This is a genomic window from Serratia quinivorans (assembly GCF_946227985.1).
GTDB classification, from domain to species: Bacteria; Pseudomonadota; Gammaproteobacteria; order Enterobacterales; family Enterobacteriaceae; genus Serratia; species Serratia quinivorans_A.
Map to the genome: position 1 here is coordinate 484639 of NZ_CAMKGL010000002.1, position 115343 is coordinate 599981.

Sequence of the window (115343 nt, forward strand, 5' to 3'; positions counted from 1 at the left end):
TGCCAATATAGACATTCAGCCAGTTGGTGCCCAGTTGGCACCAGCTGATGCGGCCGCTGGCCTTGGCGATGACAATCAGCACGGTGGAAGTGAACAGGTCGGCGCCCGAAACCACCACCAGCATTAACCCCAGAGAGAAACAGATGCCACCGACCAGTTTTGCCAGGCCGAAAGGCACACCGGCAGTGCCGGTAGTCGCAGTGATATAAAACACGAATGCGATTGAAATAAAGACGCCGGCAGTGATCGCCAAATAAAACGTTTTCAGCGGATGCTTGGTGGCTTTATACACACCTGCATCCTCAGCGATTTTCGCCGTTGCTGCAGGTAATATCAGATCGAAGGGGTTGTCAGCTTTCACACTAACTCTCGCTTTTAAGGGTTAAAACAACGCAATAAGATACTAACAAAGCAGTATAGGGTAAAAATTGATTTGGATCATAAGGCGAGAAACTAAAGCGGTCAAAAACCAGATAAATTGCAGGGTTTATTGAGTTAACTAATTGAATTTAATGGTAAAACTATTTTTTAATGTTTGCAAATAATTTTGAAAAGACGGTGATGACAGCCTCGATAAGGTTAAATTTTAACGCATTTTGTCACTTTTCAGGTGGTAGGGTTTAATTATCGGTTAATTATTATTTCACCAACCAGTAACAATTACCGTTTTATTTATCTTGTTTGCCGATAAGTGCGTAATTAGGCGAAAAAAATAAACAGAAAACCCGCTTATTTAACCGTCAAAATAAGAGGTTGATATTTTTGAACAGAGACTTTGCGGTATAGCGCCGGCAGAAATCCACCGGCGCAAAAGCTACTGAGATTACGCCTGCGCCCAATAGCGGCGCTTGGCGTTCTGCAGTTTTTCGTAGGCCGCTAACAGAGCCTGATGAGCCGGCAAGGCTTTCAGACTGCTATCGACCGCGAACAGGCCGTTAAAGCGCTCTTCGCCGCTGATGGCCGCAGAGGCCTCATCCACCGCTTCCTGACCGTACATTTTCACGAAGGCTGCGTAATACTGCGCCGGATCGCGTTCTGGCTCTTGTGTCAGCAACAGCAGGGTTTGCAGGCAACGGTAGTAGTTGCTGCGTGCCGGACTCAATACCGAAGCGTTGAAGTCCTGCGTCCATTCAGCCCAGATCAGCGCCTGATCCATATCGCCGCCGGCCAGCGCCAGCATTGATTTGAGCTCGCCCACGCGCAGGGTATTCCAGGCGTTGTCTTTACCGGTGGCAATACCCAACAGCTCACGCACGCGGGTGAAATCGTCCAGTCCTTCGTCGTCAAAGCGTTCAATCAGCGCCAGATATTCTTGTGGCTCCCACTCACTGCCCGGCAGCGCCAGCAGAAGATCACGCAGGTGCGCACCCATGCTGTTGTTGGCCAGCAACAGGTCTTCCGCAGGATAGATGTCGGACATGCCCGGCACTATGATACGGCAGGCGTACACGTCCAGATGTTCGTAGTCGGCGATATACACTTCCGCGCCTTCTTTATCGAAGATGCTCATCAACGTGGCGAACTCTTCCTGCGTGCTGCCGCTGAAGCTCCAGTCGACAAACGGATAATCCGCGTCTTGCTTGAACATATCCCAGGAGATCAAACCGCTGGAATCGATAAAGTGGGTTTCCAGATTGGTGTGCTCTGCCACTTCTTCGTCGTCGAAGGTTGGCGCGGTGAACACGTCCAGATCTTTCAGGCTGCGGCCCTGCAGCAGTTCAGTGACGGTACGCTCAAGCGCCACGCCAAAATCAGGGTGGGCGCCGAATGAGGCGAAACAAGTACCGTTAGCTGGGTTGAACAGCACAACGCAGATCACCGGATAGTTGCCGCCCAGCGAGGCGTCGTAGGACAGGATTGGGAAACCTTCTTCTTCCAGCTTGGTAATGGCTTCCACCACGCCCGGATAACGGTTCAACACTTCAGCCGGGATCTCCGGCAAACTGATGGACTCGGCGATGATGCGGTTTTTCACATAGCGCTCGAACACCTCAGACAAGCCCTGCACGCGAGCTTCGTTGGCGGTGTTACCGGCAGACATGCCATTGGACACATAAAGGTTACCGATGATGTTCATCGGGATATAAACCGTCTGCTGGTCTGACTGACGGGAAAACGGCAGGGCACAAATGCCACGATCGCCATTACCGGACTGCAGATCGATCAGATCGCTGGCGTTAACATCCTGATCCGGATTGTAGAATGCGTGCAGACGATCATCGAGAATGCCGGCCGGCAGCGAATCATCGGCCGGGATCGGGAACCATTTCTCGTTCGGGTAATGCACGAAATCGCCTTCGGCAATCTGTTTGCCCAGGTAGAAGTCGGCAAAGAAATAGTTGGTAGAAAGGCGTTCGAAGTATTCGCCCAAAGCGGAGGCCAGCGCCGCTTTCTTGCTGGCGCCTTTACCGTTGGTGAAGCACAGTGGGCAATCGCGATCGCGGATGTGAACCGACCATACGTGCGGCACCGGGTTCAGCCAGGAGGCCTCTTCGATATTAAAACCCAGATCGCTTAATTTCTGTTGGAAACGGGCGATAGAGTCTTCCAGCGCGGCATCTTTGCCAGGGATAAAAGTTTGCGTCATTGTCTTCACTTTTTGAGCGTACTAAAAACGCGCAATGATACGGGGTTTTCCGCCCAAGCTCCATGTATTCCTAAAGCGGTGGCAAAGTCACAGTTTTTTTGAGGATAAGGGCCATAATTCAGCGGGTTATCTATCATGGAGAAACCTAATGAAATCAGTGAAACTCAGCGTTATAGCGCTACTGCTGGCGGGGGCAAGCGGTTCTGCGTTGGCATTGCCCACCATCACCCTGCTGGCGACCGGCGGCACCATTGCCGGTGGCGGCGAGTCGGCGACAAAATCCAACTATACGGCGGGCAAACTGGGCGTTGATGCTCTGGTGAATGCCGTACCGGAGCTGAAAAATGTCGCTAATGTCCAGGGCGAGCAGGTGGTAAACATCGGTTCGCAGGATATGAATGATGAGGTTTGGCTGAAGCTGGCGAAGAAAATCAACGCCGACTGCGCTAAAACCGACGGTTTTGTGATTACCCATGGCACCGATACGCTGGAAGAAACCGCCTACTTTCTTGATCTGACCGTTAAATGTGACAAACCGGTGGTGATTGTCGGGGCGATGCGCCCAGCCACGGCGATGAGTGCCGACGGCCCGTTTAATCTGTATAACGCCGTAGTGACGGCGGCAGATTCGCAATCGGGCAAACGCGGGGTGCTGGTGGCGATGAACGACAGCGTGCTGGACGGGCGTGATGTGACAAAAACCAACACCACATCGGTACAGACTTTCCAGTCGCCCAACTTTGGCCCGCTTGGCTATATCCATAATGGCAAGGTTGAGTATCAGCGTTCACCGCAGCGCAAGCACACCACGGATACGCCGTTTGACGTCTCAAGTCTGACCGAATTGCCCAAAGTCGGCATTATCTATAACTATGCCAACGCCTCAGATGCGCCTGCCAAGGCATTGATTGCCGAAGGTTATCAGGGCATCGTCAGTGCCGGAGTCGGTAACGGTAACCTGTACAAAACGGTGTTCGACACGCTGGCGACGGCCGCCCATAACGGCGTTGCCGTGGTGCGTTCTTCCAGAGTGCCAACCGGGGCGACTACCGAGGATGCCGAAGTGGATGACGCCAAATTTGGCTTTGTTGCCGCAGGCACGTTAAATCCGCAGAAAGCGCGGATCCTGTTGCAATTGGCGCTGACGCAGACCAAAGACGCCAGACAGATCCAGCAGATGTTTAATCAATATTGAGTCGCGATTTACGGGGGGCTCTGCTCCCCGGTTTTTATAGCCGGGCTATGTTTTCGATAGGATAACGATGCAAGACACCGGTGATGTAATCCTCTAATTTTTTAAGCGGTGAAAAGCTTTGCAACAAGCAGACATATCCATTTAAAAGTCTTTTCAGGGGGAATTACAATTATGTTTAGAATAATTATGGAAAATCTATAATATTAAGTTGATTAGCCATAATATTCGTTTTAAACCAGTTGCGGTGATCAGAAGTCGTAAGCGTTAATAACTTTCAGTATTCTTTTGTCTTTTTGGTATTTTGTGTTGAGTTTTTTTTCTGTTTTTCGGCATTGTTGCATGCGGAATTCACTTCTTTCTCTATTTCTCGTTGTCGTTTTATCGGTAATTCCGAGTCCCACTCGCCGGATAGGTATTGGCAGTTATCGGCATTTTTCAGATACTCATTCACATCTTTTGGATATGTTTGAGATGCTTGAGCGTATGAGGATAAAAATAAAATTGAAATTGAAATGAACAGCGCAGGTACTTTCATATTATCGTCCATCCGTTGACCAGTGTGGTTTGTCTTTAGAGCCACCATGATATTTTATAACGCCGAAACTTTTTCCCACTTCATGCAACTGGGGGTTCATGCCATCAGTTGGGCGACTATTGATAAGCACTATTTCCCCCTTCTTATTTTTCAGCTCTAAATTTCCAACCCATGATATGTTCATATCTATAGCATTGCCTTCAGTATGCCTACTTTTTAGGTACATCGTCAGGGTTAATAAATGCACGAGCGATTTTCCACGACCCGTGCATAAGGTAGGCTCTTTCCGGTGGTCTCAGCGTTGCTGAGATAGTTATACGTGCACCCGCATTTTTTAAACTCTGTAAAAATGCGTTAATGTTTGGCCCGAATGTTGGGCTTAATGTTTTTGTTGAATTACTGCCTTGAAAACGAGAGGTCCATTTTTTACCACTTAATTCATACATTAAACAAATCCTTTTTAAGCTGCATGCCATGGAATAAAAATGTATTTTTAATTTTTTAGCAAATAACAATTAAGTATGGCAAGAACAAAATATACACAGATTGAAATTTCAGAATAGAGCGGGGGCTGTAATCTTGTTTTTTAGGTGCAGTAGGCACTATAGCCAATACCAGAGGTAGCTCAGCCTGGTTTAAGCACCGCTTACTGGGGGGGAGGGGATCGTCAGTACCGGGGACGGTAACGGAAACCTTTGCAAAACGGTGTTTGGCTACCTAGTTGATGGACCGTTTTGAGGCACTCCAGACCCGGATGGTGGCCGAAGCCGCAGGGGACTCTGCCGGTAGCCCCTGCGGCCTGATTGCACCTCTGGCGGATTCACAGCAACATATTTGCCCACGCTGCGGCAACGGTCGGTGGATTGCGCCCTGGTTCCGTAGTCGGGTTAGCTGAATACAGCATAAAACACCGCGTTAACCCACTGAATTCTCCGATGACGTAGTGTTTTATCGCACAAAAAAACGCAGCGACGGCAGAGCCTGTCATTCCGTCTTGCGGTAGTTTGCCGCCGGCGGGCGAATAAGCATTGCAGCAGCGTTACGTGAGTGATAAAACCGATGGGTTGGTTAACTCGACAGTTAACTTTGGGCGTATTTCGGTTGGCCAGTCTCATTGGCGAATAGTGAATGTGGTGAGGGGAAATGACTCAGGTTTATAATTTTAGCTCTGGCCCGGCAATGTTGCCGGTTGAAGTTTTGCGTCGTGCGGAACAGGAGCTGTGCAACTGGCACGGTCTCGGCACCTCGGTGATGGAAATCAGCCATCGCAGTAAAGAGTTCATCGAAGTTGCCCAGCAATCCGAGCAGGATCTGCGCGACCTGCTTAAGATCCCCTCCAACTACAAAGTGCTGTTCTGCCATGGCGGTGCCCGTGCGCAATTTGCCGCGCTGCCGCTGAACCTGCTGGGTGACAAAACTACCGCGGACTATATCGACGGCGGTTACTGGGCGCATAGCGCCATCACCGAAGCGCAAAAATACTGCACGCCAAACACCATCGACGTGAAAACCTCCGTCGACGGCCTGCTCGGTATCAAACCGATGAAAGAGTGGCAGCTGAACGACGACGCGGCCTACGTGCACTACTGTCCGAATGAAACCATCGACGGCGTGGCTATCGATGAGATTCCGGATTTCGGCGATAAAGTCGTGATCGGCGATTACTCCTCCACCATTCTGTCTGGCCCGCTGGACGTTAGTCGTTTTGGCGTGATTTATGCTGGCGCGCAGAAAAACATTGGCCCAGCTGGTCTGACGCTGGTGATCGTACGTGAAGATCTTTTGGGCAAGGCACGCCGCGAAGTGCCGTCGATCCTCGATTACACCGTGCTGGCCGAAAACGACTCGATGTTCAACACGCCGCCGACCTTTGCCTGGTATTTGTCCGGCCTGGTGTTCAAGTGGCTGAAAGAGCAGGGCGGTCTGGTAGAGATGCACAAACGCAATCAGGCCAAGGCCGAGTTGTTGTACGCGACTATCGATAAGTCTGATTTTTACCGCAGCCGGGTGGCGCTTGCCAACCGTTCCTGGATGAACGTACCCTTCCAGTTGGCGGATCCTGCGCTGGACAAGGTGTTTCTCAGCGAAGCAGAAGCCATTGGCTTGCAGGCGCTGAAAGGCCATCGAGTGGTTGGCGGTATGCGCGCCTCTATTTACAATGCCATGCCGTTGGCTGGCGTGAAGACATTAACCGACTTTATGACCGACTTCGAACGTCGTCACGGTTAAGCCGGGTAGCCTGCCTTGAGCGGGCCGCCTTCGCTGTTGTCCTCTTGCATTAAAGCGGCTCCGGCATTTTCCCGGGGCCGTTTCGTTTATCAGATTTTGGAGATTTTTGTTCACATGGTGGATTCCCTGACGTTACAACCGGTTGCCCTGGTCAATGGCACCGTCAACTTACCCGGCTCCAAGAGCGTATCCAACCGTGCTCTGCTGCTGGCTGCGCTGGCGGAGGGAACGACGCGGCTTACCAACCTGCTGGACAGCGACGATGTGCGCCATATGCTCAATGCGCTGCAGGCGCTGGGCGTGAGCTATCAGCTGTCAGACGATCGTACCACCTGTAAAGTTGAAGGTATGGCCGGCCCGCTGGTAGCCAGTCAACCGCTTGAACTGTTCCTCGGCAATGCCGGTACCGCGATGCGTCCATTGGCAGCGGCTCTGTGCCTGGGCAATAGCGATGTGGTACTGACCGGTGAGCCTCGCATGAAGGAGCGCCCAATCGGTCATCTGGTTGATGCTCTGCGTCAGGGCGGCGCACAAATTGATTACCTGGAACAGACCGATTATCCGCCATTGCGCCTGCGCGGCGGTTTTCACGGCGGCGATGTCACCGTCGACGGCAGCGTTTCCAGCCAGTTCCTGACCGCATTGCTGATGACGGCACCTTTGGCCGCGCAAGACACCCATATCCATATCAAGGGCGAACTGGTTTCCAAGCCGTACATTGATATTACGCTGCATCTGATGCGTACCTTCGGCGTCGAGGTTAGCCACGACAACTATCGCGTGTTCCACATTAATGGTCGCCAAACCTACCGTTCTCCGGGCGATTACCTGGTGGAGGGCGATGCTTCTTCCGCCTCTTACTTCCTGGCGGCAGCTGCGATCAAAGGTGGCACCGTGCGCGTAACCGGCATCGGCAAGAAAAGCGTTCAGGGTGATACCAAATTCGCCGATGTGCTGGAGAAAATGGGCGCGCGCATTACCTGGGGTGATGATTATATCGAATGCAGCCGCGGTGAACTGCGCGGCATCGACATGGATATGAACCATATCCCTGATGCGGCGATGACCATTGCGACTGCTGCCCTGTTTGCCGAAGGCCCAACGACCATTCGCAACATCTATAACTGGCGGGTGAAAGAGACAGATCGCCTGGCTGCGATGGCGACCGAGTTGCGTAAAGTGGGCGCTGAGGTAGATGAAGGCGAGGACTATATTCACGTCGTACCGCCAGCCAAGCTGAAGTTTGCCGATATCGGCACCTACAACGATCACCGTATGGCGATGTGCTTCTCGCTGGTGGCATTGTCGGATACGCCGGTGACCATTCTTGATCCGAAGTGTACTGCGAAAACCTTCCCGGACTATTTCGAACAGCTGGCGCGCATCAGTCAACTGGCGTGATCCGCAGTCCGATACTTTTTTTAAGGCCCTTGATTGGGCCTTTATCGTTTTTAACGCCTGCAGTATGGCGTCGTCCGCTATACTTTTGCGCAGTCATACGCTTATTTTCAACAACCAGACAGTTCCAGGGTAACAGTTCGCCGCTTGGCAGCGTATAATGCGCCACCGTGACTGCCCCGATTGGGCGGGCGGCAGGGACGGTTTTAATTATGCTTTCGCATTGTGCTGGCGGCAGGTTATGTCCCTGTGAGGTTTTCTACCTGAAGGAGAGAGAAATGACGGCTACAGCCCCGGTGATAACCGTTGATGGACCAAGTGGCGCAGGCAAAGGCACCTTGTGCAAGGCGCTCGCCGAATCCCTTGGTTGGCGTTTGTTGGACTCAGGCGCGATTTATCGCGTGCTGGCGTTGGCAGCGCTGCATCATCAGGTTGATATCACGTCTGAGGAGGCGCTGGTTCCACTGGCCGCACATCTCGATGTTCGCTTTATTGCCCAGGATGGCAAACTGCAGGTTATTTTGGAAGGTGAGGATGTCAGCAATGAAATCCGCACTGAAACCGTCGGCAATACCGCTTCGCAGGCAGCGGCTTTCCCGCGCGTGCGTGAAGCCCTGTTGCGCCGCCAGCGGGCATTTCGTGAGGCTCCTGGCCTGATTGCCGATGGCCGCGACATGGGCACGGTGGTGTTCCCCGATGCACCGGTCAAGATTTTCCTGGACGCCAGTTCTGAGGAGCGTGCGCACCGCCGCATGCTACAGTTGCAGGAAAAGGGCTTTAATGTTAACTTTGAACGTCTTTTAGCCGAGATAAAGGAACGGGATGACCGTGACCGTAATCGGCCTATCGCGCCACTGGTGCCTGCTTCTGACGCCCTCGTGCTGGATTCAACCAGCATGTCGATCGACGAAGTCATCCAGCGTGCGTTGACTTATGCACATGAAGCTCTAGCGTTGCCGCAGCAGTAAGCGCGGCGGCGTTATTGGCTTTTTGTCATATTTGTCATGGTAGTATCGAACTATATCGGGTAAAATTTTACCCCTGTAACCTAAACCCTGTCGGCATGGAGCCAATGGCGGGGTATGTGAAACAACCCCATTCGGCGGGATGCTAAATGGACGTTAAACTATAGAACCCTGAAGATTAAACATGACTGAATCTTTCGCTCAACTCTTTGAAGAATCCCTGAAAACAATCGAAACCCGTCCGGGTTCCATCGTTCGTGGCGTTGTAGTTGCTATCGACAAAGACGTAGTACTGGTTGACGCCGGTCTGAAATCTGAGTCTGCCATTCCGGCTGAGCAATTCAAAAACGCACAGGGCGAGCTGGAAATCCAGGTAGGCGACGAAGTTGATGTTGCGCTGGACGCTGTTGAAGATGGCTTCGGTGAAACTCTGCTGTCCCGTGAGAAAGCTAAGCGTCACGAAGCTTGGATCACGCTGGAAAAAGCTTACGAAGAAGCTGAAACTGTCGTCGGTGTTATCAACGGCAAAGTTAAGGGTGGCTTCACTGTAGAGCTGAATGGTATTCGTGCGTTCCTGCCAGGCTCCCTGGTTGACGTGCGTCCAGTACGTGACACTCTGCACCTGGAAGGCAAAGAGCTTGAGTTCAAAGTCATCAAGCTGGACCAGAAACGCAACAACGTTGTAGTTTCTCGCCGTGCGGTTATCGAATCAGAGAACAGCGCAGAACGTGATCAACTGCTGGAAAACCTGCAGGAAGGCATGGAAGTTAAAGGTATCGTTAAGAACCTCACTGACTACGGTGCATTCGTTGATCTGGGCGGCGTAGACGGCCTGCTGCACATCACTGATATGGCTTGGAAACGCGTTAAGCATCCGAGCGAAATCGTCAACGTTGGCGATGAAATCACTGTTAAAGTGCTGAAGTTCGACCGCGAGCGTACTCGTGTTTCCCTGGGCCTGAAGCAACTGGGCGAAGATCCATGGGTTGCTATCGCGAAACGTTACCCAGAAGGCACCAAGCTGACTGGTCGTGTAACCAACCTGACTGATTACGGCTGCTTCGTAGAAATCGAAGAAGGCGTTGAAGGTCTGGTACACGTTTCTGAAATGGATTGGACCAACAAAAACATCCATCCGTCCAAAGTTGTTAACGTGGGCGATGTAGTGGAAGTTATGGTTCTGGACATCGATGAAGAACGTCGTCGTATCTCCCTGGGTCTGAAGCAGTGCAAAAACAACCCATGGCAGCAGTTTGCAGAAACCCACAACAAGGGCGACCGCGTTGAAGGTAAAATCAAGTCTATCACTGACTTCGGTATCTTCATCGGCCTGGACGGCGGTATCGACGGCCTGGTTCACCTGTCTGACATCTCCTGGAACGTTGCAGGCGAAGAAGCAGTTCGTGAATACAAGAAAGGCGACGAAATCGCAGCGGTTGTTCTGCAAGTTGACGCAGAGCGCGAGCGTATCTCCCTGGGCGTGAAGCAACTGGCTGAAGACCCGTTCAATAACTACCTGTCTATGAACAAGAAAGGTACTATTGTTACTGGTAAAGTCACTGCAGTTGACGCCAAAGGTGCTACAGTTGAATTAGCAGGCGGCGTAGAAGGTTACCTGCGTGCTTCTGAAGCCTCTCGCGACCGCATTGAAGATGCAACTCTGGTTCTGAATGTGGGTGACGACGTTGAAGCTAAATTCACCGGCGTTGACCGTAAGAACCGCGTAGTAAGCCTGTCCGTACGTGCTAAGGACGAAGCTGACGAGAAAGATGCAATCGCTACTGTTAACAGCAGCAGCAAGCAAGAAGAAAGCAACTTCTCTAACGCAATGGCTGAAGCTTTCAAAGCGGCTAAAGGCGAGTAATGACGGGGGGCGGTTTTTGACCGCCCCGATACGGTAGTTTAGCTGCAAAGCTTGGAGGAACTATGACCAAGTCTGAACTTATTGAAAGACTTGCTGGCCAGCAATCTCATGTACCGGCGAAAGCCGTTGAGGATGCAGTGAAAGAGATGCTAGAACATATGGCTGCTACGTTAGCCGATGGGGAACGCATCGAGATCCGCGGATTCGGCAGTTTTTCTCTTCACTACCGTGCTCCGCGTGTGGGCCGCAACCCGAAAACTGGTGATAAAGTTGAGTTGGACGGCAAGTACGTTCCTCACTTCAAGCCAGGTAAAGAGCTGCGTGACCGCGCCAATATCTATGGCTAGTCACTGACTACCCATAGAGTTGTTGCTTGTAAAGAAATATAAAACGGTGCCTTAGGGCGCCGTTTTTTTTGTCTGCTATTTACTGCCGACTGTCGCGGTGTTTCTTGCTAGCTACGCCGCAGCATGCGGTTGGCTGTGGTAACGGCCGCTATTATTGTGCGGAGAGGATCGCGTACTGTCAGATTGTAGATGGTGAGTATTGGCCAATGCGTAAACAATCCCGTGAAGTTGGCAGCCTGGATTGCTGTCTTATACCGGGAGAACACCTATCAAAACTTCGTTGGATTTGGCGGTAAGTGCAGTTATCTGTGGCATTTTGCCGCTGCTCATCATGCCGTACTTACCCGATGTGCGTATCGCTCTGTGGGTTATCTTACCCGTTTGTCTCTGCCTGTGGGGGAGAGGCTGCGCCGGCAGGTCTATGGCGTGGGGGGCTTTGGGTTTTCTTTGGGCGGTATTCACTGCCGAGACCCTGGTGAATCAAATCAATCGTCTGAGTCAGGGCCCGGTGGTGAGCGCTGTGGTTCAGGTTAGCAGTATTGCACTGGCTGGCGCGACACGAAAGCAGACGGTTATGCGTATCGAACAGCTCAATGGCCGGTGGCTGGTGCCATCAATCGCTTTCTCAACCCTCTGGCAGCCCAAAGATCGTCCCTTGTGTGCCGGGCAACGTTGGCAGTTGCAACTGCGTTTGAGGCCTATACACGGCAATCTTAATGAAGGTGGGTTTGACAGCCAGCGTTGGGCTATGTCGCAGCGTCAACCGCTAACGGCACAGGTGAAGAGTGCTGTAATTCTGGACCAAAACTGTGGTTGGCGGCAGAAGATGATCGCTCATGCCGAGAACAATATTGGCACTCTTCGTTATAAAGCGGTGCTACTCGCATTGGCATTTGGTGAGAGGGCTGCGCTGGAACCGGCGTTAAGAACCTTGATGTTGAAAACCGGCATTGCTCATCTGATGGCTATTTCTGGGTTGCATGTGGCAATGGTGGCCATTTTGATTTGGGGTGTGCTGCGGGCGATGCAATTTTTTCTGCCGGCAAAGCTGATTGACTATCGCTTTCCGCTGATCGTCAGTTGGCTCGGCGCCTTAGGTTATGTTTGGTTGGCTGGCGCTCATCCACCGGCGGTAAGAACGGGTCTGGCACTGACATTGTGGATGCTGTTACGGATACGCGGCATCCATTGCTCCTCCTGGCAAATCTGGTTGTGGTGCGTTGGTTTAATTCTGGTTTGCGATCCTCTGGCGGTACTCTCTGACAGCTTTTGGCTCTCGGCTATCGCGGTATTTTGCCTGATTTTCTGGTTTGAATGGGTGCCGTTAAATCCCCTTTTTCGTTCGGGATGGCATTGGGCGCCATTGCGCTGGCTGCATATCCAGCTTGGCATTACGCTGCTATTGGTGCCCATGCAGGCAGGATTGTTTCATGGCCTGGCACTTAGCTCCATACCGGCCAATCTTTGGGCGGTGCCCCTTGTTTCACTGATAACGGTGCCGCTGATCCTGCTGGCGGTGGTGGCTGGTATTTTCCCGATGTTGAGTGCGGGACTATGGTGGTTGGCGGATCTTACGTTGGCAGGCGTTTTTGCCCCATTACACTATCTGCAAATCGGCTGGGTCGATCTCGGTGCTGCATCGTTGGCTGTCAGCCTTGCCGGTTGGTTACTGGTGATTTTTTGGCGTTTCCACTGGTGGCTGCGTTATGCGACGGCGCTGACAACTTTGGCACTGTGTTGCGTTCTGTGGCGTGAAAGAGAAGCCCAATACCGTTGGCGCGTAGACATGCTTGACGTTGGGCATGGCCTGGCTATGGTGATCGAAAAGAACGGTCGGGCAATATTGTATGACACTGGCCCCCGCTGGGGCACCGGCAGCGCCGCCGGGCGGAATATTTTACCATTTCTTAACTGGCGAGGATTGCCTGTGGAGCAAATCATTCTCAGCCACGATCATCTGGATCATATCGGTGGTCTTGAAGAGATACAGCGTGCATTTCCACAAGCGACGGTAAGGAGCCCACGCCTTGATGCTGGCCACTTACCCTGCGTGGCGGGAGAGCGCTGACAATGGCAATCGCTTCAGTTTCAAGTGCTGTGGCCGCCAAAGGCGGTAAAAATAGCGGGGAATGATGATTCATGTGTCATCCGTGTCGATGATGGTAAATATAGTTTGTTGCTGACGGGGGATGCAGAAAAAAGGACAGAGGCACAGTTGGTTAGATATCAACGCCCTTCATTGAGCGCTACTGTGTTACAGGTGCCGCATCATGGCAGTAAAACCTCGTCTACCCCGCCTTTTTTGCGTGCGGTAGCGCCGAAGGCGGCAATCGCCTCGGCATCACGTTACAATAAATGGCGATTACCTGCGGTTAAAGTGATCGCCAGATACCTGGCAAATGACATCATTTGGCACGATACTTCGCGCTCCGGTCAGTTATCCGTACTTTTTTTCGACAACGATTGGCAAATTAATGGCTTTCGTGAACAATTAATGCCCCGTTGGTACCATCAGCGGTTTGGCGTAGAGGGTGATAATGAGTAAAATGGGCCGCTATTTCTTCCGATGCTGGTATTTGCATGATGAATGATAAAGATCTCTCCACCTGGCAGACTTTCCGTCGCCTCTGGCCGATGATCACACCTTTTAAGACCGGGCTGATCGTGGCGGCTATTGCGTTGGTACTGAACGCGGCCAGCGACGCCTTTATGTTGTCTTTGCTTAAACCTTTATTGGATGACGGTTTTGGGAAAACGGAAAGCAGCATTCTGCTGTGGATGCCATTGGCGGTGATTGGCCTGATGGTGGTGCGTGGAGCGACTGGCTTTGTCTCCAGCTACTGCATTTCATGGGTATCCGGCATGGTGGTGATGCATATGCGTCGTCGGCTGTTCGGCCACATGATGAGAATGCCGGTATCCTTCTTCGATCAGCAGTCTACCGGGACCTTGCTGTCACGAATCACCTATGATTCCGAACAGGTAGCTTCATCGTCCTCCAGCGCGCTGGTGACCGTGGTGCGTGAAGGCGCGTCGATAATCGCGCTGTTCACCATGATGTTCTACTACAGTTGGCAGCTGTCGGTGATCCTGATCGTTTTGGCTCCGGTTGTCTCTATTGCTATCCGCGTTGTTTCCAAGCGCTTCCGTAATATCAGCAAAAACATGCAGAACACCATGGGGCAGGTGACGACCAGCGCAGAGCAGATGCTTAAAGGCCATAAGGAAGTGCTGATTTTTGGCGGCCAGCAGGTTGAAACCGATCGCTTCAATTCAGTCAGCAACCGCATGCGCCAGCAGGGCATGAAACTGGTTTCTGCGTCCTCGATCTCTGACCCTATTATTCAGCTTATCGCCTCGCTGGCGTTGGCCTTTGTGTTGTACGCCGCCAGCTTCCCAAGCGTGATGGCTACCCTGACCGCCGGTACCATCACAGTGGTGTTCTCTTCGATGATCGCCCTGATGCGCCCGCTGAAATCACTGACCAACGTTAATGCCCAGTTCCAGCGTGGGATGGCGGCGTGCCAGACCCTGTTCTCCATCCTGGATATGGAACAGGAAAAAGATACCGGTACCCGTGAAGTCGTACGAGCCAAGGGCGATATCGAATTTCGTAACGTCACTTTCTACTACCCAGGGAAAGAAACGCCTGCGCTGCGTGATATCAATCTGAGTATTTCAGAAGGTAAAACGGTGGCGCTGGTGGGGCGTTCCGGCTCCGGCAAGTCAACCATCGCCAATCTGCTGACCCGTTTTTATGACGTCCAGGAAGGCGAGATCCTGATGGATGGTCACGATCTGCGCGAGTACACATTGGCATCGCTGCGTGATCAGGTAGCCCTGGTTTCGCAAAACGTGCATTTGTTCAATGACACTATTGCCAACAACATCGCTTACGCGCGTGAAGAACGCTACAGCCGCGAAGAGATAGAGAAAGCTGCGCGTATGGCCTATGCCATGGACTTCATTGAAAAAATGGAGAATGGCCTGGATACGGTGATCGGTGAGAATGGGGTGATGCTGTCCGGCGGTCAACGTCAGCGTATTGCTATTGCCCGCGCCTTGCTGCGTGACTGCCCGATACTGATCCTCGATGAAGCCACCTCGGCACTGGACACTGAATCGGAGCGTGCTATTCAGGCGGCGCTGGATGAATTACAGAAAAACCGGACTTCACTGGTGATTGCGCACCGCCTGTCGACCATTGAGAAGGCTGATGAAATCCTGGTGGTTGAGGATGGCCGTATTGTTGAACGTGGCGAACATGCGGTATTGCTTGAAAAGCAGGGGGCTTATGCCCAGCTTCATCGCATGCAGTTTGGTCAATAATGATCGAGCGCATCTGGTCAGGCAGCTCGCTGGTTTATTTGCTGTTGTTACCGTTGTCCTGGCTGTATGGCCTGGTCAGCGGCCTGATTCGGCTTAGCTACCGTTGCGGTCTGCGTAAAAGTTGGCGCGCACCGGTACCGGTTGTGGTGGTGGGCAATCTCACCGCCGGTGGCAATGGCAAAACCCCGATGGTGATCTGGCTTGTGGAACAGTTGCAGCAGCACGGATACCGGGTGGGTGTGGTTTCTCGTGGTTATGGTGGTAAAGCAGAGGCTTATCCGCTGTTACTTAACGCTGGCACTACCACCCAGCAGGCGGGTGATGAACCTGTGTTGATTTATCAGCGTACCGCTGCGCCAGTGGCAATTTCACCAAAGCGTTCTGAAGCGGTGCAAGCACTGCTTAAGCAGCAGCCACTTGACGTGGTGATTACCGATGACGGCCTGCAGCATTACGCTTTACAGCGTGATTTTGAATTGGTGGTGATCGACGGCGTTCGCCGCTTTGGCAATGGATGGTGGTTGCCGGCAGGGCCGATGCGTGAACGTGCCTCGCGTCTGAACAGCGTTGACGCCCTGATTACCAACGGGGGTGTGGCCCAGCCTGGCGAAATCGCTATGCGGTTGCAGGCGCGCGACGCGGTGAATGTTGCCAACGGTGAGCGTCGTCCGGCAGTCGAACTGCCACACGTGGTGGCAATGGCCGGTATCGGGCATCCCCCGCGCTTCTTCGCCACATTGGAAAAGCTGGGTGTAGAGGTCGAGAAGGAAGTGGCGTTTGCCGATCATCAGGAATATCAGCATGGCCCATTGGCGGCGCTGGTATCTTCAGAGCAAACGTTGTTGATGACCGAGAAAGATGCGGTTAAGTGCCGCGCTTTTGCTCAGCCCAACTGGTGGTATTTACCCGTTGATGCGGTACTTCCCCCCGATCAGGCTGAGCAGTTGTTGCACCGTATTGAAACCTTGCTGAAATAGTCAATCAGATTGCCAGCGCGTGAAGTCCCAGTGCTTGCGCGCAGGCATCTATCGAACGCTGCTGCGTTTGTTGATATAACGCCAATTCGTCGATCACTTCTGCTCCCAACGCCAGTTCAAATGCCGCCCTGCTTGAGGCTGCGTTGTACTGCGTGTGACCGCTATCGCCCAAATTCGATTGGAAAATGCCTGCGGCGCTGACCGGCAGAAAGTCCTCATAGACCAGAGGCTGAAAGCGAATGTATTCCTGGGCGATCAGCTGTTCCAGTGTGCAGTGTTGATCCAGGGTTTCTTTAGCCGCCAGCCCACACTCGGTCGGAAAATAGCGGAACCAGGCCAACTGTTGCTCACGTAGAGTGGCATAGTCATCTGGAAACGCCTGGAAGTTTTCCGCCAGCAACTGATTGTAGCGTTCAGCATTTTTTTCGCTCGGCGGTGCCTGCAATGCGTCGTTGGTAGCCTGTAGCAGGCGATCGTACAGTGCACGGCCTTTGGTTGTCAGCGCGACACCGCGTTGTTCAATCTCGCCGAAGCGCGCAGTGTGGTGCCCGGCAACGGCGCTACCGTCATGTTCAACAAAGTCGACGTTTTCTTCCAGCGCTTTGAAACTGGTCTGGCGCAGCAGAATAGGGCGGCGACGTGGTGGTGGGCCCTCAATCACGGCTTTGGGGGTGATACCTCGGCCGGGCATGGCCATTTGGACACGGTCAATATCAAGAGTGCGTGGCGTCAGATGGTTGATATGCGGGCCTTTAAAAGCCACTACGTCGGCGATCAGACGGTGCTGGTCGTGCAACTGCTGATATTCGGCTGCGCTAACTGTCGCCCGGCTGTGCCAACGGAAAGTTTCCAACGCCTGTTCGACAAATTCATCAGCCTGACTGTCGTCCAGTCCGCCCTGAGCTTCTTGCAATACGAGCAGCTCAAGTGCCCGTTCAGTAAAGATACGGCGACGAGCCAACAGGCGTTGGGCAAGTTCGCGCAGCTCCGGGTTTTCAATCAGCTCCAGCCGCAATAAAGAGGTGAATACCCGGAATGGACTTATCTGCAGCGCATCCTCATGTTCTGCTCGAAATGCGGTAGAGTGAACCGGAACCCCGGCCACGGCCAGATCGTAATAGCCCACCGGAGACATGCCCATCACGTTAAACAGCCGTCGCAGGGTGGACAGTTCCTCTGCGGTGCCAACCCGAATAGCGCCGTGCCGCTCCATGGCCAGCCGTTCGACTTCGCCGGTAATTTGTAATTGATGAGCCAATGCGGCATCTTCTCGCAGGACCTGTCGGTTGGTTTCCGCCACCAGTTCGAGCAAATCGCCATACAGAGGTACCTCTTTCTGGTACATATCTGACATGGCGTGGGAGAATCTGGCGCGGATTTCATTCGGTGAGACGAACTGCTGGGCGGTCATGCGCATAGCTCCTTTATTCAGTATAATCTGAAAAATATCATTCTTGGCGGCAAACGTGCTGGTTGAGAGGCCATTCGCCTTGTTTTCACCTCAAGTTTAGCTAGGTCGATTAGGTTTTGTTATAGTCAGGCCAAGCATATTAGATTTTTATGCGTTAGCTCTCATTTGAACAGTGAATAACGGAAAATACGGCCATCCAGAAGGCAATGCCTCAAAGAGCTTTACGTAAAAAAAGATAAATTAATCCATTAACAATCAGTGGTATAAAAATAAATGTGGCGAAATGGTAAAAACAGGGCAATAAACCTCTTGTGCAAAAGATAGATTTATGAGTAAATGCAAGTCGGCCTGTGATACAGACCTATTTATGTTCGAGTTTAGAATTAAGCAGTTCCTCCAAAAAAGTTATCATCTGATTCCGCTTCAAAGACGAACCTTCTAAGTACCTCCCATAAGTAATGTTTCTAAGAACGGCCAAAATTGCCTTATGGCAGGTTTTGTATATATATTTAAAAGGTAAATGAGTAATGTCTAAGAAGACGGGTCAAGTGAAGTGGTTCAATGAAAGCAAAGGTTTTGGTTTTATTGAACAGAACGACGGTGGTAAAGATGTATTCGTACACTTCTCCGCAATCGCGACCGACGGTTTCAAAACTTTGGCTGAAGGCCAGCGTGTTGAGTACACCGTAGAAGACAGCCCGCGCGGGCCGGCTGCCGCCAACGTTGTTGCTCTGTAAATAAACAGGGAATAACGTAAAGAGAACTTAATACAACCATGATGAGGCGTTTGCGCTGAATCATTGCGGAAGATATTAAGTTCAACAAGCCCGCCATAGTGCGGGTTTTTTATTTTTTGCTCACGAGAGGTTTGTTACGAAAAACTTTAGGATGGGCTGGTAGCGTCCAACAATAATAAAAATGACGTTGTTAAGGATGCTCAAGTAAAAGGATATAAGTTATGTTTAAAAATACTGTGTTACAAATGGGCCGTGTGAAATGGTTTGATCAGGCTGCAGGCTATGGTTTTATTTCACCGGTAGATGGTAGCGACGAAATCTATGTAAGTCGTCGTTCTATCGCCAATACTAAAAATAAATCGTTAAACGAAGGTCAGAACGTTGAGTTCTCGATCTATCGCAGCTCCCACGGGCTGTCAGCGGCAGACGTTATCGCGTTCTGACCCACCCCCCTTCCTCGCCAGTGCCGGTGCCGCCACCCCAAGCACTGGCGAAGATAAATTCCCCGATATCCACTATTATCAAGCGATTGTTCAATCACTTCGGATATCAGGATGAACACCCCGGTTATTTCTCTTACTGCCGCCCGTGCGATCCACCTTGCCGCACAGGGGCTGCTATCCCCGATGAAACGCAAAGCCAGGCCCGACGATGTGGTTGCCGCCATTGGACGTATGGGATTACTGCAAATCGATACTATCAGCGTGGTTGCACGCAGCCCCTACCTGGTCCTGTTCAGCCGTCTGGGCGACTACCAGCCGGAATGGCTGGAACAAGCACTGGCTGGCCGCCGACTGTTCGAGTACTGGGCGCACGAAGCCTGTTTTTTACCTATTGAGGATTTTGGCCTGCTGCGTCATCGAATGCTGCAGCCGCAGGATATGGGGTGGAAGTACTCCGAAGAGTGGATGCAGGAACATCAGGCGGCGATAGATGCCCTGTTGCAACATATTGAAACCGCAGGGCCAGTGCGCTCGGCGGATTTCAGCGCCGAGAAGAAGGGCAACAGCGGTTGGTGGGATTGGAAGCCAGAAAAACGCCATCTCGAAATCCTGTTCACCGCCGGTAAATTGATGGTAGCCGAACGGCGCAATTTCCATCGCGTTTACGATCTGACTGAAAGAGTTTTACCTTACTGGGATGATAGCCGGGATGTATTACCTGTCGATGATGCACGACAGGAAATGCTAAGGCGCAGCTGTCGTTTCCTGGGGATCTTCAGAGCCGAATGGCTGGCGGATTACTACCGTTTGAAGCGAGTTGCGCCGAAAGCGCTACTGACGTCGTTACAACAGCAGGGTGAAGTGCTGCCCGTGCGGATCGACGGTTTGGACGGGGAGTTTTACGTACACCATTCGCTGGCGGTAGAGCTGCAACTGGCAGAACAAGGGGCGTTAAAATCCAGCGTGATCACTTTGCTTTCTCCGTTCGATCCGGTGGTTTGGGATCGCCGCCGTGCGTTGGAGCTTTTCAACTTTGATTACCGGTTGGAATGCTACACGCCGAAAGAAAAACGGCAGTATGGTTACTTTACGCTGCCGGTGTTGCAACGCGGTGAGTTGATTGGCCGCATCGATGCAAAAATGCATCGTCGGCAGGGTATTTTCGAAATCATCAGTTTCCACCCGCAAGCCAAGGTTCGCTTTGGTAAGCAACGTGTGCAGGATATTTGGCAGGCAATAACCCGCAGTGCAAAATGGCACGGTGCGTCACAGGTTATTTTGGGGGATATTCCGGCGGTGCTGGCCCTTGAGTGGGGAACTGGCTGGCAAGTTAAATAACGAACGGCGTTGTCGGCTTGGGTAAAACGAATGTTCAGCGCCGCTCGTTACAAGGGGCCTCAGTTGCTGAAGTTGGCAAACAGGGCAATGATTTTATGAAGACGTTTGATCATGAGAAATGTCTTTTTTGTGACTTGTATCACAAAATTCTACGCCTGCGTCGGGGGCAATTCAATCCCCCTGGCAGATTAAAATGCAGCGACAAAACAGCCGGTGATTAACCTGGCGCATAGCGTTATGCTATCCTCACGCACTTTCCTGACGTTAAATCTCCACCCATGGAGGAAGCATGGATCACCGTTTACTCGAAATCGTTGCCTGCCCGGTCTGCACCGGTAAGCTTTATTTCAATAAAGAAAACCAGGAATTGGTCTGCAAAGTGGATGGCTTGGCCTATCCGTTGCGTGACGGCATTCCCGTGCTGTTGGAAAATGAAGCGCGAGCGCTGTCATTGGATGAGAAACACGCATGAGTTTTATCGTTATTATTCCAGCCCGTTATGCATCAACCCGTTTACCGGGCAAACCGCTGGCCGATATCCACGGTAAGCCGATGGTGGTGCATGTAATGGAACGTGCACGCGAGTCGGGCGCCAGCCGCGTTATTGTCGCGACCGATCATCCGGCAGTGGCCGAAGCGGTCAAAGCGGCAGGCGGTGAAGTCTGCATGACACGGGCCGATCACAATTCCGGTACCGAGCGCTTGGCTGAGGTGATCGAGCACTATGGTTTTGCTGATGACGAAATTATCGTTAACGTTCAGGGTGATGAGCCACTGATCCCACCGGTGATTGTACGTCAGGTGGCTGAAAATCTGGCGGGCAGTCAGGCCGGTATGGCCACCCTGGCGGTGCCTATCGAAAGCGCAGAAGAAGCTTTTAACCCCAATGCGGTCAAAGTGGTGATGGATGCGCAGGGGTATGCGCTCTATTTCTCACGCGCCACCATTCCATGGGATCGCGAACGTTTTGCCCAATCCAAAGAAAGCATCGGCGACAGCCTGTTGCGTCACATAGGTATCTACGCCTATCGCGCCGGTTTTGTTCGTCGTTATGTTACTTGGGCGCCAAGCCAGCTGGAGCAAATTGAGCTGCTGGAACAGTTGCGGGTGCTGTGGTACGGCGAAAAAATCCACGTGGCGGTTGCCAAGGCAGTGCCGACCGTGGGTGTCGATACGCCGGAAGATTTGCAGCGTGTGCGCGACAGTATCAAAGGCTGAGTATTACATGCCGGCGCGTCACGCAACGCGCCGGCAATATGATTTCCCTTCTTAATATCCCCATTTTGTTGATCTGCGTTGAAGAATTTTTCTGCTCAGCGTTCGATGATGTCAGCGTCTCCTCTATTTCTCTTGAGGCTTTTCCCTTATGGAGCAGTTACGCGCCGAACTGAGTATTGTGCTGGGTGAGTCCATCAGCCGGTTGGAACGCGTCAGCGAACAACCTTATGCTCACATGTATTCACTGTATGACCAACAGGGCCACGCGATCCCGCTGATGGCAAAAAGCTTTGTCTGCCAGGGCATCGCCCAACAAGAGGCTTACAAGTTGTCGATGCTGTCACGTGAAGGGGATATTCGCCTGCCGACGGTGTATGGCGTGGTCTATACCCACCAGGCACCTTATAAAGAAATATTGTTGATCGAGCGCTTGCGTGGCGTATCCGTAGAGGCACCGACGCGCACGCCGAACCGTTGGAATACGTTGATGGAGCAGATTGTCGATGGCGTATTGGCCTGGCACCGCATTGATAGTCACGGCTGCGTGGGTACGGTAGACAGCACCCAGGAGAACGACTGGTTCTGTTGGTATCAACAACGGGTCGAAGTGCTATGGTCAACGTTGGGTAATCTCAACTCACCGCTGCTGACGATGGACGATCGCCGCTTGTTGTATCGCACCCGTGAAGCATTGACCCACTTTTTTGTCGGTTTCGACGATCCTTGCGTATTGGTGCACGGTAACTTGTCACTGCGCAGTATGTTGAAAGATCCGAAAAGCGATCAACTCTTGGCGATGCTCAACCCTGGAATGATGCTATGGGCACCGCGTGAATATGAGCTATTCAGGTTATGTGAAGCGGGAATGCCGAGTCAGTTGCTGTTTTATTATTTGCAACGTGCGCCGGTAGCGGAGTCCTTCCTGATGCGGCGTTGGTTGTATGTGGTGTGGGAAGGCGTAGGGCGGTTGATTCATACCGGCAAACTGGAGCGGCAGCCGTTTGACTATGCGTCCAAACAACTGCTGCCCTGGATTACCGGTTAACGCCGATCAGTCGACAGAAACCTCATCGGAACCTTTCAGCCGTTGCCACAGGCTGCCCAGCGTTTCATACCAGGCCCGTTCGCTGTGGCCGAGGAACATCGCCGACGGCACCACGCGATCCCAGATATTCAATCGTGAACTGATGGCCAGCTGATTGGCCGGCGCCGGGATCGGGTGCAGCCCCTTGGCTTCAAAGAAGCGCATGGCGCGCGGTAAATGGTTGGCTGAAGTCACCAGAATAAACGGCTGCTGGCCGACCAGCTTCGACACCTGCAATGCCTCCTGCTCGGTATCCAACGGGCGATCCAACAGAACGATATCAGCGCGGGGTACTCCCAGGCTTTCCGCCACCTGCGCCGCGGTTGCCGCGTTACTCAGGGTTTTGGGACTCCCGGCACCGGTGAAAACCATTTTCGCCCCGGGATGGGCGAGATATAAGCGCACACCTTCCGTGACTCGCGGCAGGCTATTGCCGATCAGATTGGAACTGGGTGCCCAATCCGGATTAAAGGTATAGCCGCCGCCCAGCACCACTATATAATTCACCGGGTCATTGCCACGATAGGTGACATACTCCGATTCTATGGGGCGCAGTAATCTGTCGGCCACCGGCTGCAGGCTGAAAAGCAGTAAAAACAGCCAGCTCAGCGTGAAAATGACCTTGCCGCTTTTTTGCCAACGGGTGAACCACAGCAGTAACAGCGCCAGTCCCATCAGTAGCAACAGCGCAGGCAACGGCATTAAAATGGCGCCAATGAACTTTTTCAGGTTAAACAGCATCAAAAATCAGGTCCTTTTGGGCGAAAAAACGACATCCGGGCACAATCAGGCCGCAAGAAGATTCATTCTAAGCCAGTCTGTGCCAAAATAGCAGGTTTGAATGGGCTGGTACTTTGCCCCAGCCGGATAAGATCAGCGGAGCCGTTGTCCATGCAGGATCGCAATTTTGACGATATTGCTGAAAAGTTTGCGCGTAATATTTACGGCACCACCAAAGGGAAAATCCGCCAGGCGGTGGTTTGGCAGGATCTGACCACGCTGTTGGCCCAGTTGCCGCAACGGCCGCTGCGCATTCTGGATGCCGGCGGTGGCGAAGGCCATATGGCCTGCCAATTGGCAGAATTAGGACATCAGGTGTTGTTGTGCGATCTTTCTGGTGAGATGATCCAACGCGCCGCGTTGCTGGCTGAGCAAAAAGGTGTGAGCCAGAACATGCAATTCATACAAAGTTCGGCCCAGGATATTGGTCAACACTTGGAACAGCCGGTTGATCTGATATTGTTCCATGCGGTGCTTGAATGGATCGCCGAACCTGAGGCTGCGCTGCAGGCGTTATTTAATTGCCTGCTGCCGGGCGGCGCGCTGTCATTGATGTTCTTTAACGCCAATGGCCTCTTGATGCGTAACGTGGTGTTGGGTAATTTCCAACTGGTGAACCCAGAGGTCAGAAGACGCAGAAAGCGTTCGTTGTCGCCGCAGTATCCACATAGTCCGCCGCAGGTGTACGGCTGGCTGGAACAATTGGGCATGCGCATCAGCGGGAAAACCGGCGTGCGGGTGTTCCACGATTATCTGCAGAGCAGGCAGTTACAGACACAAAAATTTGAAGAGTTACTGGCGCTTGAACAGCACTATTGCCGGCAGGAGCCGTACGTGAGTTTGGGGCGCTATATTCACGTCATGGCGCATAAACCAAACCTGAAGGACGAACTATGAGTGAATTTTCCCAGACAGTACCCGAACTGGTCGCCTGGGCACGGAAAAATGATTTCTCTATTTCGCTCCCTACGGAGCGTCTCGCGTTTTTGCTTGCTATCGCCACTTTGAACGGCGAGCGGCTGGACGGCGAGATGAGCGAAGGTGAGCTGGTTGATGCATTTCGCCATGTCAGCAAGGGTTTCGAACAGACGCATGAAACGGTGGCCGTGCGCGCCAACAATGCGATTAACGACATGGTGCGCCAGCGCCTGTTAAACCGTTTTATCAGCGAACTGGCGGACGGTAACGCGATTTACCGTCTGACGCCGCTGGGCATCGGTATCACCGATTACTATATCCGTCAGCGCGAATTCTCCACGCTGCGTTTGTCGATGCAGTTGTCAATCGTGGCGCAGGAGCTGAAACGCGCCGCCGACGCCGCCGATGAGGGCGGTGACGATTTCCACTGGCACCGTAACGTGTTTGCACCGCTGAAATATTCGGTGGCGGAAATCTTCGACAGTATCGATTTGACCCAGCGAATTATGGATGAACAACAGCAAGGCGTGAAGGACGATATCGCAGCGTTGCTGAACAAAGACTGGCGTGCGGCGATCTCCAGCTGTGAGATGCTACTGTCCGAAACCTCGGGTACCCTGCGCGAACTGCAGGATACGCTGGAGGCGGCGGGCGATAAACTGCAGGCCAACCTGTTGCGAATTCAGGATGTCACGCTGGGTGGCGCGGAACTGGGCTTTATCGACAAACTGGTGTTCGATCTGCAAAGCAAGCTCGACCGCATTATCAGTTGGGGCCAACAGGCGATTGACCTGTGGATTGGCTACGACCGCCACGTGCATAAATTTATCCGTACCGCGATCGACATGGACAAGAACCGGGTGTTCGCCCAGCGTTTGCGTCAGTCGGTGCAAAACTATTTCGACAACCCGTGGACACTGACCCATGCCAATGCCGACCGTCTGCTGGATATGCGAGACGAAGAACTGGCGCTGCGCAGCGAGGAAGTGACCGGGGAACTGCCGCCGGATCTGGAGTTCGAAGAGTTCAGCGAAATCCGCGAGCAGCTGGCGGCAATGATCGAACAGGCACTGAAGATTTATCAGGAACAACAGATGCCGCTCAATTTAGGGGCGGTAATGCGCGATTATCTGGCGCAATATCCGCGTGCTCGTCATTTCGATGTGGCACGTTTAGTGGTCGACCAGGCAGTGCGCCTTGGTGTGGCTGAAGCAGATTTTTCAGGGTTGCCGGCGCAGTGGCAGGCAATCAATGATTACGGAGCCAAGGTCCAGGCCCATGTCATCGACAAATATTGAACAAATAATGCCAGTAAAGCTGGCCAAGGCATTGTCTAACGCGCTGTTCCCGGCGTTGGACAGTCAACTGCGTGCGGGTCGTCACATCGGTATCGATGAACTGGACAACCACGCCTTCTTAATGGATTTCCAGGATGAACTGGAAGAATTCTACACCCGCTACAGCGTAGAGCTGATCCGCGCGCCGGAAGGATTCTTCTACCTGCGTCCACGCTCTACTACGCTGATCCCGCGTTCGGTGTTGTCCGAGCTGGATATGATGGTGGGGAAAATCCTGTGCTATCTGTATCTCAGCCCGGAACGTCTGGCGCATGAGGGCATTTTCAGCCATCAGGAGCTGTACGACGAACTGCTGAGCCTGGCGGATGAGAGCAAATTGCTGAAGTTCGTTAATCAGCGTTCTACCGGCTCGGATCTCGATCGTCAGAAGCTGCATGAAAAAGTACGTACTTCACTGAACCGTCTGCGTCGTTTGGGCATGGTCTATTTTATGGGCAACGACAGCAGCAAGTTCCGTATCACCGAGGCGGTGTTTCGCTTTGGCGCCGATGTGCGCAGCGGTGACGATCCGCGTGAAGCGCAGTTGCGTATGATCCGCGACGGCGAAGCAATGCCGGTTGAAAACAGCCTGTTGCTGAATGATGAGAGTGATGCAGAAGACGCGTCGCTTGATACCACACCGGACAGTGCAGAGGATGAACAGGAATGATTGAACGCGGTAAATTTCGCTCGCTGACGTTGGTTAACTGGAACGGCTTTTTTGCACGCACCTTTGATCTCGATGAGTTGGTGACCACGCTGTCCGGCGGTAACGGGGCAGGGAAGTCCACCACCATGGCGGCCTTCGTCACTGCGCTGATCCCAGATTTGACGCTGTTGCACTTTCGTAACACCACTGAAGCCGGTGCCACCAGTGGCTCTCGCGACAAAGGCCTGCACGGTAAACTGCGCGCCGGGGTCTGTTATTCGACTCTTGACGTACTCAACTCGCGCCACCAACGCGTAGTCGTTGGCGTTCGTCTGCAGCAGGTCGCCGGCCGTGACCGCAAGGTAGACATCAAGCCGTTCGTTATCCAGGGCCTGCCGACGGCAGTGCAGCCGACGGAGCTTTTGACCCAAACGGTGGGCGAGCGTCAGGCGCGCGTACTGTCGCTGCAGGAACTTAAAGATCGCGTCGAAGAAATGGAAGGGGTGCAGTTCAAGCAGTTTAACTCCATCACCGATTACCACTCATTAATGTTCGATTTGGGCGTGATCCCGAAACGCCTGCGTTCATCGTCCGATCGCAGCAAGTTCTATCGTCTGATTGAAGCCTCGCTGTACGGCGGTATTTCCAGCGCCATCACCCGCTCGCTGCGCGACTACCTGTTGCCGGAAAACAGCGGCGTGCGCAAGGCATTCCAGGATATGGAAGCGGCGCTGCGTGAAAACCGCATGACGCTGGAAGCGATCCGCGTGACTCAATCCGACCGCGATCTGTTCAAACATTTGATTTCCGAGGCTACCTCTTACGTGGCAGCGGACTACATGCGTCATGCCAATGAGCGACGCATTCATCTGGACGGGGCACTGGCGCTGCGCAACGATCTGCTGGGCAGTCGCAAACAGTTGGCCGCCGAGCAATTCCGTCATGTTGAAATGGCGCGTGAACTGGCGGAGCAGAGCGGCGCGGAATCCGATCTGGAAACCGATTACCAGGCTGCCAGCGATCACCTGAATCTGGTACAAACGGCGATGCGTCAGCAGGAAAAGATCGAGCGTTATGAAGGCGATCTGGAAGAGCTGACCTACCGACTGGAAGAACAGAATGAAGTGGTTGCGGAGGCCAGCGAACAGCAGGCCGAAAACGAAGCGCGTGCCGAGGCAGCCGAACTGGAAGTGGATGAGTTGAAAAGCCAACTCGCCGACTACCAGCAGGCGCTCGACGTGCAGCAAACCCGGGCCATTCAATATCAGCAAGCGTTGCAAGCATTGGAACGTGCGCGCGCGTTGTGCCAACTGCCGGAACTGACCGCCGAAAATGCCGAACACTGGTTGGATACCTTCCAGGCGCGCGAGCAGGAAGCGACAGAAGCGCTGCTGATGCTCGAGCAAAAGCTGAGCGTGGCCGACGCCGCGCACGGCCAGTTTGAACAGGCTTATCAGCTGGTGGGTAAAATCGCCGGCCAGGTCAGCCGTAGCGAAGCCTGGCAGTGCGCGCGCGAATTGCTGCGTGACTGGCCATCACAGCAACACCTTGCCGAACGCGTGCAACCCTTGCGTATGCGCCTGAGCGAGCTGGAACAGCGTCTGCGCTCCCAGCAGGATGCCGAGCGTCTGTTGCAGGAATTCTGCAAACGCCATGGCCAGCAGTATCAGCCGGACGAACTTGATGCCCTGCAACAAGAACTGGAAGAGCGCCTGGAATCGCTGTCGCAGGGCGTCAGTGATGCCGGCGAGCGTCGGATGGAAATGCGCCAGGAACTGGAGCAAATTCAGCAACGTATCCGCGAACTGACTACCCGCGCCCCTATTTGGTTGGCCGCGCAGGATGCTCTGAGCCAGCTTGGTGAACAAAGCGGTGAAGCGCTTGAAAGCAGCCAGCAGGTGACGGAGTACATGCAGCAACTGCTGGAGCGCGAACGTGAAACTACCGTTGAGCGTGATGAAGTGGCTGCCGCTAAACGTGCTGTTGAAGCGCAAATTGAACGTCTCAGCCAGCCTGGCGGTGCTGAGGATCAGCGTCTGGTCACGCTGGCCGAACGTTTTGGTGGCGTGCTGCTGTCCGAAATTTACGACGACGTCACCATCGACGATGCACCGTACTTCTCCGCCTTGTACGGCCCGTCGCGCCACGCCATTGTGGTGCCGGACCTGTCGCTGGTGCGCGAGATGCTGGAAGGATTGGAAGACTGCCCGGAAGATCTCTATCTGATTGAAGGGGATCCGCAGTCGTTTGATGACAGCGTATTCGCCGTCGAAGAACAAGACCGCGCGGTGTTGGTTAAAACTGCCGAACGCCAGTGGCGTTACTCACGTTACCCGGCAGTGCCGTTGTTTGGCCGTGCCGCACGTGAGAATCGCCTGGAAATATTGCATGCCGAGCGGGAAAAGTTGGCAGAGCGTTATGCCACACTGTCGTTTGACGTGCAGAAAACCCAGCGTTCGCACCAGGCCTTCAGCCGCTTTATCGGTAACCATCTGGCGGTAGCCTTTGACGCCGATCCGGAAGCGGAGATCCGTGGTCTCAATACCCGCCGTGGTGAAATCGAGCGTGCGCTGAATAACCATGAAGCGCAGAACCAGCAGCAGCGTCAGCAGTACGATCAGGCAAAAGAGGGCATTGCTGCACTGAACCGTCTGACGCCGCTGGTTTCATTGCTAAACGATGAAACTCTGCAGGATCGGGTGGAAGAAATCCGTGAAGAGCTGGAAGAGGCGCAGGATGCCGCGCGTCATATTCAACAGCATGGCGTTTCCCTGACCAAGCTGGAGCCGTTGCTGTCGGTGCTGCAGAGCGATCCACAGCAGCATGAACAGTTGCAACAGGATTACACTCAGGCGCAGAGCGTGCAGCGTCAGGCCAAGCAGCAGGCGTTTGCCCTGATTGAAGTGGTGCAGCGTCGCGCGCACTTCAGCTATACCGACTCTGCCGGCATGCAAAATGCCAATAACGATCTGAACGACAAGCTGCGCCAGCGTCTGGAACATGCGGAAGCGGAACGTACCCGTGCTCGCGAGCAGCTGCGCCAGTATCAAACCCAGTTCACCCAGTACAGCCAGGTGCTGGCATCACTGAAAAGCTCGTATGACGCCAAACGCGACATGCTCAAAGAGCTGAGTCAGGAACTGGTAGACATCGGTGTGCAGGCGGATGCCAATGCCGAAGCCCGTGCGCGCACGCGTCGTGATGAATTGCATGCGGCCCTGAGCACCAACCGCGCACGTCGTAACCAACTGGAAAAACAGCTGACCTTCTGCGAAGCGGAAATGGACAGTCTGCAGAAAAAACTGCGCAAGCTGGAGCGCGATTATTATCAGCTGCGCGAGCAGGTGGTCACCGCCAAAGCGGGTTGGTGCGCCGTGATGCGTCTGGTGAAAGACAATGGCGTTGAGCGTCGTCTGCACCGCCGCGAACTGGCCTATATGGACGGTGACGAGCTGCGCTCAATGTCGGATAAGGCGCTCGGTGCGCTGCGTCTGGCGGTGTCGGATAACGAACACCTGCGCGATGTGCTGCGCCTGTCGGAAGATCCCAAGCGCCCGGAACGCAAAATCCAGTTCTATATTGCGGTCTATCAGCATCTGCGCGAGCGTATTCGTCAGGATATTATCCGTACCGACGATCCGGTTGAAGCCATCGAACAGATGGAGATCGAGCTGGGCCGCCTGACCGAAGAGTTGACCGCGCGTGAGCAGAAGCTGGCAATCAGTTCCAAGAGCGTGGCGAACATCATTCGCAAAACCATCCAGCGTGAACAGAACCGTATTCGCATGCTCAACCAGGGCCTGCAGGCGGTTTCCTTCGGGCAGGTGAAAAGCGTGCGATTGAACGTCAACGTGCGTGAAGCACATGCGACGCTGCTGGACGTGCTTTCCGAGCAACAGGAACAGCATCAGGACCTGTTCAACAGCAACCGACTGACCTTCTCGGAAGCCTTGGCCAAGCTGTATCAGCGTCTGAACCCGCAGATTGACATGGGGCAACGCACGCCACAGACCATCGGCGAAGAGCTGCTGGATTACCGTAACTACCTGGAGCTGGAAGTGGAAGTCTTCCGCGGTTCCGACGGTTGGCTGCGTGCCGAGAGTGGCGCGTTGTCTACCGGGGAAGCGATCGGTACCGGGATGTCGATTCTGGTTATGGTGGTACAGAGCTGGGAAGAAGAGTCTCGCCGTCTGCGCGGTAAGGATATTTCTCCATGCCGACTGTTGTTCCTCGATGAAGCGGCGCGACTGGATGCCAAATCCATTGCCACGCTGTTCGAGCTGTGCGACCGTCTGGAAATGCAGCTGATCATTGCGGCACCGGAAAATATCAGCCCGGAAAAAGGCACGACTTATAAGCTGGTGCGTAAAGTGTTCCAGAATCATGAACATGTACACGTAGTGGGGCTGCGCGGTTTTGCTAATGAGCCGCCGGTTCTGGGTATTACTGCGGCAGAAACGCCGTAAACGCAAAAAAAGCCCGCTAATAATCTGAAAATAGCCGCCCTGGGGTGGCTATTTTTTTGTGCGGGAGGATGATAGTCCTGCTTTTTTCTGCACTGAAAACCGAGTAGCCTAATGAAATAACAGTTATTCATAGTCGCCAAAGGGCAAAATGGCTTTTCTATTCGTATACTGAAACTAATAAGTTGTCTTGGTTATATTTTTTGTGAGCATACAGGGGGCAATGGATGTTGCTTAGAAATGGAAACACTGTACGGCGGCTGGCGTTAAGTTGCGCAATCGCATGTGGTCTTGCGTCGTCTTTACCCGTATGGGCAACCGTTCCTGCGCTTCCGGTAGCGTCATCCGGCATGTCAGTGGCGCAAAGCCGTTCGGAACTGCTTGCGGCATTGCCGAAGGGCATTACACCCTATTATCTTTCGACGCTGGCTCCTTTGTACGCGGCGAACCGGATGCAATTGATGTGGCAGGATCGCGAAGCGGTTCAACAATTCCAGCAGCAGCTGGCCGAATTGGCGATGTCCGGCGTACAGCCGCAGTTTACCCAATGGGTGAAGCTGTTGACCAACCCGGCGATAACCGACGTGGCGCGCGATGTGGTGCTGTCTGATGCGATGCTGGGCTATTTGCAGTTCGTTTCGTCCATCGGTGCCAACGGTAATAATTGGCTGTACAGTAATATTCCCTACAAACTCGGTCTGCCGCCCAATACGGTGATTAACCAATGGCAGCTGGCGGTGCGTCAGGGGAAAACGTTGGCTTATGTCAATACGCTGGCGCCACAGCACCCGCAATATGCCAAGATGCATCAGGCTCTGCGGGATATGCTGGCCGATGGTCGTCCGTGGCCGCAAATGGCCAATGGACCAAGCCTGCGTCCGGATCAACTGAGTAGTGATATTCCTGCCTTGCGTGAGATCCTGGCGCGTAACGGCATGCTGACGTCATCGACGGCACCGGTGGAAGCGCAGGATCCCCCTGCGGTATTGACCGGTTCGCGTAATGAGCCTGACGATGGTGGCCTGTCGGTTGATGAAGAAAAAAGCCGTGACAGCCAGAGTGCCGTTGTCAGCCCGGCCGCCGCTCCGGTCAAAGATCTCGTCCCAACGCCGCAATCGCCTTTTTCGCAGCAGTCAGAAAGCCCGGTGACCGTTACCGATAATCGCTACACTCCCGATCTGGTGGAGGGCGTTAAGCGTTTCCAGAAATGGCAGGGTCTGAGTGCAGACGGCGTAATTGGCGTGCGCACTCGCGAGTGGCTTAATGTGACTCCGCAAATGCGTGCCTCGTTGTTGGCACTGAATATCCAGCGTTTACGTATACTACCCGGTCATGTCGATACCGGTATTATGGTTAACATTCCCAACTACTCGTTGACCTACTATCAGAACGGCAATGAAGTGCTTTCCTCGCGGGTGATTGTCGGACGGCCCAGCCGCAAGACGCCGTTGATGAGCAGTGCACTGAATAATGTGGTGGTGAACCCACCGTGGAACGTACCGACTACGCTGGTGCGTGAAGATATCGTGCCGAAGGCGATGCGTGACGGCAGCTACTTCCAGAAGCATGGCTATACCGTGCTCTCGGGTTGGAGCAACGATGCTGAGGTGATTAACCCGGCTACTCTCGACTGGAGTATGATTTCGCCTCGTAATTTCCCGTATCGGATCCGTCAGGCTCCGGGAGCGACCAACTCACTGGGGCGTTTTAAATTCAACATGCCGAGTTCGGATGCTATCTATCTGCACGATACGCCCAACCATAACCTGTTCCAGAAAGACATTCGTGCCTTGAGTTCCGGCTGCGTCCGGGTCAACAAGGCATCGGATTTGGCGAACATGCTGCTCCAGGATGCAGGCTGGAACAACACTCGTGTTTCTTCCACCCTGAAACAGGGGAATACCACCTTCGTAAATATCCGCCAGCATATTCCGGTTAAATTGTATTATTTAACCGCCTGGGTCTCTGATGATGGAAAACCACAATTCCGCACAGATATTTACAATTATGATGATACGGTGAGATCGGGCGCACAAATTTTGGCTCAGGCCGAAAAATTAATGCAATAAATGCAGTAATTATAAATAAATAACGGTCAGAATATCGGGCCATGTTGCAGGCACTCATTGCGTGAGTGCCTGCAAACCGCGGGACATCACGGGTTGACTCAGCCAGTGTGGGCGGTTATGGTTCGGGCAGTGCGCTGTTTTGTGCATATATTTTGATATTCTTGCCGGGTTTAACAGAAACATGGACAAAATTGATCATCATCGCCGTAAATGGTTGGCGTTAGGTAGTGCCGCTGTGGGCATAGCGCTGCTCCCAGGGCAAGCCTTTGCCAGTCTTTCTACTTCGCGCCCGCGTATTCTGGTTGTAAATAATATGCATACGGGCGAATCGCTTAAAGCCGAATTCTTCGATGGTAAGGGATATAATAAAGACGAATTAGTCCGTCTTAATCATCTCTTCCGTGATTATCGAGCCAATAAGGTCAAGTCGATCGATCCTCGTCTGTTCGATCATCTCTATCGTCTGCAAGGTCTGTTGGGCACCAACAAACCTGTGCAGTTGGTTTCAGGTTATCGTTCCCTGGACACCAACAATGAGCTGCGTGAACGCAGTCGCGGTGTGGCCAAGCACAGCTACCACACCAAAGGACAGGCGATGGACTTCCATATTGAAGGCATCCAACTGAGTAATATCCGTAAAGCGGCGTTAAAAATGAGCGCCGGTGGTGTAGGATATTATCCACGTAGCAACTTCGTACACATCGATACCGGCCCGGTGCGGACCTGGTAATCGCTGTGCACCATAAGTGAGTAGCGCCAGCCCGGCAGGGTGTGGCGCCGTTGTCGTTGGAGCCTTATGAAATACCACATTATTCCCGTTACCGCTTTTAGTCAGAACTGCAGCCTGATCTGGTGTGAGAGTACCCAGCAGGCGGCCTTGGTCGATCCTGGCGGTGAACCTGAGAAACTGAAGGCCGAAATAGCCAGGCAGGGCGTAACAGTTACGCAGATCCTGCTGACGCATGGTCATCTCGATCACGTTGGCGCGGCCGCTGAGCTGGCTGAGCATTACCAGGTGCCGATCTACGGCCCGGATAAGAGAGATGCTTTCTGGCTGGACGGCCTGCCTGCGCAGAGCCGCATGTTTGGGCTGGAAGAGTGCGCACCGCTGACGCCGACCCAGTGGCTGGAAGAAGGGGATAGCGTGCAGGTGGGCGAGATGACGCTCAAGGTGCTGCATTGCCCTGGCCATACTCCTGGCCATATCGTGTTTATTAATCAGCAGGCGAGATTGGCTCTGGTGGGTGACGTGCTATTTAACGGCGGCGTCGGGCGCAGTGATTTTCCACAAGGCGATCACCAGGCGTTGATTACCGCGATCCGCACCAAGCTATTGCCGCAGGGTGATGACATGGCGTTTATTCCAGGTCATGGGCCAATGTCGACTTTCGGTCAAGAACGTGAAACCAACCCGTTCCTGCGTGAAGAACCGGCTATCTGGTAAGTTATTTCCGGCAGAAATATATCCGTCATACTTGAAGCTGCCTCTTTGTTGGCTTCCTGCGCTTACCCCGGTCACGTACTGTTTGTACGCTCCCGGGGATGCGCTTAGTTGCCGCCGCGATGCAACTCCAACTATTTTGGGTATAACTAAGGGGCGCTGCTTTGAGCGCCCCTTTTGCTAGGTGTCGCGCGACGGTTTACAGCACGGCGACGATGGCTTCGCACAGCGGCGCCATATTGTCCGGTGTCATGCCTGCAACGTTAACGCGGCCGGAGTTAACGGCGTAGACGCCAAACTCTTCACGCAGGCGCAGCACCTGTTCTTTGGTCAGCCCGCTGAACGAGAACATGCCGTTCTGGTTGATGATAAAGCTGAAGTCCTGCTCAGCACCTTTCTCCTGCAGGGTATTAACAAACAGCTGACGCATGCGGTGAATGCGTTGACGCATGTCGGTCAGTTCCTGCTCCCACAACGCACGTAACGCATCGTCGCCCAGGATGGTTGCCACAATGGCAGCACCATGTGACGGTGGGTTGGAGTAGTTGGCGCGGATGGCGGCTTTCACCTGGCTGAAGGCACGGTCGGCGGTTTCTGCATCAGCAGCGACGATGGTGCAGGCACCCACACGTTCGTTGTAAAGACCGAAGTTCTTCGAGTAAGAACTGGCGACGATCAGTTCCTGATGCTTGGCGGCAAAAATACGCAGGCCCTGGGCATCTTCTTCCAGACCATTCGCAAAGCCCTGGTACGCAAAGTCGAACAGCGGCAACCAACCGTTAGCCACAGACAGCTCGGCCAATTGTGCCCACTGCTCCGGCGTTGGGTCGATGCCGGTTGGGTTATGACAGCAGCCGTGGAACAGCACCACATCGCCGGCCTGAGCCTGTTTTAGGCTGTGGAGCAGGCCATCGAAGTCCAACGCATGATTGGCTGCATCGTAGTAGGCGTATTCCAACACTTCCAGACCGACCGCACCAAACACGTTGTTGTGGTTCGGCCAGCTTGGGTTGCTGATCCAGATGCGTTTCGCGCTGGTCTGGTTGGCGATGAAGTCAGCTGCTACACGCAGGCCGCCGGTGCCACCAGGAGTTTGTGCGGTACGCGCACGCTTGTCGACAATGATTGGGCTTTGTTTGCCGAACAGCAGCTCTTGCGTGCAGTTGGCGAACGCCGGAATACCTTCGATGCCGAGATAGTTTTTGGTGGTCTCATTTTCCAGCAGATACTGCTCAGCTTTTTTAACGCTGGTCAGCACCGGGGTTTTACCGGTTTCATCTTTATAAACGCCAATTCCCAGGTTGATTTTGTTAGGGCGGGCGTCAGCGCGGAAAATGTCGGTCAGACCCAGGATCGGATCGGCAGGTGCAGCAGTGATTTTTTCAAACATGTCAGGTGCTTCCATGGCTCGGAGTTAAGCAGACAGAAGCATCAGGGTAGCGCCAGTTATGCCCTTTGCCAACCGTTTGCGAGAAAAACACCTCGATCTTGTGAAGGACGCATATTCAGCATAAAAAATGAGGAAGAAGGGGGCATTGGCAGGATAAAAATTTACTGGCGGCGTAAAAACAAAAACAGGGCCGAAGCCCTGTTTTTTAACTTGTCCGGCGGTGAACCGCCGTTAAGTGAGACAACTTAGAACTGGTAAACCAGGCCTACACCAACGATGTCATCGGTAGCGATGGCATTGGCTTTGGTGAATTCGTTGTCGTCCAGCAGGTTGATTTTGTAATCAACGTAGGTAGACATGTTTTTGTTGAAGTAGTAAGTGGTACCTACAGAAACATATTTAACCAGGTCGGCATCGCCGCCGCCGAAGCTAGAACCGTTCGCGGTACGGCTAGACAGGTTTTTACCTTTAGACTGCAGGTAAGAAACTTCTGGACGCAGACCGAAGTCGAACTGGTACTGTGCGGTCACTTCGAAGTTCTGAGTTTTGTCAGCGATAGTGAAGTCAGATTCGCCGTATGGAGTCATGTTACGGGTTTCTGAGTACATGGCTGCCAGGTAAACGTTGTTGGCGTCGTATTTAGCGCCCACGGTCCATGCGTCAGCTTTGTCGCCTTTAGCGGTAGCGTTCAGTTTCTGATCGTCTGTACGGTTGGAAGATGCATACGCAGCACCGAAGCTTACGCCTTCGCCGATGTCATAAGTAGAAGACAGGCCCCAACCGTCGCCGTTTTGTTTCTTCAGAGCGCGACTGTCGTTCTGGTTTTTGCCCTGGTACTGAACGGCGAAGTTCAGACCGTCAACCAGACCGAAGAAGTTGTTGTTACGGTAAGTAGCAACGCCGTTGGTACGGCCAGTCATGAAGTTGTCGGTGTAGGTGTAGGTATCGCCACCGAACTCTGGCAGCATATCTGTCCAGCCTTCCACGTCGTACAGTACGCCGTAGTTACGGCCGTAGTCGAATGAACCGTAGTCAGCAAATTTCAGACCTGCGAAGCCCAGACGAGTCTTGGTGCCTTCGGTGCCTTGAGATTCAGCGTGGTTAGCCTGAACGTTGTATTCCCACTGGCCGTAACCGGTCAGTTGGTCAGTAATCTGGGTTTCACCTTTGAAGCCGAAACGAACATAGGTCTGATCGCCATCATTGCCTTTGTCGTCTGAGAAGTAGTGCAGACCGTCAACTTTACCGTACAGATCCAGTTTGTTGCCGTCTTTGTTGTAGATTTCAGCAGCGTTTGCTGCACCAGCTGCTAACAGAGCCGGGATTACCACTGCAAGAATGTTGCGCTTCATCATTATATTACCCTCATTGGTGTTATTCGGACACCTTTGCCACTGCCGCCAATAATTCTTTTGGAACTATTGTTGATAGATTGGTGTCGTCCTGTGTCTGCACGCAGTGTTCCATTCACGGGCGGGTTAATCTAGAACGAAAATGCTACCAATGTCGCAATGAGGTATCAGAATGAAAGCATTTGTAACAAAAGGTAATATTCAGGGAACTTTGTGACGTGCGTCAATATTAAAAAATGCGAAAGGCCAGCAAAGCTGGCCTTGGTTTTGTAACTAAATTAATTAGAAAATGTATTATCTGATTAATTAAAAGGTTGCATTACGTGGGGTACGCGGGAACGGAATGACATCACGAACGTTTTGCACGCCGGTTACATAGGCGATTAAACGCTCAAAGCCCAAGCCGAAGCCGGCATGAGGCACGGTGCCGTAACGACGCAGATCGCGATACCACCAGTAGTCTTCTTTATTCAGACCCATGGCTTCCAGACGCTGATCCAGTACGTCCAGACGTTCTTCACGTTGAGCGCCGCCGATGATTTCACCAATGCCCGGAGCCAGAACGTCCATTGCGGCAACGGTTTTACCGTCATCGTTCATGCGCATATAGAAAGCTTTGATGTCTTTCGGATAGTTTTTCACTACTACCGGCGCTTTGAAGTGTTTCTCGGCCAGGTAACGCTCATGTTCGGAAGACAGGTCGATACCCCAGGAAACCGGGTTTTCGAAAGTCTGGCCGGAGGCGATCAGGATTTCCACCGCTTCGGTGTAATCAACCTGAGCAAAATCAGAGGTAACAAAACGCTGCAGGCGATCAATGGCGTCTTTGTCTACGCGCTCGGCGAAGAATTGCATGTCATCCATACGCTCGTTCAATACGGCCTGGAATACATACTTCAGCATTTTTTCCGCTAACTCGGCGATGTCTTCGAGATCGGCAAACGCCACTTCCGGTTCGATCATCCAAAACTCCGCTAGGTGGCGGCTGGTGTTGGAGTTCTCGGCGCGGAAAGTGGGGCCGAAAGTGTAAATTTTCGACAGCGCACAGGCATAGGTCTCGCCGTTCAACTGGCCGGAAACGGTCAGGAAGGCTTCTTTGCCGAAAAAGTCCTGGCTGAAATCGACAGCACCTTTATCGGTACGCGGCAGGTTTTCCAGATCCAGGGTTGAAACGCGGAACATTTCACCGGCGCCTTCGGTATCGGAGGCAGTGATCAGCGGGGTGGAAACCCAGAAGAAGCCGTTCTCGTGATAGAAACGGTGAATGGCCTGTGCCAGCGTATGACGTACGCGTGCAACGGCACCGATCAGATTGGTGCGTGGGCGCAGGTGAGCCACTTCGCGCAGGTATTCGATGCTGTGACGTTTGGCCGCCATCGGGTAGGTGTCCGGATCGTCAACCCAGCCAACCACTTTAATCGTGGTTGCCTGCAGTTCGAAACTCTGACCTTCGCCCGGAGATGCCACCACAATGCCGGTGACTTCAATGGAACAACCCGTGGTCAGATGCAGCACTTCATCCTGATAATTCGGCAGAGAATTATTAACGACGGCCTGTAACGGATCAAAGCAGGAACCGTCATAGACGGCCAGGAAGGAGATGCCAGCTTTAGAATCTCTCCGGGTACGCACCCAACCGCGCACGGTGACTTCACTGTCAACCGCAGCACGGCCTTGCAGTACGTCGACTACAGGCACTACGCTCATAGATTTCTCTCTTTAATAATTTGGTTTAGAAATAGCTTATAACCCAGGAATATGGGGATGTTGCTATGTTACTTGGCGCGGTGCAGAGCACAAGTAGAAATCGCCGTATCGGCGCAACATTTCTTGGGGCTGGGCGAAAAGAAAGCAGCGGGAAGGACTATATAAAGAAGAAAAAGCCGGCGTGAAGTCTCAGCCGGCTTTTTAACGCTCATCGGGCAGGGGCTAGCTCGCTTTTTTTACCAGCGGCAGATCGAAGGCTTTGCGTAACGCTTTTACGAAGGCCTGATCCTGACAGATGGTTTTACCGGGGCTGTCGGAGAGTTTAGCCACCGGTTTGCCTTTGCATTCGACCAGTTTGATAACGATATTCAGTGGTTTAACCCCGGGAATATCGCAGGTCAGGCGCGTGCCTATCCCGAACACCAGGTTGACGCGCTGGTAGAAGTGGCGGTAAAGCGCGAGTGCCTTGTCCAGATCCAGGTTATCGGAGAACACCAGCGTTTTGCTCATCGGATCAATCCCCAGCGTCTGGAAATGCGCGATGGCTTTTTCGCCCCATTCGAACGGATCGCCTGAGTCATGGCGCAGACCCTGATAGCGCTGGGCAAACTGTGGACCGAAATCACGCAGGAAGGCATCCATGGTGATACAGTCGGTCAGTGCAATGCCGAGTTGATCGGGGTATTCATCCAGCCACGCCTGCAGTGCCGCCCGCTGACTGTTGGCCAACACCGGGCTTATTTGCTGATGCGCCTGGAACCATTCATGGGCCTGGGTACCGACTGGCGCAAGATCAAGCTGGCGCGCCAGATCGTAATTGCTGGTACCCACCAGATAAGGGAATTCGCTTTTCAGCGTGCTGACGATAGCTTGCTGTACAGGCTGGGAAAAACGGCGGCGGGTGCCGAAGTCCATCAGCTTGAAACGAGAAATATCCACATCGCTACTCATGGCTTTAAACTGCGCGAGTTTGTTGCGCAGGTGGGCTACCGCCATATCCGTCGTGACATCCGGTGAGCGGTGGCGATGTACCACTTCGCTGATCACTGCCAGCAGCGGAACTTCCCACATGATCACTTCGCGCCACGGGCCGGCAATACGAATATGCAGCTTGCCCTGGCGGTTTTCGATCTGGACCTGTTGCGGATCGTAGCGGAAATCGCGCAGCCAGTTCAGGTAATCCTCACGGAAGAAGGGCAGCCCTGAGAGATAGTTGAACTCAGCGTCTGTCAGCGCCAATTGGCTCATCAGTGCGATTTGCGCACTAATTTCGTCGGCATATTCGCCAAGCAGCTCATCACCACGGCAGCGGAATTCCGCAGCCACGCTGATAGCGGGGTAGCGATGAAACACTGCTTGCTGCATGTGAAGCTTATAAGCATCAGTATCAAGCAGTGATGTCAAAATCGGGGAGGCGTATTGAGTCATAGCGCGTTACTGCATCCTCGTCAGGCGCGTGTCCAAATCCGGATAATCAAAAAAAGTGGGGGGAGTATACCCGGATTATCCTGTTATTGAAGCTGCATCACACCACAATTCATCGGAGCGGGTCGAGGATTAAACGTGCCTTTATGTTGGCTTGTCATCAGGATACGGGCAGAAAAGCCAGATAAGCCTGTCAGGTTAATGACTTAGCCTAATTAGTCATAAAAATTATAATGTTAATTATTTTAAACAACAATTCAGATAAAACCGACCGACGTGTGAATGCCGATCCGGTCTTTGCCGTTTTTCTTGCAGAAGTAGAGCGCTTCATCCGCCTGCTTGATCGCCGTTGGCAGCAGCTTGATATCGCACACCTGCGCAATGCCACAGCTGGTGGTGAAACGCACGTTTTGCCCATCAGCCAACGTCAGGATAAGTTGGTGAGTTCGATCGCGCAGCTTTGACATCACTTTCCTCGCGTTCTCCAGCGTACAGTTGCCGAGGATCACTGCAAACTCTTCTCCGCCATAGCGACAGAAAATATCGCTGGAACGGAAGGTGCTCTGCAGCAGCTTGCCGAACGTCACCAGCACCAGGTCGCCGACATGGTGGCCATAGCTGTCATTGAGGTTTTTGAAATTATCGATATCAATCAGACAGAAGACCAGCGGATAGTTACCGATGCTCAGCGATTCACACTCGCGGAAAAACTTGCGGCGGTTATAGATGTTGGTTAAAGGATCAAGAAACGAGACGGCCTCTAGCTCTTTGATCAACAGGTGCTTTTCATTTTCCAACGTCACTTTTTCCAACTGATACTGTTTGAGCTGTTTAATCGCGTCACTGATGGCCATTAACTCCTGGCCGTAAAACACCTCATTGCGATCGATATCCATATTACCGCGCGACAGCCGTAGAATATTATTATGTGTTTTTGTCAGCCAACGACTGATATTTGAACAGTAAACCAGCGTCGGAAGAAAAATAAACAGGACGATCAGACCCCCGAGGGAAATCATGCCGTAAATGGCGGTCTGGCTGTCATAGACTTTACGCTTTGAGGCGACTATCTCCAGTTCAAAACTGCGTTGATAAAGTCGCTGTGAAAGATCACTCAGGTTATTCACGTACTGACAAATGGAGTCGACCGGGTAGGCGGTGTGGTTATCAATGGCGGTATATAGCTCAGCGGTAATACGGTTGATCCTCTTGGGTGAAAGTTGGTCGAGGATATCATTTACCAGGATCGTGATTTGCACATCGTTATAGGTCAGCTTCATAAATATCAATCGGGTGTTTAACGCACTCAATACCCCGGTGAGCTGAACGGCTTTCAGATAAGCGCCTTTACGTTCTGGCGGGTTGGTATTGATGTCAATAACTTGATCGACAAGTTCGGTCACAGACATGTTCAGCCGGTTATTCAGCCGTACGGCTTCCAGGAAAAGAAACGAGTCGGCATCGACCATACGGGTGTCGTAGGTATAACGGTAATAGCTTTTGCTGGCCTGGGAAATATAGTAGGCGCTGTTGATATTAAACAGATTGGCATTGACATCAGTAACATGAGAAAGCTGCAGATTGTCATTATTCAGTAATTGCTCCATCAGACTGAGCATGGAAAGCGCGGCGATTTTTTGTCTAATACCGAGCCGTTGCGATACTTCACTGTCGATATGTGGCCGAAAACGGGTGATTTTTTCCTGAGCTACGCGATCTGCGTCTTGCCACTGCGCTGCGGTAATATGCGGATTGATCAGACTTAGGCGCTTTAAACGATGCGCCAACAGCGTGGCCTGAAAAGCCTCTGAAATCTCTTTGGCACGGGTAATTTTGTACAGGTTAAGTTGATTGTCGCGATAGCCGGTATCAGCATCAATCAGCTCATCGGAAATAAACAGGGCGAATGAAGACATCAGGGCAAAGGTAAAAAAATAGATCAAATATTTTACTTTCATATGCGCCGTACGTCCTTGAGCCAGATTTGTTAATTATATCATTGTGGCTCCCAGCCTGTCTTATCTATACCCGGCGAGGCACGGCCGACGGGAGCGGCCCATTGAACAAGGAAAGGTTGCCCGTAGGCGCTGAGAAAACCTAGCTTTTGGCATGGATATTGACGTCTGGACAAACACGCAACGCGGAGGCGGCTTTTTAGCATTAAATGCTGATTTTCATACTGCCTCAGGTGAAGGAGCCTGACTGCGGGGGCAATTCGTCGACAACATTAGGATCCACCTCCGATTTCTCCGCTTCGGTGGCCCGGCATCTCTGGGTTTTTTTTGTAGCTGTGATACAGTTTATTTACAATCAGGCTCATCGAAATTTCTGCTCTTTCCCCACGGCGAGATAAATCCATGATGAAAGCCTGGCACCTGTAACTCACTGAGACGTCAAAGGGTTTTTATGACACAACAGCCACAGGCGAAGTATCGCCACGATTATCGCGCGCCAGATTACACCATCACTGATATTGATCTGGATTTTGAACTGGACGCAGAGACAACTCGCGTCACTGCCGTCAGCAAGATTAAACGCCAGGGCGCCGCCGACGCGGCACTGGTACTGAACGGTGAAGATCTTACGTTGGTGAGTATTGAGATCGACGGCCAGCCGTGGACTGCCTATCAGTTGCAGGATAACAAACTGGTTATCGAGAAGCTGCCAGCACAATTTACCATGACCATCGTCAATGATATTCACCCGGCGAAAAACACCGCGCTGGAAGGGTTGTACCTGTCCGGTGAGGCGCTGTGTACTCAATGTGAGGCCGAAGGTTTCCGCCACATTACCTATTATCTGGACCGCCCGGACGTGCTGGCGCGCTTTAGCACCCGCATTGTGGCGGACAAGGCTCGTTACCCGTTCCTGTTGTCAAACGGTAACCGCGTAGGCCAGGGTGAGTTGGAAGATGGCCGTCATTGGGTTCAGTGGCAAGATCCGTTCCCAAAACCGTGTTATCTGTTTGCGCTGGTGGCCGGTGATTTCGACGTGCTGCGTGACAGCTTCACCACCCGTTCCGGGCGCGATGTAGCGCTGGAGCTGTTCGTTGACCGTGGCAACCTGGATCGCGCCGATTGGGCGATGACCTCGCTGAAGAACTCGATGAAATGGGACGAAACCCGTTTTGGGCTGGAATACGATCTCGACATTTATATGATCGTCGCGGTCGACTTCTTCAACATGGGTGCGATGGAGAATAAAGGGTTAAATATTTTTAACTCCAAATACGTGTTGGCAAAAGCCGAAACCGCCACCGACAAGGATTACCTGAATATCGAGGCGGTAATTGGCCACGAATATTTCCACAACTGGACCGGCAACCGCGTGACCTGTCGCGACTGGTTCCAGCTCAGCCTGAAAGAAGGGCTGACGGTGTTCCGCGATCAGGAGTTCAGTTCAGATCTGGGTTCACGTCCGGTCAACCGCATCGATAACGTTCGCGTGATGCGCGGCGCACAGTTCGCCGAAGACGCCAGCCCGATGGCGCACGCTATTCGTCCGGACAAAGTGATCGAAATGAACAACTTCTACACCCTGACGGTGTATGAGAAAGGGTCTGAAGTGATCCGCATGCTGCACACGCTGCTGGGCGAAGAACAGTTCCAAAAAGGCATCCAGCTGTATTTCGAGCGTCATGACGGTAGCGCGGCCACCTGCGATGATTTCGTTCAGGCAATGGAGGACGCATCCAACGTTGACCTGTCGCTGTTCCGCCGCTGGTACAGCCAGTCCGGTACGCCGTTGCTCACCGTGCGCGATGAATACGATGCCGAGCACCAGCAGTATCGCCTGCACGTCAGCCAGAAGACCGAACCGACTGCCGATCAGCCGCAGAAATTGCCACTGCATATTCCGCTGGATATCGAACTGTACGACGCGCAAGGCAATGTGATTGCTCTGCAGAAAGACGGCTCTGCGGTCAATAACGTCTTGAACGTGACCGAGGCGGAGCAGACTTTCGTGTTCGACGGTGTGGCGCACAAGCCGGTACCGTCCCTGTTGCGCGAGTTTTCCGCGCCGGTGAAGCTGGATTACCCGTACAGCGATCAGCAATTGACCTTCCTGATGCAGCATGCGCGCAATGAATTTGCTCGCTGGGATGCGGCACAGAGCCTGCTGGCCACCTATATCAAACTGAACGTGGCCAAACATCAGCAGAAACAACCGTTGTCGCTGCCACTACACGTTGCTGATGCGTTCCGCGCCGTGCTGTTGGACGAGACGCTGGATCCGGCATTGGCCGCGCAGATCCTGACGTTGCCATCGGAGGGTGAAATTGCCGAGCTGTTTGCGACCATCGATCCTGAAGCGATTGCTGCGGTGCATGAAGCAATCGTCCGTTGCCTGGCCAAGGAAATGGCCGACGAGTGGCTGGCGGTTTATAACGCCAATAAAATCGACGGTTACCGGGTGGAACACGCTGACATCGGCAAACGTTCGCTGCGCAATGTGTGCCTGGGCTATCTGGCCTTTGGTGATGCGGCCCTGGCCGACCGATTGGTGTCCGAGCAGTATCGCCAGGCAGACAATATGACCGACTCACTGGCGGCGCTGGCTGCTGCAGTAGCGGCACAATTGCCTTGTCGCGATGCGCTGTTAACGGCATTCGATGAGCGTTGGCATCAGGATGGTTTGGTGATGGACAAATGGTTCGTGCTGCAGGCAACCAGCCCGGCGGCGGACGTGTTGACCAAGGTGCGTAGCTTGCTGAAGCACCGTTCATTCAGCCTGAGCAATCCCAACCGTACGCGTTCGTTGATCGGCGGTTTCGCTTCTGCCAACCCGGCGGCGTTCCATGCGGCAGACGGCAGTGGCTATCAGTTCCTGGCGGAGATCCTCAGCGATCTGAACCAGCGCAACCCGCAAATTGCCGCACGCCTGATTGAGCCGTTGATCCGCCTGAAACGCTATGATGCTTCGCGTCAGGCGCTGATGCGCAAGGCGCTTGAGCAGTTGAAGGGGCTGGAGAATCTGTCCGGCGACCTGTTCGAGAAGATCACCAAAGCGCTCGACGCGTAACGCGTAAACCTAAAAGGGACGGCATGCCGTCCCTTTTTTTAATTCGCTACCCGGCGCGAAGCTTCAGCCAGCGGCGACGGTGACAGTACCCGGTCCAGCACTTCGGCTTCCAGCTCCGCCAGCCTGGCCGATCCCTTACGGCGTGGACGCGGCAGGTCAATGGTCAAATCCAACCCGATACGCCCTTCCTCAATCAAAATCACCCGATCAGCCAGCGCAATGGCTTCACTGACGTCGTGCGTCACCAGCAGTACGGTAAAACCATGCTGTTGCCACAGCCCTTCGATAAGCCCCTGCATTTCAATCCGCGTTAACGCGTCCAGCGCGCCCAAGGGCTCATCCAGCAGCAACAGGCGTGGACGGTGGATCAGTGCGCGAGCCAGCGCCACCCGCTGCTTTTGCCCGCCGGACAAGGCTGCCGGCCACTCATTGGCGCGATCGGCCAGCCCAACGGCCTCCAGCGCGTGCAATGCGTCGGCTCGCCAATGACCCCGCAGGCCGAGGCCGACATTGTCGATCACCTTTTTCCACGGCAGCAGGCGGGCATCCTGAAACATCAGGCGAGTATCGTCCCTGGCATTGGCGAGTGGCGCATTGCCGCTTAATAATGCGCCGCTGCTGGCATTTTCCAACCCGGCCATCAGACGCAGCAGCGTGCTTTTGCCGCAACCGCTGCGGCCAACCACGGCGACGAACTGGCCGGCGCTGATGCGTAACTGGATATTGTCGAGTACCCTGCGGTTACCGTATTGCTTGGCAATGGATTCCAGCGTGACTGGAGTCCCCTGGGGGATACGTGCGGGGGTCGTCATAACGCTTCTCCTTGCTTCAGTTGATAGGCCGGATGCCAGCGCAGCCAGACGCGTTCAAGCAATTGGGCGCTGACGTCTGCCAGTTTGCCGAGCAGGGCGTACAACACAATGGCGACTACCACCACGTCGGTCTGCAGGAATTCACGGGCGTTCATCGCCAGATAGCCAATCCCCGAATTGGCGGAAATGGTTTCGGCTACGATCAGTGTCAGCCACATAAAGCCCAATGCGAAACGCACGCCGACCATGATCGAGGGCAGGGCGCCCGGTAAAACCACCTGGGCGAATAACTGGAAACCGCTCAGGCCGTAGCTGCGTGCCATTTCAAGCAGGCCCCGATCGATATTCTTGATACCGTGATAGGTATTCAGATAGATAGGGAACAGGGTGCCCAACGCCACCAGAAAAATCTTGGCGGACTCATCGATGCCAAACCACAGGATCACCAGCGGGATTAATGCCAGATGTGGCACGTTGCGGATCATCTGCACGGAACTGTCCAGCAAGCGTTCGCCCCAGCGCGACAGGCCGGTGATAAAGCCCAGCGCCAGCCCGATGCTGCCGCCAATGCTAAAACCGATCAACGCGCGCCAACTGCTGATGGTCAGGTGTTGCCACAGTTCGCCGCTCTTGGTCAGGGTCCAGAAAGCGGTCACTACGGCGCTTGGCGCCGGCAGAATGCGGTTCGACAGCCAGCCAGCCTCCACGGATATTTGCCAGACTGCCACCAGCGCCACCGGCAATGCCCAGGGTGCCAACCGGTGCAAGATTCGTTGTGTGCCGTTTGCCATAGTGCGGCTCCTCAGCTTTGCGATGCTTTTTGTGGAATATAAATATTGGCCACCACTTCGCCCTGTGCTTTGACCGATCGGCGTGGCGTGGGCACTTGGGTTTCCACCAGATCAAGATGCGGGAACAGCAGTTCGCCAACGCGATAGGCTTCTTCCAGATGCGGGTAACCGGACAAAATAAAGGTGTCGATGCCCAGATCGGCGTATTCCTGCATACGTGCCGCCACCGTCGGGCCATCGCCAACCAGCGCGGTTCCGGCACCGCCACGCACCAAACCCACCCCGGCCCACAGATTGGGGCTGATCTCCAGATTGTCCTTCTTGCCGCCGTGCAATGCCGCCATCCGTTGTTGCCCTACGGAGTCAAACCGAGCGAAGGCCTGCTGGGCATCGGCAATGGTTTTTTCATCCAGATTGGCAATCAGCCGGTCGGCTGCTCGCCAGGCTTCCTCGGTGGTTTCGCGCACAATGACGTGCAGGCGGATACCGAAACGCACCTGGCGACCTTTGGCTGCGGCCTTGGCGCGTACCTCGGCAATTTTTTCTTTTACCTGCGTCGGCGGCTCGCCCCAGGTGAGATACATTTCAACCTGATCGGCTGCCAGATCCTGTGCCGCGGCGGAGGATCCGCCAAAGTAGAGCGGTGGGCGCGGTTGTTGCACCGGCGGGTACAGCAGTTTTGCGCCCTTTACCTGAATATGCTTACCGTTAAAGTCGACGGTTTCTCCTTCCAGTACCTTGCGCCAGATATGGGTGAACTCCGCCGAGGCCTCGTAGCGTTCTTCGTGATTCAGGTGCAGACCTTCCGCCGCCAATTCATCAGGATCGCCGCCGGTGACCAGATTAAACAGGGCCCGGCCGTTGGAAAGACGATCCAGCGTCGCTGCCTGGCGAGCCGCAAGAGTGGGTGAAATAATGCCGGGGCGCAGGGCTACCAGAAATTTCAGTCGTTGGGTGACCGGGATTAGCGAGGCGGCCACCAGCCAGGAGTCTTCACATGATCGGCCGGTCGGGATCAGCACGCCACCAAAACCCAATCGATCGGCCGCCTGGGCGATTTGCTGTAAATAACCGTAATCGACGCTGCGGGCACCTTCAGTGCTGCCAAGATAGTGACCGTCACCGTGGGTAGGTAAAAACCAAAATACGTTCAGGCTCATCCTCAGTTCTCCTAAATTATTGTGCGCTCGGGTGCCAGATGCGTTGCGAAATATCGACTTTCACCGGCACCAGGTGGTTGGCATAAAACAGATCGGCGGTTTGCTGCTGAGCGGCGATGGTGTGTGCGTCCAGCGGTTTGATAGCGGTGGGCGGGCGGTGATCCAGATAGGTCGAAATCACTTTCTCCGGCAGGCCCATGGCATTGGCCAGCAGCGTGACGCTTTGCGCACGGTCGCTCAGGGTTAGCGCATCGGCCTGGGTCAGCGTATCGAGCACCTGTTGAATAAACGGCCCGTTGGCCTCGGTATAAGTTCGCACCGCCAAATAGAAGGAGCCGGTTTGATTCAGATCGGTACCGTCACCCAACACTCGTACGCCGCCCTGCAACAAGGCAGCGGAGTAGTAAGGATCCCAAATCGTCCAGGCATCGACATTGCCCTGCTGGAAGGCGGCGCGGGCATCGGCCGGAGTCAGATAGACAGGTTGAATATCAGTGAATTTCAGCCCGGCTTTTTGCAATGAGCGCAGCAGCAGATTGTGGGAGCTGGAGCCTTTCTGGAAGGCCACCTTGTGGCCCTTTAGCTCCGCGACGGTTTTGATTGGGCTGTTCTCCGGAACCAGGATCACTTCTGCCTTGGGTTTTGGCGGCTCTACGCCAACATACAGCAGGTCCGCTCCGGCAGCCTGGGCGAAAATCGGCGGGATATCGCCGGTACTGCCCAGATCGATACTGCCGACGTTCAGCGCTTCAAGCATCTGCGGGCCGGCGGGGAATTCGATCCAACTGATTTTGGTGTTGGGAAAACGCTGTTCCAACAGCCGGTGGGTTTTTGCCAGTACCAGACTGACCGATCCTTTTTGGTAACCAATGCGAAACTGCGCCGGATCCTGTGCGCTGGCGGCATTGATCCATGCCAACGAGATGATGCCCGCTAATGCGCTGGTGCCAAGCCAACGGCCCAGTGAAGAAAGTCGTTTCATGCTTATTTCCTTATATGCTGTGCCATCAGGCAGTTTGGCGGGCAAAAAGAGAGGGGGGGAGCTTGGCTCTTGGTGGCTTGCGGCGGCCCAACGCCAGATAAAAGCTTTCCAGGGCTTCTTCCAGCCGGACGGCCAGATTCTCGGCCAGGGTGACCTCTTCCCCGTCCAGCACCACCTGACTGTCATCGGCAAATACCCCGTGCAGCACTTCCTGCGCTTTCAGCGCCGCCAGAACTGGCTTGAGGGCGTAGTCCACTGCCAACATATGGCCAATGGAACCGCCGGTGGCCAGCGGTAATACCACCTTATGGTCCAGCGCACGCTCCGGCAGCAGATCCAGCAGGGTCTTCAGCGCACCGGAAAACGACGCCTTATACACCGGTGTCGAGACCAGCAGGCCGTCGGCCTGTGCCAGTTGCTCGGTAAAGGCTTTGATCGCCGGGCTGTTAAAATTGGCATACAGTAAATCTTCGGCATCAAAATCGTGCAGGGTATAGGAGATCACCTCCACGCCTTGTTGCTGCAACCAGTTTTTACTCAGAGAAAGCAGTGCTGCCGAGCGTGATGGGATGCGGGGGCTGCCGGCCAGTGATATAACGCGCATTACCACTCCTTATAACTAAAAGTTAGGTTTAATCAGAAAATTGTCGAGAAGTGTTTTAAACCTATCAGCAATAAGGTGGGTTACTTAAATCTCATTTTTCGATTTTGTTATGCGCAAATGCGGATTGGCGGCGGTTTGGGCCTATGCAGGGGAAAACGATTGCGTAAAAAACGTTTTTTTTGCTTTTAATCAATTCCAATTGGTCAGGGGATACCGGATAATACGCCCCCGGTTTGCAACCGGGAAATCAGGAGAGTACATGTACTACCCCCTCATCAGAAAAGCGTTGTTCCAGCTCGATCCCGAGCGTGCGCATGAATTGACTTTTCAGCAGCTTCGCCGTGTCACCGGCACCCCGTTAGAATTCCTTATTCGTCAGTCTGTGCCGACCAAACCGGTAAGCTGCATGGGGCTCTCTTTTAAAAACCCATTGGGCTTGGCCGCCGGTCTGGATAAAGACGGCGAGTGTATCGATGCATTTGGCGCCATGGGCTTTGGTTTTGTCGAAGTCGGCACCGTAACGCCGCGCCCGCAGTCGGGCAACGACAAACCGCGTCTGTTCCGCATTGTCGAGGCCGAAGGCCTGATCAACCGCATGGGCTTTAATAACCAGGGCGTTGATAATCTGGTTGAAAACGTTAAGAAATCCCATTTCGGCGGCATTCTGGGGATTAATATCGGCAAGAATAAAGACACCCCGGTTGATCAGGGAAAAGACGATTATCTAATCTGCATGGATAAAGTTTATCCGTATGCCGGTTATATCGCGATTAACATTTCGTCACCTAATACCCCAGGATTACGATCCTTACAGTATGGCGAAGCCTTGGACGATCTTCTGGCCGCGATTAAAAATAAGCAGCAGGAATTGCATGAGCGCCATCACAAATATGTGCCGGTGGCAGTAAAGATCGCGCCGGATCTTTCTGAAGAAGAATTGATCCAAATAGCCGACAGCCTGGTGCGTCATAATATAGATGGCGTGATCGCGACCAATACCACGCTGGATCGTAAATTGATCCAGGGTCTGAATTATTGTGAGCAAATGGGGGGCCTGAGTGGTCGTCCGCTGCAGGCGAGCAGCACCGAAGTGATCCGTCGTTTGTCACTTGAGCTGCAAGGGCGCTTGCCGATTATCGGCGTTGGCGGAATTGATTCCCTGATGGCGGCGCGGGAAAAAATGGCGGCAGGGGCTTCACTGGTGCAAATTTATTCCGGGTTTATCTTCAAGGGTCCACGCCTGATAAAAGATATCGTTAACTACATCTAATATTTTTCCTTTCATTTTCCGCCGGGGGTTTATTTATTCCCCCGGCTCGTCTATATTTTGTCCACTAGCATAAATATCGTTCGCGGAATTATCCGATGTTTAAGCGACTTTAGTGGTGATAAAATCACCTTTTAGGGTAAATATTGCGTGGCATGGGCAGCGAGAAGGATAAGAGATGAAGATAAAACCTGACGATAATTGGCGTTGGTATTTTGACGCTGAACACGATCGGCTAATGCTGGATTTAGCCAATGGTATGATCTTTCGCTCGCGCTTCCCAGCCAAAATGTTAACCCCGGATGCCTTCGATGAATGCTCTTTCTGTGTCGATGACGCCGCGCTTTATTTTAATTACGAAGAGCAGTGCAAACAGATAAAGCTTAGCCATGAGCAGCGTGCTGAGCTGGTATTAAATGCCCTGGTGGCTTATCGCTTCCTGAAACCGCTGATGCCGAAGAGCTGGCATTTTTCTCAGCAGCATTATCCGTTGCAGCCGAAGAACGGCGAACTGGCGGCGGTGAAAGTGATGGAAAGCGGCATTGAAGCCCGACTGCTGGTGGTGGAAGCCGGCGATAACGCCAGCCTGTGCCTGCTGGCGCAAAATCAGCTTTCACTGGCCGGTCGCACCATGGTGCTGGGCGATGCCATCAAAGTGATGCACGATCGCCTTAAACCCTGCGCGCAAGATGAAGCCTCAGCCCCGGCTTACGACAGGGCGATGTAAGGCCATTACACCAGCGTCAAATCGCTTTTGGGAATACAGCTGCAGCAAAGAATGGTGCCATTGTTGGCCACCGCACTTTTCTTCAGCGGTGCCACTTCGCCATTGACCAAAGTAATACGACAACTTCCGCAAATTCCCGCGCGGCATGAATAAGGCACGCGGAGCCCCTGCTGTTCCAACTGCTCCAGTAATATCTGCTGATTGTTGCCGGTAAACACCGTTCCCGCGTAGTCAATAGTGACGCTCTGCGTACTGTCCTGCGGTGCCTGCACGCTTTCAACCACTTTACCTGCGCCATAAGGGCGTGGCGGCTTGGTGGATAACACTTCAACGGCATCGCCAACGCGGATAATGCCGCTATTGCGCGCCACCATATTCTGGCCAAAATCGACATCGCCATTATCGGCGGTGCGGAATTTCTGCAGGGTACTCAGCGGTTCACCACTCGGATGTTTACGCCCACGTTCGGTACTGACGGTGGTCAGCACGCAGCGGCTGCATGGCTTCACCAGGTCAAACATCACGTCACCGACACGGATCACCTGCCAGCCATCTTCTGCCCAGGCGCTGGCGCCAGTCACCACCAGGTTCGGACGAAACTGTTCCAGCTTGATGCTGCCGGGGCAGCGCTGTTGCAGGTCGTTGAACGAGGCTTCGTTAATTAACAGGTAGGGATAACCGTCGGCGAAAGACAGGGGGATTTCCGGGTGTTTTTTAACGCGTCGGGTCAGCTCCGGGCCGAGCCAACGCAATTGCACGTCACGCTGGAAATAGCCGCTCAGCCAGCTATTAATCGCCGGTGGTGCAATCAAGGCGGTGAAATGGTTGCCCCAGACTTCGGTCGGTTGCGCTTCGGCGGCGAAATCGCTAAAGCGGATGGCGGCACTTTCTCCGTCCGGTGCAGTCAGGAACAGGCCGTCTGCCAGCAGTGCCGGAGTGAATAGCACCATCTGCGGATATTGCCGCGCAGTAATAAAGGTGCCATCTGGCTCAGTGATCATAAAAGTACGATCGAAAGCCAGGCCACTACTGGAAACCTGGGCGTGAGAAAGCTGCAAACCCCGAAGCGATTTAACCGGATGAACGTAAAGTTTGGCTAGCGTAATCACCCTTGTCTCCGCGCGATTAGTAAATAGAAGGGAGCAACTTTATGACAAGCGGTCTGGATTAGCTATAATGCGCAACAATTTTCTTTTTGGTGATAAGTACGATATGAACTCTCTGTTTGCCAGCACGGCGCGTGGACTGGAAGAACTGTTAAAAAGCGAACTCGAAGCGCTGGGCGCTCACGCCTGTAAAGTCGTACAGGGTGGGGTACATTTTCAGGGTGACGATCGTCTTCTGTACCAAAGCTTGCTGTGGAGCCGTTTGGCCTCACGTATTTTGCTGCCGTTGAATGAATTCCGCGTACACAGCGATCTGGATTTGTACCTGGGCGTACAGGCGATCGACTGGACGAGCATTTTTGGTGTGGATAAAACTTTCGCCGTTCACTTCAGTGGCGTTAATGAAGAGATCCGCAACAGCCAATATGGCGCACTGAAGGTCAAGGACGCCATTGTCGACAGTTTTACCCGCAAAATTGAACAGCGCCCGACGGTGGCGAAGCAGCAGCCGGACATTCGCGTCAATGTGTTCCTGCAACGCGATATGGCCAGCGTAGCGCTTGATTTGAGCGGTGAAGGCCTGCACCAGCGTGGTTATCGTGATCTGACCGGACAGGCACCGCTGAAAGAAAGCCTGGCCGCGGCGATTGTACAGCGTTCCGGCTGGCAGCCGGGCACGCCGATGCTGGATCCAATGTGTGGTTCGGGCACCCTGCTGATCGAAGCGGCGATGATTGCTTCCGACCGCGCACCTGGCCTGCATCGTCAACACTGGGGCTTTACCGCCTGGAATGGTCACAACGTCGATCTGTGGCGTGAAGTGATCACCGAAGCGCAGGTGCGCGCCCGTCGTGGTCTGCAGGAAACCACCTCGCGTTTCTTCGGCTCTGATATCGATCGCCGGGTGATTGAAATGGCTCGCGGTAACGCCCGTCGTGCCGGCGTCGCCGAACTGATTACCTTTAACGTCAACGACGTAGCCAAACTGACCAACCCGCTGCCGGAAGGCCCGACGGGTACCGTAGTCTGCAACCCGCCGTACGGTGAACGTCTGGAAAGCGAACCGGCGTTGATTGCCTTGCATAATATGCTGGGGCGTATCATGAAAAGCGCGTTTGGTGGCTGGCAGTTGTCACTGTTCAGCGCCTCACCGGAGCTGTTGAGCTGCCTGCAACTGCGTGCCGAGCGCCAGTTCAAGGCAAAAAATGGTCCGTTGGACTGCGTGCAGAAAAATTACCAACTGGCAGAAAACCCGCAGGGTGCCGGCGGCGTGCAGGTGGCGGAAGATTTTGCCAACCGTCTGCGCAAAAACCTGAAGAAGCTCGACAAGTGGGCTAAACAGCAGGGCATTGAGTGCTACCGCCTGTACGATGCTGACCTGCCGGAATATAACGTGGCGGTGGATCGCTACGGCAGCAAAGTCGTGGTGCAGGAATATGCACCGCCGAAAACCATTGATGCGCAGAAGGCTCGTCAACGTCTGTTTGACGTGATCAACGCCACGTTGGCGGTGCTGGAATTGCCGTCCAACCAGTTGATTCTGAAAACTCGCGAGCGCCAGAAAGGCAAAAACCAGTACGAAAAGCTGGCGCAGAAAGGCGAATTCCTGCTGGTGGAAGAATTCAACGCCAAGCTGTGGGTTAACCTGACTGACTATCTTGATACCGGTCTGTTCCTCGACCACCGTATTGCCCGCCGCATGCTGGGTGAGATGAGCAAAGGCAAAGACTTCCTCAACCTGTTTGCCTATACCGGCACCGCCAGCGTGCATGCCGGGCTGGGTGGGGCGCGCAGCACCACTACCGTGGATATGTCGCGCACCTATCTGGAATGGGCGGAGAAAAACCTGCGGGTTAACGGCCTGACGGGTAAACAGCACAGATTGATCCATGCGGATTGCCTTTCATGGATGCAAAATGCCGACGAACAATTCGACGTGATCTTTATCGATCCGCCGACCTTCTCCAACTCCAAGCGGATGGAGAACACTTTTGACGTCCAGCGCGATCACCTGGCGCTGATGCAAGATTTGAAACGGTTGCTGCGTCGTAACGGAACCATCATGTTCTCGAACAACAAGCGCGGTTTCCAGATGGATATGGCCGGCCTGAGCGCATTGGGTCTGGAGGCGAAAGAAATTACCGCCCAGACACAGTCGCAGGACTTTGCCCGTAACCGTCAAATTCATAACTGCTGGCTGCTTACCCATGCCGGCGAAGGAAAATAATTACTATGTCGTTAATTAGCATGTCCGGTGCCTGGCTGTCCTTCAGCGATGCACCACTTTTAGACAACACCGAAATTCATATTGAAGACAACGAACGCGTTTGTCTGGTTGGGCGCAATGGCGCCGGTAAATCCACGCTGTTGAAGATCCTCGGTAAAGAAATTCCGCTGGATGACGGCCGGGTGATTTACGAGCAGGATCTGATTGTGGCCCGTCTGCAACAGGATCCTCCGCGCAATATCGGCGGTACGGTGTTTGATTTCGTGGCTGAAGGCGTCGCCGAGCAGGCGGAACACCTGAAAGCCTACCACGCGATTTCGCATCTGGTGGAAACCGACCCAAGCGAAAAAAACCTGACGCGCATGGCACAGATTATGGAGATCCTCGATCACCAGGGCCTGTGGCAACTCGACAGCCGCATCAGTGAAGTGCTGTTGCAGTTGGGCCTGAATGGGGATGCGGAACTTTCCTCGCTCTCCGGCGGCTGGCTACGTAAAGCGGCGCTGGGCCGTGCGTTGGTCAGCTCTCCGCGCGTACTGTTGCTCGATGAACCGACCAACCACCTGGACATTTCAACCATCGATTGGCTGGAAGGTTTCCTGAAAGAGTTCCAGGGCAGCATCGTGTTTATTTCCCACGACCGTTCCTTTATCCGCAATATGGCGACGCGCATTGTCGATCTCGATCGCGGCAAGTTGGTGTCCTGGCCGGGCAACTACGATTTATACCTGCTGAGCAAAGAAGAAGCGCTGCGGGTGGAAGAGCTGCAAAATGCCGAATTTGACCGCAAGCTGGCGCAGGAAGAAGTGTGGATCCGTCAGGGTATCAAGGCACGTCGTACTCGTAACGAAGGCCGCGTTCGTGCGCTGAAGGCGTTACGTAACGAGCGTTCCGAACGCCGTGAAGTGATGGGCACCGCCAAGATGCAGGTGGAAGAAGCGGTACGCTCCGGCAAAATCGTGTTTGAGATGGAAGACGTTAACTATCAGGTTGGCGGCAAAGTGCTGGTACGTAATTTCTCCGCCCAGGTACAGCGTGGCGACAAAATTGCGTTGGTCGGCCCGAACGGTTGCGGCAAAACTACGCTGCTGAAACTGATGCTCAGCCAGTTGAAAGCCGACAGCGGCCGCGTGCACTGCGGGACCAAGCTGGAAGTGGCCTACTTCGACCAGCACCGCGCGGATCTGGATCCGGAACGTACGGTAATGGACAACCTGGCGGAAGGTAAGCAGGAAGTGTTGGTCAACGGCCGTTCCCGTCACGTGCTGGGTTATCTGCAGGACTTCCTGTTTCATCCTAAACGCGCGATGACGCCGGTGAAAGCCTTGTCGGGCGGTGAGCGTAATCGTCTGTTGCTGGCCAAGCTGTTCCTGAAGCCTAGTAACTTATTGATCCTCGATGAACCTACCAACGACCTTGATGTTGAAACGCTGGAGTTGCTGGAAGAGCTGATCGACGGCTACCAGGGCACCGTGATGTTGGTCAGCCACGATCGTCAGTTCGTTGATAACTCGGTGACCGAATGCTGGATCTTTGAAGGCAACGGCGAGATCAGCACCTTCGTCGGCGGTTATTACGACGCGCATCATCAACGCGCGACGGCTAAACCGATCCGTCAGGTAACGGCTGAACAGAACAAGCCTGCGGCAGAAAAAAAGGCTGAACAACCAAAGAAAACAGCGGCTAAACTGAGCTATAACCTGTTACGTGAGCTGGAGCAGTTGCCACAACGTCTGGAACAGCTGGAAGCGGAAATTACTGCGCTGCAGGCGCAAATGAGCGATGCTGATTTCTTCACTCGCCCTCACAGCGAAACGCAACAGGTGCTGACGGCACTGGCCACGGCCGAAGGGACTCTGGAAGAGGCGTTCGCCCGCTGGGAAGAGCTGGAAGCGATGAAAAACGGCTAGTCGTTGAGAATACCGCCCGCGCGCTGCTGCGGGCGGTATTGCCGTACCGGTGAACAACGTTGTTAAGGAGGAATATGGTGTGTTCCCACGAGAATCACGAGCAGCACGGCCATGCAACGCACGCCAAACAGCAACAGGACAATCTGATGCTGTGCCCGCAGTGCGATATGCTGGTGGCATTGCCGCCGCTGGCATATGGTTCGAAAGCGGTATGCCCGCGATGCAAGACTACCCTCAGTTCCCGCTGGGAGGAACCGCGCAAGCGGCCGATCGGCTACGCCCTCAGCGCCTTGTTTATGTTGCTGCTGGCGAATATTTTCCCGTTTATCAATATGCGCGTTGCCGGCCTTGGTAACGAAATCAAGCTGATCCAAATCCCGCAGGTGATGGTGGCAGAAGACTATGCCAGCATGGCCACGCTGTTTATGGTGTTTGTTCAACTGATCCCGGCCTTTTGCATGGTGGCAATCATTGTACTGTGCGCCAAAGTACCTATCCCCACCGGTTTGAAAGAGTGGATGGCCAAAATGCTGTTCCAGTTTAAAACCTGGTGCATGGTGGAGATTTTCCTGGCCGGGGTACTGGTCAGCTTCGTGAAGCTGATGGCTTATGGTGATATCGGCGTCGGCAGCAGCTTTGTGCCGTACTGCCTGTTTTGCCTGCTACAGGTGCGCGCTTTCCAGTGTGTCGATCGCCGCTGGCTGTGGAATGACATTGAACCTGCACCGCGCCTTGATCGTCCTATGGAGGTCGGGCGTACCGGGCTGCGTCAGGGGCTGCGTTCCTGCCAGTGTTGTACTGCCATTTTACCGGCGGAACTGACCCAGTGTCCGCGTTGCCATTCCCGTGGCTATGTGCGTCGTCGGCACAGTCTGCAATGGACGTTGGCGCTGCTGCTTACCTCTATCTTGTTGTATATTCCAGCAAACCTGATGCCGATTATGGTTACCGAGGCATTGGGCAACAAGCTCACTTCTACTATCATGGCCGGGGTGATCCTGCTGTGGGGAGAAGGATCTTACCCAGTGGCGATGGTGATCTTCATCGCCAGTATTATGGTGCCTTCGCTAAAAATGTTGGCGATTGGCTGGCTGTGTTGGGACGCTAATGCTACCGGCAAGGGACGGGCCGATAGCGAGCGAATGCATCTGATTTATGAAGTGGTTGAATTTGTTGGCCGCTGGTCAATGATTGACGTGTTTGTGATTGCCGTGCTTTCGGCATTGGTACGGATGGGACAATTGATGAGCATTTATCCTGACATTGGCGCGCTGTTGTTCGCCATGGTGGTGATCCTCACTATGTTTGCAGCCATGACGTTTGATCCCCGGCTAACCTGGGATCGCGTAAACGAAACAATAAAAAAGGAGCCGCAAGGTGACGGAAAATAATCATAGCGTCGCGGACGTCGAGAAGATCAAGCGCTGGTCACCAGTGTGGATCATCCCGATTGTCACCGCACTGATCGGCGCCTGGATCCTGTTTTACCATTTCAGCCACCAGGGGCCGATGGTCACATTGGTCACTACCACCGCAGAAGGGCTGGAAGCGGGTAAAACCAAAATCAAAAGCCGTAGCGTTGACGTCGGGGTCGTGGAAACGGTGACCCTGAGCGAAGACTTGAGCAAGGTGCTGGTCGAGGCGCGCCTGAACACCGGCATGGAGAAGCTGTTGCGTCAGGACTCAGCCTTCTGGGTAGTGAAGCCGCAGATTGGCCGTGGGGGCGTTTCCGGTTTGGGTACGCTGCTTTCCGGCGCCTATATAGAACTGCAGCCGGGCAACAAAGGCAAAGCAGGCAAGGGCGACTACAAACTGTTGGATGCACCGCCACTGGCCTCTCCGGACGCTAAAGGGCTACGCATTGTGCTGGACAGTGAAAAGTCCGGCCAGTTGAATGCCGGCGATCCGGTGCTGTTCCGCGGTTACCGCGTCGGTTCGGTGGAAACCAGCTATTTTGATCCCAAGATGCGTGCGATGCGTTATCAGTTGTTTATCTCGGCGCCTTACGACCAGCTAGTGACCAGCAACATTCGATTCTGGAAAGACAGCGGTGTGGCATTCGACATGTCGGCGCAGGGAATGCGGGTGGAAATGGGCTCGTTGGCGACCTTGTTCAGCGGCGGCGTCAGCTTTGACGTGCCGGACGGCTGGGATCGCGGTGAACTGGCGAAGCCAAAAGCGGAGTATCACCTGTTCGACAACCAGCGCAGCATTCAGGATTCGCTGTATACCGTACACCAGGATTACCTGATGTTCTTCTCCGATTCTATTCGCGGTCTGCAGCCTGGTGCGCCGGTGGAATTCCGTGGTATCCGTCTGGGTACGGTATCGCAGGTACCTTTCTACAAAGAAGGTATGGCGCAGCGTTTGGACAATGACTACCGTATTCCGGTGCTGATCCGCATTGAACCCGATCGCTTCCAGAAGCAGTTGGGTGGCAACTTCGACTTTGAGAGTCATTTGAAAGATGCCGAATCACGTGGCATGCGTGCCTCTTTGAAATCTGCCAATTTGCTAACGGGTTCGCTGTATATCGATCTGGATTTCTATCCGCATGAGAAGCCTTACAAAGGGCCACGTGAGTTGTTTGGTTATCGACTGATGCCAACCACCAGCGGTGGCCTGGCGCAGATCCAGCAAAAACTGATGCAGACGCTGGATAAAATCAACTCAATGCCGCTGAATCCGATGATTAATGAAGCGACCAAAACCCTGGCGGAAAGTCAGAAAACCATGCAGACGACGCAGAAAACCATGCAGTCGCTGAATGATATTATCGCCAGCAGAGAGATGAAGGCACTGCCACAGGATATGCAGAAAACCTTGCAGGAACTGAACCGTAGCATGAAAGGGTTCCAGCCAGGCTCTCCGGCCTACAACAAGATGGTTGGCGATATGCAACGTCTTGATCAGGTGCTGCGTGAGCTGCAGCCGGTGCTGCGCACCCTGAACGAAAAGAGCAACGCGCTGGTATTTGAAGCCGCGGGCAGTAACGATCCTCAGCCGAAGAAGGCCAATAAATGATGAAATGGATCCCGGTAGCCTTGGCGCTGTTACTCAGCGCCTGTAGCAGTACTCCACAGAAGACCTACTATCAATTGCCGGCGTTGGGCTCGCCGGCACAGGTCAGCGGTAGCGCGACGTCGCGTCAGCTTTGGCTGGAGCACGTTAGCGTGGCGGACTATCTGGCGCAGAGCGGCGTGGTTTACCAGACCAATGACGTGCAGTATGTGATTGCCCAGAACAACCTGTGGGCCAGCCCGCTGGATCAGCAGTTGCAGCAGACGCTGGTCACTAACCTGAGCAGCGCGCTGCCGGGTTGGGTGGTGTCCTCGCAGCCGATGAGCAGCGAGCAGGATGTGCTCAACGTTACCATCAGTGGTTTCCACGGCCGCTTTGACGGCAAGGCGATCATTCGCGGCGAGTGGGTGCTGAACCATCAGGGCAATCTGACCAAACGTCCATTCAACCTGGAGCTTAAACAGGGTGAAGACGGCTACGATGCGTTGGTGCGGACATTGGCTCAGGGCTGGCAACAAGAAGCTCAGGATATTGCTGCGCAAGCCGGTCGTTTTTAGAAATAATTTGTACTAAATCGGTCTAACCCCTTGCGGCGAGAGATATTGGAATTTCTCGTCGCAAGGGGTTTTTTATTTATTTCAATAAGTTAGCTTCTTCTCTATCTATCAGCCACTTAGCAAATTCTGCGTGCGTAGCTCACAAATATGACATTGGCGTGAATTTTGCGCATTGATCTTCGCTCCATTTAGCGCTATTGCTTAAACGTGGCTGCACAAAAAGCAGCCATTGTTTTCTTTCCACCAGACCAAAAAATGAGGGAAACGAGGCATGAAGAGACAGAAACGCGATCGTCTGGAAAGGGCGCATTCGAGAGGTTATCAGGCAGGTATTTTAGGGCGTACCAGGGAACATTGTCCCTATCAATCATCAGTGGACGCCCGGTCTCAGTGGTTGGGAGGTTGGCGAGAAGCCATGGAAGTCAGGGCTGTGACCGCTTAAGCGGCTCCCTGTCAAATAAAGGAACAACCTCCGCCCAGCGCGGAGGTTTTTGTTTCAGGCAATATTACCCCTGCCAGCGTTTCAGCAAAATACTCGCATTCACACCACCAAAACCAAAGCCGTTTGACAGTGCATAGCTTATGGACATGGGTTGCGCTTTGTTCGCAACCAGGTGCAGCCCCTCGGCTGCCGGATCCGGACTTTCCAAATTCAGCGTGGCCGGTGCAATCTGATCGCGCAGCGCCAGTGCAGTAAAGATGGTTTCCAGCCCGCCAGCGGCACCGAGCAGATGACCGGTTGCTGATTTGGTTGAGGTGACCGCTACGCTGCCATGAGTACCGAACAGATGTTTGATGGCATTAATCTCTCCCAAATCACCCACCGGTGTGGATGTCGCATGCGCGTTCAGGTGTTGAACCTGCTCTGGCGCTACGCCAGCCTGTTTGAGGGCAATTTTCATGGCACGATAGGCACCGTCACCATCCTCGGCGCCAGAGGTCATATGGTAGGCATCTGCGCTGGTGCCGTAACCGACAATTTCAGCCAGCGGTGTTGCACCACGGGCCAGTGCATGCTCCAGTGTCTCAATCACCAGCATGCCGGCACCTTCACCCATAACAAAACCGTTGCGTGCGCTGTCAAAAGGTCGTGAGGCTGTTGCAGCGGCGTCTGCAGGCGTTGTGGACATGGCTCGCGCTGCCGCAAATCCCCCCAGACTGACGGTGTCGATAGCCGCTTCCGTACCGCCACACAGTGCGATATCCGCTTCATCGTTACGAATCATGCGCACGGCATCGCCAATGGCTTGTACCCCTGCGGCACAGGCCGTCACGGGGGCGCCAATCGGGCCCTTGAACTGATGCTTAATCGATACATGACCGGCGGCCAGATTAACCAGGAACGAAGGGATGGTGAAAGGTGACAGGCGTTTGGCACCGCGGCTGTCGGTGGTGCGTACCGCCTGGGCGATAGCCGGGAAACCGCCAATGCCGGAAGCGATCACGGTTGCGGTGCGTTCCTGCTTATTTTCGGTGTCTGCTACCCAGCCTGCCTGGCGGATAGCCTCATCGGCCGCTGCCATAGCGAGCAGAATAAAGCGGTCCATTTTCTTCTGGTCCTTTGGCGCAACCGAAAGGTCGGGATCGAAGCCCGCTTCGGGATCCTGCTCCAAAGTGGGTACCTGACCCCCGATTTTCACCTGCAGGTCGGCGACGATCTCTTCTGGCAGCGGACGAATGCCGGACTGGCCGTTCAGCAGACGCTGCCAGATAGCCTCTACGCCGCATCCCAGTGGCGAAACGGCGCCCATGCCGGTAATGACTATACGACGAGTGTTCATAGTGACTCCTTGGATGGTTCAGGGGGGAATGCAGAAAGGTTCTGCAGCATCAGGGCTGCGCGTTGACGTATGCCATCGGTCGCTGTCGGCCCTGGCGCTAAAGTAATATTATGCAGCGCAATTGGCTGCTGAGTAATGCTGTCGATCAACTGCACGCGTATAGGTTGCCCGGTACGACGATCGACCAGTTCGGCACTGATGCCGTCATCGGCCAGGTGAGTATTCCCCCAGTGAAACAGGGCTGCAAGCACCGGGAAAAAATCTTTGCCGCGCTCAGTGAGCAAGTACTGGTAGCGTGCCGGTCGTGTTTGATAGCGCTGTTTATGCAGGATGCCGCTTTCCACCAGATACTTCAGGCGACGGGTCAATATGGTGGGCGAAAGCCCAAGGCTCTGTTGGAACTCATCAAATCTGGATAAACCATGAAACGCATCGCGAAGTATCAGGATGCTCCACCATTCTCCGACGCGGTCCAGTGAACGAGCTACCGGGCATGGCATGTTATCAAAACGAGTTTTTTGCATGGCATACCTCCTGGTTACTACAATTATTGTAGTTACTGTTTAGCCGCTATGGACGCAACGATTAAAAGATTACTAAGGAAAATAAACGGCGGCCGGGAAGGCCGCCGTCATTGCGGTTAGAACGCCGCAGTGTCCTTGAACAGGCCCACTTTCAGATCGCTGGCAGTGTAAATGACCTGACCGTCGACCAGGACTTCACCATCAGCCACACCCATAATCAGTTTACGGATGATCACACGCTTGAAGTTAATACGGTAGGTGACTTTCTTCGCGGTTGGCAGAACCTGGCCGGTGAATTTAACTTCACCCACGCCCAGAGCGCGACCTTTACCTTCGCCACCCAACCAGCCGAGGTAGAAACCAACCAACTGCCACATGGCATCCAGACCCAGGCAGCCTGGCATCACCGGATCGCCGATAAAGTGGCAACCAAAGAACCATAGGTCCGGATTAATATCCAGTTCCGCTTCCACATAACCCTTGTTGTAGGTACCGCCGTCTTCGGTCATTTTGACCACGCGGTCCATCATCAACATGTTACCTGCCGGCAACGGTGGGCCACCAGCGCCAAACAGCTCGCCACGGCCGGATGCTTCGAGGTCTTCTTTCGTATAGGAGTCGCGTTTTTCTACCATGTTCTCAGTAAACCTTATTTTAATGAAGGGCGCAGATTAGCTTACACGTGTACGCTGAACAAGTCCGATCAGCCGTGGTTGAACCAGTTGAGCCAACGAAGCGGCCATGGCCAGCGCCGGCGTTCCTGCGGATTCACCTGTGCTATCCGTTCCTGAATGGCCGCTAACAAGTTCGGTTGCTGTTCATCAGAGTAGGGGTAACCAGTGAGTAATGGCAAGGCTTCCGCAGCGCTGTTGACGGCCCACAGATGGAACTGCCCTTCGCGCACCGCATCAACCACGTCCTGATGCAGACACAGGTGGCGCACATTGGTGGCGGGCAGGATAATACCCTGTTTGCCGGTCAAACCACGACGTTGGCAAACTTCAAAAAAGCCTTCGATTTTTTCGTTAACGCCGCCAATCGGCTGCACATTACCGAATTGGTCGACAGAACCCGTTACCGCAATTTGCTGGGTAATTGGCTGCAGCGACAGTGCGCTGATGAGCGCGCACAGCTCAGCCAATGAGGCGCTGTCACCGTCCACTTCGCCATAAGATTGTTCAAACACGATCGAAGCAGAGAAGGGCAGCGGTTGGTCCAGCTCCAGTTCGGAAATCAGGAACGCCTGCATAATCATCATGCCCTTGGCATGCAGATTACCGCCAAGCTCGGCCTTGCGCTCAACGTCGGTGAATTCGCCATCCCCAAGATGCACGACACAGCTGATACGGGAGGGTTCGCCGAAGCTGCGCGGATGGCCAGGGTATTCCAACACCGACAAACCGTTGATCTGACCGACGACTTCGCCTTCGGTTTCAATCAGGATTTGGCCCAGTTCAATTTCATCCTGCATCCGTTCGGCAAGATAACTTTCACGCCACTCGCGTGCGTTCAGCGCGGCTTCAAATGCTTTGGCAGTGATGCTTTCTTCTTCGACGTACAGTGCGGCTTCGGAAAGTTGTTGGCCGAGCCACAGTGGGGACAGTGGCAGGTTGCCCTGATCACCACTGTGACGTACTGCCTGTATCATCAGCGGGTACCAGGCATCGGCTGCCAGCGGCGGCAGTTGCTGCTCTTCGATGAGGCTATTGACGTAGCCACACCATTGCACCATGTCATCGATTTCGGTGAGTTGCAGGTCTTCTTCGTATTCACCGTAGACTGACTGCTCACTCAGCTCCGGTTCAATATCATGGAAATCGGCAAGGCCATGACGGTCACCCACGACGATCAGTCGCAATTCCAGCGGCATGGCTGGAATGGTGATCGGCAATGGGCGTGTCTCATCCGGGGAAACCCAGTGGAACTGACGTTGGGTAATCATCTGCTTCAAACGCAGCCACAGCAGTGGCTGAGCCAGCAGAGAACGCGCAGACAGGATCAGTACACCACCGTTGGCCTCATGCACCAGGCCGGGCTGCAGGTTGATTTCACCATTGTGGATCCGGACGCAACCAAACAGCTGTTCAGGTTCAACCCACTCTTGAAACACGCAGGCACCACCGGCGGCAAAGGGTTCATCACCTTGGCTGGCGGGTTCTACGCTGACCTTGCTGCCCTGGATCACATAGTGACTGCCCTTGAACGCAGTGTTCTGCGGCTGCAGTTGTTCAACTGCTTGGGCGATCAGCGCCAGATACTCACGCGTTTCTTGCGCTTTCAACAACATGAAACGCGGTGGCGACTGTGGATGGCAAAACAGCGTCAGTGCGTTTTCCAGCCGAGGCTGAATAGAGGCAAAGGACACGGGGGCCAACTGCGCGGCGGTATCAAATATCGCTTGATAAGGCGTAACGTCCGGCAACAGTGATTGCCATTCAAGTCGGTTATTGGTCAAAGTGTTAGATGCAATCGTCAAAAAGGGAAAGGGCGATTATACAAGAATAACGGCAGCTTGATAGATGCAGAGTCACAGTTGATGTCAGGGAGTTTGACATCGAGCGATGACTGTGCAAAAAACAGTCTAAAACGAGGTGTAATTGCCGGGGAAATTCGGCGTAAAGCTGTTATGCTTAATAAAGTTACGCGGTCACTGAAGAGCTCACGATGAAATATCAGCAACTGGAAAATCTGGAGAGCGGTTGGAAATGGAAGTACCTGGTGAAAAAGCACCGGGAAGGGGAAGCTATTACCCGCCACATTGAAAACAGCGTTGCTCAGGAAGCCATTGACGAGCTGCTGAAGCTGGAAAATGAGCCGGTAAAAGTGCTGACGTGGATTGGTCACCATATGAATCCGGAACTGGATAACCGGATGAAGCAAACTATCCGCGCACGGCGTAAACGTCATTTTAACGCAGAACACCAGCATACGCGTAAAAAATCTATCGATTTGGAATTTCTGGTTTGGCAGCGTTTGGCCGCGCTTGCCCGTCGCCGTGGGGTGACTCTATCAGAAACAGTGGTGCAGTTGATCGAAGACGCGGAACGTAAAGAGAAGTACGCCAGCCAGATGTCATCATTGAAGCAGGATTTAAAAGCTATTCTCGGTAAAGACAAAGAGTAAACCCACTAGCCTAGCCAGCCAGTTCCCATAACGGAAAGGGTTCTTGGTGCCAATACCACTTAATTTAGCCGAAAAAAAACCCCGCATTGCGGGGTTTTTTACTAAGAGTCGTAGCTTAGCCTTGTGGCTGAGTTACAACGTCTTTGATACCTTTAACTTCGATCTCTACGCGACGATCTGGTGCCAGGCAATCGATCTGTGCTTTGGTAGCACGGCCAGATTTGTAGCCACAGGTGTTGCCAGTGACGGAATCAGCTTCGCCCATACCACGTGCAGAGATTTTGTCTGAAGGAATACCTTTAGATACCAGGTAATCAACAACGCTTTGAGCGCGTTTTTCAGACAGTTTCTGGTTGTACTGGTCAGAACCAACGGCGTCGGTGTAACCCAGAACTACAACAGAACCATCTTTAGGATCCATGGAGCTCAGCTGAGTGTACAGCTGGTCCAGAGCCTGTTGACCTTGTGGTTTCAGAGTAGACTTGTTGAAGTTGAACAGCACGTCAGACTTCAGAGTGAAACGCTTGGTTTCAACAACTGGAGCCGGAGCTGGAGCTGGTGCTGGAGCAACAACATCATCTTGACCGAAACGGTAAGAAACACCCAGGCTCAGCATGGTGTTGTCTGGACGTGCGCCGACAGTACCTGCATCACCGATGTTGCTAACGAATTGGTAGTCCAGGCGAGTAGCCCAGTTTTTGGTCAGTGCGTATTCAACACCAACTGCTGCCAAAGGAGAAACGCCGGTGTCGTGGTCGCTCAGACGAGTGCCGTTACCGTAGTTAGCTTTGGAATCTGCACGCCATACCATGCCGCCCAGACGAGTGTAGATGTCCAGATCGTCCATGATTGGGTAGCTCAGTTTAGCGGCCAGTTGAACGCCCTGCGCTTTGAAAGCACCGTTGTTCACGCTGCCTTTGTAAGGCATACGGCCAAGCCAGTCATAGCCCAGCTCGAAGCCCAGGTATTGGTTCGCCTGGTAACCCAGGAACGCGCCAGCACCCAGTTGATCTTTATGGGTCGGGCCATTGCCGATACCATTCTGGTAACCGTTGCCGTAGAAACCAGTGTCATGGTACTGGGACCAGCCCAGTTTAGCACCAGTGTACCAGGTATTATCTTTTGGGGCGGCTTGCGCTACGGTAGCGAAACCAGCCAGTGCCACTGCTAATGCGATAGCTGTCTTTTTCATTTTGCGCCTCGTTATCATCCAAATAGGCAATGAGCTTTAAAGCTGTTTTAAGCCCTTGGTTAAATTCCTTCGCCAAGGTTTGAGCCCTCGTTTGTTACTCTGCCAGTTTATCTGGCGTTATAGAGCAACCTTGGCGATGTAAAGTCTACAACGTGGCGCGAAAGTTACAAGTGTGATGTGATAAAGCTCTAAAAAAAAACGCAGAAATATACATGTTTACTAACATTCACCGGCAAAAAAACGCGCATTTTAACCTTGGTTTTGGGACGCGGAACCGCAGCCACACTCGCTTTGTCCCTGATCCTATAAAGGTTCCCTTGCCGGGAGACGAAAATGATGGGAAAAATCCTAAATTTACTTAATGATACAAAGAAGAGTGAATTTTTAGGGTGGAACAGTGTCCGTGAATCGGGTTTATGTCACGTTGAGGACGCATAATGAACCCATAAGCGTTACCTAATTCTGCCGCACGCCTTAATTTTAGACGATCTTCTTCTGTAAGATCGGGCAGCCATCCAAGTACTACACTGTAGTTACCCGTCAGCAGCGCTTTTTCCATCGCTTCAACCGTGTCCAGAGGGTTAATTTGGCTCAGCTGTACCACTTTTCCAACCGGCAAGCCGGACTGTTGTAGCCATAATTTACTCAGTTTTTGCCGTGGCGTCAGCCATAACAACCACCGTGACTGCATACCCAACTGCTGCAGGAGAGGCAACAATAATTGTGCCACCGCGGGCTGATGCTCGTTGTAAACAAGTTCACTGATAAGGCCATTCTCTTTGCCAGCATCCGTGCTCTCTGCAGCTTTATTCACCGCAAAAGAGGTGTGGCTTAAATGGGGTTTGTAGAGTGATTGAGTACGCATAAAGTATCCCGCCCGTAGTGTTACTGTATGTTTATACAGTACATCCAGTTGTGATTAAGATCAACTCAAATCTTCGTAGTACCTCGCATAATTGCGATCATTTCTCATACACCGGACGTTTGTGATTGGCATGACTGCAGATAGTGCGTATTTTTCTAATTACTTGTTCACGTTACTTTTATTTCATTGATGTGGGGAATAATAGAACACTAATACTACACAAGGAGAACGCTATGAAAGGGACATCAAGTGGAAGGATCGTGCAGGCCAAAGCGTATTTTTACGCATTAGGCGGCATTACTACACGCTCGCAATTTGGCGGTTATGGGCTATTGGCCGACGGCATCATGTTCGCTGTGATTTCCGAAGGGGAGCTGTATCTTCGCGCGACGGATAGCCTGGAGCCTGCTTTTCGGTCTCGCGGAATGGTTAATATGGTGTACTCAAAACGCGGGGTACCTATTACCATGCGTTATTACTGGGTCGATGAAACGCTGTGGCGCGACAGGAGGGAGCTTGTGGGGTTAGCCTGGCAGGCTATTCGTGAAGCGCGCCGGGAACTCAAGGTTAAAACGGATAATCAAGGGCGGCTGAAAACCTTACCAAACATCGATATCAATATGGAACGGTTACTTTGGCGGGCAGGCATTCGTAATGTTTATGATTTGCGCCTGAATGGCGCCAAACGCAGCTATCTTCGTCTGTTGCAGCAGCAGCGCAATTTAGGATTGCGGGTACTGCTTTCTTTGGGCGGGGCCATTGCCGGTTATCATCATGCGGCTTTACCTTCGGAAATGCGCAGTGAGCTGACGAATTGGTTCGAGCGTACCATGTCGTTACTTAGTCACGGACATAGTCCGGGAGTCCGGGGCCTGATAAAAGGCCCCGGGTGATCAAGCCGATTTGCCGATTTGCGCATTAAGCATGGTGAGTTCCGGCAGCAGCTCGATGACCAGTCCAATTTGCTGCAACACCAACTGATCTTTGCTTTCCGGTTCCGGCGCAGCGTGCGTAATACGTTCAGCCAGGCTTTCCAACGCCTGAGTGATGCGCCGGTCGTCCAGCTCCTCCTGGTGCAGTGCGCCATCGACATAACAAACTGCATCATTTAACAGATCCAGCGTAGCAGGGTTGGTCAGATGCTCACGGTGTGCACCCAGCGCAGAGATATAACTCAACAAGGTGTGGTTTAAACACAACAGGCGGAAGGCGGCTTCCTGAACTTCTTTATTAGCTTTTGGATCGGCCGACATATTAGATATCACCGAAGCCAGTTCTGCATCACTGTTATGTGCATCCCTGCGAGCGATACGATAAGGAAGGCCGTTGTCTTTACCCTGATGATACTGCACCAGAATGGCATCCAGATAGCGGCAGTTGGCGTTCAGCGTTTTACTGACGACTGCCGGCAATTGGCGGAACTTCCAGTCAGGCCAGATAAAACTGACTGCAGCCCAGGCGATGGCACACCCCAGAATAGTGTCATAAACCCGTGGCGCGGCCACTTCAAAACCTTCACCCAGCAAGTTAAAGCACAGCAACACCAGCAGGGTAATAAACATGGTGGCATGTGCGTATTGCACGGTCCGAAAGGCGAAGAACAGAACGCCGCTGATGACGATCAGCACCATCTGGCCTTCCAGCGAGGGCACAAAATAGAGGATCGGCAGGCCGATAAGAATGCCGGCCAGCGTACCGATAATTCGAAGGGCCAGCCTGCGACGCGTGGCGTTGTAATTGGGTTGGCAGACAAACAGGCTGGTTAACAGGATCCAATAACCGTGCTGCATGCCGGTAAACTGAATAAAGGCGTAGCCCACGCACAGTACCACTGACATACGAATGGCGTGGCGGAACAAGGCGGACTGAGGTGTTAGATGGCGGCTGATGCGCAGACGGATATCGCTCCAGCCGGTGAGCCGGTCATCCGACAGACTATTCTCTTCTGCCAGGCCACTGGCCAGTGCCTGCTCGGACTCAATATTTGCCAGTTGGGCGTCAATTGCGCGTAAATTTTTCAACAGGTGCGATAGTGCTTTGGTCAGCTCACGGTTTTCCGGAGTTACGGCAATGCGAGTCAGTGCTTCTTCAATACGGCCAAAGGCCGGTTCGAAACGAAGGTTGTGCTGATACTTTTGCCGCAGCAAAATCGACTGTGCCAACTGCTGACAGGCGCGAGCCTGCATGCTGAGCAAGCGTTGGAAACGAAACAAAATATCACTGTGACGAAACTGTCGACTCAGTGCCTGATATTGAACGTGGGAGGAACTGGCGCGCTCATGGATATCCTGGGCAACGAAATAATAATGCAGCGTGCGGCGGGTACCGCGTTGTCCTCGGTCGCCTTTTAACCGCGTCAGCAATGAAACTTTGGTCTGGTTAAGAATGGTCACCAGAGCACTGTTGGCCATGGCAACGTCCATCCACGGCAGGTCTGCATCATGCTCGACGTCTGGGTCAAATAGGTTGGCCTTGGCATCCAGATAACTTGCCAATTGATTGTAACAACGCGCCAGATTTTCCTGCAGAGGTCGGATAGGAAAGATCAGGTGGCCAATCAGCGTCAGCAGGTTGTACCACAGGGCTCCAATGATCAGCAGCGTCGGTTGTTGATACCAGGCGTCATACATTGAGGTGCCTAGCATGGTATAGACTGCGATCAGCAAGGCACCAAACGCAATGGTGGCGTAACGTTGCCCCAGAGCACCCAGCAAAATAAAACCGCAGGTGGAGGCGGTGAGGCCAAGAGCGAACAGCCACGGATAAGGAAACAGCAGTTCAATGGAGGCGGAAGCAACAAAAAAACACACCAGTGTGATCAACAGATTGCGTAACCTGCCAGCCAGGCGATCATCCAGATCGGTCAACGCCGCTGCCACCACTCCCAAAGTCAAGGGAATGGTAAGTTTGGGAATGGCTAACCACCAGGGGACGGCGGCTGCACCCGCCAGTGCAATGAAGATGCGCAGATCATAAAGCAGATTGCTGTTGTAGGCATAACGGCGTATTGCTGGTGCAAAAGAGAGCACGAAAAACTCCTCAGGCGGAGAAAAAATTAACGCTGCTGATACTGACGTCGGGCATTTTCAGTTCTGGCCTGTTGCGCCATTTCAACGGATACCACACGTCGCCCGACCGGCCACAGGGCAATGGCGGCGATTTTAAAATTGGCTATACCCACCGGGATGCCAATAATCGTTACACACTGCACAATCCCGGCGGCAATATGCGACAGGCACAGCCACCAGCCGAACAGGATCAGCCAGATAATGTTCAGCAGTGAGCCACTGGCAGAAAGCAGTGCATTGCTTTTTTCCGGGTACAATTCATTAACGTGAATTGCTTCGTTACCGAATGGCAGTAACGATAGCTTGGTGATTTCCCAGCAGGAGCGGGTTAGCGGAAGGGTGATGATCAGCACTACGCTAAACACCGTTGCGACCAGCCAGCCAAGGGTGGTGAAAAAGCCGCCTAACACAAAATTAAGAATATTCAGTACAGTACGCATAGTCGTCATTCTGCTCTAATGATGGCCAAACCGCGATGCGGTGCGTTTGCTATCAAAACGCAAAATCTATTCTACCCTTTTTTTAGCGCTAGAGTGCCACTGCTTATCGCAGGTAAACTGGCAGATATCCGTTATTTAATCTCAACATAGTCATGGCGCGACGATATGGAACTTAAAGCGACATCGCTGGGGAAACACCTGGCTCAGCATCCTTACAACCGTGTGCGGTTGCTGCACGCTGGTGTCGAGGTGAGCGGTGAAAAGCATGAATATCTTATTCCTTTCAATCAGTTGATTCATGTCCGGTGCAAGCGGGGCATCGTCTGGGGCGAGCTGGAGTTTGAGCTGCCGGATGAGAAAGTGGTGCGCCTGCATGGTACTGAATGGCAGGAAACCCAACGCTTCTATCATTATCTCCAGCAGGCCTGGCAACAGTGGAGCGCCGAAATGAGCGAGGTCAGTGCCGGCGTGTTGCAACAACAGGTTGAACATATCCAGCGTATTGAACAGCAGGATAAATGGTTTAAAAAATCCGAACTGGGCAAGCTGCAGCAACAAATTCGCGAGTCTTTCGGTGCCTTACCTATGCCGGTGGCGCGACTGGAGCAATTTGACAATTGTCGGGATGATTATCTGCTTTGTCAGCAATGGCTGCTGCATGGGTTGCACAGTGTAGGGCAGCGTAATCAGCAGTGGACCGAACGTATGCTGGAGAGCTACCACGACTTCTTCCAGAACATCGAAACTTCCCCCCTCAACGACTCGCAAAGCCGCGCAGTAGTTAATGGCGAAGATTCAGTGTTGGTACTGGCCGGGGCTGGCAGCGGAAAAACCTCGGTGCTGGTGGCGCGAGCCGGTTGGCTGCTGCGTCGTCAGGAGGCTGAACCGGGGCAAATACTGTTGTTGGCGTTTGGCCGTCAGGCAGCGGAAGAGATGAACGAGCGCATTCAGGAGCGCCTGGGCAGCGTGGCCATTCAAGCCAAAACCTTCCACGCATTGGCACTGCAGATTATCCAGCAGGGTAACCGCAAGGTACCGGCGATCAGTAAGCTGGAAACGGACAGTAAGGCTCGAAGAGCCTTGTTGATAACCCATTGGCAGCAGCAGTGTGCAGAAAAAAAAGCACAGGCTAAAGGGTGGCGTCAATGGTTGCTCGAAGAACTGGAATGGGAAGTGCCGGAAGGTGATTTTTGGCAGGATAAACGCCTGGCAGAACGGTTGGCTGGCCGACTGGAACGTTGGCTGGGGTTGATGCGGATGCACGGCGGTAGCCAGGCGGAAATGATCGAACAGGCGGATGAAGAGGTCCGTGACCTGTTTTCAAAACGTATCCGGCTGATGGCACCGTTGCTCAAAGCCTGGAAAGGCGCCCTGAAAGATGAGGGGGCAGTAGACTTTTCCGGCCTGATCCATCAGGCGGTCAATATTCTGGAGAAAGGGCGTTTTGTCAGCCCGTGGAAACATATCCTGGTCGATGAGTTTCAGGATATCTCACCGCAACGGGCACAACTGCTGGCGGCGCTACGTAAACAAAACAAACAGACCTGCCTGTTTGCTGTGGGTGATGACTGGCAGGCTATCTACCGTTTCAGCGGGGCCGAACTGACGCTGACCACAGCATTTGCCGAGAACTTTGGCGAAGGGGCACAATGTGCGCTCGACACCACTTACCGTTTCAATGAACGCATTGGTGAGGTGGCGAACCGCTTTGTACAGCAGAATCCATACCAGTTGAAGAAACCGCTGAACAGCCTGAGTAAAGGCAACAAGAAATCGGTGGTTCTGCTAGCGCATGAACAGCTCGAAAATTTGTTGGATAAGCTGAGTGGCTATGCCAAGCCGGAGGAGCGGATTCTGGTGTTGGCACGTTACCATCATCTGAAGCCGCAAGCGTTGTCAAAAGCGGCAACCCGCTGGCCTAAATTGACCATTGAGTTTATGACCATCCACGCCAGCAAAGGGCAGCAGGCTGAGTACGTGATTATCGCCGGTTTGCATCAGGGTAACGACGGTTTTCCTGCGGTTGCGCGTGAGTCGATATTAGAAGATGTTCTGTTGCCGCAGCCGGAAGACTTCCCGGATGCCGAGGAGCGGCGACTGCTGTACGTGGCGCTAACTCGCGCCAAGCATCAGGTGTGGTTATTGCAGGATCGCGAGCGTCCTTCAGTGTTCGTTGAACAACTGCAGGATCTTGGCGTACCCTCGCAGAAGAAGCCCTAAACCCAATGCCTGGCGGAAACCAGGCCGTGATGGTTACTTCAGACGATCCTGCAAGTAGCGTTGGTAGTCAGGGATGGCGATTTCCACTTCGCTCTTGAACAGTGAGGAGTCAATCAGGAAGTCTGCGGTGGAGCGGTTGGTGGCGACGGGAATATTCCATACTGTCGCCAGGCGCAGCAGGGCTTTCACATCCGGATCGTGGGGCACTGCGTTCAATGGATCCCAAAAGAAAATCAACATATCGATTTTGCCTTCGGCAATCAGTGCCCCCACCTGCTGGTCACCCCCCATAGGTCCGCTCAGCATGCTATTTACCGGAATACCGGTGGCTTGCTGGATCAGGTTACCGGTAGTTCCGGTGGCATAAAGTTGGTGTTGTTCCAGCACGGACTTATTGTCTTCAACCCATGCCAGCAGGGCTTGCTTACGGTGATCGTGCGCCACCAGCGCAATGTGTTTGCGCGCGGCGATAGTGCGGGTAGTAAATTCCATCTGGAGTTCCTTCGCTAATCGGGTGATGTGCGACAGATTACTGAAACTGTTTTTCACTGCCTAGCGTTTACACCTGAAAATGCGAAGAAAGCGCGCCTTTAAATAAAAGGCGTCATCAATCTTGCTTAACGCACCGCCTGTTTATTTGCCCAATGAAGAAAACGTTTCTGCGTTTCTTTGTCTGCCTGCTGGAACCAGTATTGCAGCATTTGCTCGGAAACGTTTTCACCTTTCAGTGTCACTGTGGGGGAGTTTAACGCTGCACTCGCCAGCGGTGAGCCGGTTGTGGTGGAGCGAACATGGGTGAACGCCGGTACGGAAGCCGGGTGTTTCTGACTGTTGTAATCCGCCATCAACTTTTCCAGATCGATGTTAAGCGTGATGTCGTCGGGGCGTAATACGTCGTGTTTCATGGCCAACGCATTGCCGTTCTTATCAATTACCTGATAATTGAACGTTTTATCAAATCGCTGACCATCCCGGACATTTTCAATACGCGGCAGCTCAATGGCTACGGAGCTGATATTTTGCGTATTGAAGGTGGCGATCAGCGGAGGTGAAGCATAGACAGTTTGTTCGTTTTGCCCTGAGCGTACAGATTTGGCCACTTTAAAGAGTAATTGATGTTGTCCGCCATCCAGCTCCAGGCTGTCAGCGCCTTTTAACAACGAACCTGTCATTTTCTTGCCGTCGACCACCAGCAGGTCGATGTCAGGAGAGAGTTTCAGGGTCGTAGCCGCGGCAGGCATGCTGATACCGATGCTGAGCAGCGCCGCAACCATCAGACCAAATTTCATTGTTATCTCCTTATAAGCGCATCGCTATTAGTGTTGAACACGCCATAGACTGTGTCAAAGTTTTTCAGTATTGCGTTCTATTGTTACAAATATACACATTTATATTTATTTTGACACCATTTAACCCGACAGAGGCTGACAGTGACAGCATCAGACCGCAAAAGTCGCCGGGAGTTTCCGTGACTCTGGGTTTAGCCGATTTAAGGTCAGTGGGTTACACTCGAAATAGGGAAATCCCCCGTCGATAATTGGGAGCGGAAAATGCAAGACAACGATATTGCCGGCCTGCTGCAGCAGGTGAAAACCATTGCGCTGGTGGGCGCCAGTGATAATCCGGCGCGGCCGAGTTATGGCGTGATGGCCTATCTGCTTGCTCAGGGTTATCAGGTTACGCCGGTCAGCCCAAAACTGGCGGGGCAAACCTTTCTGGGCCAGCAGGCCTACGCCACGTTGAAGGATATCCCGCATCCGGTGGATATGGTTGACGTGTTCCGTAATTCAGAAGCGGCATATGCGGTAGCGCAAGAGGCCATTGCGATTGGTGCCAAAGTATTGTGGCTGCAAATCGGCGTCATTAATGAGCAGGCCGCGGCATTGGCAAACGAGGCGGGGCTGAAAGTGGTGATGGATCGCTGCCCTAAAATCGAAATTCCGCGTCTGGGACTGGAACGCTGAAAGAAAAAAACCTGGCATGGTGCCAGGCTTTTATCAGGTGTTTCTCAGGCCTGGCGCATCAGTTGCGCAGGCGGGGGGCTTGTAGCTGATGGCGGATAGACTCCGCCAATTCGTCCAGCGAAGGTTGTTCAGGATGAGCTTCCTGGGCTTCCCCATCTAACTGCGCTTCCGCCAGATAGGTATGCACCGGTTGGCCTTCTTCGTCTTCCATCACCACGTGGTACCAAGGGGCGAAACGTAGATCGGTATTCGCTGCTATTTCATCAGCCTTAGGCTGTTCCATAGAGTATTCAGGGTCGATATCAATCACCACCCCCAAGTACCCCAGCAGCTTATGCCGAACCTGTTGTCCGATACCGAATTTGCTGGCAATCATGATGACCTCCTGAGAAACAGTGCCTTGCTCTCTATATGAGGGCAAAACAGCGTATTTCAAGTTACATCACCCGACACGCAAACCCTTTCAAATACAGCCCTTCAGGATAAGTCGCGATAACCGGGTGATCGGCAGCCTGACGATACTGCTCTATAAATTGTACATCACGCCCGGCATCTACAGCGGCATCGGCCAAAATTTTCTGGAATAAATCGGTTGGCATCAGACCGGAACAAGAGAAGCTAAGCAAAATACCGCCTGGGTTCAGCAGCTGCAGCGCCAACATGTTGATATCTTTATAACCGCGGCAAGCACCGGCCAGTTGGTTTTTGTTTTCGACGAACTTCGGTGGATCCATAATGATCAGGTCGAATTTTTCACCCTGAGTGCGGTAAGCGCGCAGCAGTTGGAACACGTCGTCACGGACAAATTCGGCTTTGCTCAGGTCTAACTGGTTCAGCTCGACGTTCTGTTTGGCAATATCAAGCGCAGCTTGCGACGTATCAACGCTGATCACCTGAGTACAACCGCCCATCAGGGCTGATACGGCGAAGGCACCGGTATAGGAGAAGCAGTTAAGTACGCGGCGGCCGGCGGAATAGTTACGTGCGGCCAGACGGCTGTCGCGCTGGTCGAGGTAAAAACCGGTTTTATGGCCTTGCTGAATATCCACCAGCAGCTTCATGCCATGTTCGGTGATAGGCAGCAGAGCAGGGGGCAGATCGCCCACGACCTGACCCTGAGCCAAGGGTAAACCTTCTTTTTTACGTACCGCGACGTCTGAACGATCGTAGATGGCACATTCCGGGTAACAATGCTGCAAAGCGGTAATCAACGCGGCACGCTGATATTCAGCGCCGGCGGACAGCAACTGCAACACCAGGAAGTTCTGGAAGCGATCGATAGTAATGCCTGGCATACCATCGGATTCGCCGGCGATCAGGCGGTAGCCGTCCAGCCCATCACGTTTAGCAACCCAATCACGCCAGCTTTGCGCCTGTTGTAAACGGCGGATGAAGAATTCGATGTTAATTTCTTCGTCCGGCTGAAAGGTCCAGACGCGGGCACGGATTTGCGACTCTGGTGAGTAGGCGCCGCGCGCCAGCCATTTGCCCTGGGCGTCGTGAATATCGATGGTTTCGCCAGAAAGGGCTTTACCTTCAACACGTTGAACAGCGCCGGAAAACACCCATGGGTGGCGACGGAGTAAGGACTTTTCACGTCCTTTGGCGAGAAACAGGCGTACGGTCATAATTAAGAATGCTGCCAGCTAGATAAAATGAGTGGCGTCGCCGTGCAGATGCACAGGCAATACCATAAACGAAAGTCGATAAGGGGTCGATTATGACACAAGTTTGCATTGCTGCGTATGTCTATGGCGTCGTGCAAGGGGTGGGGTTTCGTTACAACACCCAGCATCAGGCGACGGCATTGGGGTTAAGCGGCTACGCGCGTAATCTTGATGACGGCAGCGTTGAAGTACTGGCCTGCGGCGAACAAGCGCAGGTGGACAAGCTGGTAGAATGGCTGAAAAATGGCGGCCCGCGGAGTGCACGGGTCGATCGCGTGCTGGTGGAACCGCGAGGCGCGGCCGATTTTCAAGGCTTCAGCATTCGCTATTAGCGTTTCAGATACATTTTACCGGTTTCGGCAGGCCGGCTATCTTGGTTGCCTGCTTGGCCGGGCCTTTGGGGAATAAACGGTAGAGATAACGGCTGTTGCCTTTCTCTTCGCCGTACTTCTGCGCCATGGCCTTGACCAGCATGCGGATTGCCGGTGAAGTATTAAATTCCAGGTAAAAGCCGCGTACGAAACGCACCACTTCCCAATGGGCTTCGGTTAGCGTTATTTCTTCCTGTGCGGCCAGCAGCGGCGCCAGGGCCTCATGCCAATCGGCGCTGTTTTTCAGGTAACCCTGTGCGTCAGTTTCAATAACCTGACCTTGATACTCCAACATACTGCCTCGGTAATGGGTAATTCAGAACGGCCGTCAGTTTAGCAAACTTTTGTCGCTGCAAAAAATAAAGCCCCGCGGGAGCGGGGCCTTGGGGATTCTTCAGGCGTTAAATCAGTTGCTGCGTGCGAAGCCCAGAATGCTCAACAGGCTGATGAACATGTTGTACAGCGATACATACAGGCTAACGGTAGCGCGGATGTAGTTGGTTTCGCCGCCGTGGATAATATTGCTGGTTTCCCACAGGATGGCACCGGCGGAGAACAGGATAAACAGCGCGCTAATGGCCAGATGCAGGGCAGGGATCTGCAGGAACAGGTTGGCGATGACTGCAACCAGCAGCACCACAAAACCGGCCATCATCATCCCGGACAGGAACGACATATCCTTGCGGGTAGTCAGCACGTAGGCTGAACAGCAGAAGAACACCACCGCGGTGCCACCCAGCGCCAGCATGATCAGGTCACCGGCTCCGGTATTAATGAACGAACTGAGGATCGGCCCCAGGGCGTAGCCCATAAAACCGGTCAGTGCGAAGGCCGCCAGAATACCGGCGGGGCTGTTTGCCAGCTTATGGGTCAGGAACATCAGCCCATAGAAACCGACCAGCATCAGCAACAGGCCCGGTGCCGGCAGCCCCAGCATGGTGCTGGCGGTAGCGGTAAGCGCCGAGAATGCCAGCGTCAGCGAAAGCAGAAAGTAGGTGTTACGCAGAACCTTATGCGTACTCAGCAATGAGTCGCGTGAGGAGGATGAGACGACGATGCGGTCCATAATGATCTCTCTTATCAGGTCATCACAAAATTAGTGACGATGATAGGCAGCGCAAGCGTTTGATTAAAGTTTGTTTACCAATCTTTACCCTTAGTTATCATTGTTGCAACCTTGAGCCGGAGTTGGCGTTTTATTCAACGCTTACTCGCCAAGTGCTGTTTTTTCGCTCAGTTGAACGGTAATGGGCTTTACAAGCGGATCGGCTGTGTTTATAGTTCGGCTCGTTGCGGAGGGGTGGCCGAGTGGCTGAAGGCAACGGTCTTGAAAACCGTCGACGGGAAACCGTTCCAGAGTTCGAATCTCTGCTCCTCCGCCATAAATTATGACCCCGTGCTCTTAGAGCGCGGGGTTTTTTTATGGCCGGAAAATGGCTGGCGTGTCACCACGTATAAAAAAGCCGCCCCGGATGGGGCGGCAGAGTTTCAGCAAAGAGAACTAGCGTAGCAGGTGCAGGAAGTGCAGGTGTTTCTCGTATTGGTCGAGAATATCGTGAATAACCTGTTCTTGCGTCCAGCCCATTACATCGTAATCCTGGCCCCCTTCTTTCAGGTGGACTTCACCCCGGTAGTACTTATGTTCCTCATCACGTTCCTCGTCTTTCAAGCCCGCCAGCGCAAAGGCCGGTTGAATATAGGCTCGCAGGCGCACCTCATAGACAAAGTTTAGGTCATCACCCAAATCGACTTCGAAACGGATGCGATCGTCCTGTGAATCATCGATAGAGGAAGTGGTATTTTGCTTGGCTAATTCAGCTTCTACCAGCGCCATGGCCGGTTGAACTACTTCACCGACAAAACGTTTTACCTGTGAACGTTTAGGGAAATAAGCAATATTGCGTAAACGCCGTTGCCATGAGATCGGATTGCGTGCGGCGGTCGGTGCAATCGTGGTGGTGGTCTGGCTGTCGCGTTTGTGGGCGTCGATACGCAAGGCTTTTAACAGCCCGTAGATAGACACCAGCAATATCATCGAGAACGGCAGGGCACTGGCGATGGTCACGGTTTGCAACGCGCTCAGCCCACCGGCCAGCAATAAGGCAATGGCGACCAGGCCCATCATGCCGGCCCAGAAAATTCGCTGCCAGACCGGAGTTTGGTCGGTGCCCCCGGAAGCCAGGGTATCTACCACCATCGCCCCCGAATCCGCTGAGGTGACGAAGAAGACGACGACCATGGCCATCGCGATAAATGACAAGATATTAGAGAACGGGAAATGTTCCAGGAAGTTGAACAGTGCCAGTGCTACGTCATTTTGCACCGTGTTAGCCAGATCGCGCGCACCTTCGGCCATGATCAGATTAATGGCGCTATTACCGAACACGGTCATCCACAGTAGCGTAAAGCCCGCAGGGACAAACAGCACGCCGGTAACGAATTCACGAATGGTACGTCCGCGTGAAACGCGGGCGATAAACATGCCGACGAAAGGTGACCATGACAACCACCAGCCCCAATACAGCAGCGTCCAACCGCCCAGCCAGTTACTGGATTTCGGCTCATAGGCATACAGGTTAAAAGTCTTGCTGACGATGTCAGAGAGATAACCGCCGGTATTTTCGACAAAGGATTTCAACAACAGCACGGTCGGGCCGAGCGCAGCCACCAGCACCAGCAGCAACACGGCCAGGCCGAGGTTCAATTCGGACAGAATGCGGATGCCTTTATCCAATCCGGAAACCACTGACAGCGTAGCCAAGCCGGTGATCACCACGATCAGAACCACCTGCACCGTTGCGTTGATCGGCAAGCCAAACAGGTGGTTAAGACCGGCATTAACCTGCAACACACCGTAGCCCAGCGAGGTTGCGACACCGAACACGGTACCAATCACCGCAAAAATATCTACCGCGTGGCCAATCGGCCCATAAATGCGATCGCCGATAATAGGATACAGCGCGGAACGCAGCGTCAGCGGCAGGCCGTGGCGATAGCTGAAGAAGGCCAGGATCAGCGCCACGATGGCGTAGATTGCCCAGGCATGCAGGCCCCAGTGGAAGAAGGTTAGGCGCATGGCCTGTTTAGCCGCTTCCACTGTTTCCGGCGTTCCGACGGGGGGGGAAAGGTAATGCATCACGGGTTCGGCGACGCCAAAGAACATCAGGCCAATGCCCATCCCGGCGGAAAACAGCATGGCGAACCATGAAACATAGCTAAAGTCTGGCTGGGCGTGATCCGGCCCGAGCTTGATATTGCCGTAACGCGATAAACCCAGATAGGTCACGCTCATCAGGATCAGTGCCACCGCCAGAATATAAAACCAGCTGGCGTTAGTGAAAATACCCTGTTGCAACGCTTTGAATTTGCGATCGGCCAACTCGGGGTACAGGGCGGCAAAGGCCACCAGGACGATGATTAAAGCGGCAGAGATAAAAAATACCGGAGGATTGATATGGCTACGACGTGCCACAATTTCAGTGTCGTTTTGGCTCATAGAATACCTTCTAGCTAGTCCGTTAGGAGTGAGGGGGGTTAATCCGTTAAAACAGCTCCATAAAAAGTGGGCAAAACAGGCTGCCCGAGAAATCTAACCCGGCGAGTATAGCGAAAAAGCAGGGCTATTAACATTTTTTGGTTTAAACAGCTATTTTAAGTGGTTTGGTTAGACGTTTTAGCTATATGAAAGCGGAGCCTGCGAGAAAGGGTAATCCGCTCTTTTCGAAGGGAAAACGAGGTGGCCAAACCTGCAATAGCGGCAACTGGATAAACAGAGGCTCTGGTGGGGAATCGGAGGCCATGCAAGATGCTGCTGGCGGCAAGGTAGAGCAATTCATGATAGAAACGGCTATAACAGCGGCCCTGACCCCGGGGGATAGGTCGTTGACTATTGATCGGGACAATGCAGAGGGTAAAATAGGCTGGCGCGATCGCGTTTAACTCTTTCATGGAGATAGAGATGACCTGGTATCAAATAGCATTGTGGACCATGATCTTTCTGAAGTCCGGTGCGTTTCTGGTGTTCGTTTGGTGGTGGATGTTCAAACGTGCCACCAAACCTTATGTTCGTCCGCAAGATGTTGTCATTGACGAAACACCGGATGATGAAAATCTGACCATGGAAGAAGTCATGAAAAAACACGGCATCACCCGCGTGGAAAATCAAACTCACTAAAAGCACCCATGCCGAATTCTTCAGGATTAAGGCAAAAACTATCCCTGCGTGGCTTGCGGCCAAACCTGCAAGCCGGGGATAGCTCCCCAGCTGCAGTCACAGAATTTAACGCCGTTTTCTCCCCATCAGCCAGACCAGGATAAGTAATGCCAGTACCGCCACGCCGATTGCCGGGGCCATATAAGGCTGCAACCGGGCCAGCAGCGGGATCGGGCCACCTTGCCGTAATACGGCGACGTCCGTGGCGCTGACCTTAACCGCAGGATTGCCGTACTGCTGCAGGACATAATTGCTGATAGCAGCGATCTGCTGGTCGTTTAGAGGATTAACATATGACTGTGGGCCAAAGTTCGGCATCAGCACGTGTTCACCGCCAACCTTTCGTTCAACGCCGAACAGAATCGCCGAAATCAGGTTAGCCGGGTTACCGGCCCCGGTGGCCGTATTATTGAACAGCGAAGGGTAAGCCTGATTTTTGCTGCCGCTGCCGTCCGGCTGGTGGCAACTGGCGCAGTTGCCGCTAAACAGCGCAGCGCCATCGGTCAGGGTGTTATTGGCCGTGGCAGGGTGTAGCCCACGCAACTGAGGCTCAACGCTAGCCGGCTTGCCATAGCTGTCGGCCGCCTGGCGGTCATGGCTGTCCCTGATCGGTGCGGTGCTTTTCAGGTAAACGGCGATGGCCGATAAATCAGCATCGGAAAAATACTGCAGGCTGTTTTCGATCGCTTCCGCCATGCCGCCCGCAGCCTGGTTCTTACCGGCCACCTGGCCGCTTTTCAAATACTGCACCAATTGCTGCTGGCTCCAACCACCAATACCGCTGATTGGGTCGGAGGTGATGTTGGGCGCATACCAACTGCCGACCATACCGCCCGCCAGCGCCTGACTATCGTCTTCAGCCATCAGCAGGTTGCGTGGGGTGTGGCAGGTATCGCAGTGTCCTGGGCCATTGACCAGATAAGCGCCCCGATTCCATTGTTCGCTTTTGCTGCTGTCTGGCGCAAAGCGCCCCTCTTTCAGAAACAGCAAATTCCAGGCCGCCATGCTAAAGCGCAGATTGAACGGAAACGGCAGATCGGTCAGCGTATTTTTCTGATCGACAGCTTTTACGCCATGCATAAAGTAGGCATACAGCGCTTTGATGTCCGCGTCGCTCAAGCGGGTGTAAGAGGTATAGGGCATTGCAGGGTAGAGGTGGGTGCCGTCGGCACGGATACCGTCCCTGACCGCGCGGGAAAACTGCTCTTCGCTATAACTGCCAATGCCCTCGGCGTTGGACGGGGTGATATTGGTGGCGTAAATCACGCCCATGGGGGAACTGATGCCATAACCGCCGGCAAACGGCGTGCCGCCCTCCGGTTTGGTATGGCATGCCTGACAGTCGGAGGCGATGGCAAGCTGTTCTCCCTTCTTAATCAACGCCGCACCGCTCAAATCACCGTCGTCTGTCGCCTGTGCGGCGCTACTCCCGAGTAACAGCAGGGACAAAAACGTGAGTTTTAGCTGGTTTTTCATGGTTTCACCGCCAGTTGCCGTGCAATGTCATCGGCGGCCTTGATGCCCAATGCGGCCATGGTCAGGGTACTGTTCACCACGCTGGCGGAGGGAATGGCACCGCCGCCCGGCAACCAAAGGTTGGCATGGTCATGAGTACGGCAATTGCCGTCTACCACCGAGTCTTCGGGGCTGTGGCCCATGATGGTGCCGCCCATAATATGGTTATTGGCGTTCAGACTGGTGGTGATGTTGAACTCTTCGGCATCAAACAGTTGGCCGATGTGCTCCAGCTGTTTATGCGCGGCCTCTGAACCCTTACGCACATAGTCGCCGACGTCGTAGTGGATGTCTGGGCAAGGCAGGCCATGAGCATCTTTACGGGTTTTACTCAGAGTCAGGCGGTTATTGGGGTCTGGTAACGGTTCCAGGCTGATGGATAAATCGACGCCATAGGCGGCGCGCCGGCGGATTTCGGCGTCCAACTCTTTGCCGACCAGGCCTTTTTCCAACGCTTTCTGGGTAGCCGGTACCACCCGGTTGATATTGTTGAGGATCATTTTGTTGGCCGAGTAGTCTTTGCGGAACTCGCCGTCACGCGGGCCAACCAGGCAACTGCTTTGTGCCGGGCCTCGCCCCAGCCACAGGGGTTCTTTCGCCAGGAAAGTACAGTGGAAGCCCGAGTGGTCCATCATATTGCGGCCCACCTGATCGGAGGCGTTGGCGATGCCGTTGGGATTGCGCTCATTAGCCGCCATCAGCAGCAGGCGCGGGGTTTCTATGCCGTTACAGGCTAATGCAAAAGCCTTGGCTGTGGCCTGGTGGGATTGTTTTTTGTTGTCCAGCCAATGGACTGCCGTCACCTGATTTTGCTCATCGGTGTCAATCTTGTAGACCACCGCTTCGGCCAGCACCACTGCGCCTTTCATTTCAGCACGTTCAATATGATGAATGCCGTTGTACATGGCGCCTATCGGGCAAATGGGTTGGCAGTTGTTGTTACCGCAGCAGGTCGGACGGCCTTTCCAGGGATGGATACTGCGCCCCTGTGGGATGGGAACGGAGCGGTAACCATGCGGGTTTACCACCTCGGCAAAGCGGATGTCGCCGTGAGCCCAGGGCACCATATCCATCGGGTAAGGTTTGCTACGTTCAACCGGGGATTGCTGTTGCGGATCGTTGGGGCCGGCGACGCCAATTTCTTCCTCGGCTCGGCAATAGTAGGGTTCCAGCTCGTCGTAGGAAATCGGCCAGTCGCGGCCAACGCCGTACAGCGTTTTCATTTGGAAATCACTGGGCAGGTGGCGCCAGCAGGAGGCGGCCCAGTGCCAGGTGGTGCCGCCGACGGTGCGCAGATAACCCTGCTTGAAACTGCCGGCGCTCGGGCCGCTCAGCGCAACATAGTTGTTTTCCGGGAAATAGAGCGGTGCGGTGGCGAATTCAGATTGTGGGTAAAGCCCCTGGTAATCTGAGCCGGCGCGGTTGTCAAAAGGCATATTACGCCAGTTCTCTACGGCCTGACTGCGCTCGATACGCAGGCCCGCTTCCAGCACCAGCACAGAATAACCCTGGCTGACCAATTGATCGGCCATCATGCCGCCGACGATGCCGGAGCCCACGATCACAATATCGGCCGATGCGTTGCCATCGGCGGTAAATACAGGTTTTTTCATCAGAAGGCTCTTAGATCACAAGGAAACATTGACGGCAGGCGGGGCTGCGGTCCACCACAGCGGTCCATTGCCGCAGTAGGTGGGAACAATTAACGCGTCGCTGGCGGGGCGATACATCAACGCGTCTTTATAGGCAATCAGCTGCGCCGTTTGGCCATGGCCGACGGTGCCGGTATACCAGGCGGTGATAATTGCGGTGACCACATCTTGCAAGCCGGCCTGAACGGCCTGTTTTTGCAACTGTTGGGCACTCTGGCCCGCTTGTAACAGACCGCCGAGTTGCTCAACCTGTGTAGCGAATTGGGCATTCTGGTTATGCAGCGCAGTAAAAATACGCGCCGACATCCCCTGATCGATATCCTGATGTTCGGTCAATGTCTGAGATATTTTGAAGAAGCGGGCAAACTGCAATGGGTTGGCTGCGGCGGTTTGTTGTTCAGCCAGGCTGAGGAAAGGATAACTGAGCAGCGAGCCGGCCAGCAGGGTTGAGGCTAGCCCCAGCAGCACTTCACGTCGACTGAAACCGGTTCCATTTTGGGCGGGAAGCCCACCATCGTCTGATAATAAATTTTCCATGTGTTTTTCTCACAACAGGTGTTAGTGCCGAATAAGGCAAAAGGGAGCGGGTAAAGAGGGATAAAAAATAATCAACAATGGAATAACTCCATTGCTTATGGTTTTATTTCTAATAATTTGGCGGGATATTAACTTGGCGATAACTTTCCGGCAATAAACTTGCTTAGGTATTCTGACAAAACAGCACGTAAAGAATAAAAAACCCGCCGCAGCGGGTTTCCGGTTTATGCGTTAGCTCTTGCAGCCCATCAGTTCCGGCAGCACGCCCGGCTTGGCCTTCAGCGACGCCTGCACGTCATCCGGCAGACCGGCCCAGATAATCAGCCCGGTGCGCTTCTCAATTTCGTTAACCGTTACGCGGTACTGACAGAAATCGGCGTTTTTCGGGGTGTTTTGATCAAACAGAAACGCCGCATAGTGGTTCACTTCCGGGCTGTTATTGATAAAAATCACCTTCCAGTAAGCGCTGGGGATGGTATGTGCTTTTTGGGTACCCGGCAGTTTACCCATATTGCGTTCGTACAGCGGACCGGTCACGGTATACACCGAACTGATGTCTGCCCGGTCAATCAGCTTGCGTTCCTGATCTTCCAACCGTGCCCAGGAACCCTGGTTCAGGTCAGCCATCTGCGGTGTGATGTTGGAAAGGTAGTTCAGCGATTCCCAGTCAGAGACCCCTGCCAAAGAGGCCAGCGGTGCCTGATGCCCACGGTCGACCTTCAGCGCCGCGTTGGCACCGGTGTAATCCGCCGGGATCAGCGTATCCGCCGGGTTCAGTGCCGGATCGGTCTTCCAGTTGCGCGTTTTGCCACTGGCAGGCGTGTCCTTGGTAATGTGATAAGCCACCCAGTTGGCGAACTTGGTGGTGCTGTTGTTGTTCAGCGTATAAGCGTGGCGAACGATCGACACATTGCTGCTGCCGCCGGTTGGGCAACCGACCGCACAGTTGTCGATGGATTCCAGCGTATCGGCGGAAGCCTGAGCGGTAAACAGCAGGGCAGCCAGAGCTAACATCTTGTTAAAGCGCATATTCATATCCTCAATAAGTCAAAATTATACTGTATTTATTTACAGTAAAATTAACTTATCGCAATGAAACGAATACAACAATGCAACACATTCACGTTATGAATGTGTCAGCGTTGGTACAGCAACGTTGATAAAAAACAGGCTGTGCGGCGACAGGGGCGAAGGTATCAAAAACGCCAAAAAGCGCGGGAGCATAAAATCAGCATCGGGTAAATCTCAAGACGGCCAAGCAGCATCGCCGAGCACATCAGCCATTTGGCCGCATCGCTGAGCGTACCAAACCCGGCGGCGGTTTCACCAAAGCCTAATCCCATATTATTGATACAGGCGGCGACGGTAGCGAAGGAAGTGACCAGGTCATAGCCCATCAGGTTCAGCAGCCAAACGAAGAAACAGCTGAAGAAAACATATAAAAAGAAGAAGCTCCAGACCGAACGCAACACGCGATCCTGAATAGGGGCATTGCCAACCTTGATGGTGAAAATGGCATTGGGGTGAACCAGTTGGTTGATCTCATGCCGGCTCTGCTTGTACATAATCAAAAAACGCAGTGCCTTGATACCGCCACAGGTTGAACCGACACAACCGCCGAAAAAGCTCGCCGCCAACAACAGCATAATGGTGTGAGAGGGCATTTTGGCATAGTCGGCGGTAGCCAACCCGTTGTCGGTCATCATCGAACTGGTGAGGAAAAAGCCGTGTACGAAGGAATCTTTGGCACCGTACATGCCAGAGCGGTACAGCTCGAAGCAGACAATCGCCACGATAATTGACAGCACCAGCAGGAAAAAGCGCAGTTCCGGGTTTCTGTAGAGCGGCGTCAGGCTGCGGCGCCCTACGGCGACGAAATACAGGGTGAAGTTCACCGCCGCCAGGATAGAGAAAATCCCGCCGACCATTTCCACCGCCGAGCTATCGTAAAAGCCCAGGCTCTCATTGCGGGTGGAAAACCCCCCGAGTGAAACAGTGGAGATCCCATGGCAGAGGGCATCAAACCAGTCCATGCCTGCAATGCGGAATGCCACCGTACAGGCCAACCCCAGGCCGAGATAAATCAGCCACAGGTTTTTCGAGGTGTCGGCCAGTCGCGGGGTCAGGCGTTCTTCCTTAAACGGGCCGGGCATTTCCGACTGATAAAGCTTGGCCCCCCCAATGCCGAGCAACGGCAGTACCGCAACGGCTAATACAATGACACCGAGGCCGCCGATAAAATTGAGCTGGGAGCGGTAGTAAAGGAAAGATTTAGGCAGGCCGGAAACATCATTGAGCACCGAAGCGCCGGTGGTGGTAATACCGGAAACGCCTTCGAACATGGCGTCAGTCAGGCTGATGTTTAGCGTGTCATCCATCCATAACGGCAGGGCGCTGACCATGGAAAACAGCAGCCAGAACAACACAATGATTAGAAAACCGTCCTGCGTGCGCAGTTGTACCCTGGACTGACGGGTGCTAAACCAACCCAGTCCGCCGAGAGAGCCGGCAATGACCAGCGTATAGAAGAAAGAAAAAACGCTTTTTTCTTTATACAACAACGCCACCAACAGGGGAGGGATCATGGACAGGCTGTAAAGGAGAACTAAAAAACTGCAAAGATGAATAACGACCAGGATCTGCTTATTCTTGACCATACTTGCGCCCGAGATGCCTGTCGGCAATGAGTCAATTTATTCTTTAAGTATATAAAGAATAAGGCAGACGATATAAAAAAGGCGTAAAAATTCATATCGTCTGCGAAGGTTGGCACGTTTTTTAACCCTGTTGGCGTTTATTCCAGCAGGTTGTTGACGGTGCGGCGCACGTATTGTGTCATCTGAGCCAGATCTTCGGGCGACACCGGCCCGCCACCGGCGCGGACTACCTGCTGTTCTATCTGGGCAATTTCCTGCTCGACCTTATTGGCAATCTGTACCTTGACGATCTTATCCACCGACGAGAGCAGAACCTTCAGCACCACTTTCAGCGCCACATTCTCGCAGAACGAATCGTAGTGATGAACCGCAGGCGGTGCCGCAGGAGGTTCGGGTGCGCGTGGGGCCAGAGCCTTGAAACTGTCTACATTTTCAATAATAAGATCCATGTCTCTTATTAGTTCATCAAAATCTTTAGACACTGACTTATTTCCCTTCGCTATGCGCAAAAACAGAACGCCCGTCATCAGGGCACAGGGCGGTGATTGACGGGCAGAACGAATTTCGACCGTGACGTTCAGGTAATGAATGGCAGGCTGAGCGGCATTTTAACCTTGCTGCGGGTTGGCAACAAGATGGGGCCGAAGGAATCAACGGCCCCGCAATGCTGGTAACAGAAGGTTATCGCTTAACTTTTCAGCTTGGCGGTGATTTTCGCCACGTGTTCACCCTGATAGCGGGCAATGGTCAGTTCTTCCTGGCTCGGCTGGCGTGAGCCGTCACCACCGGCGATGGTGGTTGCGCCATAAGGCGTACCGCCGCGCACTTGCGAGACGTCAAACAGCTCTGGGGTCGCGTAGCCGATCGGCACAATAATAAAGCCATGGTGCGCCAGGGTGGTCCAGGTGGAGGTAATGGTATGTTCCTGCCCACCGCCGGTACCGGTGGAGGAGAAGACGCTGCCCACTTTGCCGTACAGCGCTCCTGAAGCCCACAGGCCGCCGGTTTGGTCGAGGAAGGTACGCATTTGCCCGGCCATGTTGCCAAAGCGTGTCGGCGTCCCGAAGATAATGCCATCGTAATCGGCCAACTCCTGTGGGCTAGCCACCGGTGCTTTTTGATCTTGTTTACCGCCGGCTTTGGCAAAGGCTTCTGCCGGAATGGTTTCAGGCACGCGTTTCAGGGTCACTTCAACGCCACTGACCCGGCGAGCGCCTTCCGCCACCGCCTCCGCCAAGGTTTCAATATGTCCGTACATCGAGTAATAAAGGACCAATATTTTCGCCATGTTCCATTCTCCGCTTTGGTGATTGAACGATATGCCCCCCTAAGCATAGAAGTGAATGCTGAACTTATCCTCACGGCTTTATTTTATCCCGGCGATTGCCAGCAGCGCCCCGAAGGTGATCAGTAACCCCCCAAAGGCTCTGTCGATGCCTTTACGCAGTCGCAGCAGACGTGCATTGATGCCCGGTGCCGAAAACAGCAGTGCGACGGCGCTGAACCAGAGGATATGGGCAAGTGCAATGAATAACCCGTAACCTATTTGCACGCTCAGTGGCGTTTGCGGGTTAACCACCTGCATAAACAGGCTAACGATAAAAATGGTGGTTTTGGGGTTCAACACGTTAGTTAAAAATCCGGTTTTCAGGGCGGAGAAATCGCTAACGGCGGCCGGTGTGGTTGAAGAGGCAGCGGCACTTGCACCGGCGTTACGCAGCATGCTGAAGCCGAGGTAAATCAGGTAGGCGGCACCGATTGCTTTCAACAATGTGAACAACCACAGCGATTGCTGGATCAATACGCCGACCCCGATCAGGGTGTAGCTGACGTGGATAAGAACACCGCCGCCAATACCGCAGGCGGTCAGCACTCCGGCACGACGAGAAAGCAGCAGGCTGTTGCGTGACACCATGGCAAAATCTGGCCCCGGGCTGATGACAGCGAGTAAGGTAATGGTGACGACAGCGATGAGTTCGGTCATAGTTATCCTATAAAAAATCAGAAGAGAGTATCTGATTTATAAAAGGAATGATTGATGGTGACAAACGATGAAAACTGACGATATCGGTGAGAAAAACTCACGCAAGGTAAACCGACCCCTGTCATTAGGGGGCTTGCGTTGTTTTGAGGCTGCTGCACGGTTGGAAAGCTTTACCCAGGCGGCTAACAGCCTGAGCCTGACGCACGGGGCGGTTAGCCGAGCGGTCAGGGCGCTGGAAGATGAACTTGGCGTTGCGTTGTTCGAACGTCGCCATCGGCGGGTACATCTGACCGCCGCCGGGAGAGTGCTGCTGCAAGCTTCGCAACAGGCGTTTGGCATTCTGGAACATACGGCACAAACGCTGCGACAGCAGGCACAGGATGCACCGCTGGTATTATCTTGCGAGCCGACGTTGTTAATGCGCTGGCTGATACCGCGTTTGCCGGCTTTTCAGCTGGCACATCCTGACATCAACCTGCAGCTGGTTGCGGGGGGTGGGCCGTTTTCGTTTAAAGACGGTATTAGCGCAGCTATCCGTCGTAACGATTTTGATTGGGGCGATAAGCTGCATAGCGTAACGCTGTTCGATGAGCGGGTTGGGCCGGTGTGCAAATCTGAAATGGTGCAGCGTTTTATTGCCGTTAATGATGGCCAGCCCGCCTTGAGCCATGACGCGGTATTGCTGCACTCGGCGACCCGGCCTGACGCCTGGCGGCAGTGGGCACAGTCGCAGGGTGTGGCACTCAAGGGGCGACCGGAGCAGCGTTTCGATCATTTTTACTTCAGCTTGCAGGCGGCGGTGGCGGGGGTCGGTGTCGCTATCGGCCCGTGGCAGCAGGTGCGCGATGACGTTGCCTCCGGGCTATTGAGCGCCCCTTTTGGCTTCGTGCCAGACGGCAGCGGTTACTGTTTGCTGACGCCGCAGGAAATCCGGCCGGGCAGTGCTCTGGCCCGGCTGGCCGATTGGCTGCAGCTTACGGCATACGCCTGATTTTTTGCGCCAGGCGCTGTTGTTGCCAGCGACCGATCGCATCACGCAACAGCAGGGTACGTGTGGCACGCATCACCAGCGCGATGCTCATGCCGCCGATGGCCCACAGCGACCAGAGATATTGCGGATGGGTAAACCAGTTGATGGCAAACAGCATCAGGCCGATGCAGGCAAACCGTACCGCCATGCTCAACAGCTTGGTTTCCGCTTCTACCTGTCGGCGAATAGCCTGTTCTGCCTGATTGTTGTTGTCACTATTGTCCTGCTGCGCCGGCTGATAAAGATCGCCGATCTGTAGCCCCATGGCTGAGGCAATTGCGGTCAGGGTTTCCAGGCTGGCTTGTTCGCCATTTTCAATACGCTGTACGGTTCGGGTGCTAAGGCCAGCGATAGTGGCCAGTTGTTCCTGTGACCAGCCTTTATCCAGCCGTAATTGCCTGATGCGGTAGGTTTGCATTGCGTTCTCCAACGTGAGACATCACTGGGGCAAAGTGTAGGGGCTGACAGGGTCTTTCGCCACGACAGCAGCATGACATATGCACGACAGACAGGCGACAGCCCGCAGCAAGCGCGGGCTGTCGTGGTGATCAGAAGGAGACGTTGCGAATAAAACGCAATGGGTGATCCGTACGATTAGCGTAAGCATAGTGCTGATCGCTATTGAATACCTGGGTTTGTCCGGCCTCCAGCGTCAGGGTTTGCTGTTCCAGCACCAGAGTCAGGCTACCGGCGATCACGTAGATAATTTCGTTCCAGCCTTCGGCATCCGGTACCGATTCGTAGTGCTCGCCCGGCATCAGCGTCCATTCCCACAGTTCAACCCGCTGGCGCGCGGGCACGCTGGCGGCGAACAGCGCCTGGCTTGCCGGTTGTACTCCCTGCCAGGCCAGTTCACCGACCAAATGGCTGCCGCGCGCTTCGGGCGCCTGGATCAGATCGGTGAAGGAGATATTCAGCGCCTCGGCCAGCTTGTCCAGCACCGCCAGGCTAACGTTACGGTCACCGGCCTCAATGCCGGCGAGCATGCGGCGGCTGACGTCGGATTTTTCGGCCAACGCCACCTGGCTAAGCCCCGCCTGCTGGCGATAACCGCGCAGGTTGCTGCTCAGGTATTGCAGTACCTTGGGAGCGTCATGTTTACCGTTGTTCACTGTATTGCCCATCCGCAGGCTTTACCTCATACTGGCAGGATCTGTGCATTATATTGCACCCAGCAGGAAGGGCAAGCCGGTGTCCGCAGTAAAAAAATCCTTTATTTCAACGTACATTCCCAAGATAAAACGACAGGAAGCGGTGCTGATTTTCATCACCATGATCTGGGGCGGCACCTTTTTGGCGGTGCATCTTGCCATGCAGGTCAGCGGGCCGTTCTTTTTCGTCGGCTTGCGCTTCGCCGCGGCTACGTTGGTGTTGATGTTGTTCTCCCTGCGCAGTTTGCGCGGGCTGACCTGGTATGAGCTGAAAGCGGGCGTGTTTATCGGCGTTGCCATTATGTTCGGCTACGGTCTGCAAACCGTGGGGCTACAAACCATCAGCAGCAGCCAGTCGGCGTTTATTACCGCCATGTATGTGCCTATGGTGCCGCTGTTGCAGTGGTTGGTATTGGGACGTTTTCCCGGTGTGATGGCCTGGGTTGGCGTGTTACTGGCATTCACCGGTCTGATGCTGCTGGCAGCGCCGAGCAGCAGCGATATGACGCTCAGCGTGGGTGAGATACTGACGCTGATTGGCACGTTGGGCATGGCCGCCGAGATCATTTTGATTGGTGCCTATGCGGGCAAGGTCAATGTCAAGCGGGTGACGGTGGTGCAGTTGGCTACCGCCTCACTGGCTTCGTTCCTGATGATGGTGCCTACCGGCGAGTCGGTACCCGCGTATAGCAGCTACCTGTTGTACAGCGCGATTGGCCTGGGGATCGCCAGTGCCATCATTCAAGTGACGATGAACTGGGCGCAACGCAGCGTTTCGCCAACGCGTGCCACGGTCATCTATGCCGGTGAGCCGGTCTGGGCCGGGTTGGTCGGGCGTATTGCCGGCGAACGTTTGCCCGGTGTCGCCCTGTTGGGGTGCGCATTGATCGTGTTGGGGGTGCTGGTTAGCGAACTGCGTATTCGCCGTAAAGGGAAAGCGGCGGCGCTGGCCGAATAAGGCCCGTTGACCGGGCCATGATCGCTAATTAACGTACGGCACTGTCTGCCAGCGGCAGCGCTTTACGCCTGCGCAGCAGGGCATTAAGGATAATGGCTCCGAAAGTGGCGGTGCCTATCCCCCCCATGGTGAAGTTGCCAATAGTCAGTGCAAAATCGCCTGCACCCAATACCAGCGTGACCGCAACCATAATCAGGTTGCCGTTATCGCCCAGGTCTACTTTGTTTTGCACCCAAATACGCGCACCGGCGACGGCGATCAGACCGAATACCACCACCGAGGCACCACCCAAAACCGGGCCGGGAATCGTGTGGATCAGCGCGCCGAACTTCGGTGAAAACCCCAGCACAATCGCTACCAACGCCGCCGCGACAAATACCAGCGTAGAGTAAATTTTGGTCACCGACATTACGCCGATATTCTCGGCATAGGTGGTCACACCGGTACCGCCCACTGAACCGGAGAGCATCGTCGCCAGCCCGTCGCCGACGAAGGCGCGGCCGATATAAGGGTCGAGATCGCGACCGGTCATGCCCGCCACCGCTTTGACATGCCCGAGGTTTTCCGCCACCAGAATGATCGCCACCGGAGCAATCAGCAACATGGCGTGCAGGTTAAACACCGGCGTGGTGAACTGTGGCAGGCCGAACCAGGCTGCCTGGCTTAGTGCACTGTAATCTACCGGTTTGCCAAGCCCAAACCCGTTGGTCGCTATCACGTAGATTAAATAGGCGGCGATCAATCCCATCAGGATCAACAGCCGCTGCATCAGCCCGCGGGTGAATACCGCGACCGAGCCGATACACAAAATAGTGGTCACCGCCATCCAACTGTCAAAGTTGGACGCTGAAACGCTGCGCACCGCGATAGGTGCCAGGTTAAGGCCAATCGCCATCACCACGGCACCGGTCACCACCGGCGGCATCAGGCGTTCGATCCAACGGGTACCCACGCTCATCACCACCAGGCCGATCAGCAGGTACACCAGGCCACAGGCGATAATGCCGCCAAGCGCCAGCGCAATATTCGGGTTAGCGCCCTGGCCACCGTAGCCGGTCAGCGTGATCACCAGCCCGACAAACGCCGCGCTGGAACCGAGATAGCTTGGTACCCGGCCGCCAACCACCAGGAAAAACAGCAGCGTGCCGATGCCGGACATCAGAATGGCCAGGTTGGCGTCAAAACCCATCAGCAGTGGCATCAGCACCGTGGCACCAAACATCGCCACCGCATGTTGCAACCCCATCACCAGCGTTTGCGCCAGCGAAAGCCGTTCATCGGGCGCGACAACCGAACCGTCCAGACTGCCTTGTTTCATGCGCCATTGGGGAAACCAGGTATTCGCCATCGTTATCTCCAAAATTTCAGGGTGCAGGTGAATGTGTTTGAGTGCTTATGCGCCGCTCATTGTTTCAACAGCGAGTGGTAGCGCCGGTCGAAATAGGCCAGGCCGTGGCTGTCGTCATTACGCGTCAGCGCCAGTGCCTGGCAGAACAGAATGTCGTGGGTGCCGACGCTGACAATCTGGCCGATCTGGCAGTCGAACGAGACCACCGCACCGTGCAGGATGGGGGATCCGGTCGCCAGTGTAGACCAGCGAGCCGCGGAGAATCGCAGGTCCATCGGGGTTTTACCGCCGAACAGATTCGACAGCGACTCGTGTTCCGCGGCCAGCGTATTGACGCACAGCGTCTGATTTTGTTTGAACACCGAATAGACCGACGCGGAGCGGTTCAGGCACACCAACAAGGTTGGTGGCGTGTCGGTGACGCTGCAGACTGCCGATGCGGTAAAACCGGCTCGGCCGGCAGGGCCATCGGTGGTGATGATATTGACTGCCGATCCCAGGCGGGCCATGGCATCGCGGAAGTCCTGTTTTTTTACATACGGCGGCTGTAGTGGCGTATCGGCAAGCAGCGTTTGGCTTTGCATATTGTGTCTCCGGGCTAGGGTAGCAGGCGGGTTTTGGCGTTGTGCGTTTTCAACAGCCAACCCAGCAGGATGCGATTAAAGCGCTCGGTGTCGGTCACGCTCATCGCATGCCCCCCGTAGGCCATCTCGGCCAGTTCGCCGTTCGGCAGGCTGGCCGCCAACTGATGCGAGCAGTGATAGGGCACCAGCAAATCGTCGCGGGAGCACAGCGCCAGGGTTGGCGTGGTAATGTCCGCCAGGTGCGGACGGAAATCGGTATTCATCAGCGCAGTCAGACGGCGCAGCAGGTTTTCGGTGCCCTGAAAATGTGCGGTCTGGTGCTGCAACTCTTCATCCAGCAAGGCGGAGTGCTGCGACAGCCAGTCGGCGGGGAACAGGAACAGCGGCTGGGCGCGCACATAGGCTTCCACACCGCTGTTGAGCAACAGATCCTGACGTACTTTGAAGCAGCGGCGGGTCTGGCTGTCCAACGACGGCCAGCCGTTGACCACCACCAGTTTTTCGACCAGTTGCGGATGCGTGAGCGCCAATTGCAGGCCAATCATGCCCCCCAGTGCATGGCCGACGAAGTAACAGCCGTCGACGTTGAGTGAACGCAGCAACTGCGCCACTTCATCGGCCATATCGGCCATGCTGTAGCCATCTGGCACGCTCCCTTTGCTGCGTGCGGTACCGAAGTGATCGTAAACCACCACCCGAAAGTGCTCACCCAGCGCGTTAATCTGCGGTTGCCAAAAACTGCCTGCGCCACCCAGTCCGGCGGAGAGTACCAACGTGGGTGCCAACGGCGTGTCTTTTCCCAAAATCTCAAAGTACATGTTCGGTCCTCAGCGGATAATGACTCAGCGGCCCAGATGGGCCACGGTGGCAATTTCAATCAGGGCGTCCGGCTTTACCAATCCGCACTGAATGCAGTAGCGCGCCGGTTTGTCGCCGGGGAAATACTCTGCATACACCTGATTGATGGCGGCATAGTTTTGCCAGTCGGTGAGGAATATCGAGTTAAAGGTCACGTCGTCCATGCAGCCACCGGCAGTTTCAATCACGCTTTTGATGGTCTCCAGCACGTGACGGGTTTGCGCTGCCGCGTCACCGACGTGCACCACGTTATTGTTTTTATCGAATGCCAGCGTGCCCGAGACGTAAACCACGCCATCGGCCAGGGTGCCGGGCACGAAAGGAGCCAGCGGTGTGCCGGTGCCCGGCGGAGTAATAATGGTTTTTGGCATAGTGGCGCTCCTGGTGAAAATTTAATTTTGGTTAAAGGCGAGCAAAACTCATGCCGTCTGGCTGAGCGGGGCGGTGAGCACATCACAGAAACTGTCGACATCAGATACCCAGCCAAAGAAGGTTTCGATGTTGTACAGCGCCGCCTGCTGGGCGAACTGCGGGCCGGCCTGGTGGGTGGCGTCGGCCAGCACGATGCCGAAATACTCGAGGAAAAAGCCGTCGCGCAGCGTGGATTCCACACAGACGTTGGTAGCAATGCCGGTAAACACCAGATGATGAATGCCGTAAGAGCGCAGCAGGCTGTCGAGCTGAGTGTTGAAGAAGCCGCTGTAGCGCGGTTTCGGGATCAGGATATCACCGGGTTGCGGTTGGAGTTCGTCCACCAGATCGTAATCCCAGTTGCCCTTGGCCAGCAGCTTGCCCCTCAGTTCCGGGCGTTTACGCATGGTTTTCAGCGCATTCGATTTATGCCAGTTGGGGGAGCCCTGTCCACCGGCCTCGACGTACTGGCTGTCCCAGCCATTTTGGAAAAATATCACCTTAATACCGGCGGCGCGGGCAGCGCTGATGGCACGTTTGATGTTGGCGATCACCGGAGCGGTGGCCGAGACATCAAAACCGGCGAGATCCAGATAGCCGCCCTGCGACGCGTAGGCATTTTGCATATCCACCACGATCAGCGCGGTTTCCTGCGGCGCAAAGGCGATAGCCTCCGGACGGGCGGGTAGGGTAAGCGTAACCTCGGCCTGCGGCGACTGACGGCGTACTACCGGTTGGTTTTCAACAATTTTCATTATGCCACCTCGCGGCTTGCGGCAGTCTGCGGGCAAACGTCGACGCGGCTTTTCATCAACGGCTGGATGCGCTCGCCAAAGTTTTCCACCCCTTTGACGAAGTCATCGAAGGTCAGCAGCACACCTTCGGTGCCGGGCACGGTGGCGATTTCATCCATCATGCGCGCCACGTTGGCGTAGGAACCGACCAGCGTGCCCATATTGATATTGACCGCGGAGGTGGGGTCCGCCATTTGGCGTACGTTGGTGTCGGCACCGGATTGGGTGTCCTTGCCGCTTTGCTCAGTCAGCCAGGCCAGGGCTTCGGTATCGGCCCCTGCTTTATAGCTTTCCCACTTGGCGCGGGCGGCCTCGTCGGTTTCATCGGCGATAATCATAAACAGCACGTAGCAGGCCACGCTGCGGCCTTCGTTATCCGCCGCAGTTTTTAAGCGTGCTGCGGTTGGCGCAAAGGCGGTCGGCGTGTTGACGCCCTTGCCGAAGCAGAAGTTGTAATCGGCATATTTGGCCGAGAAGGCCATGCCCGCGTCACTTTGCCCGGCGCAGATCACCTTGATGTCCGCCTGCGGCTGTGGGCTGACGCGACAGTCGTCCATCCGGAAAAACTCGCCTTTGAAATCGGATTTACCGGTGCCCCACAGATCGCGCAGCACATGGACGTACTCCGCCAGATAGTCGTATCGACGGCCAAAGTAATCGTCGCCCGGCCACATGCCCATCTGCTCGTATTCCGGCTTCTGCCAGCCCGTCACTACATTCAGGCCAAAACGCCCGTTGGAAATGGAGTCAATGGTGGAGGCCATGCGGGCGACGATCGCCGGTGGCATGGTCAACGTGGCGGCCGTGGCGTAGATCTTGATGCGCGAGGTGACGGCGGCCAGCCCGGCCATCAGGGTGAAGGACTCCAGGTTGTGATCCCAGAATTCGGTTTTGCCACCGAAACCGCGCAGTTTGATCATCGACAGGGCAAAATCGAAGTTGTAGTGCTCGGCCTTCTGCACGATGGTTTTGTTGAGTTCAAACGTCGGTTGGTACTGCGGAGCATTGCTGGAAATCAGCCAGCCGTTGTTGCCGATCGGGATAAATACGCCAATTTTCATTTGAACACCTCGGTTGCTAGTGGAACGGATCATGCGTCGCCTGAATGTTTTCTGCGGACGGCGCTGGATACGGAGGCTTTTGCAAAGGCGGTGCCAGTTTTTAAAATGGGTTATTTATCAATGAATTGTTTTTATTTTGTGATTTTCATGTTGAGCGAATGGTCTAAAACAGACCATTTGGTCAAAACGACATGCACAAAAAACAGGCGTAACTGCTCATTAAAGGTGCAGGAAATCACTCGGAAGGGGTAGGTAAAAGCGTGGGTTTCACCCAATGGCTTTGTTATGCTGGCCAAAATCTGGTTGTGCCAAGGAGCCGTAGTGAAGCCACAAGCCGTTAAACCCCCTACACGCCGCTCGCGTGCGGTAGCCGCAAAACGCAGCGCTATCCTGGATGCGGCACTGGAGTTTTTCTCGCTGTACGGTATCCATGGCACCAGTCTGGACCAGGTAGCAGAACGTGCCGACGTGTCCAAAACCAATCTGCTGTATTACTTCCCTTCCAAGGAAGAACTGTATCTGGCGGTGCTGAAAGATATTCTCGACGTCTGGCTGGCGCCATTGAAGGCGCTGCGCGCCGATCAGGAACCCCTGCAGGCGATTCGCGAATATATCCGACTGAAACTTGAGGTATCCCGCCATCACCCGCAGGCCTCACGGTTGTTTTGTCTGGAGATGATCCAGGGAGCACCGCTGCTGAAACAAGAGCTGCAGGGCGGGTTGAAGGCGCTGGTGGACGAGAAGTCCGCGATGATTGAGCGCTGGATCGCCGCAGGCCATATCGCGGCGGTAGAGCCGCATCATCTGATCTTCATGCTGTGGGCAACCACTCAACACTACGCAGATTTTTGGGTGCAGGTGGAGGCAGTGACCGGCAAGACCCTGGCCGATGAGGCGTTTTTTCAGCAGACGGTGGAGAACGTGCAGCGGGTGATCATCGAGGGTATCCGGCCGCGCTAGGCGGATGAGAGCAGGGGGATAGCGAACTATCCCCCGTGGGAAATGTTAAGCGGTTTTCTTTTTGCGCAGGAACACGTAGGACAGACCGAGCACCACAAACCACAGCGGCGTGACGATCAGTGCCTGGCGGGTGTCTTCGCGCAGCGTCAGTAGCACCAACACAAAGGCGAAGAACGCCATACAGACCCAGCACATCAGCTTGCCGGCCGGCATCTTGTAGATTGATTTCTGGTGCAGCGCCGGACGTTGCTTACGGTAAACCAGGTACGAACACAGGATGATGGTCCAGACAAACATAAACAGAATCGCCGAGACGGTGGTCACCAGCGTGAAGACCGTCATCACGTTCGGGATCAGGTAAATCAGTACCACCCCACCCAGCAGGCAGATACAGGAGAAGGTCAGGCCATTCGCCGGCACTGCTCGCTTGGACAGGTGGGCAAACGACTTGGGCGCATCGCCTTCCTGTGCCAGACCGAACAACATACGGCTGGTGGAGAACACACCACTGTTGGCGGAGGACGCGGCGGAGGTCAGCACCACAAAGTTGATCACGCTGGCCGCGGCAGGCAGGCCAATCAGCACGAACAGCTCTACGAACGGGCTTTTGTCGGCGACCACGGAACTCCACGGCGTGACCGACATAATCACGATCAGGGCGAATACGTAGAACATGATGATGCGGATAGGTATCGAGTTAATCGCGCGCGGCAGCACTTTTTCCGGGTCTTTGGTTTCAGCCGCGGTGGTGCCCACCAGCTCAATGCCGACAAAGGCGAACACCGCAATCTGGAAGCCGGCGAAGAAGCCGCTGATGCCTTTCGGGAACATACCGCCGTCATTCCACAGGTGTGAGAACGACGCGACGGTGCCGGTCGGTGACTGGAACTGCATGGCGATCATCACCAGCCCGGCGATGATCAGCCCGACAATGGCGACGATTTTGATCATCGCGAACCAGAATTCCATCTCACCAAACATTTTCACCGTTGCCAGGTTCAGGCCAAGCAGCAGCAGGATACACAGCAAAGAAGCGATCCACTGTGACAGTCCGGGGAACCAGAACTGTGCGTAGGCGGTGATCGCCACCACGTCGGCAATACCGGTGACCACCCAGCAGAACCAGTAGGTCCAGCCGGTAAAGAAGCCGGCCCAGGGACCGAGCAGGTCGGCGGCGAAATCGCTGAAGGATTTATATTCCAGATTGGAGAGCAGCAGCTCGCCCATGGCGCGCATCACGAAGAACAGCATAAAGCCGATAATCATGTACACGAAGATGATCGAAGGCCCGGCCAGGCTGATGGTTTTGCCGGAGCCCATAAACAGACCCGTACCTATGGCACCGCCGATGGCGATCAGTTGAATATGTCGGTTAGTTAGGTTTCGCCGTAGATGATCTTCTGATTCTGGCGCGGCCTCTGCGGCTATTTTAGAGTGATCTACCATCTGATGATGTCCTGTTTTACCTGTCATGAGTGAAATAGCGAGCTCTGAAGTGGCTCTTTTTTATACGATTATCCGGTTCTCCCGGCTTTAGTAAGGTAGTGCAATAACGCCACCTTTGTGCAACATGTTTACAACATTTATGCGAGGGATAAAAGTCGATTGTTCTTTACACTGCGGAGGCAAATCGGACGTCTCGGGGGCGGAAGATTACTCTGGGTCTTGGCAGATTAACAGCACTAATGCGGCTTATCTTGTTGATAAAACAGGGGCTTAAAATACCGCATGAGAAAAACTAATGGGTGTAAGCGTTTGTCATTCGGGGGCCGGGGTGAATAAGTCAGCGGATGGAGTCGTAAGCAGGGGGTGAGCATTCTGGGCGGTTAAACAATTGATGACAGAGCTGGATTTGTCATTACTTATCAACAAAATCAATCTGTTATTGGGTCTCTCTCTGCGTGATTTTTTAAGAATAATACTTAATTGAGACTCGCCCCACAAAAATGGCATCCTTCCAGGGTGAATATTCAGTTAAGTGATCTGACGCAGACTGGGCCTATCGCCACCCCCTTTATCCCGTTTTCCAAGAGCCGATCTCCTGCAAAATTGATAATGAAACTTTTGGCGGGGTGAGCCGATTTGCACAACCGTACCGCAAGGCGTGAACAGGTTTGCGCACTGGCTAGGGCGTATCAATCAAGTGAATGTGCTCTCGGTTTTCATGGAATAGCCGTCGACAAAGAATGCGGTAACAGTCTCGGTCGAATTCATCAGTCGGGAGGCTGAGTTTTTCAGCCTCATGCAGCGAAGGGGCGGTACCGAGGTAGAACCAATTGCTGATGACATGGAAAGCCATAAGTTGGCCTTGCCGTTCCTCGATAGCGATCCTGCCGGGGAATGGCCAGTGCCGCACCTGGGCCTGCGTCAGGGCAGAAAGCAGTCGGGTTTGGTGCGCTTGTGGGCTCTCTTTACCGCAGCAGACACCGGCGCACTTGCCTAATTGGTGGCGAAAGCAAGGGTGTCCGGGGCGCCCCTTTTCAATATCCAGATACGTCAGGCAGAGTCGTTCCCGATCGGCAATGTCGAGTAGAAAGTCGACGGCAGCCGTGCGCCTTAGAAACAGGCCGTATAAGTCTGGCGTTCGCGAGAAGTCCAGTGAGTCACTGAATACGATACGCGTTTGGGTGTCGTTAACCTGCAGGGCGCAGAGCCGTCGAATTTTACGCAGTCGCTTGTTGTAGAGGGGACTTTGCTGTTTCACCAGGGAGGATTCAAGCAGCAGCGCACCAATCTCACCGACCGTCTCGATAAAGGTGATGCGGCGGGTGGCGGAAAGCAACCGCGCTTCGCGCGGATTACGCAGATGAGACTGAACCCGGCGGCGAATGTTGACACTCTTACCGATGTATAGCGGATGAGCACAGTTTTCACCGTGAAAGAAATAAACCCCGCAAGTCTGCGGCAGGTTGGCGACCTCTCCGGTCAGATGTTCAGGGTATTGATACATGTGGACTATCAGGAGCTCACTGCTTGTGGTGACGTGGCGCATTACGCCAAAGATAATATTTTCTTATTATAGGCCGCATCAGCCTCTCAGGTAATGCCGAAATTTACGCCAAAGCCTATATCCATCAGAACTGAATGAATAGAACCCCATTTGCGGGTTTCTTTGTATTCAAAACACCCGGCTAACCAGCATCAGGGCCAGCGCCCAAATCCCGGCGGACAGCGCGCTGGCGCAATAGACCTGCCTGAGGGGCAATGCAATGATGCCGGCGACCAACGGCACGCTGTAGCGCATCACCGCCAAAAAACGCGAGATAAACAACAGTGGCATCCCTTTTTTCTGCAGTGTGGTTTGTGCCTTGTGCAGTGGCGCCTGAAATCTGACCGGCAGTCCTTTAAGCGACCCCTGGCGGCAGAACAGCGCGCCACAATGGAAGGACAAAACGGAGCCGAGCAGGGCGCCCAGGGTAATCGCCGCCCAGACATAGCCGTCGGGGATCACCGGTTTACCGGCAACGATACCCAGCATCAGCGTGACCGACGCAGGTGGCAGCAGCGAAGAAATAAAAATCACTGACTTTCCCAGCGAAAATAAAAAGATAATCAACAACAGGAATTCAGGTTCCGGGCTGTATTTGGCGATAATTTGTGTGAGTTGTTCCATCGGCCACCTTTGAAAATGTATTCTCTGGTGACCAGTGTCCCATTCGTAACTTCAATAAATGGTCAATTAGGTTTTGTTAACTGAATAGGTTCATCCTGATGAGATAGCGCGGTTACCCTGGTGATACGCCTGAGATAAAAACAAGGAAGGTAACAATGTTAAAAGTGATTGCTGAAGATTTTATCAAGCTCGATTGTGTAGAAACGGTGATGCCGCTCTATCAGGAACTGGTGGAGAAAACCCGGCAGGAGCCGCTTTGCCTCTCCTATGAGTTGTTTATTGATCACCAGGATGCGGGGCATTTTATTTTTGTCGAGGAGTGGCCCGATCGCGCCGCACTGGACGCCCATTGCCAAACGGAACACTTCAGGCGTTTGGTGCCCTTGATCAATCAGCACCAGAGTAAACCCTGTACCTTCCTGTTTATGCAGCCTTATTCCGCCGTGAAATCCTAATCAGCAAAAAAAGCCCCGCAGAGCGGGGTTAATGGCTTCTCAAACACTGTCTTGTAGTGATTAAAAATTAGACTGCGAATGATTGCCATTCACTAAGAATGTTCTCAAAAGGGTTTCGCCGCGGCCTGGCGCACCCGCGCCACCCAGCTTTGCTGGTAGTCAAAGGAAGGGGCTTCATGCCGGTTCAAACCTTGGCGGACGATGGCCTTCACCGCCTGACTCGCCAGCGGATTTTTTTGTGCAATCTGTCGGGCGAGTGTCAGCGCCTCCTCGCGTGCGCTGCCCTCACTGATGCGGGAAATGGCTCCCTGTTGCCAGGCCTCCTGCGCGCTGATGACTCGGCCGGTCAGTAACCACTCGAGAGCGATGTAGGGTGAGATGCGCGCCGGCAGCCGTGAACATCCCCCCTGCGCGGCAATCAATCCCAGCCCGGTTTCCGGGAAACTGAACTGTGCGTCGCGGCTGGCGACGATCAGGTCGCAGGCCAGCGCGATCTCGAAGCCGCCGCCGAAGGCGATGCCCGCTACGGCGGCAATAATCACCTTGGTAAGTTGGGCATGCACCAGGCCGCCAAATCCCTCCGGTTCGACCACCGGCAGTTCGCCCTGCTGGAAGGCTCTGACGTCCATCCCAGCGGAAAACACCTGCGGCAGGCCGGTCAGCACGATCACCCGAACGGCATCATCCTGTTCGGCCCGTTGCAAATAGCCCTGGATCAGTTGCGCCATCGCCAGATTGATGGCGTTCTTTTTTTCCGGTCGGTTCAGGGTAATCACGGCAATGCCGTCATCTTGTTCATACAGCACCGGGGGGGGCAGGTCACTCATTGGCTTTTTCTCCCTGGAAGAACAGCAACGTCAGCAGCAGGGCGATAGCCCCCAGCGGCAGCGAGAACAAGGGGAGATAAAAGGCCGGCAGCGCATACAGCGTCAGCCCCCCCAGCATGCCACCCGCTGCGATGCCGGCATACAGCACCGAGCTGTTGAGTGAAACGGTCAACGCGCCAAAGCGTTTGGACAGCGATAACAAGTGGTGCTGGATCGGCACCAGATACATCCAGCCGGTAATGCCCCATACCAGAAAGATCGCCAGTACCCAGCCGGGGGAACTGACGTAAAAGGCCAGCAGGAACAGCGAAACGGTTTGCACCGATACCGAAAACAGCAGCACAAACTTGCTGCCGAAGGTATCGGTCAACAGGCCGGAAACGAAGTTACCGATAACGGCGCCAATACCGAACACCAGCAACGCGATCGGTAAAATAGCCTCCGGGCCAAACTGGGTGTTTTTCAGCAATACGCTCACATAGCTGTAAACGATATGCTCGGAGCAGACGGCGAAAAAGGTGATCAGTAAGGTGGTCAGTACCGCTTTTTGTCGCAGCGGAGCAAGCCGCTCTTTCAGCGTGTGTTTACCCGGTGCCGCGATGGTGCTCAGTGCCAGCGAAAGCCCCAACAGTGAAACCGCGCCCAACAGGGCAATCAGCAAAAAGATTTCCCGCCAGCCGATCAACCTGGCCAGGAAGGTGCCGAAGGGAATACCGAGGGCAATAGCCAGGGTCATGCCGCCGTAAACGATAGATATCGCCAGCCCGCGGCGTTTTTCCGCTACCAATCCAACCGCAGCCGCCGCGGCCTGCGGCGTATAGCAAGCCGCGCCCAGCGCCGCCAGCACCCGCCCGGCAGACATTTGCAAAAAGCTGTCGGCATAGGCGCAGACCAGATTACCGGCGATAAATAACACCAGGGCCAACTGCAAAATATGTTTGCGATTGAGGTTACCCAGCAGCCAGGCGGTCAGCGGGGCAAACAGCATATACGCCAGGGCAAACACCGAGATTAACTGCCCCGCTTGCGCGGGGCTGACGGCAAAGGTACCGGAAATCTCGTCGAGGATACCGGCGACAATAAATGCGTCGGTCCCTATGGCAAAGGTGCCGGTCGCCATCAGACACAGCGTAAGAAAATGGCCGTTATAGTCCGTCAACTTCATCCTGCTCTCCGTAACTGATTGGCGTCCCAGACTTTGCTTAACGCCGCCAGGAAATATTCCACGTCCTCATGAGTATGAGCAGAGGTCGGCGTAACGCGCAAACGCTCGCTACCGGCCGGTACCGTTGGCGCGTTCACCGGCTGCACGTAAATATCGTACTCGTCGAGCAATTGCTTGCTGATGTGCTTGTTGCGGTGTGGATCGCCGACCAGTACCGGCAGAATGTGGCTGTCCTGCGAGACCAGCGGAATGCCGGCGTCGCGCAGGCCGGATTTCAAATGGTCGATAATCGCCAGCAGGTGCTTGCGTTGGGTGTCATGCTCCAGGTTGTATTTGAAACTGGCCAGCGCGGCCGCCACCACAGGAGCAGGGGACGAGGTGCTGAAGACAAACGCCGGCGACCAGCTACGCACTGCTTCAACCACTGCGCGGGGGGCGGCGATATAGCCACCGGCAGCACCGTAAGATTTGCCAAAGCCACCCTGAATAATGGTGATCTTGTCCAACAGGCCAAGTTGTTCGGCATAGCCCAACCCGCGATGGCCGTAAACGCCGGCAGAGTGGATCTCGTCCAGATAGGTCAGCGCCTGATATTTCTCCGACAGTTCCACAATTTGTGCCAGCGGCGCAAAGTCACCGTCCATTGAATACAGCGACTCGAAGGCGATCAGCTTGGGCCGATGCGGATCGGCGGCCTGCAGCAGTTCGGCCAGATGGGCCACGTCATTGTGGCGGAAGATTTTTTTCTCCGCCTTGCTGTAACGGATGCCGTAAATCATCGAGGCGTGGTTCAGCTCATCGGAAAACACAATCAGATCGGGAATGGCATCGCACAGGGTGGACAAGGTGGCGTCATTGGCACCGAATCCGGTGGTAAACAGCAGCGCCGACTCTTTGCCGTAGGCGCTGGCTAACAGGGTTTCCAATTCGCTGTGGTAGACAGAAGTGCCGGAAATGCTGCGTGCGCCGCAGGTACCCAGCCCGACACGGTTCACCGCGTCGGTCGTGGCCAGGATGACTTTAGGGTGATGGCTCATGGCCAGATAGTCATTGGAGCACCAGACGTTCAAACGGCGTTCACCGTTCTGACCGTGGCTGGTGGCCCAGGGTTTATCCAGCACGCTGCGTTCCAGATTGAGGAACTCACGGAAGCGGCCCTGTTTTTTGGTTTCGGCCAGTTTTTCTTCAAGAATGTTCAATACGCTCATACGGAATTCCTTGCATTAGAGGGCTTTAATGACCAATGAAACACCCTGGCCGACACCGACACACATTGTCACCAGCGCATGCTTTAATTGCCGGGTATGCAGCTCCAGCGCGCTGGTCAACACCAGTCGCGCGCCGGACATGCCCAGCGGATGCCCGAGGGCGATGGCTCCGCCGTTTGGATTGACCCGCGTATCCTTGACGTCGATACGCCAGCTTTTCAGCGTCGCCAGCACCTGGGCGGCAAACGCCTCATTAATTTCAATCACGTCAAAATCGTTCAGGGTAAAACCGGACCGCGCCAGAAGCCGTTCGGTGGCGGCGATCGGCCCAATTCCCATCAGCGATGGGGCGACGCCGGCGCTGGCGCTGTCACCTATCTCCGCCAGCGGCTGCAGCGACTTGCGTTTCACATAGCGGCCGCTGGCCAGCAACAGCACCGCAGCGCCGTCATTAATGCCGGAGGCGTTACCGGCCGTGACCGAGCCGTCGGGGGTAAAGGCCGGTTTCAGCGCCTGCAATTTTTGCAGCGTGGTCTGACGTGGGAACTCGTCCTGCTCGAAGGTTTTGCGGATTTTACGGTCGCCCTGTACCTCGAGCGGCGTTATCTCCCGGGCCAAGCGGCCATTTTCGATCGCCCGCCAGGCCTTCTGCTGCGAGGCCAGGGCAAAAGCATCCTGATCTTCACGGGATATCCGGTACTGCTGCGCGACGTTCTCCGCCGTTATGCCCAGTGGATCGCTACCATAGCGCTGGGCTAACTGCGGGTTAATAAAACGCCAGCCGAGGGTGGTGTCGTAGAGTTTGACCCCCTTGTCGAAAGGCGTTTCACTTTTGCCCATCACGTAGGGCGCACGGCTCATGCTCTCCACACCACCGGCCAAGACCAGATCGCTGAGCCCGCTTTTTATTTTTGCGCTGGCGTAGATCACCGCATCCAGCCCGGACGCACACAAACGGTTAAGGGTAATCGCCGGCACGCCCTGATCCAGACCGGAGAGCAGTGCTGCCATCCGGGCCACGTTACGGTTGTCTTCTCCGGCCTGATTGGCGCAGCCGAGGATCACTTCATCAATATCCGCTTCGGTTTCCGGATGTCGTTGCAGCAGCGCCCGGATAATAGAGGCCGCCATATCGTCTGGACGAGTTAACGCCAGGCTACCGCCATAGGCGCCAATAGCCGTGCGCGTGCCGTCGATCAGATAGACCCCATCGTCTTTAATCGTCATCATTTTTCCTTAGGGCGCGACGGCCAGCTCTGGCCGGGTGATATTGAGCAAAGAGTAATGCGGGTAATAGCGGGCGGAATGCAGCAGCTGCGCCATATTGTCCAGCGTCGACTTCACGTTTTTTTGCCCAAGCCGTGCCAGCCAGCTAAAGATGCCATCGGCATAGTTAACGCCGGCCACCGCGGCGATATCGATATCCGCCCGGCTGCAAACTCCGCTCTCCACCATAATCACCGACTCATTGATCAGGCTGCTCAGGACGCGGGCGACAATCAGGCCCGGGGAGTCTTTAATAAACTCCACCTGTGGGATCAATGTTTGCAGCAGCGTCAGAAACAGCGCTTTATTGGCCGCGCTGGCATCCTGACTGTGGGCAGCCACCAGATAGGCGGTATCGGCGTAATTGAGCGCGGCGTCGATCACGAAGGTATCGAGTTCGGTCAATTCAGCCAGCAGATTGGCCGTGCGGCCATCGGTGATTTTGACGGCCATTGCGTCATTCACCTGGATAAAACGGCCCAGCTTCGGCCGTTCCGGCTGGCGATTAATCTGCACCCTTGGCCAGAGCGCCAAAGCGCGCTGTTGCAACAGCTCGAACAGGGGATGTTCACCATAAAAATGCAGTGAGGTCAGCGTGCCGCTGCCTGCGTCGGCGGTGTTGGGTTCAGCGGAAGAGGAGGTAAAAAAGGAACGGCCGTTTTTCTTGCCCAGCAGCCCGGCATCCACCAGCGAACGTTGCAAATGGCCGGGGGTATAGCGGGGATCGTACTGCATGTCCTGCCAAATCTGGCTGCTGACCTGATAGTTAATATCCTGGCCGATAAAATCGGTCAGCTCTAAAGGCCCCATGCGGAAGTGGCCACCGGCCTTGAGTGCGCGGTCGATCTGCGGTGCCAGCGCCACGTTCTCTTCCAACAGCCGGAACCCTTCCAGATAGAAAGGTCGTGCCATCCGGTTGACGATAAAGCCCGGTGTGGCTTTGCAGACCACAAACTGTTTGCCTATCGCCGTCACCAACTGCTGACAACGCAGGCTGGTGGCCCGGCTGGTAAAGTACGACGGAATAATTTCGATCAGTTTCATCAGCGGGGCCGGATTAAAGAAGTGCAGGCCAATAAAACGGGCGTTATTTTCGACGCCTGCCGCCAGCTTATTCAATGACAGCGATGAGGTATTGGTGGCGATAATCGCCTCTTTTTTCACCGTGGCGGCAATCGCCGCGAGGATCTCATGCTTGGTTGCCTCATGTTCCGCGATGGTTTCAATCACCAGGTCGCTGTCGGCGATAGCGTCGAAAATGGGGGAGAAAACCAGATTGGCCAATATCTCGCCTTTTTTCTGCGGGCTTATTTTCCCGCCGTCTATTTTCTTATCCAGGTCACGGATAATATAGTCCCTGGCCTGATTCAGATTATTACCGCTACGATTATAAAGCAGGGTTCGTATGCCGTTTTGCGCCAGAAGATAGGCAATACCTCTGCCCATGGTCCCGGCACCAATAACAGCGACCGAATGGATTGCCGAATTATTCTCTGCCATAAAAATCCCCGTGAGTATTTTTCTGCCTTGCGAAATTCGCAAATGCTTATAATTTCTTCGGATTTAAAAAGCACCAGGTGCCTATGGCGAAGGTAATGGGCAGAGCTGCCAGTGTCTAACGGTAGAAGTGACAGGTTTACAATAAATCGGCTTTATGTTATTCGCGTAATTTCCGCTATTAATGCCATTTAAAGGCGTTATTTATTAATATCCGAGCGGGCATAGCTGTTTTTGATATAGGCATGGTACTTTTTATACTATGAAACGGCTGTTGCCGCTCCGAGCCCTCCACTATAGTTAATCTTACTTATCGATAACCCGGTGCGGCCTTCTGGAGAACCTGTTTTATGGACACCCACCTTCAGCCTTTGATGGATGCCTTACTGACCAGTCTGCCAAACCGCGAGGTTTTTTTAAGCCAGCTGGCACCCTGTGCCCAGGCGTTGGGTTTTGAATACTATTCTTACACGGTCTTTTCCTGCTACCCGGCCAGCCGACCCAAAATGCTGATAGAGGGCAATTTCCCCGAATCCTTCCTGGAGGACTACCACAAGCTGCGGGTTTACCTGCAGGATCCGGTCATTGCACAGGCCCATCATTCCACGCTGCAATTTTATTGGGATGAACACTTCTACCAGGATAAGCCAGAACTGTGGTGGCGTATGGCCCAGTTTGGTATCCGCGAAGGCTGGTCGCAGTCGGTCAAGGATTGCTATGGCCGACTGGGCATTCTCACCTTTGCCGGAAAAAGTATTCCCGTTCAGTCTCCGCAGGCCAGTGCGCGTAACGAAACCTTTTTCCTGTGGTTGGCGCAGATAGTTCATAAAACGCTGCGTGAAGGATTAATATCGGTGAACGACGAGGCAATCAAAGATGTGCTGACGCTGCGCGAGAAGGATATTTTGCGCTGGTGCAGCGAAGGTAAAACCTCAGAGGAAACCGCTCTGCTAATGGGGCTGAGTGAACGGACGGTGAATTTCCACATTGGCAATTCGATTAAAAAGTTATCGGTGGCGAATAAAACTGCCGCCACGGCGAAGGCGGTGTATTTACAGCTTATTTAACCGCGTTTGAAATAGTTAATCGGCTAGCCGTTAGAAATGTGATGTTTATATTTTGTTAAATAAAGAATTATCCTGGCCAGTATTTACCGCCGATCACAAAAGCGCGAGAAAGCGTTTCACCCTTATCCTTCCCGGCAGTACCCTGTAGGCACCAAGGTTGCATAGAAGGGATGTGATATGTACAAGACCATATTAGTGCCGATAGATATTGAAGAAGATCTGTTGACCGAGCATGCGCTGGAGCATGTTGAGTACCTGGCGAAAATATCCGGTGCCAAAGTGCATTTCTTCCATGCGCTGCCGGATGCTTCGGCATTCGTTACCGCTTATTCTTTCGGTATCAAGGAATTTGAGAATCAGGCGGAAGTAAAAGCGGTAGATAAGCTCAAGAAAATCATGTCGGAAATCGACATTCCCCTGGAACGGCTGGATTACACCATCAGCTTTGGTTCACCGCGCGATGAGGTACTGCAGTTGGCGGATGAGATCGGAGCCGATCTGATCATCATCGGCTCGCGTCGCCCGAGTGTAAAAACCTACCTGCTGGGTTCCAACGCGGCGGCCATTGTGCGCCACGCCAATATCTCGGTGATGGTGGTCAGGTAAACCTGTTCAATCAGGCCCGCCTCAGGCTAATGACAAAAGCTCGTTATTAGGGAGAGCGCCCCTCGGTGCGCTAGGCCCGGGTATCTCAGTCTAAACAATCAAAACCAAGCCCGCAGTTTATTATTGCGGGCTTGGTTCGTTATCAGCAGAGTGCCACAATCTCGTCATATAGCGTCTGCGGCAAGCTAATGCCGTGCTGCTCACTGTACTGCCGATGTTCAAAACGCCGTTCCCCCGGAATACGCGCCCCTTGCTCGCTCATATCCGCGAATAAGGTTTCTGCCCTGGCCAAATGCGCCGCCTTGTCCGCCCCCAGAAAACGATCGGGATCCATCGCGATGATCAGCTCGCCACCGTAAGGGGAGGAGCCGGTCTGCCGATCGTAGGCCAGCGACTCTTTACTGGTCATATCGCCAATTAACGGCCCGGCGATCAGTTCAACCATCGCCGCCAGCGCTGACCCCTTATGTCCGCCAAAGGTCAGCATTGCCCCCTGCAACACACTGGCTGCATCGGTGGAAGGCTCCCCTTGTTGATCGATGCCCCATCCCGGCGGCAGCGGCGTACCGGCACGGCGATGCAGCTCAATTTCACCGCGTGCCGCCGCGCTGGTGGCCATATCGAAAATAAAGGGCGGGCGCTGCGGGCGCGGCCAGCCGAAGGCAATCGGATTGGTACCAAACAGCGGCCGGGTTCCTCCAGCCGGCGTGACCCAGGCATGACTGGGGGTGCAGGCCAGTGCCACCAGGCCTCGATCGGTCAGGGGTTCGATATCGGCCCACAGCGCCGAGTAATGCACACAGTGGTTAATTGCCAATGCAGCGATGCCGTTAGTACGCACCTTATCGATAAACGCCGGCAGCGCGGTACGGTAGGCCAGCAACGAAAAAGCATCGTGAGCATCCACCCGCAAGATAGCCGGGGCTTGATCGATAAGCGTTGGGAGCGCATCGGCGGATACCTTGCCGGCCAGCAGCGAACGCACGCAGCCAAGTACCCGGTACAAACCATGCGAGGCGCAGCCGTCGCGTTCACCGGCCGTCACATTCTGCGCCACGGCATCAGCATGTTCGGCACTGAAACCGTTGCTGCGCAATGCGCGCCATGCAAGTTCATAGGCTTCTTTCAGCGTCAGAGTCTGGGTTTGCGTCATTACATATCTCCTTTACGGTTACTCTTCCTCATCACCGGCAAAATTTGCCTGAGGTAAACAGGTATAGGCGCCCCAGTAATAGATTGCCAACGCAATGACCGCCACCGTGAGGGTATCCCACGGGTGACCAATGACGTTGATGCCACCAAAGCTGCCGAGATAGGACGCGACAATAATCAGCGCGTAGAAGGCTATCAGCCACAGCGACGACCAAATCTGTTGCTTCAGACTGACGGCGTGGGTTGGCACCTTGTTTTTGAACAGGATATAGACCACGAACATCAGGATCTGCAGGCCCAGCAGCCAGGAAACGGTGTTCCAGCCGGACCAATAGACAATCAGCGCCGAAATGATAAATGACACCGGACCGAGCACGCAGAAGCCGCGCACGAAGAAGGGGCGCGGCAGATCCGGCGCATTACGGCGCAGACCGGCAGCAGTCACCGGCGCAATGGCGTAGCTGAGCACCAGCGCGGCGGAAACCACGCCGATTAGCTTCTCCCAGGAGGGGAAAGGCAACGTCCAGAAGATCGACAGCGCAAAGGTCAGCCACAGGGCAGGGCGTGGAATGCCGGACTCACCGTCGACGCGGGTAAAGATCTTAAAGAAAGTGCCGGCGCGGGCCCAGCCGTACACCACGCGGGGCGTAGCGTTCATGTAAATATTGCCGGTGCCGCTCGGTGAGATAATCGCATCGCTCACTACCAGAAACGCCAGCCAGCCCATCCCCAGGGTGATGGCGATATCACGGTAAGGCAGTGAGAATTGCTGACTAATACCGGCCCAGCCGCCGCTCAGCATTTCGCTGGGAATACTGCCGAGGAAGGCCACCTGCAGCAGCACATAAATGATGGTGGACAACACTACCGACAGGATCAGCGCGATAGGAATGGTGCGCTGCGGATTTTGCACCTCGCTGGCGACCGAGATAATCGGCGTCAACCCCAGATAGGCGAAGATAATGCCCCCGGCGGAGATGGCCGCTTCCACCCCGGCGGAGCCAAAGGGCGCAAACCCCTGGCTGTGCAGGTTTTCGGGTTTGAAGAAGCTGAACAGCACCACAATCACCAGCAGCGGTACCACAAATTTAATCACGCTGATCAGATTGTTGGATTTGGCAAAGGTTTTGACGCTGTAGTAATTCAGGGCGAAGAAAAAGCACAGCAGCAGTAGCTGGACCAGCCAACCGATTAGCGTCGGGTTGCCGGAGCCGGGCTGGCTCAGAAAAGGAAACCAGGCGGCGGCGTACTGGCGGGCCGCGACGATCTCAATCGATATCAGGCTGGAGAAGGCGATCAGAGTAATAAACCCCAGCAGATATCCCATCAGTTCGCCGTGGGAGAATACCGGGTAGCGGATAATGCCGCCGGCCCGGGGCAGCGCAGCACCCAGCTCACAATAAACAATGCCGAGCAGCAGCACGGCCAACCCGCCGATCAGCCAGGAGTAGATGCCGGCGGGGCCGGCAATGGAGGAAACGTGGCTGGCGGCGAACAGCCAGCCGGAACCAAAGATTGCGCCCAGGCCGATAAACGTTAAATCGGTGAGCGTAAGCTGCTTCTTGAATTTGCCTTGGGTTGTCATGGAGTTACCCTTTTGTTATTCGGTGGCATGCAGATGCGGCCGGGCTAGTTGCTGGCAGGTGAGTGGATCGGATCTCGGGTGTAAATACCGTTAACCAGCCTTAGCAGGCCGAGCGGATTACTGTCTTGTAACGCCGGTGGCAACAATGCGGCCGGGTAATTTTGCAAACAAACCGGGCGCAGGAAGCGTTCGATCGCCAGGGAGCCAACCGAGCTGCCGCGGGCATCGCTGGTGGCCGGATAAGGGCCGCCGTGTACCATGGCGTCGCACACTTCGACCCCGGTCGGGTAGCCATTGAACAGCACCCGTCCCGCTTTATGGGTCAGCAACTGCGCCAGCGGTGCGGCATCGTCCAGATCCTCTGGGTCGGTCAGCAGCGTGGCGGTCAGTTGGCCTTGCAGACTTTCCAGTGCGGCGGTCAGTTGCTGGTGATTTTCCACCGCAGCCAAAATGGCTACCGGGCCAAACACTTCCTCCTGCAGCAAGGGATTGCCGCTGAGCAGTAAGCAGATATCGGCCTGATACAGTTGCGGCGCCGCCAGATGGGGCAGTTCCTCAGGATCACCGGCCAGATGGCGAATGCCTTCGTGCTGATCCAGCGCTGCCAATCCGCTGCGGTAATGTGCCAGCGTGCCGGTATTGAGCATCGGTTGCGGGGCCGCGGCGTTCACCAGCTCGGTTAATTCACCGATAAACTGGCTGAATGCTTCACCGCGTTGGCCGATGATCAGCCCCGGCTTGGTACAGAATTGGCCGCAACCCAGAGTGAATGAGGCCACCAGCTCGCGTGCGATCTGCTGCCCACGTTGGGCTAAGGCCTGCGGCATGATGATCAGCGGGTTGATGCTCGACATCTCGGCAAACACCGGGATGGGATGCGGACGGCGCATGGCCAGGTTGAACAAAGCTCTGCCGCCGCGCAGCGAACCGGTAAAGCCCACCGCTTGAATGGCCGGGTGCTGTACCAGTTCCGCGCCAATGTGGTCGCCGTAAATCATGTTGAATACCCCGGGCGGGATCTGTTGCTGCTCTCTGGCCCGTTCAATCGCCTGTGCGGTCAGCTCGGCGGTGATCATGTGGCCAGTGTGCGCCTTGAATACCACCGGGCAACCTGCGGCCAAGGCGGCGGCGGTATCACCGCCGGCGGTGGAGAAAGCCAACGGGAAATTGCTGGCGCCAAACACGGCGACCGGGCCGAGGGCGGTACGGTATTGGCGCAGGTCCGGACGCGGCAGCGGTGTTCTCTGCGGCAAGGCGCAGTCTATGCGTACGCCGTGCACATCTCCGCGACGCAACAGGCTGGCAAATAACCGCATCTGGCCGCTGGTTCTGGCACGTTCGCCACTCAGACGCGCTAATGGCAGGGCGGTTTCCTGCATGGCGTAGTTGAAAAAGTCCTCATCCAGTGCATCCAACTGCCCGGCAATCGCCTCAAGAAAGTCGGCCCTGCGTTCGGCGCTGAGCTGAGAATAGGCGGTGAACGCCTGTGCGGCGGCACCGGCGGCGGCGGCGGTTTCTGCGATGCTGGCCGAGAAAAAACGGTGGCCGGTCGGCTGGCCGTTATCGGCACGCAGGCTGACCAGTTCGGCCTCACCGCTGG

Annotated in this window: 101 protein-coding genes, 1 tRNA gene and 1 pseudogene (2 of these 103 only partly in view); 44 read left to right on the forward strand and 59 right to left on the reverse strand. The window is 54.2% G+C overall.

What is annotated here, in order from left to right; all coding sequences use genetic code 11:
* Together focA and ycaO are read right to left on the reverse strand one after the other, a co-directional pair.
* On the reverse strand, positions 1-361 hold the start of the coding sequence (focA, locus tag OCH02_RS10840) for a formate transporter FocA (RefSeq protein ID WP_261431223.1). The gene continues 500 nt to the left of window position 1, outside the view; 361 of the gene's 861 nt are visible here — the first part of the coding sequence; its start codon is at positions 359-361; its stop codon lies beyond the left edge, outside the window.
* A gap of 462 nt (positions 362-823) precedes the next feature.
* Positions 824-2587, reverse strand: a complete 1764-nt coding sequence (gene ycaO / locus OCH02_RS10845; RefSeq protein WP_261431224.1) for a 30S ribosomal protein S12 methylthiotransferase accessory factor YcaO — start codon at positions 2585-2587, stop codon at positions 824-826.
* A gap of 148 nt (positions 2588-2735) precedes the next feature.
* On the opposite strand from ycaO, the gene ansB reads away from it, so the two are divergent.
* Entirely contained in the window at positions 2736-3782 is a 1047-nt protein-coding gene (gene ansB / locus OCH02_RS10850) for an L-asparaginase 2 (RefSeq protein ID WP_261431225.1), read from the forward strand.
* Between the two features lie 274 nt (positions 3783-4056).
* Here the strand turns inward: ansB and OCH02_RS10855 are convergent, their stop codons facing one another.
* Together OCH02_RS10855 and OCH02_RS10860 are read right to left on the reverse strand one after the other, a co-directional pair.
* Positions 4057-4317 carry a hypothetical protein gene (locus OCH02_RS10855; protein WP_261431226.1) on the reverse strand — a complete coding sequence of 87 codons (261 nt, stop codon included), beginning with the start codon at positions 4315-4317 and terminating at the stop codon, positions 4057-4059.
* 209 nt (positions 4318-4526) lie between these two features.
* Positions 4527-4763 carry a hypothetical protein gene (locus tag OCH02_RS10860; RefSeq protein WP_261431227.1) on the reverse strand — a complete coding sequence of 79 codons (237 nt, stop codon included), beginning with the start codon at positions 4761-4763 and terminating at the stop codon, positions 4527-4529.
* 697 nt (positions 4764-5460) lie between these two features.
* Between OCH02_RS10860 and serC the strand changes: the two genes are divergently transcribed.
* From serC to lpxK, 8 genes and pseudogenes are all read left to right on the forward strand, one after another.
* Positions 5461-6546 (forward strand): 3-phosphoserine/phosphohydroxythreonine transaminase, encoded by a 1086-nt coding sequence (gene serC / locus OCH02_RS10865; protein WP_261431228.1) that lies wholly within the window; start codon positions 5461-5463, stop codon positions 6544-6546.
* Between the two features lie 114 nt (positions 6547-6660).
* Positions 6661-7947 carry a 3-phosphoshikimate 1-carboxyvinyltransferase gene (gene aroA, locus OCH02_RS10870; protein WP_261431229.1) on the forward strand — a complete coding sequence of 429 codons (1287 nt, stop codon included), beginning with the start codon at positions 6661-6663 and terminating at the stop codon, positions 7945-7947.
* A gap of 275 nt (positions 7948-8222) precedes the next feature.
* Complete coding sequence (gene cmk / locus OCH02_RS10875) at positions 8223-8912, forward strand: (d)CMP kinase (protein WP_261431231.1); 690 nt, start codon at positions 8223-8225, stop codon at positions 8910-8912.
* A 181-nt stretch (positions 8913-9093) separates the two neighbouring features.
* Positions 9094-10773 (forward strand): 30S ribosomal protein S1, encoded by a 1680-nt coding sequence (gene rpsA, locus OCH02_RS10880; RefSeq protein WP_012006139.1) that lies wholly within the window; start codon positions 9094-9096, stop codon positions 10771-10773.
* A gap of 62 nt (positions 10774-10835) precedes the next feature.
* Complete coding sequence (gene ihfB, locus OCH02_RS10885) at positions 10836-11120, forward strand: integration host factor subunit beta (protein ID WP_004942652.1); 285 nt, start codon at positions 10836-10838, stop codon at positions 11118-11120.
* A gap of 331 nt (positions 11121-11451) precedes the next feature.
* A pseudogene (locus OCH02_RS10890) lies at positions 11452-13665 on the forward strand (ComEC family protein).
* 35 nt (positions 13666-13700) lie between these two features.
* Complete coding sequence (gene msbA / locus OCH02_RS10895; RefSeq protein WP_261431233.1) at positions 13701-15449, forward strand: lipid A ABC transporter ATP-binding protein/permease MsbA; 1749 nt, start codon at positions 13701-13703, stop codon at positions 15447-15449.
* Entirely contained in the window at positions 15449-16426 is a 978-nt protein-coding gene (gene lpxK, locus OCH02_RS10900; protein ID WP_261431234.1) for a tetraacyldisaccharide 4'-kinase, read from the forward strand. Before msbA ends, lpxK begins: the two co-directional genes overlap by 1 nt.
* A 4-nt stretch (positions 16427-16430) precedes the next feature.
* Here lpxK and OCH02_RS10905 read toward each other — a convergent pair whose 3' ends face one another.
* Entirely contained in the window at positions 16431-17837 is a 1407-nt protein-coding gene (locus OCH02_RS10905; protein WP_261431236.1) for a VOC family protein, read from the reverse strand.
* Positions 17838-18364: 527 nt separating this feature from the next.
* Here OCH02_RS10905 and OCH02_RS10910 point away from each other — a divergent pair.
* The 6 genes from OCH02_RS10910 (at position 18365) to OCH02_RS10935 (ending at position 22618) form a co-directional block, all read left to right on the forward strand.
* On the forward strand, positions 18365-18574 hold the full coding sequence (locus OCH02_RS10910) for a cold-shock protein (protein WP_004717375.1): 210 nt from the start codon (positions 18365-18367) through the stop codon (positions 18572-18574).
* 221 nt (positions 18575-18795) lie between these two features.
* Positions 18796-19017, forward strand: a complete 222-nt coding sequence (locus OCH02_RS10915; RefSeq protein ID WP_006320799.1) for a cold-shock protein — start codon at positions 18796-18798, stop codon at positions 19015-19017.
* 111 nt (positions 19018-19128) lie between these two features.
* Positions 19129-20355 (forward strand): winged helix-turn-helix domain-containing protein, encoded by a 1227-nt coding sequence (locus OCH02_RS10920; protein WP_261431237.1) that lies wholly within the window; start codon positions 19129-19131, stop codon positions 20353-20355.
* 289 nt (positions 20356-20644) lie between these two features.
* Complete coding sequence (locus OCH02_RS10925) at positions 20645-20827, forward strand: Trm112 family protein (protein ID WP_012006145.1); 183 nt, start codon at positions 20645-20647, stop codon at positions 20825-20827.
* Positions 20824-21573, forward strand: a complete 750-nt coding sequence (kdsB, locus tag OCH02_RS10930) for a 3-deoxy-manno-octulosonate cytidylyltransferase (protein WP_261431239.1) — start codon at positions 20824-20826, stop codon at positions 21571-21573. The genes OCH02_RS10925 and kdsB overlap by 4 nt, the downstream gene beginning before the upstream one ends.
* Before the next feature lie 148 nt (positions 21574-21721).
* Entirely contained in the window at positions 21722-22618 is an 897-nt protein-coding gene (locus tag OCH02_RS10935) for a YcbJ family phosphotransferase (RefSeq protein WP_261431241.1), read from the forward strand.
* Positions 22619-22624: 6 nt separating this feature from the next.
* Here the strand turns inward: OCH02_RS10935 and elyC are convergent, their stop codons facing one another.
* The gene (gene elyC, locus OCH02_RS10940; RefSeq protein WP_261431356.1) at positions 22625-23398 is read right to left on the reverse strand and encodes an envelope biogenesis factor ElyC; all 774 of its coding nucleotides are present in this window, start codon (positions 23396-23398) and stop codon (positions 22625-22627) included.
* 150 nt (positions 23399-23548) lie between these two features.
* Between elyC and cmoM the strand changes: the two genes are divergently transcribed.
* The 7 genes from cmoM (at position 23549) to OCH02_RS10975 (ending at position 34317) form a co-directional block, all read left to right on the forward strand.
* Complete coding sequence (gene cmoM, locus OCH02_RS10945) at positions 23549-24334, forward strand: tRNA uridine 5-oxyacetic acid(34) methyltransferase CmoM (RefSeq protein WP_012006149.1); 786 nt, start codon at positions 23549-23551, stop codon at positions 24332-24334.
* A complete protein-coding gene (gene mukF / locus OCH02_RS10950; RefSeq protein ID WP_261431242.1) occupies positions 24331-25653 on the forward strand; it encodes a chromosome partition protein MukF in 1323 nt (440 codons plus the stop codon). The genes cmoM and mukF overlap by 4 nt, the downstream gene beginning before the upstream one ends.
* Positions 25634-26362, forward strand: coding sequence for a chromosome partition protein MukE (gene mukE / locus OCH02_RS10955; RefSeq protein ID WP_261089020.1), 729 nt, complete (start codon positions 25634-25636; stop codon positions 26360-26362). Before mukF ends, mukE begins: the two co-directional genes overlap by 20 nt.
* On the forward strand, positions 26359-30807 hold the full coding sequence (mukB, locus tag OCH02_RS10960) for a chromosome partition protein MukB (RefSeq protein WP_261431243.1): 4449 nt from the start codon (positions 26359-26361) through the stop codon (positions 30805-30807). The genes mukE and mukB overlap by 4 nt, the downstream gene beginning before the upstream one ends.
* Positions 30808-31031: 224 nt before the next feature.
* Entirely contained in the window at positions 31032-32873 is a 1842-nt protein-coding gene (ldtD, locus tag OCH02_RS10965; protein ID WP_410001250.1) for a L,D-transpeptidase, read from the forward strand.
* Between the two features lie 181 nt (positions 32874-33054).
* On the forward strand, positions 33055-33603 hold the full coding sequence (locus OCH02_RS10970) for a YcbK family protein (RefSeq protein WP_020826147.1): 549 nt from the start codon (positions 33055-33057) through the stop codon (positions 33601-33603).
* A 66-nt stretch (positions 33604-33669) separates the two neighbouring features.
* Complete coding sequence (locus OCH02_RS10975; protein ID WP_261431246.1) at positions 33670-34317, forward strand: MBL fold metallo-hydrolase; 648 nt, start codon at positions 33670-33672, stop codon at positions 34315-34317.
* A 196-nt stretch (positions 34318-34513) separates the two neighbouring features.
* On the opposite strand, the gene OCH02_RS10980 is transcribed toward OCH02_RS10975, so the two are convergent.
* The 5 genes from OCH02_RS10980 to OCH02_RS11000 all read right to left on the reverse strand — a co-directional run bounded on the left by OCH02_RS10980 (position 34514) and on the right by OCH02_RS11000 (position 42146).
* Positions 34514-35704, reverse strand: coding sequence for an amino acid aminotransferase (locus OCH02_RS10980; RefSeq protein WP_261431247.1), 1191 nt, complete (start codon positions 35702-35704; stop codon positions 34514-34516).
* A gap of 245 nt (positions 35705-35949) precedes the next feature.
* The gene (ompC, locus tag OCH02_RS10985) at positions 35950-37059 is read right to left on the reverse strand and encodes a porin OmpC (protein WP_312847926.1); all 1110 of its coding nucleotides are present in this window, start codon (positions 37057-37059) and stop codon (positions 35950-35952) included.
* Positions 37060-37362: 303 nt separating this feature from the next.
* Positions 37363-38763, reverse strand: coding sequence for an asparagine--tRNA ligase (gene asnS, locus OCH02_RS10990; protein ID WP_261431248.1), 1401 nt, complete (start codon positions 38761-38763; stop codon positions 37363-37365).
* 222 nt (positions 38764-38985) lie between these two features.
* A complete protein-coding gene (pncB, locus tag OCH02_RS10995) occupies positions 38986-40191 on the reverse strand; it encodes a nicotinate phosphoribosyltransferase (RefSeq protein WP_261431249.1) in 1206 nt (401 codons plus the stop codon).
* Between the two features lie 254 nt (positions 40192-40445).
* The gene (locus OCH02_RS11000; RefSeq protein ID WP_261431250.1) at positions 40446-42146 is read right to left on the reverse strand and encodes a GGDEF domain-containing protein; all 1701 of its coding nucleotides are present in this window, start codon (positions 42144-42146) and stop codon (positions 40446-40448) included.
* 448 nt (positions 42147-42594) lie between these two features.
* Between OCH02_RS11000 and pepN the strand changes: the two genes are divergently transcribed.
* Positions 42595-45210: an aminopeptidase N gene (pepN, locus tag OCH02_RS11005; RefSeq protein WP_261431251.1), complete on the forward strand. Its 2616-nt coding sequence runs from the start codon at positions 42595-42597 to the stop codon at positions 45208-45210.
* 38 nt (positions 45211-45248) lie between these two features.
* Here the strand turns inward: pepN and ssuB are convergent, their stop codons facing one another.
* The 5 genes from ssuB to ssuE are packed head-to-tail and all read right to left on the reverse strand — an operon-like array spanning position 45249 to position 49559.
* Positions 45249-46022 (reverse strand): aliphatic sulfonates ABC transporter ATP-binding protein, encoded by a 774-nt coding sequence (gene ssuB, locus OCH02_RS11010; protein ID WP_261431252.1) that lies wholly within the window; start codon positions 46020-46022, stop codon positions 45249-45251.
* The gene (gene ssuC / locus OCH02_RS11015) at positions 46019-46813 is read right to left on the reverse strand and encodes an aliphatic sulfonate ABC transporter permease SsuC (RefSeq protein WP_135344427.1); all 795 of its coding nucleotides are present in this window, start codon (positions 46811-46813) and stop codon (positions 46019-46021) included. Before ssuC ends, ssuB begins: the two co-directional genes overlap by 4 nt.
* Before the next feature lie 11 nt (positions 46814-46824).
* Positions 46825-47973 carry an FMNH2-dependent alkanesulfonate monooxygenase gene (gene ssuD / locus OCH02_RS11020; protein ID WP_261431253.1) on the reverse strand — a complete coding sequence of 383 codons (1149 nt, stop codon included), beginning with the start codon at positions 47971-47973 and terminating at the stop codon, positions 46825-46827.
* Between the two features lie 16 nt (positions 47974-47989).
* Positions 47990-48955: a sulfonate ABC transporter substrate-binding protein gene (locus OCH02_RS11025; protein WP_174352820.1), complete on the reverse strand. Its 966-nt coding sequence runs from the start codon at positions 48953-48955 to the stop codon at positions 47990-47992.
* Positions 48956-48980: 25 nt separating this feature from the next.
* Entirely contained in the window at positions 48981-49559 is a 579-nt protein-coding gene (ssuE, locus tag OCH02_RS11030) for an NADPH-dependent FMN reductase (protein ID WP_261431254.1), read from the reverse strand.
* A 259-nt stretch (positions 49560-49818) separates the two neighbouring features.
* Here ssuE and pyrD point away from each other — a divergent pair, with 259 nt between their 5' ends.
* Both pyrD and OCH02_RS11040 read left to right on the forward strand, forming a co-directional pair.
* The gene (gene pyrD, locus OCH02_RS11035; protein WP_261431255.1) at positions 49819-50829 is read left to right on the forward strand and encodes a quinone-dependent dihydroorotate dehydrogenase; all 1011 of its coding nucleotides are present in this window, start codon (positions 49819-49821) and stop codon (positions 50827-50829) included.
* A gap of 175 nt (positions 50830-51004) precedes the next feature.
* A complete protein-coding gene (locus OCH02_RS11040; protein ID WP_012006168.1) occupies positions 51005-51553 on the forward strand; it encodes a cell division protein ZapC in 549 nt (182 codons plus the stop codon).
* Positions 51554-51558: 5 nt separating this feature from the next.
* On the opposite strand, the gene OCH02_RS11045 is transcribed toward OCH02_RS11040, so the two are convergent.
* Positions 51559-52662, reverse strand: a complete 1104-nt coding sequence (locus OCH02_RS11045) for a YcbX family protein (protein ID WP_261431257.1) — start codon at positions 52660-52662, stop codon at positions 51559-51561.
* A 103-nt stretch (positions 52663-52765) separates the two neighbouring features.
* Between OCH02_RS11045 and rlmKL the strand changes: the two genes are divergently transcribed.
* The 6 genes from rlmKL (at position 52766) to rmf (ending at position 60816) form a co-directional block, all read left to right on the forward strand.
* Complete coding sequence (gene rlmKL / locus OCH02_RS11050; RefSeq protein ID WP_261277107.1) at positions 52766-54886, forward strand: bifunctional 23S rRNA (guanine(2069)-N(7))-methyltransferase RlmK/23S rRNA (guanine(2445)-N(2))-methyltransferase RlmL; 2121 nt, start codon at positions 52766-52768, stop codon at positions 54884-54886.
* 5 nt (positions 54887-54891) lie between these two features.
* The gene (locus OCH02_RS11055; protein WP_261431258.1) at positions 54892-56796 is read left to right on the forward strand and encodes an ABC transporter ATP-binding protein; all 1905 of its coding nucleotides are present in this window, start codon (positions 54892-54894) and stop codon (positions 56794-56796) included.
* 77 nt (positions 56797-56873) lie between these two features.
* Positions 56874-58187 (forward strand): membrane integrity-associated transporter subunit PqiA, encoded by a 1314-nt coding sequence (gene pqiA / locus OCH02_RS11060; RefSeq protein WP_410001252.1) that lies wholly within the window; start codon positions 56874-56876, stop codon positions 58185-58187.
* Entirely contained in the window at positions 58174-59820 is a 1647-nt protein-coding gene (gene pqiB, locus OCH02_RS11065) for an intermembrane transport protein PqiB (RefSeq protein WP_261431260.1), read from the forward strand. Before pqiA ends, pqiB begins: the two co-directional genes overlap by 14 nt.
* Complete coding sequence (pqiC, locus tag OCH02_RS11070) at positions 59817-60374, forward strand: membrane integrity-associated transporter subunit PqiC (RefSeq protein WP_261431261.1); 558 nt, start codon at positions 59817-59819, stop codon at positions 60372-60374. The genes pqiB and pqiC overlap by 4 nt, the downstream gene beginning before the upstream one ends.
* A 271-nt stretch (positions 60375-60645) precedes the next feature.
* Positions 60646-60816, forward strand: coding sequence for a ribosome modulation factor (rmf, locus tag OCH02_RS11075; RefSeq protein ID WP_261107102.1), 171 nt, complete (start codon positions 60646-60648; stop codon positions 60814-60816).
* Positions 60817-60880: 64 nt separating this feature from the next.
* Here rmf and fabF read toward each other — a convergent pair whose 3' ends face one another.
* From fabF to OCH02_RS11095, 4 genes are all read right to left on the reverse strand, one after another.
* Positions 60881-62155 carry a beta-ketoacyl-ACP synthase II gene (gene fabF, locus OCH02_RS11080; RefSeq protein ID WP_261431262.1) on the reverse strand — a complete coding sequence of 425 codons (1275 nt, stop codon included), beginning with the start codon at positions 62153-62155 and terminating at the stop codon, positions 60881-60883.
* Positions 62152-62679: a winged helix-turn-helix transcriptional regulator gene (locus tag OCH02_RS11085; RefSeq protein ID WP_261431263.1), complete on the reverse strand. Its 528-nt coding sequence runs from the start codon at positions 62677-62679 to the stop codon at positions 62152-62154. Before OCH02_RS11085 ends, fabF begins: the two co-directional genes overlap by 4 nt.
* Before the next feature lie 116 nt (positions 62680-62795).
* Complete coding sequence (gene fabA, locus OCH02_RS11090) at positions 62796-63314, reverse strand: bifunctional 3-hydroxydecanoyl-ACP dehydratase/trans-2-decenoyl-ACP isomerase (RefSeq protein ID WP_037419266.1); 519 nt, start codon at positions 63312-63314, stop codon at positions 62796-62798.
* A 68-nt stretch (positions 63315-63382) separates the two neighbouring features.
* Positions 63383-65134, reverse strand: a complete 1752-nt coding sequence (locus OCH02_RS11095; protein WP_261431264.1) for a Lon protease family protein — start codon at positions 65132-65134, stop codon at positions 63383-63385.
* A gap of 209 nt (positions 65135-65343) precedes the next feature.
* Between OCH02_RS11095 and matP the strand changes: the two genes are divergently transcribed.
* On the forward strand, positions 65344-65802 hold the full coding sequence (matP, locus tag OCH02_RS11100; RefSeq protein WP_135316038.1) for a macrodomain Ter protein MatP: 459 nt from the start codon (positions 65344-65346) through the stop codon (positions 65800-65802).
* Between the two features lie 115 nt (positions 65803-65917).
* Here the strand turns inward: matP and ompA are convergent, their stop codons facing one another.
* Both ompA and sulA read right to left on the reverse strand, forming a co-directional pair.
* Positions 65918-66994, reverse strand: a complete 1077-nt coding sequence (gene ompA, locus OCH02_RS11105; RefSeq protein ID WP_261431266.1) for a porin OmpA — start codon at positions 66992-66994, stop codon at positions 65918-65920.
* 358 nt (positions 66995-67352) lie between these two features.
* Positions 67353-67859: an SOS-induced cell division inhibitor SulA gene (gene sulA / locus OCH02_RS11110; protein ID WP_261431267.1), complete on the reverse strand. Its 507-nt coding sequence runs from the start codon at positions 67857-67859 to the stop codon at positions 67353-67355.
* 233 nt (positions 67860-68092) lie between these two features.
* On the opposite strand from sulA, the gene OCH02_RS11115 reads away from it, so the two are divergent.
* Positions 68093-68752: a TfoX/Sxy family DNA transformation protein gene (locus OCH02_RS11115; RefSeq protein WP_261431269.1), complete on the forward strand. Its 660-nt coding sequence runs from the start codon at positions 68093-68095 to the stop codon at positions 68750-68752.
* Here the strand turns inward: OCH02_RS11115 and yccS are convergent, their stop codons facing one another.
* Both yccS and OCH02_RS11125 read right to left on the reverse strand, forming a co-directional pair.
* Positions 68753-70888: a YccS family putative transporter gene (gene yccS, locus OCH02_RS11120; protein ID WP_261431270.1), complete on the reverse strand. Its 2136-nt coding sequence runs from the start codon at positions 70886-70888 to the stop codon at positions 68753-68755.
* A gap of 26 nt (positions 70889-70914) precedes the next feature.
* Positions 70915-71367, reverse strand: coding sequence for a YccF domain-containing protein (locus OCH02_RS11125; protein WP_017892313.1), 453 nt, complete (start codon positions 71365-71367; stop codon positions 70915-70917).
* A gap of 165 nt (positions 71368-71532) precedes the next feature.
* On the opposite strand from OCH02_RS11125, the gene helD reads away from it, so the two are divergent.
* Positions 71533-73587 carry a DNA helicase IV gene (helD, locus tag OCH02_RS11130; protein WP_261431272.1) on the forward strand — a complete coding sequence of 685 codons (2055 nt, stop codon included), beginning with the start codon at positions 71533-71535 and terminating at the stop codon, positions 73585-73587.
* Positions 73588-73620: 33 nt separating this feature from the next.
* On the opposite strand, the gene OCH02_RS11135 is transcribed toward helD, so the two are convergent.
* Positions 73621-74079 (reverse strand): methylglyoxal synthase, encoded by a 459-nt coding sequence (locus OCH02_RS11135; RefSeq protein ID WP_261431274.1) that lies wholly within the window; start codon positions 74077-74079, stop codon positions 73621-73623.
* A 125-nt stretch (positions 74080-74204) separates the two neighbouring features.
* Complete coding sequence (locus OCH02_RS11140; protein ID WP_261431275.1) at positions 74205-74876, reverse strand: DUF2057 family protein; 672 nt, start codon at positions 74874-74876, stop codon at positions 74205-74207.
* Between the two features lie 261 nt (positions 74877-75137).
* Between OCH02_RS11140 and OCH02_RS11145 the strand changes: the two genes are divergently transcribed.
* Complete coding sequence (locus OCH02_RS11145; RefSeq protein WP_261431276.1) at positions 75138-75551, forward strand: CoA-binding protein; 414 nt, start codon at positions 75138-75140, stop codon at positions 75549-75551.
* Between the two features lie 58 nt (positions 75552-75609).
* On the opposite strand, the gene hspQ is transcribed toward OCH02_RS11145, so the two are convergent.
* Positions 75610-75927 (reverse strand): heat shock protein HspQ, encoded by a 318-nt coding sequence (gene hspQ, locus OCH02_RS11150; RefSeq protein WP_012006190.1) that lies wholly within the window; start codon positions 75925-75927, stop codon positions 75610-75612.
* 61 nt (positions 75928-75988) lie between these two features.
* Positions 75989-77179 carry a 23S rRNA (cytosine(1962)-C(5))-methyltransferase RlmI gene (gene rlmI / locus OCH02_RS11155; protein ID WP_261107085.1) on the reverse strand — a complete coding sequence of 397 codons (1191 nt, stop codon included), beginning with the start codon at positions 77177-77179 and terminating at the stop codon, positions 75989-75991.
* A gap of 92 nt (positions 77180-77271) precedes the next feature.
* Here rlmI and yccX point away from each other — a divergent pair, with 92 nt between their 5' ends.
* A complete protein-coding gene (gene yccX / locus OCH02_RS11160) occupies positions 77272-77550 on the forward strand; it encodes an acylphosphatase (protein WP_261431277.1) in 279 nt (92 codons plus the stop codon).
* A 4-nt stretch (positions 77551-77554) separates the two neighbouring features.
* Here yccX and tusE read toward each other — a convergent pair whose 3' ends face one another.
* Positions 77555-77884: a sulfurtransferase TusE gene (gene tusE / locus OCH02_RS11165; protein ID WP_012006193.1), complete on the reverse strand. Its 330-nt coding sequence runs from the start codon at positions 77882-77884 to the stop codon at positions 77555-77557.
* A 111-nt stretch (positions 77885-77995) separates the two neighbouring features.
* Complete coding sequence (gene yccA / locus OCH02_RS11170; RefSeq protein WP_004942825.1) at positions 77996-78655, reverse strand: FtsH protease modulator YccA; 660 nt, start codon at positions 78653-78655, stop codon at positions 77996-77998.
* A gap of 228 nt (positions 78656-78883) precedes the next feature.
* On the opposite strand from yccA, the gene OCH02_RS11175 reads away from it, so the two are divergent.
* Positions 78884-78971 (forward strand) — tRNA-Ser (locus OCH02_RS11175).
* 119 nt (positions 78972-79090) lie between these two features.
* Here OCH02_RS11175 and OCH02_RS11180 read toward each other — a convergent pair.
* Positions 79091-81085 carry a BCCT family transporter gene (locus OCH02_RS11180; protein ID WP_261431278.1) on the reverse strand — a complete coding sequence of 665 codons (1995 nt, stop codon included), beginning with the start codon at positions 81083-81085 and terminating at the stop codon, positions 79091-79093.
* 462 nt (positions 81086-81547) lie between these two features.
* On the opposite strand from OCH02_RS11180, the gene OCH02_RS11185 reads away from it, so the two are divergent.
* A complete protein-coding gene (locus OCH02_RS11185) occupies positions 81548-81763 on the forward strand; it encodes a hypothetical protein (RefSeq protein ID WP_261431279.1) in 216 nt (71 codons plus the stop codon).
* A gap of 105 nt (positions 81764-81868) precedes the next feature.
* On the opposite strand, the gene OCH02_RS11190 is transcribed toward OCH02_RS11185, so the two are convergent.
* From OCH02_RS11190 to OCH02_RS11225, 8 genes are all read right to left on the reverse strand, one after another.
* The gene (locus OCH02_RS11190; protein ID WP_261431280.1) at positions 81869-83278 is read right to left on the reverse strand and encodes a cytochrome c; all 1410 of its coding nucleotides are present in this window, start codon (positions 83276-83278) and stop codon (positions 81869-81871) included.
* Positions 83275-84930, reverse strand: a complete 1656-nt coding sequence (locus OCH02_RS11195) for a GMC family oxidoreductase (RefSeq protein WP_261431281.1) — start codon at positions 84928-84930, stop codon at positions 83275-83277. Before OCH02_RS11195 ends, OCH02_RS11190 begins: the two co-directional genes overlap by 4 nt.
* A gap of 15 nt (positions 84931-84945) precedes the next feature.
* Entirely contained in the window at positions 84946-85506 is a 561-nt protein-coding gene (locus OCH02_RS11200; RefSeq protein ID WP_261431282.1) for a sorbitol dehydrogenase family protein, read from the reverse strand.
* Positions 85507-85737: 231 nt separating this feature from the next.
* Positions 85738-86535: a DNA/RNA non-specific endonuclease gene (locus OCH02_RS11205; protein WP_261431283.1), complete on the reverse strand. Its 798-nt coding sequence runs from the start codon at positions 86533-86535 to the stop codon at positions 85738-85740.
* Between the two features lie 167 nt (positions 86536-86702).
* Positions 86703-88163 carry a TrkH family potassium uptake protein gene (locus tag OCH02_RS11210; protein WP_261431284.1) on the reverse strand — a complete coding sequence of 487 codons (1461 nt, stop codon included), beginning with the start codon at positions 88161-88163 and terminating at the stop codon, positions 86703-86705.
* Positions 88164-88300: 137 nt separating this feature from the next.
* Positions 88301-88612, reverse strand: coding sequence for a hypothetical protein (locus OCH02_RS11215; protein WP_261431285.1), 312 nt, complete (start codon positions 88610-88612; stop codon positions 88301-88303).
* A gap of 239 nt (positions 88613-88851) precedes the next feature.
* On the reverse strand, positions 88852-89451 hold the full coding sequence (wrbA, locus tag OCH02_RS11220) for an NAD(P)H:quinone oxidoreductase (RefSeq protein WP_261431286.1): 600 nt from the start codon (positions 89449-89451) through the stop codon (positions 88852-88854).
* A gap of 78 nt (positions 89452-89529) precedes the next feature.
* Positions 89530-90147 carry a LysE family transporter gene (locus OCH02_RS11225; RefSeq protein WP_261431287.1) on the reverse strand — a complete coding sequence of 206 codons (618 nt, stop codon included), beginning with the start codon at positions 90145-90147 and terminating at the stop codon, positions 89530-89532.
* 67 nt (positions 90148-90214) lie between these two features.
* Here OCH02_RS11225 and OCH02_RS11230 point away from each other — a divergent pair, with 67 nt between their 5' ends.
* A complete protein-coding gene (locus tag OCH02_RS11230; RefSeq protein WP_261431288.1) occupies positions 90215-91138 on the forward strand; it encodes a LysR family transcriptional regulator in 924 nt (307 codons plus the stop codon).
* Here the strand turns inward: OCH02_RS11230 and OCH02_RS11235 are convergent.
* Entirely contained in the window at positions 91122-91595 is a 474-nt protein-coding gene (locus tag OCH02_RS11235; RefSeq protein WP_261431289.1) for a helix-turn-helix domain-containing protein, read from the reverse strand. The two genes, OCH02_RS11230 and OCH02_RS11235, sit on opposite strands and share 17 nt — an antisense overlap.
* A 130-nt stretch (positions 91596-91725) precedes the next feature.
* On the reverse strand, positions 91726-92301 hold the full coding sequence (locus OCH02_RS11240; RefSeq protein WP_261431290.1) for a helix-turn-helix domain-containing protein: 576 nt from the start codon (positions 92299-92301) through the stop codon (positions 91726-91728).
* 67 nt (positions 92302-92368) lie between these two features.
* On the opposite strand from OCH02_RS11240, the gene OCH02_RS11245 reads away from it, so the two are divergent.
* On the forward strand, positions 92369-93286 hold the full coding sequence (locus OCH02_RS11245; RefSeq protein WP_261431291.1) for a DMT family transporter: 918 nt from the start codon (positions 92369-92371) through the stop codon (positions 93284-93286).
* Between the two features lie 28 nt (positions 93287-93314).
* Here the strand turns inward: OCH02_RS11245 and rutG are convergent, their stop codons facing one another.
* The 6 genes from rutG to rutA are packed head-to-tail and all read right to left on the reverse strand — an operon-like array spanning position 93315 to position 98342.
* Positions 93315-94634 carry a pyrimidine utilization transport protein G gene (rutG, locus tag OCH02_RS11250; protein ID WP_261431292.1) on the reverse strand — a complete coding sequence of 440 codons (1320 nt, stop codon included), beginning with the start codon at positions 94632-94634 and terminating at the stop codon, positions 93315-93317.
* Positions 94635-94690: 56 nt separating this feature from the next.
* Positions 94691-95218, reverse strand: a complete 528-nt coding sequence (rutF, locus tag OCH02_RS11255) for an NADH-dependent FMN reductase RutF (protein WP_261431293.1) — start codon at positions 95216-95218, stop codon at positions 94691-94693.
* A gap of 14 nt (positions 95219-95232) precedes the next feature.
* Positions 95233-96036 carry a pyrimidine utilization protein D gene (rutD, locus tag OCH02_RS11260; protein ID WP_261431294.1) on the reverse strand — a complete coding sequence of 268 codons (804 nt, stop codon included), beginning with the start codon at positions 96034-96036 and terminating at the stop codon, positions 95233-95235.
* Between the two features lie 24 nt (positions 96037-96060).
* Positions 96061-96447, reverse strand: coding sequence for a pyrimidine utilization protein C (gene rutC, locus OCH02_RS11265; RefSeq protein ID WP_261431295.1), 387 nt, complete (start codon positions 96445-96447; stop codon positions 96061-96063).
* Between the two features lie 48 nt (positions 96448-96495).
* Entirely contained in the window at positions 96496-97242 is a 747-nt protein-coding gene (rutB, locus tag OCH02_RS11270; protein ID WP_261431296.1) for a pyrimidine utilization protein B, read from the reverse strand.
* Positions 97242-98342, reverse strand: coding sequence for a pyrimidine utilization protein A (gene rutA / locus OCH02_RS11275; RefSeq protein ID WP_261431297.1), 1101 nt, complete (start codon positions 98340-98342; stop codon positions 97242-97244). The genes rutB and rutA overlap by 1 nt, the downstream gene beginning before the upstream one ends.
* Positions 98343-98627: 285 nt before the next feature.
* Here rutA and rutR point away from each other — a divergent pair, with 285 nt between their 5' ends.
* Positions 98628-99302, forward strand: a complete 675-nt coding sequence (rutR, locus tag OCH02_RS11280) for an HTH-type transcriptional regulator RutR (RefSeq protein WP_261431299.1) — start codon at positions 98628-98630, stop codon at positions 99300-99302.
* Positions 99303-99347: 45 nt separating this feature from the next.
* Here the strand turns inward: rutR and cycA are convergent, their stop codons facing one another.
* From cycA to OCH02_RS11295, 3 genes are all read right to left on the reverse strand, one after another.
* A complete protein-coding gene (gene cycA, locus OCH02_RS11285) occupies positions 99348-100748 on the reverse strand; it encodes a D-serine/D-alanine/glycine transporter (protein WP_026142302.1) in 1401 nt (466 codons plus the stop codon).
* A gap of 679 nt (positions 100749-101427) precedes the next feature.
* Entirely contained in the window at positions 101428-102294 is an 867-nt protein-coding gene (cho, locus tag OCH02_RS11290) for an excinuclease Cho (RefSeq protein WP_261431300.1), read from the reverse strand.
* Between the two features lie 126 nt (positions 102295-102420).
* A complete protein-coding gene (locus OCH02_RS11295) occupies positions 102421-102915 on the reverse strand; it encodes a DedA family protein (RefSeq protein ID WP_261431301.1) in 495 nt (164 codons plus the stop codon).
* A 155-nt stretch (positions 102916-103070) separates the two neighbouring features.
* Between OCH02_RS11295 and OCH02_RS11300 the strand changes: the two genes are divergently transcribed.
* Positions 103071-103370: a putative quinol monooxygenase gene (locus tag OCH02_RS11300; RefSeq protein WP_261431302.1), complete on the forward strand. Its 300-nt coding sequence runs from the start codon at positions 103071-103073 to the stop codon at positions 103368-103370.
* Positions 103371-103474: 104 nt separating this feature from the next.
* Here the strand turns inward: OCH02_RS11300 and OCH02_RS11305 are convergent, their stop codons facing one another.
* From OCH02_RS11305 to OCH02_RS11325, 5 genes are read right to left on the reverse strand one after another with little or no spacing between them, the layout of a single operon-like run.
* Positions 103475-104197, reverse strand: coding sequence for an enoyl-CoA hydratase-related protein (locus tag OCH02_RS11305; protein WP_261431303.1), 723 nt, complete (start codon positions 104195-104197; stop codon positions 103475-103477).
* Positions 104190-105362 carry an MFS transporter gene (locus OCH02_RS11310; protein WP_261431304.1) on the reverse strand — a complete coding sequence of 391 codons (1173 nt, stop codon included), beginning with the start codon at positions 105360-105362 and terminating at the stop codon, positions 104190-104192. The genes OCH02_RS11305 and OCH02_RS11310 overlap by 8 nt, the downstream gene beginning before the upstream one ends.
* Entirely contained in the window at positions 105359-106570 is a 1212-nt protein-coding gene (gene hemA, locus OCH02_RS11315; protein WP_261431305.1) for a 5-aminolevulinate synthase, read from the reverse strand. Before hemA ends, OCH02_RS11310 begins: the two co-directional genes overlap by 4 nt.
* Positions 106571-106585: 15 nt before the next feature.
* Positions 106586-107797 (reverse strand): acetyl-CoA C-acyltransferase, encoded by a 1212-nt coding sequence (locus OCH02_RS11320; protein WP_261431358.1) that lies wholly within the window; start codon positions 107795-107797, stop codon positions 106586-106588.
* A 9-nt stretch (positions 107798-107806) separates the two neighbouring features.
* Positions 107807-109336: a 3-hydroxyacyl-CoA dehydrogenase NAD-binding domain-containing protein gene (locus OCH02_RS11325; protein ID WP_261431307.1), complete on the reverse strand. Its 1530-nt coding sequence runs from the start codon at positions 109334-109336 to the stop codon at positions 107807-107809.
* A 347-nt stretch (positions 109337-109683) separates the two neighbouring features.
* Between OCH02_RS11325 and OCH02_RS11330 the strand changes: the two genes are divergently transcribed.
* Positions 109684-110400, forward strand: a complete 717-nt coding sequence (locus tag OCH02_RS11330) for an autoinducer binding domain-containing protein (RefSeq protein WP_261431308.1) — start codon at positions 109684-109686, stop codon at positions 110398-110400.
* Positions 110401-110577: 177 nt separating this feature from the next.
* Positions 110578-111006: a universal stress protein gene (locus OCH02_RS11335; protein WP_261431309.1), complete on the forward strand. Its 429-nt coding sequence runs from the start codon at positions 110578-110580 to the stop codon at positions 111004-111006.
* Positions 111007-111148: 142 nt separating this feature from the next.
* Here OCH02_RS11335 and OCH02_RS11340 read toward each other — a convergent pair whose 3' ends face one another.
* The 3 genes in view from OCH02_RS11340 to OCH02_RS11350 are tightly spaced (at most 44 nt apart) and all read right to left on the reverse strand, a layout consistent with a single transcriptional unit that may run on beyond the window.
* Positions 111149-112159, reverse strand: a complete 1011-nt coding sequence (locus OCH02_RS11340; RefSeq protein ID WP_261431311.1) for an Ldh family oxidoreductase — start codon at positions 112157-112159, stop codon at positions 111149-111151.
* An 18-nt stretch (positions 112160-112177) separates the two neighbouring features.
* Positions 112178-113743, reverse strand: coding sequence for an APC family permease (locus tag OCH02_RS11345; protein WP_261431313.1), 1566 nt, complete (start codon positions 113741-113743; stop codon positions 112178-112180).
* Positions 113744-113787: 44 nt separating this feature from the next.
* Positions 113788-115343: the 3' portion of an aldehyde dehydrogenase (NADP(+)) gene (locus OCH02_RS11350; RefSeq protein WP_261431314.1), read on the reverse strand. Its footprint extends 55 nt past the window's final position; 1556 of the gene's 1611 nt are visible here — the last part of the coding sequence; the start codon falls outside the window, past its right edge; the stop codon is at positions 113788-113790.

Coding starts and splice junctions, on each gene's coding strand:
- hspQ (WP_012006190.1), bottom strand. CDS start 75,927: ATGATTGCCAGCAAATTCGGTATCGGACAACAGGTTCGGCATAAGCTG.
- matP (WP_135316038.1), top strand. CDS start 65,344: ATGAAATATCAGCAACTGGAAAATCTGGAGAGCGGTTGGAAATGGAAG.
- ssuC (WP_135344427.1), bottom strand. CDS start 46,813: ATGGCAAACGGCACACAACGAATCTTGCACCGGTTGGCACCCTGGGCA.
- rutB (WP_261431296.1), bottom strand. CDS start 97,242: ATGAAAATTGTTGAAAACCAACCGGTAGTACGCCGTCAGTCGCCGCAG.
- ansB (WP_261431225.1), top strand. CDS start 2,736: ATGAAATCAGTGAAACTCAGCGTTATAGCGCTACTGCTGGCGGGGGCA.
- OCH02_RS11200 (WP_261431282.1), bottom strand. CDS start 85,506: ATGGAAAATTTATTATCAGACGATGGTGGGCTTCCCGCCCAAAATGGA.
- ompA (WP_261431266.1), bottom strand. CDS start 66,994: ATGAAAAAGACAGCTATCGCATTAGCAGTGGCACTGGCTGGTTTCGCT.
- OCH02_RS11040 (WP_012006168.1), top strand. CDS start 51,005: ATGAAGATAAAACCTGACGATAATTGGCGTTGGTATTTTGACGCTGAA.
- rmf (WP_261107102.1), top strand. CDS start 60,646: ATGAAGAGACAGAAACGCGATCGTCTGGAAAGGGCGCATTCGAGAGGT.
- OCH02_RS11195 (WP_261431281.1), bottom strand. CDS start 84,930: ATGAAAAAACCTGTATTTACCGCCGATGGCAACGCATCGGCCGATATT.
- asnS (WP_261431248.1), bottom strand. CDS start 38,763: ATGAGCGTAGTGCCTGTAGTCGACGTACTGCAAGGCCGTGCTGCGGTT.
- ssuD (WP_261431253.1), bottom strand. CDS start 47,973: ATGAGCCTGAACGTATTTTGGTTTTTACCTACCCACGGTGACGGTCAC.
- fabF (WP_261431262.1), bottom strand. CDS start 62,155: ATGAACACTCGTCGTATAGTCATTACCGGCATGGGCGCCGTTTCGCCA.
- ihfB (WP_004942652.1), top strand. CDS start 10,836: ATGACCAAGTCTGAACTTATTGAAAGACTTGCTGGCCAGCAATCTCAT.
- mukE (WP_261089020.1), top strand. CDS start 25,634: ATGTCATCGACAAATATTGAACAAATAATGCCAGTAAAGCTGGCCAAG.
- OCH02_RS11325 (WP_261431307.1), bottom strand. CDS start 109,336: ATGGCAGAGAATAATTCGGCAATCCATTCGGTCGCTGTTATTGGTGCC.
- OCH02_RS11025 (WP_174352820.1), bottom strand. CDS start 48,955: ATGAAACGACTTTCTTCACTGGGCCGTTGGCTTGGCACCAGCGCATTA.
- OCH02_RS11085 (WP_261431263.1), bottom strand. CDS start 62,679: ATGCAAAAAACTCGTTTTGATAACATGCCATGCCCGGTAGCTCGTTCA.
- OCH02_RS10975 (WP_261431246.1), top strand. CDS start 33,670: ATGAAATACCACATTATTCCCGTTACCGCTTTTAGTCAGAACTGCAGC.
- OCH02_RS11190 (WP_261431280.1), bottom strand. CDS start 83,278: ATGAAAAACCAGCTAAAACTCACGTTTTTGTCCCTGCTGTTACTCGGG.
- OCH02_RS11225 (WP_261431287.1), bottom strand. CDS start 90,147: ATGACCGAACTCATCGCTGTCGTCACCATTACCTTACTCGCTGTCATC.
- OCH02_RS11125 (WP_017892313.1), bottom strand. CDS start 71,367: ATGCGTACTGTACTGAATATTCTTAATTTTGTGTTAGGCGGCTTTTTC.
- OCH02_RS10905 (WP_261431236.1), bottom strand. CDS start 17,837: ATGACCGCCCAGCAGTTCGTCTCACCGAATGAAATCCGCGCCAGATTC.
- OCH02_RS11180 (WP_261431278.1), bottom strand. CDS start 81,085: ATGAGCCAAAACGACACTGAAATTGTGGCACGTCGTAGCCATATCAAT.
- OCH02_RS11140 (WP_261431275.1), bottom strand. CDS start 74,876: ATGAAATTTGGTCTGATGGTTGCGGCGCTGCTCAGCATCGGTATCAGC.
- pepN (WP_261431251.1), top strand. CDS start 42,595: ATGACACAACAGCCACAGGCGAAGTATCGCCACGATTATCGCGCGCCA.
- ssuE (WP_261431254.1), bottom strand. CDS start 49,559: ATGCGCGTTATATCACTGGCCGGCAGCCCCCGCATCCCATCACGCTCG.
- OCH02_RS11330 (WP_261431308.1), top strand. CDS start 109,684: ATGGACACCCACCTTCAGCCTTTGATGGATGCCTTACTGACCAGTCTG.
- serC (WP_261431228.1), top strand. CDS start 5,461: ATGACTCAGGTTTATAATTTTAGCTCTGGCCCGGCAATGTTGCCGGTT.
- rlmI (WP_261107085.1), bottom strand. CDS start 77,179: ATGACCGTACGCCTGTTTCTCGCCAAAGGACGTGAAAAGTCCTTACTC.
- OCH02_RS10935 (WP_261431241.1), top strand. CDS start 21,722: ATGGAGCAGTTACGCGCCGAACTGAGTATTGTGCTGGGTGAGTCCATC.
- rutC (WP_261431295.1), bottom strand. CDS start 96,447: ATGCCAAAAACCATTATTACTCCGCCGGGCACCGGCACACCGCTGGCT.
- pyrD (WP_261431255.1), top strand. CDS start 49,819: ATGTACTACCCCCTCATCAGAAAAGCGTTGTTCCAGCTCGATCCCGAG.
- OCH02_RS11135 (WP_261431274.1), bottom strand. CDS start 74,079: ATGGAATTTACTACCCGCACTATCGCCGCGCGCAAACACATTGCGCTG.
- ssuB (WP_261431252.1), bottom strand. CDS start 46,022: ATGACGACCCCCGCACGTATCCCCCAGGGGACTCCAGTCACGCTGGAA.
- yccX (WP_261431277.1), top strand. CDS start 77,272: ATGACACAAGTTTGCATTGCTGCGTATGTCTATGGCGTCGTGCAAGGG.
- OCH02_RS11300 (WP_261431302.1), top strand. CDS start 103,071: ATGTTAAAAGTGATTGCTGAAGATTTTATCAAGCTCGATTGTGTAGAA.
- cmk (WP_261431231.1), top strand. CDS start 8,223: ATGACGGCTACAGCCCCGGTGATAACCGTTGATGGACCAAGTGGCGCA.
- mukB (WP_261431243.1), top strand. CDS start 26,359: ATGATTGAACGCGGTAAATTTCGCTCGCTGACGTTGGTTAACTGGAAC.
- rutD (WP_261431294.1), bottom strand. CDS start 96,036: ATGTACTTTGAGATTTTGGGAAAAGACACGCCGTTGGCACCCACGTTG.
- wrbA (WP_261431286.1), bottom strand. CDS start 89,451: ATGGCGAAAATATTGGTCCTTTATTACTCGATGTACGGACATATTGAA.
- rutR (WP_261431299.1), top strand. CDS start 98,628: ATGCTGGCCAAAATCTGGTTGTGCCAAGGAGCCGTAGTGAAGCCACAA.
- OCH02_RS10860 (WP_261431227.1), bottom strand. CDS start 4,763: ATGTATGAATTAAGTGGTAAAAAATGGACCTCTCGTTTTCAAGGCAGT.
- OCH02_RS11215 (WP_261431285.1), bottom strand. CDS start 88,612: ATGGATCTTATTATTGAAAATGTAGACAGTTTCAAGGCTCTGGCCCCA.
- tusE (WP_012006193.1), bottom strand. CDS start 77,884: ATGTTGGAGTATCAAGGTCAGGTTATTGAAACTGACGCACAGGGTTAC.
- pqiC (WP_261431261.1), top strand. CDS start 59,817: ATGATGAAATGGATCCCGGTAGCCTTGGCGCTGTTACTCAGCGCCTGT.
- OCH02_RS11305 (WP_261431303.1), bottom strand. CDS start 104,197: ATGAGTGACCTGCCCCCCCCGGTGCTGTATGAACAAGATGACGGCATT.
- ompC (WP_312847926.1), bottom strand. CDS start 37,059: ATGATGAAGCGCAACATTCTTGCAGTGGTAATCCCGGCTCTGTTAGCA.
- cmoM (WP_012006149.1), top strand. CDS start 23,549: ATGCAGGATCGCAATTTTGACGATATTGCTGAAAAGTTTGCGCGTAAT.
- kdsB (WP_261431239.1), top strand. CDS start 20,824: ATGAGTTTTATCGTTATTATTCCAGCCCGTTATGCATCAACCCGTTTA.
- OCH02_RS11320 (WP_261431358.1), bottom strand. CDS start 107,797: ATGACGATTAAAGACGATGGGGTCTATCTGATCGACGGCACGCGCACG.
- cho (WP_261431300.1), bottom strand. CDS start 102,294: ATGCGCCACGTCACCACAAGCAGTGAGCTCCTGATAGTCCACATGTAT.
- elyC (WP_261431356.1), bottom strand. CDS start 23,398: ATGCTGTTTAACCTGAAAAAGTTCATTGGCGCCATTTTAATGCCGTTG.
- helD (WP_261431272.1), top strand. CDS start 71,533: ATGGAACTTAAAGCGACATCGCTGGGGAAACACCTGGCTCAGCATCCT.
- OCH02_RS10910 (WP_004717375.1), top strand. CDS start 18,365: ATGTCTAAGAAGACGGGTCAAGTGAAGTGGTTCAATGAAAGCAAAGGT.
- OCH02_RS10980 (WP_261431247.1), bottom strand. CDS start 35,704: ATGTTTGAAAAAATCACTGCTGCACCTGCCGATCCGATCCTGGGTCTG.
- OCH02_RS10855 (WP_261431226.1), bottom strand. CDS start 4,317: ATGAAAGTACCTGCGCTGTTCATTTCAATTTCAATTTTATTTTTATCC.
- OCH02_RS11205 (WP_261431283.1), bottom strand. CDS start 86,535: ATGCGCTTTAACAAGATGTTAGCTCTGGCTGCCCTGCTGTTTACCGCT.
- OCH02_RS11310 (WP_261431304.1), bottom strand. CDS start 105,362: ATGAAGTTGACGGACTATAACGGCCATTTTCTTACGCTGTGTCTGATG.
- rpsA (WP_012006139.1), top strand. CDS start 9,094: ATGACTGAATCTTTCGCTCAACTCTTTGAAGAATCCCTGAAAACAATC.
- sulA (WP_261431267.1), bottom strand. CDS start 67,859: ATGCGTACTCAATCACTCTACAAACCCCATTTAAGCCACACCTCTTTT.
- OCH02_RS11115 (WP_261431269.1), top strand. CDS start 68,093: ATGAAAGGGACATCAAGTGGAAGGATCGTGCAGGCCAAAGCGTATTTT.
- OCH02_RS11230 (WP_261431288.1), top strand. CDS start 90,215: ATGAAAACTGACGATATCGGTGAGAAAAACTCACGCAAGGTAAACCGA.
- yccA (WP_004942825.1), bottom strand. CDS start 78,655: ATGGACCGCATCGTCGTCTCATCCTCCTCACGCGACTCATTGCTGAGT.
- OCH02_RS11335 (WP_261431309.1), top strand. CDS start 110,578: ATGTACAAGACCATATTAGTGCCGATAGATATTGAAGAAGATCTGTTG.
- rlmKL (WP_261277107.1), top strand. CDS start 52,766: ATGAACTCTCTGTTTGCCAGCACGGCGCGTGGACTGGAAGAACTGTTA.
- OCH02_RS11185 (WP_261431279.1), top strand. CDS start 81,548: ATGACCTGGTATCAAATAGCATTGTGGACCATGATCTTTCTGAAGTCC.
- OCH02_RS10920 (WP_261431237.1), top strand. CDS start 19,129: ATGAACACCCCGGTTATTTCTCTTACTGCCGCCCGTGCGATCCACCTT.
- lpxK (WP_261431234.1), top strand. CDS start 15,449: ATGATCGAGCGCATCTGGTCAGGCAGCTCGCTGGTTTATTTGCTGTTG.
- mukF (WP_261431242.1), top strand. CDS start 24,331: ATGAGTGAATTTTCCCAGACAGTACCCGAACTGGTCGCCTGGGCACGG.
- OCH02_RS10970 (WP_020826147.1), top strand. CDS start 33,055: ATGGACAAAATTGATCATCATCGCCGTAAATGGTTGGCGTTAGGTAGT.
- OCH02_RS11055 (WP_261431258.1), top strand. CDS start 54,892: ATGTCGTTAATTAGCATGTCCGGTGCCTGGCTGTCCTTCAGCGATGCA.
- fabA (WP_037419266.1), bottom strand. CDS start 63,314: ATGGTAGAAAAACGCGACTCCTATACGAAAGAAGACCTCGAAGCATCC.
- OCH02_RS11340 (WP_261431311.1), bottom strand. CDS start 112,159: ATGACGCAAACCCAGACTCTGACGCTGAAAGAAGCCTATGAACTTGCA.
- cycA (WP_026142302.1), bottom strand. CDS start 100,748: ATGGTAGATCACTCTAAAATAGCCGCAGAGGCCGCGCCAGAATCAGAA.
- OCH02_RS11295 (WP_261431301.1), bottom strand. CDS start 102,915: ATGGAACAACTCACACAAATTATCGCCAAATACAGCCCGGAACCTGAA.
- pncB (WP_261431249.1), bottom strand. CDS start 40,191: ATGACTCAATACGCCTCCCCGATTTTGACATCACTGCTTGATACTGAT.
- OCH02_RS11210 (WP_261431284.1), bottom strand. CDS start 88,163: ATGGTCAAGAATAAGCAGATCCTGGTCGTTATTCATCTTTGCAGTTTT.
- OCH02_RS11345 (WP_261431313.1), bottom strand. CDS start 113,743: ATGACAACCCAAGGCAAATTCAAGAAGCAGCTTACGCTCACCGATTTA.
- aroA (WP_261431229.1), top strand. CDS start 6,661: ATGGTGGATTCCCTGACGTTACAACCGGTTGCCCTGGTCAATGGCACC.
- msbA (WP_261431233.1), top strand. CDS start 13,701: ATGATGAATGATAAAGATCTCTCCACCTGGCAGACTTTCCGTCGCCTC.
- OCH02_RS10915 (WP_006320799.1), top strand. CDS start 18,796: ATGTTTAAAAATACTGTGTTACAAATGGGCCGTGTGAAATGGTTTGAT.
- rutF (WP_261431293.1), bottom strand. CDS start 95,218: ATGCAAAGCCAAACGCTGCTTGCCGATACGCCACTACAGCCGCCGTAT.
- rutA (WP_261431297.1), bottom strand. CDS start 98,342: ATGAAAATTGGCGTATTTATCCCGATCGGCAACAACGGCTGGCTGATT.
- ldtD (WP_410001250.1), top strand. CDS start 31,032: ATGTTGCTTAGAAATGGAAACACTGTACGGCGGCTGGCGTTAAGTTGC.
- hemA (WP_261431305.1), bottom strand. CDS start 106,570: ATGAGCGTATTGAACATTCTTGAAGAAAAACTGGCCGAAACCAAAAAA.
- OCH02_RS11000 (WP_261431250.1), bottom strand. CDS start 42,146: ATGAAAGTAAAATATTTGATCTATTTTTTTACCTTTGCCCTGATGTCT.
- OCH02_RS11240 (WP_261431290.1), bottom strand. CDS start 92,301: ATGGGCAATACAGTGAACAACGGTAAACATGACGCTCCCAAGGTACTG.
- ycaO (WP_261431224.1), bottom strand. CDS start 2,587: ATGACGCAAACTTTTATCCCTGGCAAAGATGCCGCGCTGGAAGACTCT.
- OCH02_RS10925 (WP_012006145.1), top strand. CDS start 20,645: ATGGATCACCGTTTACTCGAAATCGTTGCCTGCCCGGTCTGCACCGGT.
- OCH02_RS11235 (WP_261431289.1), bottom strand. CDS start 91,595: ATGCAAACCTACCGCATCAGGCAATTACGGCTGGATAAAGGCTGGTCA.
- OCH02_RS11145 (WP_261431276.1), top strand. CDS start 75,138: ATGCAAGACAACGATATTGCCGGCCTGCTGCAGCAGGTGAAAACCATT.
- rutG (WP_261431292.1), bottom strand. CDS start 94,634: ATGGCGAATACCTGGTTTCCCCAATGGCGCATGAAACAAGGCAGTCTG.